We start from the raw sequence: 112590 nt of genomic DNA on the forward strand, positions 1-112590 counted from the left end.
GCCTGGTTCTTCTGGCGTTGCGCGGTGTACATCCGCACCTGCGCCTCGGCGGTATCAAGCTGCTGCCCGGCCACGGCCTCCTGCCGCGCCAGCTTCCGATAGCGGCGCAGATCCGCTTCGGCGTTGTCCAGCAGCGCCTGCGTTTGCGCCAGCTCGCCTTCGGCGGACGCCAGCGCAGCCTGGAAGGGGCGCGGGTCTATTTCGGCAAGCAACTGACCCTGCGAGACCGCCTGGCCTTCGGTGTAGTGCAGTCTCACCAACTGGCCATCGACCTGGCTGCGCACGGTCACCTGAGCCAGCGGCGTGATGGTGCCCAACGCATGCAGGTCCCGCTGCAGCGGGCCAGTGCGCGCGGCGGCGACGCTCACTGCGACGGGAAGCTTCCCATAGTTGGGGGGAGGAGGGGCGGCCGGGCCTTTATTGCCCGCCAGCCAGACCGCCGCACCGATCAGCAGGGCCAGCGCCAGGGCTGCCGCGATCAGGTTCAGGCGTTTGCGTGAGGGGGTGGGGCCCGCAAGGAAGCGCAGGGACATCAGGGCTGCCAGGCAAGGGATAGCGGACAGCCGAGATTCTATATTAATAATAATGATTAGCGTTATTGACGCTGATTTTCAAGAAGGGTTTGCGCGTATCGTTTAGAGTGGCGGCTGTTTTCAATACCCCGGTTTGCAAGAGGAGTGGGTCATGAGCAAAGAATCCTTCGAAAGTCAGCGGGAATTGTTCGAGCGCCTGCAGGAACGGCTGGCGTCCGAACGCGACCGCTTGGCGCAGTGGCAGTCGATCGAAGCCGATTACCAGCGCAAATACACCGAGACGCTGCGGCCCCTCGAAGAAAAGCTCAACCAGCTTCGTTACAAGCTGGTGCTGTGCTTTGATCATGCGTACAAGGAAATGGGCCTGTCCAAGGCCGAGCGCGAATTCGTTTCCGAACTGGTCACGGAGTTTTCGGAAGAACTGCTGGTGCTGGCAACCAAGAGCGAGCTGCCTGCCGGTTGCGACACCGCGCGCCTCAAGACGCTTTACAAGAAGCACCGCGGGTCGGATTACGACGCCAACCTGGCCGAACTGACGGAAAGCGCGGGCCAGGAGCTGGCCGATGCGCTGGATCTGGACGTTGCCGATCTGGCCTCGATGTCGCCCATGCAGTTGCTGCAGATCATCCAGGACCAGTACGACGACGAGGACGCGGAAGAACTGCTGGAGTACGCGCGCGTCGTCAAGATTCCGGCCGTGACGAACGACGTCGCGTGGCAGGCCTTGCAAGAGGCCGAGCAGGTGCGCCTGGCCCAGTCCACGGCCAACGATGAATCGATGATCGACCTGCTGGGAGACCGCGACATTCCCGACGATGAGCTGGACTCTGTCAACGCGTCGCTGATCCTCGAGCTGGACGAAGTGCTGAGCCAGCTTCAGTTCGCCGAAGAAGGCTTCAAGCTGCGCTACGAACTGGACGTGTTCGCCACGTTCGATCCCGATACGGTAATGGGCGAACTGGACGACGATATCAAGGACATCCAGGAGTACATCCAGGAACTGGAGCACGAGATCATGCAGTTCTCGGATGAATCCCTGCTCAAGGCGTGGATCAAGGCGATGCGCCGGGAAGTGGCCGCGATGGAGCGGCGCGAAGATCGGTCCTGACGCATCTCAGCCTTTCGGCCGCGACACCGGCATCACCCGCATGACCGGCGCGGCCTGCTTGGCCGCCGCATCCGCGCGCGGCCGGATCATCATTGGGAAGAACCGCCACAGGTACAGTCCCAGCGCCAGCGCCCACGCGGTGGCGGACGCATGCAGCAGTCCCAGTGTTGCGGCGGTGGGCAACAGCGCCGCCAGCCGCAGCAATGCCGCCAGGATCATCAGCGCGTAGCTCACGACCATGCTGCGGTCCGTGTGCAGCGGCCGGCCCAGGTGGCCCAGCGCGGTGCGCGTCACCATGCCCAGGATCAGCACGGAAAACCCTGCCACGCCAATCACGTGCGCCGGCCACGCCTGCCGGACGACGAAGCCCGCCAATTGCGCCGCGCCGACCAGCAGCCCGATGCCCAGGCCCAGATACCCGGCATAGAGAATCCACAGAAGCGGTACGCGCCGCACGGCCCACGGCTTCCAGGACACCCACTGCACCAGCGCGATCACGCCGCTGGCCGCCAACGCCGCCGCGGCTACTTGCTGCACCCCGCCCAGCAGGCAGGCGATGGCAATGACGCCGAACCCGAGCTGCCAATGGCCGCTCTTGGTATGGGGAGGGATGTCCAGGCCCGCGACGGCGCGCTTGGCGAAGAAGGGCATGACCCGCCGGGCGATCAGCAGAGTCAGCACGGCCATCGACAGCAGGCCGGCATTGAAAAAGCGCATCAACGTGACGTAATCGCCCTGTACCGTCGCCCACAGATACAGCCCGTTGGTCGCGCCGAGCGCCAGCAGCAGCAAGGGAACGCCATAGTTGCGCTGGTTGCGTGTCACCGCGACGGCGCGTCCCAGCGCCCCGGCCGCCCACAGAAAGAAGAGCAGATCGGCAGCCGCCGCAATGGCGAATGCCGGGCGGCCCGGCGCCAGATAGCCCACCCGCGCTACGATCCATAACCCGCACAGGGCCGCCAGCGGGTTGCCGCGCAGCGGATTCTTGCCCGTCCAGTTGGCGCCCGCCGTCAGCAGAAACCCCGCAGCAATGGTGGCGACAAAGCCCCACAGCATTTCATGCGCGTGCCAGAACATGCCGTTCAGCACGCCGGTCAGGCGCGCCGGCGCATGCACCCACAGCAGCACGGAGAACAGGGCCCAAAAGCAGCCCGCCAGGTACAGCGGGCGAAATCCCATTTCGGTGAAAGCGCGCCATTCGGGCGGTGCGGGGCGCGGCTTCTTTGCGGGTTCTTCAATGGAAAGCAGGGTGCTCATGATGTAGCCAGTGCGCGCAGGGTGCGCCGCGTTGCGGGTTTGAACGTGTATTTGAAATACATATTACTGCTGGCGGCATCCGGGCGCGACTTGCCTGCTTGATCCAGCGCAAGGCTGTCCGGAACACCCGCATGACTAGGCACTTCGGAAATGGCCCTTTGGTCGGCTGGGGAATGGTGAGGGAAGGGTGGCCTCCTTAGGCTACCCACATACGCATTTGTCAGCAAAAAGCGAGACCAACCATGGCAGCACATCAATCCTCGGCCGGCGCGCCGATGCGGGTCCTGATATCCAGTACGTTTGCCTTCACCATCTGTTTCGCGGTGTGGATGATCTTCGCCGTGCTGGGCATTCCCATAAAAACCCAGCTCGGCCTGTCTGAAACGCAATTCGGCCTGCTGGCCGCCATGCCGGTCCTGACCGGTTCCCTCGTGCGCGTGCCGCTGGGCATCTGGACCGACCGCTACGGCGGCCGCCCCGTGTTCTTCGTGCTGATGTTGCTGGCAGTGGTGCCGATCTGGCTGCTGTCGTACGCCACGGAATACTGGCAGTTCCTGGTGCTGGCGCTGTTCGTCGGCCTGACCGGCGGCTCGTTCTCGGTGGGTACGCCCTACGTGGCGCGCTGGTTCCCGCGCAACAAGCAGGGCCTGGCCATGGGCGTCTTTGGCGCCGGCAACTCGGGTTCGGCCATCACCAAGTTCGTGGCGCCCGCACTGATCGCCGCGGCCGCCGGATCCTGGGTCATCGTGCCGCAGGTGTACGCCGTGGCGCTGCTGGTCACCGCAATCCTGTTCTGGATGTTCTCGTCGTCCGATCCCTCGCACCGCGTTGCGGGCGGCGCATCCTTGTCGGCCCAGTTCGCCATGCTGAAGGACCCGCGCGTCTGGCGCTATTGCCAGTACTACTCGGTCGTGTTCGGCGGCTACGTTGCCCTGGCGCTGTGGATGACCAAGTACTACATCGGCGAATACGGCTTCGACATGAAGCTGGCCGCGCTGTTGGCCGCATGTTTCTCGCTGCCCGGCGGCGTGCTGCGCGCGGTGGGCGGCTGGATCTCCGACCGCTACGGCGCCTACAAGACCACGTGGTGGGTGATGTGGGTGTGCTGGGTCGCGTTCTTCCTGCTGAGCTATCCGCAAACCGAATTCACCGTCATGACGGCCGGCGGCCCGCGTTCCTTCGGCATCGCGCTCGGTCCGGTCACCTTCACCATCCTGCTGTTCATCGTCGGCATCGCCATGGCGATCGGCAAGGCCTCCGTCTTCAAGTTCATTTCTGACGAGTTCAGCGACAACATCGGCGCCGTGTCCGGCATCGTCGGGCTGGCTGGCGGCCTGGGCGGCTTCATTCTTCCCATCATGTTCGGCGTCCTGCTCGACCTGACCGGCATCCGCTCCAGCGCCTTCATGCTGCTGTACGGCACGGTCTGCGTCTCGCTCATCTTCATGCACTTCAGTTTCCGGCCCGAAAGCGCGGCCATCGCGCGGCAGCAAGCCGCCTGACCCACCCACCATCCTGAGAGAACCTCATGTCCACTCAAGTCCTTGCGCGCTGGGAGCCGGATAACCCCGGCTTCTGGAAACAGACCGGCGCGCGCGTCGCCAACCGTAATCTGTGGATCTCGATCCCGGCGCTGATGCTGGCGTTCAGCATCTGGATGCTGTGGAGCGTGGTCGTGGTCAACCTGGACCGCGCCGGCTTCATGCTGTCCAAGAACCAGCTGTTCTGGCTGACGGCGCTGCCCGCGCTGTCCGGCGCCACGCTGCGCATCTTCTACTCGTTCCTCGTGCCCGTCTTCGGCGGGCGCAAGTGGACGGCCATCTCCACCGCCTCGCTGCTGATTCCGGCGCTGGGCATGGGCTTCGCGCTGCGCGACCCCACCACCTCGTTCCCCACGCTCCTGATCCTGGCGCTGCTGTGCGGCCTGGGCGGCGGCAACTTCAGCTCCAGCATGGCCAACATCAGCTTCTTCTTTCCCAAGGAAAAGAAAGGCCTGGCCACGGGCTTGAATGCCGGCATCGGAAACCTGGGCGTGTCGCTGGTGCAGTTCGTGGTGCCGGTTGTCATCACGATGGGCGTGTTTGGCGTCGCCGGCGGCGAACCCCAGGTCATCAACGCCAATGGCACGCAGCAGAACCTGTGGCTGCAGAACGCGGGCTTCATCTGGGTGATCCCCATCGCGCTGGCGTCCATCGCCGCGTGGTTCGGCATGAACGACATCGCCGATGCGCGCGCCTCGTTCGCCGACCAGGCCGTCATCTTCAAGCGCAAGCACAACTGGCTGATGTGCTGGCTGTACGTGGGCACGTTCGGGTCGTTCATCGGCTTCTCGGCGGGCTTCGCCATGCTGACCAAGACGCTGTTTCCCACGGTCAATCCCATGGCATACGCCTTCCTGGGACCGCTGGTCGGATCGCTGACGCGTCCCGTGGGCGGCTGGATCTCCGACAAGCTGGGCGGCGCCCGGGTCACGCTGTTCACCTTCGCGGCCATGATCGCCGCGGTGGCGGGAGTCATGGTGTTCCTGCCTGGCGAAGGCCGGCTGGGCGACTTCAACGGGTTCCTCGCCATGTTCATCGTGCTGTTTGCGCTGACCGGCCTGGGCAACGGCTCGACGTTCCGCATGATCCCCGTGATCTTCCTGCGTGAGCGCACGCAGGCCGCGCAGGGCAAGGGCCCGGCCGCGCAAAAACAGGCGATGACGGAAGCAGCCAAGGAATCGGCCGCCGTGCTGGGCTTTTCCGGCGCCATCGGGGCCTACGGCGGCTTTTTCATCCCGCGCAGCTTCGGCACGTCGCTCGACATGACGGGCAGCGTACAGACCGCGCTGGTTTGCTTCATCGCCTTCTACGCCACCTGCATGCTGATCACCTGGTGGTTCTACGCGCGCCGCAATGCCCCCGTGCCGTGCTGATCTGCCCGATACGCCGGCCGGTCCGCGCGTTGCGCGCGGTGCGGCCGGCGGCGCGCGACTAGTTCGGTCTACGCGGATAACTAGTCACTCTGCCGAACCCGGGTTGTGCCACCGGCGAATGGTCCGCCAGACAGCCCAGTCCTAAAGTTGCTTCAACAGCATTGATCGCAGTACGCGCCGGCCAGGCCGGCGTTCTTGGAGAAACACAATGAGTCATTTTCTGGACCGGTTGAAGTTCATGTCGCGGGTGAAGTCCACCTTCGCGAACGGTCACGGCGAAACCGTCAACGAGGACCGCAAGTGGGAAAACGCGTACCGCGCCCGCTGGCAGCACGACAAGGTGGTGCGTTCCACCCACGGCGTGAACTGCACCGGCTCCTGCTCCTGGAAGGTCTATGTCAAGAACGGCCTGATCACCTGGGAAACCCAGCAGACCGACTACCCCCGCACCCGTCCCGATCTGCCCAACCATGAGCCGCGTGGCTGTCCGCGCGGCGCCTCGTACAGCTGGTATGTGTACTCGGCGCAACGCGTGAAGTACCCCATGATCCGCGGCCGCCTCATCGAGATGTGGCGCGAAGCCCGCAAGACCATGGATCCCATCGCCGCCTGGGAATGGATCAGCCAGGATCCCAAGCGCGCCAAGCGCTACAAGTCGGTGCGCGGCCTGGGCGGCTTTGTCCGCGCCGATTGGGACACCGCCACCGAAATCATTGCTGCCGCCAACGCGCTCACCATCAAGAAGTACGGTCCCGACCGCGTGATCGGCTTCTCGCCGATTCCCGCGATGTCGATGGTCAGCTACGCCGCCGGCGCCCGCTACCTGAGCCTGCTGGGCGGCGCCTGCCTCAGCTTCTACGACTGGTACTGCGATCTTCCCCCCGCCAGCCCCCAGATCTGGGGCGAACAAACTGACGTGCCCGAATCGGCCGACTGGTACAACTCCACCTACCTGATGGTCTGGGGCTCGAACGTCCCGCAGACCCGCACCCCCGACGCGCACTTCTACACCGAAGTCCGCTACAAGGGCACCAAGACCGTGGCCGTGTCCAGCGACTTCGGCGAAATGGTCAAGTTCGGCGACATCTGGCTGGCGCCCAAGCAGGGCACCGACGCCGCGCTCGCCATGGCCATGGGCCACGTCATCCTCAAGGAATTCCACCTCTCGGGCAAGTCGGCCTACTTCACGGACTACGTGCGCCGCTACACCGACATGCCGATGCTGGTGCAGCTCAAGGAACGCGACGGCTTCTACGCCCCTGACCACTTCCTGCGCGCCTCGCAACTCGACAACGCGCTCGGCGAACAGAACAACCCCGACTGGAAGACGCTGGTCCTGGACGAGTCCACCGGCGATCTGGTCGCGCCCAACGGCAGCATCGGTTTCCGCTGGGGCGAGGGCGCCGTCAACGACGGTGAAAAGGTTGGCCGCTGGAACCTCGAATCCAAGGACGGCGGTTCGGGCCGCGAAATCGTCCCGACGCTGACCCTCCTGGGCCAGTCGGACGACGTGGTCGGCGTGGGCTTCCCGTACTTCGGCAGCGAACACGACGAACTTCTCGTGCGCAACGTGCCCGCCCGCCGCATCCGCCTGGCCGACGGCACCGAGGCGCTGGTCGCCACGGTGTATGACCTGCAAATGGCCAACTACGGCCTCGATCGCGGCCTGGGCGGCGGCAACGTCGCAACTTCGTACGACGACGACGTTCCCTACACCCCCGCCTGGCAGGAAAAACACACCAGCGTGCCGCGCGCGCAGGTCATCCAGGTGGCGCGCGAATTCGCCCAGAACGCGCACGACACCGAAGGCAAGTCCATGGTCATCGTCGGCGCCGGCCTGAACCACTGGTACCACATGGACATGATCTACCGCGGCATCATCAACATGCTGATGATGTGCGGTTGCGTCGGCAAGAGCGGCGGCGGCTGGGCGCACTATGTGGGCCAGGAAAAGCTGCGTCCGCAGTTCGGCTGGGCGCCCTTGGCGTTCGCCGCGGACTGGGTCCGCCCGCCGCGCCAGATGAACGGCACCTCGTTCTTCTACGCCCACACCAGCCAATGGCGCCACGAAAAGCTGAACGTGCAGGAAGTGCTCGGCCCCACCGCCGACCGCGCCAAGTACGGCGAACTCAGCATGATCGACCTGAACGCCCGCGCCGAGCGCATGGGCTGGCTGCCGTCGGCCCCGCAGCTGCGCACCAATCCGCTGGACGTGGTGGCGCAGGCCGACAGCCTGGGCAAGGATCCCATCGCCCACGCGGTCGAACAGATGAAGTCGGGCGACCTTCGCATGTCCTGCGAAAACCCGGACGATCCCGCCAACTTCCCGCGCAACATGTTCGTGTGGCGCTCCAACATCCTCGGCTCCAGCGGCAAGGGCCACGAGTATTTCCTGAAGTACCTGCTGGGCACGCAGAACGCGGTGTTCGGCGATGAAGGCGATGCCATCAAGCCCACCGAAGTCACCTACGAGGACGACGCGGCCGAAGGCAAGCTGGACCTGCTGACGGTGCTGGACTTCCGCATGAGCACCACGTGCCTGTACGGCGACATCGTGCTGCCCACGGCCACCTGGTACGAAAAGGACGACCTCAACACGTCCGACATGCACCCCTTCATCCACCCGCTCAGCGAAGCCGTGCAGCCGCTCTGGGAAAGCAAGACCGACTGGGAAATCTACAAGCTGCTCGCCAAGAAGTTCACCGACATCGGCGGTCCGTACCTCGGCAAGCGCCGCGATCTGGTGCTGACCCCGCTGATGCACGACACCCCGGGAGAACTCGGCCAGGCCTTCGAACCCAAGGACTGGAAGCTGGGCGAATGCGACCTGATCCCCGGCAAGACCGCGCCGTCCATGACGGTGGTTGAACGCGATTACAACGACATCTACCGCAAGTTCACGTCGGTGGGTCCGTTGCTGGACAAGCTGGGCAACGGCGGCAAGGGCATCAACTGGAACACGCAGCACGAGGTCCACGAGCTGGCCGGCATCAACGACAGCGTCACCGAAGCCGGCGTCAGCCAGGGCCGTCCGCGTCTGGACACGGCCATCGACGCCGCTGAAATGATCCTGACCTTCGCACCGGAAACCAACGGCCACGTGTCGGTCAAGGCGTGGGAAGCGCTGGGCAAGATCACCGGACGCGACCACACGCACCTTGCCGTCGGCCGCGAGCACGACAAGATCCGCTTCCGCGACATCCAGGCGCAGCCGCGCAAGATCATTTCGGCGCCCACCTGGTCTGGCCTGGAAAGCGAAGAGGTCAGCTACAACGCCGGCTATACCAACGTCCATGAACTGATCCCATGGCGCACCCTGACGGGCCGCCAGCAGTTCTACCAGGATCACCGCTGGATGCTGGACTTTGGCGAAGGCTCGTGCGTGTACAAGCCCGCCATCGACACCAAGACGGTTGCGCCCATGCTGGGCAAGTACCCCAACGGCGAAAAGGAACTGGTCCTGAACTGGATTACGCCGCACCAGAAGTGGGGCATCCACAGCACGTATTCGGACAACCTGCGCATGCTGACCCTGAGCCGCGGTGGCCCCCACGTGTGGGTGTCCGAAGCCGAGGCCAAGCAGGCCGGTCTGGTCGACAACGACTGGGTCGAAGTGTTCAACGTCAACGGCACGCTGACCGCCCGGGTGGTCGTGAGCCAGCGCGTGCCGGTCGGCATGTGCCTGATGTACCACGCCCAGGAAAAGATCGTGAACGTGCCGGGCGCTGAAACCAGCGGCAAGCGCGGCGGCATCCACAACTCGGTCACGCGCACGGTGCTCAAGCCCACGCACATGATCGGCGGCTACGCCCAGCAGGCCTACGGTTTCAACTACTACGGCACCGTGGGCGCCAACCGCGACGAATTCGTGGTCGTGCGCAAGATGAAGAAGGTGGACTGGCTGGAAGGCCCGCTCGTCGAAGAACTGCAACAAGAAGAGAAGCAATCATGAGGATACGCGCCCAAATCGGCATGGTGCTGAACCTGGACAAGTGCATTGGCTGCCACACTTGCTCGGTCACCTGCAAGAACGTCTGGACCAGCCGCGACGGTGTCGAGTATGCCTGGTTCAACAACGTGGAAACCAAGCCCGGCATTGGCTATCCGAAGGAATGGGAAAACCAGGAAAAGTGGAAGGGCGGCTGGAGCCGCACGGCCGCCGGCAAGCTGGAACCGCGTCAAGGCGGCAAGCTGCGCATCCTGGCCAACCTGTTCGCCAACCCGAACCTGCCCGCCATCGACGACTACTACGAGCCGTTCACCTACGACTACGAGCATCTGAAGAACGCGCCGCTGTCGCAGACGCCGCCCACCGCGCGTCCGGTGTCGGTGCTGACGGGCAAGAAGATGGACAAGATCCATTGGGGCCCCAACTGGGAAGACGACCTGGGCGGCGAATTCAGCTCGCGCAGCCGCGACGCCCTGTTTGAAGGCGTGCAGAAGGAGATGTACTCGACCTTCGAGAACACCTTCATGATGTACCTGCCGCGCCTGTGCGAACACTGCCTGAACCCGGCCTGTGTCGCCAGCTGCCCGTCCGGCTCCATCTACAAGCGTGAAGACGACGGCATCGTCCTGGTCGACCAGGACAAGTGCCGCGGCTGGCGCATGTGCATCTCGGGCTGCCCGTACAAGAAGATCTACTACAACTGGAACAGCGGCAAGGCCGAGAAGTGCACGTTCTGCTACCCGCGCATCGAGGCCGGCCAGCCGACCGTGTGCTCGGAAACCTGCGTGGGCCGCATCCGCTACCTGGGCGTGCTGCTGTACGACGCCGACCAGATCGAGAACGCCGCATCCACCGCGAACGAGCAAGACCTCTACCAGTCGCAGCTCGACCTGTTCCTGGACCCGCACTCGCCCGAGGTGATCGCCGCGGCCCGCGAGCAGGGCATCCCGGAATCGTGGCTGGAAGCTGCGCGCAATTCGCCCGTCTACAAGATGGCCGTCGAATGGAAGGTCGCTTTCCCGCTGCACCCGGAATACCGCACGCTGCCCATGGTCTGGTACATCCCGCCGCTGTCGCCCATCCAGACGGCGGCTGAATCGGGCAAGATGCCCCAGCGCACCGTCGGCAAGAGCGGCATGATCCCCGATGTGTCCACGCTGCGCATCCCCGTGCGCTACCTGGCCAACCTGCTGACCGCCGGCAAGGAAGCGCCGGTGCTGCAAGCGCTGGAACGCATGCTGGCCATGCGCGCATTCAAGCGGTCCGAGACCGTTCACGGCGAACGCGACACGGCCCTGCTGGACCAGGTAGGCCTGACCGAGGAAACGGTGCAGGACATGTACCGCATCATGGCCATCGCCAACTACGAAGACCGCTTCGTCGTGCCCAGCAGCCACAAGGAAGTGGTCGAGGACAGCTTCAACGAGAAGGGAAGCTGCGGCTTCACGTTTGGCAACGGCTGCTCGGGCGGCGTGTCGGAAGGCACTCTGTTCGGTCGCAAGCCCCAGGGCAGCGAAATCTTCATCGAGATGCCCAAGTCGCGCAAGAAGGCCGTTTCGGCTTAAGCAAAGGAAAACATCATGAGCCTGTACCGACTGCTTTCCGCCATGCTGTGCTACCCCGAGCCGGAGCTGCTGGACTACCTGGGCGAACTGGAAGAGGCCCTCGCGGCCTATCCGGACGCCGAAGAGACCCTCCAGCCCCTGGTGAGCTACCTGGCCTCGAACGACCTGATTCCCCTGCAAGAGAACTACGTCGCCACCTTTGACCGCAACCGCTCGCATTCCCTGCACCTGTTCGAACACGTGCACGGTGAAAGCCGCGACCGCGGCCAAGCCATGGTGGACTTGCTGGAGACCTACCGCCAGCACGGTTTCGAACCCGTCGTGTCCGAACTGCCGGATCACGTGCCGCTTTTCCTGGAATTCCTGGGCGTCATTGACCCCGACACAGCCCAGGAACTGCTGGACGAAGCCATCCACGTGCTGGCCGCCATCGGGGCGCGCCTGGCCAAGAGCGAAAGCTCCTATGCCTGCATCTTTGCCGTGCTGCGCGCCCAGTCCCGCGTGATTCCGCGCGTGCAGACCGAGGCGCCCGTGCGCGACATGGACGAGGCGATGGAGGCTTTCGGGGCCGGCCCGGACGGCGTGGAACCGCTGCTACGGCCGTTCTCGGGAGGCGGCGCACAGCCCGTGCACTTCCATCCCCGTTCCGCCGCGACTCATTAATGCTCAGGACGACGCATCATGAACTCCCTGAATCAGTTTCTTTTCGGCATCTATCCGTACATCGCGCTGACCATCTTCCTGCTCGGCAGCCTGGCGCGCTTTGAACGCGAGCAATACACCTGGAAGTCCGACAGCTCGCAACTGCTGCACCGCGGCCAGCTGCGGCTGGGCAACATCCTCTTTCACATCGGCATCATCGGCCTGTTCTTCGGGCATCTGGCCGGCCTGCTGACTCCGGTCGTCGTGTGGGACACGCTGGGCGTCTCGCACTCGCTCAAGCAGATGGTCGCCATGGTGGCCGGCGGCGTGATGGGCGGGCTGTGCCTGATCGGCCTCCTGATCCTGATCCACCGCCGCCTGACCGATCCGCGCATTGCACACGCCACCCGGCCGGGCGACAAGATCCTGCTGCTCTGGATCCTGGTGACCCTGCTGCTGGGCCTGTCCACGATCGTGCTGTCGGCCGGCCACATGGACGGCGAAATGATGGTGCACCTGATGACCTGGGCGCAGCACATCGTCACGTTCCAGGGCGACGCCGCCAGCTACATCGCCGGCGTGCCGCTGCTCTTCAAGGCGCACCTGTTCATGGGTCTCACGCTGTTCGTGATCTTCCCGTTCACCCGCCTGGTGCACGTCTGGAGCGGCTTTGCGTCGATCGGCTACCTGGGCCGCGCCTGGCAACTCGTCCGTCCGCGCTGATCCACTGTCTTAGGAGCCGAACATGCCTGTCATCGTCAATGGCGTCGAACTGAACGACGCGGATCTGGAACGTGAACTTCCCTTGCACGCCGAGGCCGGCAATCCCATGCGCGAGGCCGTCACGGCCCTGGTGCTGCGGCGCGTGCTGCTGGACGAGGCCGGCCGGCAAGGTCTGGACTTGTCCGACGAGGAAAGCGCGATCGGCGCGCTGCTCGCCAGCCAGGCGCCGGCGCCCGAAGCCGACGACCAGGCGTGCCGGCGCTTTTATCAGATGCACCCCGAGCGCTTCATGGTGGGTGAACTGGTCGAGGCGGACCACATCCTGTTCCAGGTCACGCCCGACGTGAACCTGGACATGTTGAAGGCGCATGCCAACGTGGTGCTGACCGAGCTGCTGGCCGATCCCTCCCGGTTCGCGGAGGTTGCCCGCGAGCAGTCCAATTGCCCGTCCGCTGCGGTGGGCGGCAACCTGGGTCAACTCGGCCGCGGCGACACCGTGCCCGAGTTCGAACGCGCGGTGTTTGCGTTGCCCTCGGGCGGGCTGCTGCCGCAGTTGCTGCAAACGCGGCATGGCCTGCACATCGTGCGCGTCACGCGCCGCGTTGAAGGCCGCCTCTTGCCTTACGAGCACGTCGCAAAGCAGATTGCGACGGCGCTCACCACCATGAGCCGCGACACCGCCTGGCGGCAATACACCAAGCTGCTGGTCGGGCGCGCCAAGATCTCCGGCATTGACCTGGACGACGGCGAACCCGAACGGGTCTTTGCCGGGAGCGCCGCATGATGGACGAGCCAGCCCCTGCCGTATTAGCGGACGGCTTCGGCCGCCGCATCGACTACCTGCGCGTCTCCGTCACCGATCGCTGCGATCTGCGTTGCAGCTATTGCCTGCCCAAGGACTTCAAGGGCTTCGAGACGCCGGCCAACTGGATGTCCCACGACGAAATGGCGCGGCTGGTCGGGTTGTTCGTGGGCCTGGGCGTGGCCAAGGTCAGACTCACCGGCGGCGAACCGCTGCTGCGCAAGGGCGTGGCCGGGCTGGCCGCCACCATCGCCGCCATGCCCGGACTGCGCGACCTGTCCGTGTCCACCAACGCCACCCAGCTTGTGCGCCATGCCCAGTCGCTGCGCGCAGCCGGCGTGAGCCGCCTGAACATCAGCCTGGATACATTGGACGCCGCGGCGTTCTCGCAGATCACCGGGCGCGACTGTCTGGATTCCGTGCTGGCCGGGCTGGCGGCGGCGCGGCAAGCCGGCTTTTCGCCGATCAAGCTCAACAGCGTGGTGCATGCGGCCACGCCGGAATCCGAAGTCCGCCGCCTGCTGTCGTATGCCGTGGAGCAGGGCTTCGTGCTGCGGCTGATCGAACCCATGCCCATGGGCGAATGCGGTCGCGGCTATACGCATACCGACCTGAACGCGATGGGCGCCCGTCTTGCGGCCGATGCTGGCCTGGTGCCGTCGTTGTCCGAATCCCGCAACGGCCCGGCGCGCTACTGGACAAGCGGGCAGGGCGCGCCGGTGCTGGGCGTCATCACACCCATGTCGCGCCATTTCTGCGCCACCTGCAACCGCGTGCGGCTGGGCGTGGATGGCACCTTGTATCTGTGCCTGGGCCAGGAAGACCAGGTGCCGCTCGGACATCTGCTGCGCGCGGGCGCCAGCGACGCCGAGCTTATCCAGGCCATCCGGGTAGGCATCGCGGCCAAGCCGGAACGCCATGACTTCAACGCCCGGCCCGAACGCATCGTGCGCTTCATGGCGCAAACGGGAGGCTGATATGCAAGATCTTGAACGACTCGTCGGCGGCTTCCAGCGCTTTCAGCAGCAATACTACGAAGACGCACCAATGCTGTACCGCAATCTGCGCGACGGTCAGCATCCCAGCACGCTATTGATCGGCTGTTGCGATTCCCGGGTGGATCCAGCCATGCTGCTGGGGTGTGATCCCGGCGACATCTTCACCGTGCGCAATGTGGCGAATCTGGTGCCGCCGTGCAGCAAGGACCGCGGCCTGCAGGGCGTCCTGGCGGCCATCCAGTTTGCGGTCGAGCAATTGCAGGTCAGCCGCATCATCGTGCTGGGCCATGCGCAATGCGGCGGCATCCGCGCCCTGATGGAACGGCGCATCCGCCGCGACGGTGAAACCGACTATCTGGGACGCTGGATGGACATCGCAGAACCGGCGCGCGAGCAGGTGCTGCGGCAGATGCCGGATGCCTCGAAAGAAGAGCGCCGGCGCGCCTGCGAACAGGCTTCGATCCTGATTTCCCTTCGCAATCTTGAAGACCTGCCTTTCGTGCGGCGGGCGGTCGACGCGGGCAGCCTGTCACTGCATGGCTGGTACTTCGACCTGGTGGCGGGCGCTTTGCTGGCATACTCCCCGCGGGCAGACACGTTTTTGCCCATCGTGTGCCCCTTGCTGACGGAACCTGCCCTCGTATGACTCCTGTATTCGGTATCGCCGGCCGCTCCGGCAGCGGCAAAACCACCCTGATCGAAGCGATGCTGCCGCTGCTTGGCGCCCGCGGCCTGCGCGTGAACGTCATCAAGCACAGCCATCACGACTTCCAGATGGAGCCGCCGGGCAAGGACAGCGCGCGATTCCGCACTGCCGGCGCGCAGGAGGTCATGATCGCCTCGCCGTACCGGTATGCCATCGTGCACGAGCTGCACGACGCGCCGGAACCCACCCTGGAGGCGCAACTGGCGCGCCTGTCGCCCGCCGATCTGGTGTTGGTCGAAGGCTTCAAGCAGGCCGCGATCCCGCGCATCGAGGTCTATCGCCCGGCGTTGGGCAAACCGCCCCTGCACACGGAAGACCCTGCATTTCTGGCGGTCGTGACCGACGCGCCGTTGGACATCGACTTGCCCTGCCTGCCGCTGAACGATCCTGCCCAGGTGGCGGATTTTCTGTGCCGCACGCTTGGACTGCGTTGATCGCGTGAGTGACGCAATGGGCACGCGTGCGCCGGATTGCTGGCGGGAAGCGACTACACTGACACCCGAACTGCGCTTCCAGCCCTGACATTCATGAAGTCCACCGATACCGCCGCCCAACCCGACGCGCTGCCTTCGCCCCGGCACCGCCTGTCCACGCGCATCGTAGCAAGTTCACTGCTGGCGCTGATCGTCGTGCTGTCCATGGTCAGCTGGACGCTGTGGCTGTCCTGGCAACTGGAAGGCGCGGGCGCGGCCATCAACGATACCGGCAGCCTGCGCATGCGGGCCAACCGCGTCGCCGTCGAGCTGATGCGGCAGCAAGCCGGGCGCGAAGTGCGCACCACAGAACAGATCGCGATTCTGGACGAGACCATCGCGCGGCTGGCGCGGGGCAATCCCGCGCGGCCGCTTTTCATTCCCAACGACAACGCCATCCGCGCCCAGTGGCACGACGTGGCTGCATACTGGCGCGACATCATGAAGCCGGCGGCCCTGCGTTCCATCGGCCAGCCGGATGCGTCAAGCTACCTGGAAACGCTGCCCGAGTTCGTGGCCCGCGCCGATACGCTGGTGCGCATGATCGAACAGGACAACGCCGGCAAGACCACGTCGCTGCGCCTGTCGCAGGGCGTGCTGGCGGCAATTGCCAGCGCGGGCACGCTTGCCATGATCTACCTGCTGTATCTGTGGATCATTTCACCCGTGTTGCGCCTGCGCGACGGCCTGCAGCGCATGGCCGACCGCGAATTCAGCACCCGCCTCCCGGTGGAAAGCCAGGACGAGTTCGGCGTACTGGCGCGCGGCTACAACCGCATGGCAGACGAACTTCAAGACCTGTACACCAGCCTGGAACAGCGGGTGGAACAGAAGACGGCGCAGCTTGCCGCGCAGAACCGCGACATCGGTGCGCTCTACGACATGGCCGCGTTCCTGAACCAGCCCAATGAAATCGAGGCCATGTGCGATGGCTTTCTGCGCCGCGTCATGCTGCAGTTCGATGCGGAAGCGGGCAGCATCCGCGCACTGGACCCCAACAACGAAAAGCTCAACCTCGTGGTGTCGGTGGGCCTGTCCGACGATCTGGTCGAATCCGAACACTGCATGAAGGTCGACGACTGCTATTGCGGCGTCGCCACCCGCCAGGCTGGCGTCATCGTCATCCAGGACTTCCGCCAGTCGCCGCCCGACATGGATCTGAACTGTCAGCGCGACGGCTTTGCCAGCGTGGCGGTGTTCCGAATCGTGACGCGCGACGAAGTCCTGGGGTCGTATTCGCTGCATTTCCGCACGCAGCGCCGCCTGCTGGCGTCGGAGTCGCAGCTGCTGGAAACGCTGGGGCAGCACCTGGGAGTGGCGCTGGACAACCGGCGCCTCAGCGCGCAGGCGCGCCAATTGGCCGTGGTGCAAGAGCGCGGGCTGGTGGCGCAGGGCCTGCATGACAGCCTGGCGCAAGGGCTGAACTTCCTGAACCTGCAATTGCAGATGCTCGATGCCGCCATCAAGCGCGGCGACGAAGAAGAAGTCAGCGAAATCCTGCCGCTGCTGCGCACCGGCGTAGACGAAAGCTATCAGGACGTGCGCGAACTCCTGACCAACTTCCGCAGCAAGCTGTCGCAGGGCGACCTGCAGGCGGCCATTGAAGACACGGTGGCGCGTTTCCGCCGCCAGACCGCCATCGACACGGATCTGACATTCAGCCAAGGCGAAGGCGCGCCGCTGCAGCCCGAGCAGCAACTGCAGGTGCTGTTCATCCTGCAGGAAGCGCTGTCCAACGTGCGCAAGCATTCCGAGGCCAGCCGTGTGCGCATCGCCGTGGAAAACGGCCGGGATTTCACTCTGCTGATTGCCGACGACGGGCAGGGGTATGATCCCGCCGACGTCGCCGAGCGCGGCGAATCCCACGTTGGCCTGCACATCATGCGCGAGCGCGCCGCTCGTATGCGCGCCGTGATAAAACTCGAATCGCAGCCCGGCGCCGGCACGCGCGTGGCGCTCACCTTGCCTGGCGCCGAGCGCCAGGCCGCCTGACATCCTTGCCCATCATGACCATCCGCATCCTGCTCATCGACGACCACACCCTGTTCCGCTCCGGTGTCCGCCTGCTGCTGCAGCGCCAGCCCGACTTCGAGGTCGTTGCCGAGGCCGGGGACGGCGTCGAGGGCCTGAAGCGCGCCAAGGAACTCAAACCCGACGTCGTGCTGCTGGACCTGAATCTGCCCGGCTTGTCGGGGCTGGAAACGCTGCAGCTCCTGACGCAGGATCTACCCACGTGCGCGGTCATCATTCTGACCGTGTCCGAAGAAGCCGACGAGCTTGGACAGGCGCTGCGCGACGGTGCCCGCGGCTACCTCGTCAAGAACATCGACGCGGACGCCCTGGTGTCCGCCATCCGCCGCGCCGCCAACGGCGAAGCCGTCATTGCGGACAGCATGACGGCCAAGCTGGTCGAGCAGTTCCGGGGACAGGCCAGCCAGACGCCGCCGCCACCCGGCACCGCGGAACGTCACCGCCTTACCGCACGCGAAACGCAGATCGTGCAATGGCTGGCGCGCGGGGCCAGCAACAAGGTCATTGCGCGCGAACTGGATGTCAGCGAAAGCACCGTCAAGATCCATGTGCAGAACGTGCTGAAAAAGCTCAATCTGACCAGCCGCGTGCAGGTTGCGGTGTATGCGGTCGAGCGCGGCCTGTACACCGAGGAATAGTCCTATAAAAGCCGCCGCGCGCGCCGCGCGGTTTGATTTTCGACAAGGCCCGGGGGACGGGCGGCCCATAGACTGGCCGTCATGCAAACTCGAACCTCTCCCATAGAGCTCGTGGCCCCGGCAGGCAGTCTGGCCGCCTTGAAAGCGGCGATTGAAGCGGGCGCCGACACCGTCTATCTCGGGCTCAAGAACGCCACCAACGCCCGCAACTTTGCCGGGCTCAATTTCACCGAAGCCGACATCCGCGCAGGCGTCGAACTGGCACATCGCCACAACCGGCACGTGCTGTTCGCCATCAATACATTTGTGCAGGCCGGCCGCATGGCCGAATGGCAAGCCGCCGTCGATGCCGCCCACGACCTCGGCGCCGACGCCGTCATCATGGCTGATCCGGGCCTCCTGGCCTACGCCAGCGACCGCTATCCGGATCTGCGCCTGCATCTGTCTGTACAGGGCTCGGCCACCCACACCGACGCCATCGAACTCATGAAGGCACAGTTCGGCATCCGCCGCGTGGTATTGCCGCGTGTGCTGACACTGACGGAAATAGCGCGCATCTGCGCCAACGTCAGTGTCGAGGTCGAGGTGTTTGGCTTTGGCAGCCTGTGCGTCATGGCCGAAGGCCGCTGCCTGCTGTCGTCATACGCCACCGGCGACTCTCCCAACAACAAGGGCGTCTGTTCGCCCGCGCACGCGGTGCGCTGGGTCGAAGAAGACGGCCGCATGGATGCGCGCCTGTCCGGCATTCTCATCGACCGCTACGAACCCGGCGAACCGGCCGCGTACCCCACGCTGTGCAAGGGCCGGTTCGAAGTGGACGGCCAAGCCGACCACGCACTGGAAGAACCCACCAGCCTGAACGCCATTGCTCTGTTGCCCAAGCTGGCCGAAATGGGCGTATCCGCCATCAAGATCGAAGGACGCCAGCGCAGCCCGGCGTATGTCACGCAGGTGGTGTCCACGCTGCGCGCCGCGCTGGACAGCGTGCATGCGGACGCGTCGCGCTTTTCTCCGCGCCCCGAATGGAACGCCATGCTGGCGCGCCATGCCGAGGGTTCACAAGTCACACAAGGCGCTTTCGAACGCCCATGGAAATGACCCAAATCCCCTTTCAGATTTCCGTCGGCCCCTTGCTGTACTACTGGCCGCGCCAGCGCACCATGGATTTCTACGCCGCCGTCGCCGAAAGCCCGGCGGACATCGTCTACATCGGCGAAACGGTCTGTAGCCGGCGGCACGAGCTGCGCGCCGACGACTGGCTTGAACTGGCGCGTGATCTGCGCGCGGTGGGCAAGACCGTGGTGCTGTCGGGCCGCACGCTGATCGAGACCGGCGCCGAGGCCAGCGCCTTGAAGAAGCTATGCGAACAGCAGGACTTCATGGTCGAGGCCGGCGAACTGGGCGCAGTGCGCCATCTGAGCGGCCGCGGCTTTGTTGCCGGCCCGCACGTCAATGCCTATCACGGCGGCACGCTGACCTGGCTGGCGAACCGCGGCGCCGTGCGCTTTGTCGCTCCACTTGAAATGGACGGTCCTACGTTGGAACGGCTGCTGTGCGAGCGTCCCGCCGGCATGCAGGCCGAAGTCATGGTGTGGGGAAGAATGGCGCTGGCGTTTTCGGCGCGCTGCTTCACGGCGCGGCACTTCCGCCTGAAAAAGGACGACTGCGGCTTCCGCTGTATCGAGCACCCTGATGGCCTGGACATGCGCACCCGCGAATCGCGCGAATTTCTTGGGATCAATGGCATCCAGGTGCAATCGGCCGCATGCCTGGACCTGTTGGCCGAAGCGCCGGAATTGGCGGGGATGGGCGTCGACGTCCTGCGTGTCAGCCCGCAATCGGCGGGCACACTCGAAGCGATCGCCGCGCTTGACGCCACGCGCCGCGGCGTCAAGCCCGATGCGGTTTCGCCGCCCGCGGGCATTGGCCGCTGCAATGGTTACTACTACGGGCAGGCCGGTATCGGCCTGCAGGAGGCCACCGCATGAGCTCCGCCCTGACTCTACCGCCCATGCTGGCCAAGCTGGGTAAGCGTGTGCCGGGACCTTTCGTGTCCCTGCATTTTGTCGCGGGACTTGAACTGGCCCGCCGCCTGAAGTGGCTGGAACCGCCCGCCGAACTGAACGGACGCACCTTTGCCATCACCGTCGAAGACCTGGGGCTGCGCAGCAGCTTTGTGGTGCGCGACGGCGCCTTCCGGCCGCTGTGGAACAAGGGGCCGCAAGCCGCCGCCGAACTGGAACTTGGCGCGAAGCTGGCCGATTTTCTGGCGCTCATGCGCGCTGAAACCGATGCCGATACCTTGTTCTTTCAGCGCCGCCTGCGTATCGCTGGCGATACGGAACTGGGATTGATCGTCAAGAACTGGCTTGATGCCGCGCCGCGGCCGGCATGGCTTCAGCGCATTAGCGCGGTGCATGGTGGGATCGGGAGCGGGGCGGGCGGCTGACCTTTCTGCCGAGCCGGTTTCTCCGCCCGGCTCGGCATCCCGTCAGTTTCCAGCGCGCCCCTCCATGCGGCGCGCGACGCGCGACAGCGCCAGGCTGGCGGCCAGATACAACAGCGCCACCGCCAGATACACCTCGACGTGATAAGGCCGCCAATCGGTGCCCGCGACCACCGCCTTGGCCGCGCCCAGCACGTCGAACACGCCGATGATGCTGACCAGCGACGTGTCCTTGACCGCGCCGACAAAGACGCCCAGCGCGGCTGGCGCGGCGATGCGACGGGCCTGCGGCCAGATCACGCAGGCATAGGCCAGCGCGGGCCGCATGCCCAAGGCGCGTGCGGCCATCATCTGGCCGGGCGGAATAGCCTGCAACGCGCCGCGCAGCACTTCGGCCAGCACACACGCGGTATGCAGGGTCAGCGCCGCCAGCGCCATGCTGAACTTCGAGACACCGCCGCCAAGCAACATGGGCAGCACAAAGGATGCGAACAGCAGCTGGGTCACCAGCGGCACGCCGCGCACCGCTTCGATCAGACCGGCTGCGGCCAATGAACCGGCGGGGCTGCCGGACCGGCGAAGCAGGGCCAGCGCGAAAGCCAGGGGCACGGCCGCCACCAGCGCGGCGATCGCCAGGATCAACGTGACTAGCAGTCCTCCCCAGCGTTGCGGCCCGATGAAATCGCCGCCCCACGGCCAGCCGGTCAGCGCGGCCACGGCAATGGCAGACAGCGCGGTCAACAAGACGATACGCATGCGCGCCGGTACGCGACGCGCGCCCAGAGCGACAGCGATGGCGGCCAGAAGGGCCAGGCACGCGATCAGCGCGGGCCCCCGGTGCACGTCGGACATGGTGCCGTAGAACAACAACGGCAGGTTCTCGCGCACGGCGGCCCAGCAGGCGCCGGCCGCATTTGCGCAGGTCATCGGGTCGCCTGACCACACGGCTCGAAGTACCGCCCAATCGAGCAGTGACCAGGCCACGGCGGCCAGCAGCAAAGACAGAATGGCCGACATCGCTTTGCGCCGAAGGGTCCTGGCCTTACGAACAGCGCCATCCCGGAATGCGCGGTCACCCAGGCGCGCGCCGTGCGTGTCGCCGGGGCCGTGCCGCGTATTGCGCGCGTTCCACGCGGAGAGCCCGCCGCCCAGGCAGAGCGCCAGCGTCAGGTAAATGCTTACGGCAAGCGCAATGCCTTCCAGCGCCAGCCCGGTTTGCGTGATGGCCGTGTTGATGACGGCCATCAGCTCCTGGTAGCCGATTGCGATGGCGAGCGTGCTGTTCTTGATGAGCGCCAGGCATTGGTTGGCGTAGGGCGGCAATGCGACGCGCGTGGCGTAGGGCGCGATCACCAGCCGCAGCACCTTGATGGGCGTGAGGCCCAAAGCCTGGCCGGCTTCGACCAGGCCCACGGGAACAGCACGGATCGCGCCGCGCACGATGTCGGCGATGTAGGCGGCGTGAAAGACGACGAGACCGAGGGTCAACGCGGCAAATTCGATGCTGGGTTGCCAGCCGCCTTGCAAACCGAGGCCGCGCTTGATGGGCAGGTCGATCTGCATGGGGGGCAATAGCGCCCACGTGATCGTGGCGGCGGCCAGTAATGCAGCCAATATTGCGGCCAGTGCGGCGGCAGACGAAGCGGGCAACTCGGTGTTGCGCCAACGGCGGCGGGCGTACCAGGCCACCGCTAGCGCAGCCACTGCCACGCCCGCATAAGGCAGCCAGCCATGCAAGGCGGGCAAGGCCAACCCGCGATTGGACAGCAGCACGGAAGGCAGCGGCGACCAGGCTTGACGCAGATCCGGCAGCCGCAGCAGCAAGCCATACCAGACGAAAAGCTGCAACAGCACCGGCGTGTTGCGCAGCGGTGCGATGACCAGGGCGGCAGCGCGGGCCGCCAGCGGGTTGGACGACAACCCCAGAAATCCCAGCCCCACGCCCAGGACAGTGGCCAGCGGTATTGCCACGAAGGCGACGGTCAGCGTATTGACCAGTCCCGCGGCCAGGGACATCCAGTAAGGATCTTCCGGCGTGACGTTGAGCAGGCTCTCAGAGATGCGGAAGCCCGCCGGCTGAAAGAGAAAGCCGAACCCGCCCTGTATACCTCGGGCGGCCTGCACCGATTCGATGTGCAGCACCAGAAGGGCCGCCATGCCGCCCACTCCCAGGATCCACGCCAGCGCAGGCAGCCAGCGGCGCCACGGGGCAGTCAACGGGAAAGGAAGCGAGGTGGCAGTCATGGCGGGCCGTGCGGCATCAATCAAAAAAGAAGAAGGGCGGAACCGGTGGCCCGTCCGTGAATCATCGAGAAATGCGCATCAGGCGATGCGTATCAAACGATCTGCATCGAGCGATCTGCATCGAGCGATCTGCACTAAGCGATCTGCACCGAGCGATTCGCACGAAGCGATTCGCACCAAGCGATTCGCACCAAGCGATTCCCACCAAGCGCAACGCATCACTGAAACGGCGGCGAATACAGCAAACCGCCCTTATTCCATTGCGCGTTCAAGCCGCGTTCCAGCTTGAGCGGCGTGGCGGCGCCCAGGTTGCGGTCCCACACCTCGCCGTAGTTGCCCACGGCCTTGATGGCCTGCCTGGCCCACGTTTCGTCCAGGCCGAAGCTCTTGCCGATGCCGGGATCCACGCCAAGCAGGCGGCGCACCTGGGCGTCGGTGCTCTGCGTCTGGCTGTCGGCATTCTGGGCGGTGATGCCCAACTCTTCCGCAGCGACCAGCGCGTTGACCGTCCAGCGCACGATGGCGGCCCAGTTCGGGTCGTCCTGGCGTACGAAGGGGCCGAGCGGCGACTTGTTGATGCGCTCGGGCAGGATGACGAAGTCGTCGGGCTTGCTGGCGCGCGCGGCGCGGCTGGCGGCGAGGGTGGACGCATCCGACAGATATACGTCGCAGCGGCCGGCGTAAAAGGCCTGCTCCAGTTCGACCAGGTTTTCGATGACGACCGGGCGATAGCTGAGCTTGTTCTTCTTGAAATAGTCGACCAGGTTCTGTTCATTCACCGTGCCGGGCTGCACGCAGACCTGCGCGCCTTCCAGTTCGGTGGCGCTCTTGACGGCCAGCTTGCGCGGCACCAGGAAGCCTTGGCCGTCGTAGAACACGATGCCGGCCGACGCGATGCCCAGCCCGGCGTCGCGGCCCGACGTGATGGTGGTGTTGCGGTTCAGCACATCGATCTCGCCGGACTGCAACGCTGGGAATCGCTGCTGCGAGCTCAGCGGCACGAAGCGGGTCTTTTCCGGATCGCCCAGCACGGCGGCGGCCAGCGCGCGGCACAGGTCGGCGTCAAGGCCGGTCCAGCGGCCTTGCTTGTCGGCAATCGACAACCCTGCCGACCCCTGGCTGACACCGCACACCAGTTCACCGCGCTTCTTGATGGTGTCCACCGTGCCGGCCTGCGATGCGCCGGCAAGCGCCATCGCGGCGGCAATGCCCGCGGCCTTGAATAGATGATTCAAACGCATGCTGTTCCCATGATTGTTGTGTGCAAGAGAGGCACGAATTCTATGGGCGCGTAGTGGTTTGCCGAGCGACTTAATACTCATATCAATATGAAAACTAAGCCTTATCCAGATGCGCGTCATATACCTAGAATGCCTGCATGCCAGATGGTCTGGCGGAGCAGGTTGCGCATGGCTTGGCAGGACGAATTCAGACAGCTGTTTCCCATCACGCGCGATAAGGCTTACGCCAACATCGCGTACACCAGCCCCTTGTCGCCGCATGTGTCATCTGCGGTGGCGGGCTTTTTCGACAGCATCACGCATGCGCGCAGCGACAAGCCGCAATGGCTGCGCGATGCCGACGCCCTGCGCGTGCGGCTGGCCCGTTTGATCGGCGGCGACGCGCGCCGGCTGGCGTTCACCAAGAACACCACCGAAGGGTTGAACACGGTCGCGCAGGGGCTGGCCTGGAAGGAGGGTGACAACCTCATCGTCGATGATCAGGAACATCCCTCGAACGCCTTGCCGTGGCTCAATCTGCGCCGGCGTGGCGTACAGGTGCGCGTGGCGCAGGCGCGCGCGCATCGCTTCACGATCGATGACCTCTGGCAACACGTGGATGCGCGCACGCGATTGATCGCCGTGTCCTGGGTGCAGTACGGCACGGGGCTGCGCACCGACATCCAGGAGCTGGGGCGGCGCTGCGCGGAACGCGGCATCTGGCTTGTCGTCGACGGCATCCAGGGCGCGGGCTTGCTGCGCGCCCAGGTGGATGACTGGCACGTCGACGCCTTTGCGTGCGGCGCGCACAAGGGCATGCTGGGCCCGCTTGGCGTGGGGCTGCTGCACGTGTCGCCGCGGCTGCTCAATGCGCTTGACCCGTTCTACATCGGTCCGTCTGGCGTGACCACGCTGGACAAGTCCGGCCTGCAATGGCAGACCGCGGTGGCAGACGCCAGCGACGCGCGGCGGCTGGAGACCGGCAACCTGAACTATCCCGGCATCGCCGGCTGGGCGGGCGCGCTGGATCTGATCGAACAGGCGCGGCCCGAGCGCATCGAGCCCTGGGTGCTGGAACTGTCGCAGGCGCTGAGCGATGGACTGCGCAGCTTGGGCGCGCAAGTCGTGTCGCCGCCGGGCGATGACGTTCGCAGCACCACCACGGCGCTGCGCGTGGCGGATCCTGCGGCGGCGCTGGCGCATTTGAAGCAGGCCGGTGTCGTGGCAAGCGTCGTGGAGTATGGTTACGTGCGCCTGTCCGTGGGCGCCTATAACAACCATGAAGACATCGAACGCATTCTGCGCGCCGCGCGCGCATTTGCGGCCTGATCTGAATTTTCAATCACGTATTGACCGGAGAGACTGATGACTGAAGCGAAGAAGCCCAACTGGCGCCTGGAAACCGTGGCCGTTCATGGCGGCTACCGCCCCGATCCGACCACACGCGCGGTGGCGGTGCCCATCTACCAGACCGTGGCCTATGCGTTCGATGACACGCAGCACGGCGCGGACCTCTTCGATCTGAAGGTCGCGGGCAACATCTACACCCGCATCATGAATCCGACCACCGACGTCCTGGAGCAGCGCGTGGCGGCCCTGGAAGGCGGCATCGCCGCGTTGGCGCTGGCGTCGGGCCAGGCCGCCGTCACGTACGCGATCCTCACCATCGCCGAAGCGGGCGACAACATCATTTCGTCCAGCACGCTGTACGGCGGCACCTACAACCTGTTCGCGCACACGCTGCCGCAATACGGCATCACCACGCGTTTCGCCGACCCGTCCGATCTGGCCGCCTTCGAGGCGCAGATCGACGACCGCACCAAGGCCATCTTCGCGGAATCGGTCGGCAATCCACTGGGCAACATCACCGACATCGGCGCGTTGGCCGAGATCGCGCATCGCCACGGCCTGCCGCTGATCGTCGACAACACCGTGCCGTCGCCGTACCTGCTGCGTCCCATCGAGCACGGCGCCGACATCGTGGTGCAGTCGCTGACCAAGTATCTGGGCGGACACGGCACCAGCCTGGGCGGCGCCATCATCGACTCGGGCAAGTTCCCGTGGGCCGAGCACAAGGCCCGCTTCAAGCGCCTGAACGAGCCGGACGTCAGCTACCACGGCGTGGTCTATACCGAAGCCTTCGGTCCCGCCGCGTATATCGGCCGTGCGCGCGTGGTGCCGCTGCGCAACACCGGCGCGGCGATCTCGCCGTTCAATTCGTTCCAGATCCTGCAAGGCATCGAGACGCTGGCGCTGCGCGTGGACCGCATCGTGGAAAACGCAGTCAAGATCGCCAGCTACCTGCGCGAGCACCCGAAGGTGGAATGGGTGAATTACGCGGGCCTGCCGAATCATCCGGACCATGCGCTGGCCAAGAAGTACCTGGGCGGCAAGGTGCCGGGACTCTTTACGTTCGGCGTGAAGGGCGGCCGCGACGCGGGCGCGCGCTTCCAGGACGCGCTGCAGCTCTTCACGCGTCTCGTCAACATCGGCGACTCCAAGTCGTTGGCAACGCACCCGGCATCCACCACGCACCGCCAATTGAACGCCGAGGAACTGAAGAAGGCCGGCGTGCGCGAGGAAACCGTGCGCCTGTCCATCGGCATCGAGCACATCGACGACCTGATCGCCGATCTGGAACAGGCGCTGGCACAGGTGTAAGCGCGTGGGCCGACGGCCGCACCGGCTTGGAAACCGATCAGACCGATGCGGGCAGGCGCCGTCGCAAGGCGGACGGCGCCATGCCTTCCGTGCGCTGGAACACCCGGCTGAAGGCGGCCTGGGACTGGTAACCCACGCGTTCGGCGGCCTCCTGGATGCCCATGCCCTGATCCAGCAGCCGCCGCGCCACGCGCATGCGCAGCAACTGCAATAGCTGCGCGGGCGTGGTGCCGCTTTGCAGCGTGAAGCGGCGGTGGAAGGTGGCCTTGGACATGTGGACGCGGTCCGCCATGTCCTGCATGCTCCAGGGCGCGGCGGGCTCGGCCAGTATCGCCTGCAGCAGTCCGGCCATTGCCGGATCGCGCCCCAGCACGAAAAGGCCGTGCGCCTGGCGGTCCTGAATCGCCAGGTGGCGCAGCATGAAGAAGATCAGCAGGTCCGTCAGCCGCTCCAGTACGACGGGCGAGGCGGATGGCTCCCTTGCGGTTTCGTCCAGGATCAGGTCGAACACACCGCGTGCGGCGCGAAAGCGGTCGTCGTCCGCGCGCAGCAGCAGATAGTCGGGCAGGGTGTCGGCCAGCAAATCGGCGAGCCCCGGGCGAAACTGGAAAAACCCGCAGGCAAGGCCCGTGCCGTCAGGCTGACGCGGCGATAGCGGTTGCATCGGGCCGCACACGGCGCCGATGCTGGCGGACTGCTGCAGGGGCGTCAACACATGGGCGATGTCTCGCAGGAAGAAGATGCCGTCGCCCGCCGCCAATGTGTGCGATTCCTGGCGCGATGCAATGTCCGCGCGGCAACGGCCGTGCAGGATCAGGTGAAAACTGGCGCGGGCGCGCCCGCTGGTGCTGGCGGTCCAGTTGCCGCAGTATTGGCCCAGATGATAAAGACTGGATTGCACCTCCAGGCTGGAGAGCAGCACGGCGTCCACGGCGGCTTGATCGGTGAGGGCGGAATCGAGGGTCAAGGTGGCGTTCGGTTATAAGCGCATAGCTGAAAGTCGATAAGATCTAGCATCAAGTTGCGATCCTCGTGCATTGTCGCTTGCGGGGCGCTGCACGCAAAATGGTGTTTTCAATCGATAGCCCAATGGAGATCTTCATGGCCCGTCTGACCGTGCACACCGCGCAAAGCGCGCCCGAACCCACCCAGGCGGCGTTGGCCGCAGCCGAGAAGGGCGCCGGGTATCTGTCCAACCTGCTGGGCGTGCTGGCCAGCGCGCCCGCCGCGCTCGAGGCCTACCAGACGCTGTCGCAGATCAACGCGCGCGCCGGCCTGACGCTGCAGGAGCGCGAGGTCGTGCAACTGGTTGCCGGCACGCTGCACGGCTGCACCTTCTGCGTGGCGGGCCACACCGCGCTGGCGCGCAACAAGGCCAAGCTGTCTCCCGAAGTCGTGGACGCGCTGCGCGCGCAGGGCACGCTGCCTGACGCGCGCTTGCAGGCGCTGGCGGCATTTACGCAAGCGGTGATCCGCACGCGCGGCCGCGTCGACGATGCGGAACTCAAGGCCTTGCGCGATGCGGGCTTCACCGAGGGCAATGCGCTCGAGGTGATTCTGGGCGTGGGCCTGGCCACGATCTGCAACTTTGCCAACAACCTGGCGCAGACCCCCTTGAACGAACAACTTAGCGAATACGCCTGGAGCGGCGCGCAATGACGGCGCGGACCGCGACCCGGCATCCTGACGCGACCGACCTGGCCGGCGGCGCGATCCTGCCGCAGGACCTGCAAGATTGGCTTACGCAACATGCCGAGGCGCTGGACGACGGCAGCCTTGACGCCGCCACGGTGCTGCCGCGGCTGGCGTCGGCGGGGCTGTTCCGCATCGGCGTGCCCGAGGCGCAGGGCGGCCTGGCCGGCACCGATATCGGCGATGCGATCGAGGCGGTGTCGCAGGTGGCTGAACGCTCGGTCGCCAGCGCGTTCGTCGCGTGGGGCCAGCGCGTCTTCATCGAGTATCTGCTGACCAGCCCCAATGCGGCGCTGGCCGAGCGCTGGCTCGCGCCGTTGCTTGCCGGCGAACTGGCGGGCGCCACCGCGCTGTCCAACGCCATGAAGTTCCTGAGCGGCATCGAGTCGCTGCAGATCGCGGCACGCGATGTCGACGGACAGTGGACGCTGGACGGCCGCATGCCCTGGGTGACGAATCTGCGGCCGCAGGGCTTTCTCGTCGCGGCGGCCGTCACTGCGCCCGACGGCACGCCCGCGGTTGTCGCGCTGCCGCACGATATTGCCGGACTGGAACGCAGTGCGGACCTGTCGCTGCTGGCGCTGCAGTCCAGCAACACTGCTGCGCTGGATGTGAGCGGCGTGCGCATCGGTCCTGAATGGCTGATCCACGCCGACGCGCGGCAGTATCTGCCGGGCGCGCGTCCGGCGTTCGCCGGCCTGCAATGCGGCCTGTCAATTGGCCTGGCCCGCCGGGCCTTGCAGGCGGCCGGGCAAGCGGGGCAGGGCCAGGCGTCGCGCGGCATCCTGGGCAAACCGTTGCAGGCGCTGTCCGCGCAACTCGACGAATTGACGGCCAGCCTCATCGCAGGCGTGCGCAGTCAGCGTTTTGTAGCCGAACCGTGGGCTTTGTTCGAAATCCGCATTGCGCTTGCAGAAGTGGCGAACGCGGCGGTGCAGCTTGAACTGCAAGCCAGCGGCGGCGCGGCCTACCTGAAGCCTGGTGGCGCCGGCTTTGCGCGGCGCTGGCGCGAGGCGGCGTTCCTGCCCATCGTCACGCCGAGCCTGGTGCAGTTGAAGACCGAACTGGCCAAGCGCCAGGCCCGGCTCGCCGCGCAGGCCGCCTCATGACGGTGGCACCGCTGCCGGTGTTGCAGGCCCGGGGCCTGGCGCTGCGCTACCCCGGCGCGGACGGCGCCGTCTTTGACGGCGTCGACCTGGATCTGGCGCGCGGCGAAGTGGTCGCGGTGCTGGGCGCCAGCGGTGCGGGCAAATCCAGTCTGCTGCGCGTCCTGGCCGGCCTGCAGCCCGCCACCGCCGGGACGCTGCTGATGGAAGGCGCGCCGCTCACCGGCGTGCACCCGCGCGTGGCGGTGGCGTTTCAGGATCCGAGCCTGTTGCCCTGGCTGTCGCTGGAACGCAATGTTTCCTTCGGGCTGGACTTCAAGCATCAGCCGGCGCTGACGGATGCGCAGCGCCGCGCCCGCGTGGCGCAGGCCATCGACGAAGTGGGACTGGCCCATGCGCGGCATCTGCGTCCGGCGCAATTGTCGGGCGGCATGGCGCAGCGCACGGCGCTGGCGCGATGCCTGGCGCGCCAGCCGTCGGTGCTGCTGCTGGACGAACCCTTTGGCGCGTTGGACGAGGTCACGCGTGGCGACATGCAGGAACTGCTGCGCAAGGTGGTCGCCGACTTCCAGACGGCGGCCGTCCTGATCACGCATGACATCGATGAAGCGCTGCTGCTGGCCGACCGCATCGTGCTGCTGGGCGGCACGCCAGGGCGCATCCTGGGCGTGTGGCAGGTGGATCTGCCCCAGCCGCGCGCCGATCTGCTGCCGGAAATGGGCGCGCTGCGCCTGGAGATCCTTACCCGCCTGCGCGCCGCGCTGCGGACCTCGCGCGGCGCTGCCGTGCCTGCCTGACCCACCTCGCTAGGAGCTTTCTGATGTGCCTTGAACACATGTCGCGTCGCGACTGGTTGAAACTCTCGGCCCTGCTGACCGCCGGCGGCGCCGCATCTTTGCTGTCGGCCTTCAATGCCCGTGCGCAGTCCGAGCCGGACGCGCCCGTGCGCATCGGCTATCTGCCCATCACCGACGCCGCGCCGCTGCTTGTGGCGCACAACAATGGCTTGTTCGACAAGGCGGGCGTCAAGGCCGAAAAGCCCGTGCTGCTGCGCAGTTGGGCGCAGGTGATAGAAGCCTTCATCTCGGGCCAGGTGAACGTGGTGCATCTGCTGTCGCCGATGACGGTGTGGGCGCGCTTTGGCAGCAAGGTGCCCGCAAAGGTGGTGGCCTGGAATCACGTTGGCGGCTCCGGCCTGACCGTCGCGCCCACCGTCAACAGCGTGAAGGAACTGGGCGGCAAGACGGTGGCAATCCCGTTCTGGTATTCCATCCACAACGTCATGCTGCAGTACCTGCTGCGCGAAAACGGGCTGACGCCGGTGGCGCGCAAGGACGGCGCGCCGGCCGCCAACGAAGTGAACCTGGTCGTCATGGCGCCCGCGGACATGCCGCCCGCTTTGGCGCAGCAGCGCATTGCGGGCTACATCGTGGCCGAGCCGTTCAACGCGGCGGCTGAAACCCTGGGCGTGGGCAGGGTGCTGCGCTTCACCGGCGACATCTGGCGCAACCATGCTTGCTGCGTCGTCTTCATGCACGAGCGGGACCTGACGCAGCGGCCGGAATGGTCGCAGAAGGTGGTGGATGCCATCGTGCAGGCGCAGCTCTGGATCCGCGACAACCGGGCCGAGACGGCGCGGCTGCTCTCCAAAGAGGGCATCAACCGCTACACCCCGCACACGCTGCCGGCGTTGTCCAAGGTGCTGGCGCCGCCGCCCGAGGACCGCGAGCAGTACCTGGCCAGCGGCGCGATCCGGCATGCCGATTGGGACGAACGCCGCATCGACTTCCAGCCGTATCCGTTTCCCAGCTACACCGAGGAACTGGTGCGGCGGCTGCGCGACACGCTGATCGAGGCGGACCGCGGATTCCTGGCCGACCTGGATCCGGCGCGCGCGGCGGCCGAACTGGTGGACGATCGCTATGTCCGGCGGGCAATCAAATCGGCCGGTGGCCTGACGCGTTTCGGCTTTCCCGACGCGTACAGCCGGACCGAGCTGGTGCAGGCGTGACGGGGCGCGAGTCCGTGGCGCCGGCGCCGCCCGACGTGCAGCGGCAGGCGGCGGTGCCTTCCCGACGCACAAGGGCGGCTGGCCTGGGACTGGGCGCGCGCTACGCGCTCGGCCTGGGCGGGTTGGGGCTGCTGCTGGCGTTGTGGTGGCTGGGCACGGAAGTCCTGGCGCCGGCGGGCGGCATGGCCCGGCGCTTTGCGCCCGGACCCACCTTCGTCAGCCTGGGCGAATTGCTGTCCGGCTCGGACCTGCCGCACCACATCCTGGTCAGCCTGCGGCGCATCGCGGTGGGCTTGGGGCTGGCCTTGGCGATCGGCGTGCCGCTGGGCCTGGCGATCGGCAGCTGGCGCCGGCTGGAGGCGGCCGCATCGCCCGCCATGCAATTCCTGCGCATGATCTCGCCGCTGTCGTGGATGCCGATCGCGGTCATGGTGTTTGGCGTCGGGGACGATCCCGTCTACTTCCTGCTGGCCTTCGCGGCTGTCTGGCCGATCGTGCTGAACACGGCTGCCGGTGTGCAGCAGCTTGATCCGCGCTGGCTGCAATTGGCGCAGAGCGTGGCAGCGACCCGCTGGGAGACGCTGCGCAGCGTCATCCTGCCCGGCGTGATGGGCCACATCCTGACCGGCGTGCGGTTGGCGATCGGCATCCTGTGGATCGTGCTGGTCCCGTGCGAAATGCTGGGCGTGTCGGCCGGCATGGGGTATTTCATCCTGGACACGCGCGACCGGCTGGCGTACTCGGAACTGATGGCGATGGTGCTGATGATCGGCGTGCTGGGGTTCCTGCTGGATGCCGGCGCCCGGGCGTTGTACCGCTACTGGCGCGGCCAGTAGCGACCCGGGGTGGCTACCCCTTTGCCACCCGCTACTTGCGCGCGCTTTTGCCGTTTGCCGCGCACACCAGGTCCCGCAGCCGCCGCTGCACCGGGTCGCGGGTGACGGGCGCGTTGCGGATGCCCGCCACCGGGATGGACTCCACGATCGCCCCGGTGGCGTCGTTGCCCGCGTGGTGCAGAACCTGGGTGACGGTATAGGTGTCGGCGGCGCAGTTCAGCGTCACCGGCTGGGTCACCGAGCCGTAGGATTGGCCATTGGCCTCGGAGATGCGCGGCTGCGCGTAGAACCAGGCCACCGTCACGGCGCGTACCGTTGGGCTTTCGGACACGGTGCGGATGGAATTGCTGTCGTAGAACACGCCCGGCATCGTCTGCGGGTCGACCGGCACCCAGGCCGGATCGTTGGCGGCGGCGCCATGCGCCATCGGGCCGCCGCTCGCCCCGACAAACAGGGCCAGGGCGAGAAGGGCAGAAGGGGGCCTTGCGGTCATGGGCGATTCCGTGGTGTCGGGGCAGGGGCGCGCGTCCGGTAAGACGTGAGCATGCGTTACGCCAGTATAGAGAACCGGGCGCAACGCGCTATAGTTCCGTCCGTTCGATAAATGTGGCTGGCGGCGTGGGGGGCTGGCATTATGCCCGGCATGCCTGGACCCAAGACCATCAGACTCGTGGCCGCTGGCCTGGCGGTCATCACCGCCGCCGTGCTGGCGCGCGGCATCTACCAGATCATCCCGATGGGCGATCCGCTGCCGCGCAGCGAGGTCGTGGGTGAACTCAATGGCCCGGCGCTGGCGTCTTACTCGCGCGTTGCCATCCAGCGTTACGGCGAACGCCAATTGCTGACCGGCCAGCTTCTGGTCACCGCCAAGGACATTGACGGCCTGGCACAGGCGCCCGTGCTGGACACGCAGATCCCGGCGCTGAAAGACAGGCTGCAAAAGCAACGGATCCAGCTCGCGCAGACCGGCGCCATCACCGCCATGGCGCATGGCCACGGCGATCTGGCCCTGACCATGCTGCAGACCGGCCGGTCCACCACCGATGCGCGCAACCTGATCTACGGAGGACGGGGCACTGGCGTCTTCGAGCTGCTGGGCTCCATCAGCGGCGATACCGGCGTAACGTTGATCGGTGCGCCCGGCGGCGAGCCGCTGTATCTGATCACCAGCACCCTGCGCAGTCCGGGCGAAGGCGACCAGCCCGCGGCCTGGGATGCGCTGCGTTCCGACGACCTGGGCGTCACGTGGACCTACGATCCGGACGTGACGCTGGGCGTGCCGCAGTTGCACACGGCCTTTCTCACCGACCGGCTGGCGATTGCCCTGGAAAACCACGAGACCGGCGTGCGCCTGCTGCATAGCTGCGACGGCGCCAAGCACTGGTCGGCGACGCGACTGAAAGAGCAGGTGTGGCCGGATTCGGCCGCGTTCGAGCGCAAGTTCGCCGAGATAGCGGAGCGGGATCGCAAGGCGTACGGCACGGAGCAATTGGGCTATGGCTGGTCGCTCTACCCGCTGGACGACACGCGCGCGGTGGGCTGGAGCTGGCGCACCCGCGTGCGGCCGGAAGGCCAGGACGCGCCCGAATTGATCGAGACGCGCCGCTTCGAAGTGCAATTCCAGGAAGGCGCGTCGCCCGCGTTCCGCATTACGCCGGACGTTGCCCGGGTGCCGGCTCAGGACGCCCATGCGCTGCTGACGCGCGATCAGCCCGTCTTCGAAACCGAAGGCGACACCATCTACCAACTGGACAAGACCGGCATGGCCTGGGTGAAGCGATCACGCTCGCCGAACGTGCGCGGCGCGGCGTCGTGGATCGGGCAGGCGTGGTTCGGGCGCAATGCGTGGGTCATCAAGACCTACGCCGAACAGCTGTTCTCGGGCAACGAATACACGAAGACCTACTTCTACAGCCGCGACAAGGGCAGGTCCTGGCGGCCATTCCAGTTGTCCCACGAGCAGGAGCGCGGGCTGCTGGGCCTGGACCAGACCGGCGACGCCTTGCTGTCGCTTGCGGAACGCAACGGCAAGACCGTCATTCAGCGGTATCCGCTGGATTGAGTCCGCGATAGCGGCACGCCACCGCGTTCGCCAGCAGGCGTCCGCTAATCGGCCGTCGATTCATCCGTCAGCCGCAGCGCGCCCTCGGCTAATCGGTCACCACATATTCCGGATAACGCTTGCAGATTTCAGCTACCTGGCTGAGCGTGCCCGACAGGTGCTCGCGCAGCACCTGTTGCGCCCTGGCAGGATCCTGCGCGGCGATGGCGTCCACCAGCCGCTGATGATCGTCCAGGATGCGTTCCGCCTTGCCGGCTTCCGGCAGATGCAACCGCCGCAGCCGATCCAGGTGGCCGCTGTAGCGCTGCGCCATTTCCCACAGGCTGGCCACGCCGGCGGCTTCGTGCATGTCGCGGTGAAACGCCTGGTCGGCGTTGATGAATTGCTGGTATTCGCCGGTGGCGTGGGCGGCGCGCTGCAGGTCGATGGAGGCCTGCAGGCGCTGGAGCAGCATCGGGTCGGGCCGCTGCGCCAGCAGATGGACGATTTCCAGTTCCAGCGAGCGGCGCAGGAAATGCGCCTGCCGGGCGGCCGCGATGTCGACGCGGCTGACGACCGTGGTGTGCTGCGGGTAGATTTCGACCAGAGCTTCCTCGGCCAGCCGCATGAGCGCATCGCGGATGGGCGTCTGGCTCAGACCGTAGCATTCGGCCAGGGTGACGCGCGATAGCGGTGCGCCAGGTACGAGTTCGAGCGAAATGATCTGCCGCCGCAGGTGTTCGAAAACCTGTGGGGCCGCGTGGCGGGACCGATCCAGTCTGAGCTTCTGGCTTTGCATCGAGTAAACATGTCGAGGTTCCGCGCAGGAATGGGCGGATGGCGAATGCCGCAGTGTAGCGGGTTTTCACCTAGCTGACGCACTAATGTATTAGTGTTTAAATGCTTTGACTCTTACTCCGCATCCCTCGTATCCCCATGAAACGCACCTACGAAAGCTTGCGCAGCGCTGCCTGGATGGCCAAGGACGATCTGCGCTCCTTCGGCCACCGTTCCCGCATGATGCAGATGGGCTACGGCCCCGACGATTGGGCCGGTCGCCCCGTCATTGCCATCATCAACACCTGGTCCGACCTGAATCCCTGTCACAGCCATTTCAAGCAGCGCGTCGAAGACGTGAAGCGCGGTGTGTTCCAGGCGGGCGGTTTTCCGGTGGAGCTGCCCGCGATCTCCGTGTCGGAATCTTTCGTCAAACCGACCACCATGCTGTACCGCAACTTCCTGGCCATGGAGACCGAGGAGCTGTTGCGCAGCCACCCTGTGGACGGGGCCGTTTTGATGGGCGGCTGCGACAAGACCACGCCCGGGCTCATCATGGGCGCCATCAGCGCCGGCCTGCCGTGCGTCTACGTGCCCGCCGGCCCCATGCTGCGCGGCAACTGGAAGGGCAAGATCCTGGGTTCCGGGTCGGACGCCTGGAAGCTCTGGGACGAACGCCGCGCTGGCAAGATCACGCAGGAACAGTGGACGGAAGTGGAGGGCGGCATCGCCCGCAGCTACGGCACCTGCATGACGATGGGCACCGCCAGCACCATGACCGCCATCGCCGAGGCCATTGGCATGACGCTGCCCGGCGCCTCATCCATCCCTGCTGCGGATGTGAACCACATGCGCATGTCGGCCGAGTGCGGCCGGCGTGTGGTCGAGATGGTCTGGGACGACCTGACGCCGCAGCGCATCCTGAGCGTGGCGTCGTTCAAGAACGCCATCAACGTCGCCATGGCGATGGGCTGTTCCACCAACGCCATCATCCACCTGGTCGCCATGTCGCGCCGGGCGGGCTGCGCCGTGGGCCTGGACGATTTCGACGCGGCCAGCCGCAAGGTGCCCGTCATTGCCAACATCCGGCCCAGCGGCGACACCTACCTGATGGAAGACTTCTACTACGCGGGCGGCCTGCCGGCGCTGATGTCGCGGTTGCAGGATGCCCACCTGGACCTGTCTGCCATGACGGTTACCGGCAAGTCGCTGGGCGAGAACATCGCGGGGGCCGAGGTCTACAACGACGACGTGATCCGCAAGCTGGACGAGGCGATCTACGACGAAGGTGCGTTGGCCGTACTGCGCGGCAACATCGCGCCCGACGGCTGCGTGATCAAGCCCAGCGCGTGCGCTCCGCAATACCTGCGGCACACCGGCCCCGCGCTGGTCTTTGACGACTATCCCAGCATGAAGGCCGCCGTCGAGGACGAGAACCTGGACGTCACCGCCGACCACATCATGATCTTGCGCAATGCCGGTCCGCAGGGCGGTCCCGGCATGCCGGAGTGGGGCATGCTGCCGATCCCGACCAAGCTGGTCAAGCAGGGCGTGCGTGACATGCTCCGCCTGTCGGATGCCCGCATGAGCGGCACCAGCTACGGCGCCTGCATCCTGCACGTCGCGCCCGAAAGCTACATCGGCGGCCCGCTGGCGCTGGTCAAGACCGGCGACACGATCACCGTGGACGTGCCCGCCCGCACCATCAACCTGAACATCAGCGACGAGGAAATGGCCGCGCGCCGCGCCGCCTGGACGCCGCCGCCCAAGCGCTACGAGCGTGGTTACGGCTGGATGTATTCCAAGCACATCCTGCAGGCCAACGACGGCTGCGACCTGGACTTCCTGGAAACGGAATTCGGCGCGCCCGTGCCCGAGCCCGCCATCTTCTGAATCCGCCATTTTTAGATCCCCGATCCAATACCCGGAGCCATCGTGTCCCAAATCAATCCCGAAACCCGCGCCCGGCTGGCCGGCGTCAGCACCGCCACCCTGTGCACGGCCCTGTTCAAACGCGGCCTGCGCAACCAGTTCATCCAGGACGTGCGCCCGTTGAACGCCAACCTGCCCAACATGGTCGGCCCGGCCTTCACGCTGCGGTACATCCCCGCGCGCGAAGACCTGAACACGATCAAGGTGTTCGAAGACCGCGCGCATCCGCAGCGCGCCGCGGTCGAGACCTGCCCGGAAGGCGCGGTCTTCGTCATCGACAGCCGCAAGGATGCGCGCGCCGCGTCCGCAGGCTCCATTCTGGTCACCCGCCTGATGAAGCGTGGCGTGGCGGGCGTGGTCACCGACGGGGGCTTTCGCGATTCACCCGAAATTGCCGAGATGGGCTTTCCCGCCTATCACCAGCGTCCGTCCGCACCCACCAACCTGACGTTGCATCAGGCGCTGGACATCAATGCGCCCATCGGCTGCGGCGACGTGGCCGTGTGGCCGGGCGACATCGTCGTGGGCGACCGGGAAGGCGTGGTGGTGATTCCGGCGCACCTGGCTGACGAGATCGCCCTGGAAGCCGTCGAGATGACCGCCTTCGAGGATTTCGTGACCAGCCAGGTGCAAGGCGGCGCGTCCATCCTGGGCCTGTACCCGCCGACCGATCCGGGCACGAAGGACAAATTCGCCGCCTGGCGCAAAGAACAGGGCCGCTGAGCCTTGCCGCCGGCACGACCGGCACCCCACACATACCTATAAAACAAGGCAGGAGACAACTCATGAACACGCAACGACGTGGCGCGCTTGCCGCGCTTCTGGCCGGCGCGGTCTTCGGGACGCTGGCGTTGCCCGCCAGCGCCGCCGACTGGCCCACGCAAAAGCCGATTTCCTATGTGGTGCCGTTCACCGTGGGCGGTTCGACCGACGTGGTGGGCCGGGTGCTGGCCCAGAAGTTGGGCGACCGCCTGAAACAGAACGTCGTCGTGGAAAACAAGCCGGGCGCCGCCGGCGGGATCGGCGCCACCTACGTCGCCAAGGCGCCGCCCGATGGCTACACCTTGTTCGGTGGCACGATCAGCACCCATGCCATCAACGCCAGCCTGTACAAGAACCTGAAGTACGACCCGGTTAAAGACTTCGAGCCGGTGTCGCTGATCGCCTTCCTGCCCAACGTGCTGCTGGTGGATCCGAATCTGGGCGTGAACTCGGTGGCCGACCTGATCGCGCTGCTCAAGCGCGACCCCACCAAGCGCACGTTCGCGTCCTCGGGGGCCGGAACCTCGACGCACCTGGCCGGTGAGCTGTTCGCCGGCATGATCGGCGTGCCGCTCACCCACGTGCCGTACAAGGGCACGCCGCCCGCCATGGTGGATGTCTCGTCCGGCGCGGTGACGTTCATGTTCGACCAGATGACGGCGGCGCTGCCGCTGCTGCAGACCGGCAAGCTCAAGCTGCTGGCCGTCACCACCAAGGACCGCATCGCCCTCGCGCCCGAGGTCCCGACCATGCAGGAAGCAGGTGTGCCGGGCTTCCAGATGGCGTCCTGGCAGGCGGTGTACGCGCCCAAGGGCACGCCCAAGCCCATTCTGGACAAGCTGGCCGCCGAGATCGCCCTGATCCTGAAAGAACCCGACGTGCAGGAAAAGCTGGGCAAGACCATGGGCATGGAACTGGTCGGCAGCACGCCGGATGAGCTTCGGGAGCTGATGGCGACCGAGATTCCGCGCTGGGCGGAAGTGGTGAAGAAGTCGGGGGCGTCGGTCGAGTAACACGCCGTTTGCCGAAGGCGCGTCGGGGTTCTGGCGCGCGCCTTCGGCGCCTGGTTCATGTGTCACCCGCGTGGGATATGCAGCTAGTGCGCGCGGGGCCGCGCAGCGCTAAGCTTATGAGTCGACGGTGTTCAAGGAGTAGCACCATGACCGACTTCGACAAGGCATTCATCGGTTCGATTCCGAAGCTTTACGACTCCCTGATGGTCCCCATGATCTTCGCGCCCTATGCGGCGGGCATGGCGGAGCGGGTAGCAGGGTTTTCGCCGCGCGCGGTGCTGGAAACGGCGGCGGGCAGCGGTGCGGTTACACGGGCGCTGGCGCCGCGGCTGGGCGCCGGGACGCGCTATGTGGCCTCCGACCTCAATCAGCCCATGCTCGATTACGCAGCCGCCCGCCAGGCAGACGGCGGCCGTATCGAATGGCGGCAGGCGGATGCCATGCACCTGCCGTTCGAGGACGAAACCTTTGACGTCGTGTGCTGCCAGTTTGGCGCGATGTTTTTTCCTGACCGAATAGGCGCCTATGCCGAGGCGCGCCGGGTCCTGCAGCCGGGCGGGCGCTTTGTCTTCAGCGTGTGGGACAGCGTTCAAGAGAATGAATTTGCTGCCGTTGTCGCACAGGCGGTCGCCGAGATGTTTCCGGAGAACCCACCGGTCTTTATCGCGCGCACGCCTCATGGTTACTACGACAAGGCGCGAATCAGGGATGACCTGCGGCGGGCGGGCTTTGAAGACGTTCAGATCGAGACGCACGAGGAAGTCAGCCGTGCGCAATCCGCCCAGGAAGCGGCAACCGCCTACTGTCAGGGCACACCCCTGCGCAACGAAATCGAAGCGCGCGACGCGAGTCTGCTGATGCCCACCACGGAGCGAGCGGCGCAGGCTCTGGCCGACCGCTACGGCGCCGGTCCGATCACAGGCAAGATCCAGGCGCATGTGGTCACCGCAACAAAATAGGGCAGTCCAAACCCTATTTGTCCGGGGGGCGTGCGTGTTTCACCATGTTCACGATGATCCGGAACAACTCGTCCCGCGCGGCTTGCTGCGTGATCTCGCCTGCGACCGCCGCCTGCGAGAGCGCGTCGGCCGCGCCCAGCATGCCCCACAGACTGGCCAAGGCAACGCCTGGGGAGCCGGCGAACGGCGCCAGGATGTCCTGGCATTTCCTGATGAACGCGTGCTGATATTGCGTCTTTACCGCGGCCAGTTCCGGTGAGCCATTCAACGCAGCCAGCACGCCCGGGATTTCACGCCCCTGCGCCGACACGCATTCCACGTACCGGGTGGCGATGACGTCTGCCTTGTCTTGCAGCGTGGGTTTGCTGGCGGCGATGGCGTCGTCGATGATCGCCGTCTGGCGTTGGTCGAAATCCTGATACAGCGCCGCCAGCAGCCCGTTGCGGGTGCCGAAGTGGTCATAGACGACCGGCTTGGATACGCCGGCCTGTTCAGCCAGCCGGCCCAGCGTCAGCGCGTCCGTGCCTTCATCGCGGATCAGCGCCCAGGACACGTCGATGAGCTGGCGTTGCCGCGCGTCCTTGGACAAGCGGCGGCGGGGAGAGGGGGCGGATAGGGACGTCATCAAGGGTCTCTTCGAGGTCAAACTCACAACTGCGGGGCAAAGATCCGCTGGCCGATGGCCTGCGCGGCGGTCAGGTGCGCTTCGGGGTATCCGGCGTCGGACGCGACCAGCAGATCGGATGTTGCCACGCGCGCGCCGCAGTAGCCGAAGATGCCGTGATCAATTTGCGTCTTCATGGCGCCGAAATAGCCATGCCGGGCATAGGTGCGCATATCGGCGCCGCCGCTGGCGACCAGATGCACCTGCAGCCGCTGCAGGCGTTTGACGACCTTGCCGTCGGGAGGGGCGTCGTAGGCCCAGCCATTGGTGAAGACGCGGTCGATCCATCCCTTCATCAAGGCGGGAAACGACCACCAATGAACGGGGTACACCAGCACCAGCGCATCGGCGCGGTCCAGGCGCGCGTGTTCGGCGGTCACGTCCGCGGGCGGGTTGGAACGGGTCAGGTGCAGGTCCACGTCGGCCTGGGTGAAGCGCGGGTCGAAGCCTTCGGCGGCCAGATCCGCCACCTCGAAAGAATGCGGCGGCTCCGACTGCGGGCCTGCCTGCGCAACCCCTTGCGCGACATGTTGGGCGATGGCGTGCGTCAGGGACGCCGGGTCGGGATGAGCAACAACGATGAGCGCATGCATGGCGAATTCCTTTGATCGGAAGATTTAACCTACTAAACGTAGTCTACAAATCGTAGCCTACGTTTAGTAGGTAACGCCAGAAGAATCTTCCGCTCCCATAGGTGTCGTCGAACCCAGCCATGCACCGCCCACGGATCTATACGGTTATCGTGTCGCCAGATCAGTCCCCCACGGAGGAAGCATGACCTCACGAACGGCATTGTTCGACCTGCGCTCGGAGCAGGGCGTGTTGCGGATATCCATCGCGGTCACACTGTGCATCGCCGCCATCGGCATCGGCTTTGGCGTGGCCTCGGGATCGTTTTCCATCGTCTTCGATGGTGTCTATTCGCTGGTCGACGCCAGCATGAGCGCGCTGTCGCTGGTCGTCGTGCGGCTGATCACCTCTTACGCCACGTCCCGGCAACTGCCGCGCAAGCTGCGAGAGCGCTTCACGATGGGGTTCTGGCATCTGGAACCCATGGTGCTGGCCCTGAACGGCATATTGCTCAGCGGCGTGGCGATCTACGCCCTCATCAACGCAATCAGCAGTCTGCTGAAAGGCGGGCGCAATCTGGAGTTTGGCCTGGCGCTCATCTACGCCGTGCTTACGCTGACCGCCTGCGTGGCAATCGCGCTGGCCGAGGCGCGCGCGAACCGGCGGATCCGGTCGGCATTCCTGCACATGGACCTGAAGGGCTGGATCATGTCGGCCAGCATCACGGCCGCGCTGCTGGTGGCGTTCTGCATCGGGTTTGGCGTACAGGGCACCCGCTGGGAATGGATTTCGCCCTACATCGACCCGGCCGTGCTGGCCGTGGTGTGCGCGGTGATCATCCCCTTGCCGCTGTCGGTCATCCGCCAGGCGTTGTCCGAGATGCTGCTGGTCACGCCGGCAGACCTGAAACAGCACGTGGACTCGGTGGCGCAGGCCTTCGTGCAGCGCCATGGCTTCGCGTCGTACCGCGCGTACGTGGCAAAGGTCGGCCGGTCGCAGGAAATCGAGCTGTATTTCATCGTGCCGGCCGACACGCCGGCGCGCGGCATCGAAGCGTGGGACAGCCTGCGTGATGAGATCGGGGAGGCGCTTGGCGCGGACAGCCCGGATCGCTGGCTGACGGTGGTCTTTACGGGTGACCCGGAGTGGGCGGAATAGCGTCAGCGGCCGTGTGTGGTTTCAAAGACACGCCGCCATCAGGAACACCGGCAGCGTTTCCCAGACGACGGCCACGGCCGACAGCGCGCACAGCGCGGCACAAAGCCAGGCATGAAATGGCGGCGCACGCTGCGCCCGCACTCGCGCATGCTGGCGCCACGCGGCCAGCGCCATTCCGGCCAGTGCGGCCACGCTACCGGCCACGATGATCCACGACGACACCGGCAGTCCAAGCCACAGGCCGGTCAGCGCCGAACGCGCGCAGGCCAGCGCGTTGACGATGTAGATGAACAGAAAGTGCACCAGCCAGATCAGCGGGCCGGCGATGAGGTACAGCAGTTCTACCGAGAAGCGCGTCTGCATGCCTTACCCCGTCAGCCGCGGAAAGGCGTGCAGCAGCGCCAGCGCGATCAGCCCCTGCGCCACGGTGTAGAACAACATCGCCCGGGTGGTGTCGAACGCCGCGCGGCGCGTGGGGCTGAGCCGTCCGGCCAGCGACCGCGCCACCGTAAAGATGGACATCACGGCCGAAATTCCGCCAAAGAGCGCCTGCAGGCCCGCGACGGCGTAGGTCGCCGCCGTGTAGGCGGAGGTTTGGGGGCGGAGCCCCGCCTGCCATTGCGCGGTCAGGTCAAGCGCGGGCGCTGCCGTCAGCAACAGCGCCGCGCCTGCGACGCACCAACGCAGCGCGGCTTGCCGGTCCTGCGTCATCAACCGTCCGGCGGCCACTGCAACGGCGCCGGCCGTCAACAGCATGACGGTCGACAGCATCGGCCACCCGGCCGAGGGCAGCGCGCGGGCAGAGGGCCAGGCCTGCGGATTCGTGGTCCACAGGAACAGATAGCTGAACAGCAACGAGCCGAAGATGCTGGCGCAAACGATCAGCAGCAGCACCATCGCCCACGACGCATGCGACGCGCTGCCCGAGCACATCATGGGCAGCCGCAGGCCGCCGCCGATCTCAACCGGGGGGTAATCCGGCCCGGTATCCGCGTCCCACAGCCAGCGCCACAGCGAGACGACGGCCAGCACACCAAAGGCGGCCGCCAGCGGCATCAACTTGAAGGTCAGCAGCAGGAAGAATCCCGCAGTGCCCACGGCCGCCAGCAGCGGCGACCACGCGGGGCCAGGCAGCGGCAGCACGTAGTCGGGCCGGGCGTCCAGCGCGCTGGTCACCAGTGTGGTGCGCAGGCCAGCCGGCGAATTGGGCAGGTAATGCTGGCCATCGGTGACCTGCCGCGCGAGGCCGGGCTGGTCCCACAACGGCTCGCGGCTGGTGACCGTAGGCACGCTGCGCAGCCCGTAGCTGCCGCTGGGCAGCCACTCCAGCGTGCCGGCGTCCCAGACGTTGCCCGCATTGTTGTCGATGGTCGGCCGGAAGTTGCGCGCCAGATCGATCAGGAAGACGAGCACCCCGGCGGCGATCAGGTAGGCGCCCACGGTCGACAGCAGGTTCAGCGGACCGAGGCCCTGGCTTTCGGCATAGGTGTAGACGCGGCGCGGCATGCCGGCCAGCCCGGTGAAGTGCATCGGAAAGAACGCGACGTTAAAGCCCACGAACATCAGCCAGAAGGCCCAGCGGCCCAGCCGTTCCGACAGCCGCCGCGCGCTGATGAAGGGCGTCCAGTAGTAGAACGCCGCGAATAGCGGGAACACCATCCCGCCGAACAGCACGTAATGCAGGTGCGCAACGACGAAGTAGGTGTCGTGCGCCTGCAGGTCGAACGGAATCACGGCCACCATCACTCCCGTCAGCCCGCCGATCACGAACACGAAGAAGAATCCCAGGATGAACAGCGTCGGCGTCCTGAGCGGGCGCAGCCGGACGGCGGCGGCAAGGGTGGCGATCCACGCGAAGATCTGGATGGCGGTCGGGACCGACACCGCCATGCTGGCGGCCGACGCGAAGCTGAGCGACAGCTGCGGAATGCCGGTCGCAAACATGTGGTGCACCCACAGGCCGAAGCTGAGGAACCCCGTGGACACGACGGCCAGCACCACCAGGCGATAGCCGACCAGCGGCGTGCCGGTCATCGCGGGAATCATCATCGACACCATGCCGGCGGCGGGCAGGAAGATGATGTAGACCTCCGGGTGGCCGAAGAACCAGAACAAATGCTGCCAAAGCAGCGGATCGCCGCCGCGCGCCGCAATGAAGAACGGCATGTCGAAGGCGCGCTCGAGCTCAAGCAGGGCCGTGGCGACGATGACCGCAGGAAACGCAATGATCACCATGCCGCAGAACACCAGCATTACCCAGGCGAACACCGGGATCTTGTCGAGGGTCATGCCGGGCGCGCGCGTACGCAGGATGCCGACGGCCAGCTCGATGGCGCCCGCAATTGCCGAGATCTCAATGAAGCCGATGCCCAGCAGCCACAGGTCGGCGTTCACCGCGGGCGAGTATTGGGTGCTGGTCAGTGGCGGATACATGAACCAGCCGCCATCGGGCGCCAACCCCACGAAGATGCTGCAGAAGAAAACCAGCCCGCCGATCGCATAGGCCCAGTAGGCGTAGGCCGACAACCGTGGAAACGGCAGGTCGCGCGCGCCCAGCATGTTGGGCAGCAGCAGCACGGCCACGGCTTCGACGGCCGGCACCGCGAACAGGAACATCATCACCGTGCCGTGCATGGTGAAGAGCTGGTTATAGAGTTCGTGGCCGATCAGGTTGCTGTCTGGCGCAGCCAACTGCGTGCGCATCATCAGCCCCAGCACGCCGGCCAGGATGAAAAACAGCAGCGCGGTGGCGATGTACAGCAGGCCGATGGACGTGTTGTTCACGACCGTGAGTGCGCGCCATCCGGTGGGACGCTTCCAGGCGCGTTCAAGCTGCTCGAGTTCGCCTTCGGGCCGCGGCAACGCGTTGGGAAGCTCGGTCGGGGATGTCGGGCGCGTCACTTCAGGCCTTCCAGGTAGCGGGCCACGGCGCGCAAGTCCTCGCCCGGCCATTGGTCAAAGGACGGCATGCCATTGCCGGGCTTGATCTGCTGGCTGCCGGCGATCCACCCGCCCAGCGCGCCCACGTTGTTCGGCAATATGCCCGCCGCAAGGGACGGGCGGCTGCCCACATGGGTGAGGTCCGGTCCCAGCGTGCCGCGTGCCTCTGTTCCGCGCACCGTGTGGCATTGCGCACAGGCCTGATTGAATAGCTCGGCCGCCGGTTTCAGCGCGGCGTCGGGCGCGGCTGCCGGCTGGCGTTGCGCCTGCACCCAGGCGTCGAAGGCCTCGGCGTCCACCGCCTGCACGTCGAACAGCATCTGCGCGTGTTGCGCGCCGCAATATTCGGCGCAGTGGCCGCGAAACGTGCCCGGGGTCCGTGCCAGCGCGCGCATCCGGTTCACGCGGCCGGGGATCATGTCGAGCTTGCCACCCAGTTCGGGAATCCAGAAACTGTGGATCACGTTGTCGGACTTGAGCAGGAATTGCACGGGCTTGCCCGTGGGGATGCGGATCTCGTTGGCAGTCTCGAAGATCACGCCGCCGGACGCATCCAGATAGCGCACGCGCCACCACCACAATTCGCCGGTGACTTCGATGCGCGCGGCAAACGATGCAGCGTCCCGGGCCGCCGATGGGGAAGGCGTCAGCACGTAGACGAGCAGGGCGGTCAACGCCACGACGGGAAACGCGATGCCCGCACCGACGATGAGCCCAGGCCGGGAAAGCCGGCGGCGCAGCGTCACCGGACCGAACACCGCGAGCGCCAGCAGCGCGGCCACTACGACGAAGATCGCCGCCGCACCCACGTAAAGGACCCAGCCGATCTCGGCGATGCGCGCGGCGTCCTCGCCGCTGGGTTGGGCCGATGCGGCAAAGGGCAACGCGGCGGCGAGCACGATAAGAAGGATTTTCGCCATGTTCTTGTAGTGGATGACCCGGCGCGCGTTGGCCGACAAGGCCAACGGGCCGCCGGCCCGCGAGGGGCATCGTCAGCATCTTTCGTGCCCGCGTACGCAGCCGAAGCGCAGGCACAGGAGTTGCTGGCAAGTCCAGGTTCTGCGCCAATCAGCGCGATTCAGGAGACGGCATTGCGCCGGCTAGCCCGACCCAACCGCCTGCTACCGGCCCTGGCTGCGATGTTGCTGCTGGGCGCGTGTCAGGAAGACAAGCCGCCGCTCTTTCCTGCGGACGCGGCGGGCGGGTTGCGCGAACGGGCTGACCCAGACCGAGGCCGCCGGTTGATTGCCGAGCACGGCTGCACCGCGTGTCATACCGTGCCCGGCGTCAGCGGTCCGGCGTCCCGCGTCGGGCCGCCGCTGGGCAACATGGCGCGGCAGGCGTACGTTGCCGGTCTGCTGCCGAACACCCCTGAAAATCTGGTGCGCTGGCTGATGGATCCGCCTGCCGTGAATCCCCGTACGGCCATGCCCGACACCGGTCTGCAACAGGCCGACGCCGAGGACATTGCCGCCTATCTGACGCAGCGCGCGGACCGCAAGGCGAGGGCGCCATGAAGCGCTGGAAGCGCACTGCCGCACTCACGCTCGTTGCCGCTGCCGCCACCGCAGGCGCGGTTGGCGGCGGTGTGGTGTATTTCGGCATGTACGACGTGACGGCGACGTCGCCGCACACCACGCCGGTGCATCACCTGCTGGATGTCGCGTTGACGCGGGCCGTGAAGATGCGGTCAGCGGAGATCATGCCGCCTGAACTGGACACCGCCGAACGCATCCAGAACGGTTCACGTCTGTACCGCGCCCACTGCGCCCAGTGCCACGGCGGGCCGGGGGTGGCGCCTCAGCCGTACGCGCTGGGGCTGAATCCGGCGCCCGCCGCGCTCGTCGCCACCGCACGCACGCGCACAGCGGCCGAAATCTTCTGGGTCACGCGACAGGGCATCAAGATGACCGGCATGCCGGCGTGGCAGTATCGGCTGACCGACGACGAGATCTGGGACGTGGTGGCGTTTCTGCGCGTGTTGCCGGGCCTGTCCGCCGATGACTATCGGCGTGGCGATGATGCACAACCGGCGGAAAAGCCGCAGGCAAACGCCCAGACGGCGGCCCATGTGGGAGACGCGCGGGCTGGGCGCGATGCGCTGCAACAGTATCTTTGCGTGACGTGCCATGCAATCCCGGGCGTGCCCGGCGCGTGGAACTACGTGGGCCCGGCGCTGGATCAGATGGGCGACCGGCCGTACATCGCGGGCGTCTTGCCCAATACGCCCGCCAACATGGAGCGATGGCTGCGCAACCCGCCGGCCGTCAAACCGGGCACGGCCATGCCCGACCTGGGCGTCAGCGAACAGGATGCAAGGGATATCTCCGCGTTCCTGCGCACATTGAACGAGGGGCCGTGAAGCGTTTGCCCCCGTCATGGGGCGCCGCATGCAGGAACGGCACTTGCTCGCCTGCCAATCACCGTGATGCACCGGAGCTTTTTCATGACGCAACCGAAATCCGACAACGCCCGAGAATCCATTCCCGGCCAGCCCGACGTCAACAAAGGCGCGTTGCGCCCGTCCGGCCATGCCACGACGCCGGAGCCGGTGCCCGACGTTGACCACCCGCCGCGCGCGCGCAGCCATGACCAGCCGGGCTTCGATCAGGCCGTGGCGCAGGAAGAAGCCGAGGCGCGAACCGGCACGCTGCCTGGCAGCAACGACACGCGTCCCGCGCCGGACCGCGACGAGGAAGAGAAATGATCGTCGAAGTCTTTCAACGCGCGGATGGCCACTGGGGCTTTCGGGGCATCGCTTTGCTGGGCGTCCAGGAGGATGCCGGCTCGTATCCGACGCGCGACGACGCCGCGGCAGCCGCCCGCGTCGCCTACCCGGGCGAGACGATCTCCGAGGTCGATGCCTCGATGGACACCCCGCCGCAGCCACACTCGGATTGACGCCGCGCCAATAACGTGGGGCCCGCGTCCGTACCGCGCGCCGCGCGTCAATATCGCCCGGCGGCCAGCACGTCGTGCAGATATCCGTCCGCGTCTGGCCGTTCGGTAAGCATGTGCCGCACCCACGCGTCGCGTTCATGCGCGATCACGGCCAGTTCCCACACACAAGCCAGCGCGGGCGCGTTGACCGGCGCAAACGCGTCCGGCCGGGCCAACGGTGCGGAGAGCATGCGCTGGCACACGATGCCGCCGGAGATCCACCAGTCCACGAGCAGCCACACGGCCTCCTCGCCTACGTGCGCAATGCAGTAGCCAAGACCATGGGTGCGCGGACCGCCAGCGTGTTCGTCCAGGACGTCGCGCACGGCGGCGCGGACTGACGCGTTGACGGGATCGGACAGGATCGGACCCGCAGCGTTCGGGTCTCGATGAATGCCGTACGCCTTGATCGAATGACCTGCCTCGCGCCACACGCCCAGCGTGGCAATGCGGCGGGGGGAATAGGGTTCTGGAGGAAGCGTCATCTCGTGCGTTGCGGTCGGAAGATTGCGCAATTCTACTGGCGCCCGCGCGACCAGCCCAACCGCCGCGCACCCAGCACGATGCCCGTGGCGGATACCGCCAGGCCGCCGAGGCTCAGCAGGATAAGCGCCAGGTCCCGTCCCGCACCGGCATTCAGCAGGGCGGGGGTGTCCCAGCTATGCAAGAAGTAAAAGAGCCAGCGCCCGACCCGTTGCGCGCGGGACAGGCTCAGCGCCACCTCGCCCGTGCGCAGGTCCACGTAGACGCGGTCACCGGCCGGGGTGTCGAAATCGATTCGCAGGACTGGCAGGCCCCGTGGTGCACCGCCGTTCATCGCTTCGGCGTGGCGCGCGTAGTAATAGGCGTCGTAGTGATCGAGCAACGTCGCCTGAACGGTCGCGCCGGGAAACAGGGCGCGCGCGGCGTCAAGGACCGCATCAGGCTGCCACATCGACTGCACCAGCAATGCACCATCCTCCCGGCGAACGATGCGGCTGCCGGCCGTCGCGTCGCGGGCCAGCACGTACGGCTGGCCTGCCATCCGCCGCCATTCGAGCTGAACCGGTTCAAAGCCCGTGGCGAGCAGCGCCTGCAGCACTGGCTGCGGATCCGCAATCGGCATAGCGAGTTGCGCGCCCGCCATGGCTTGCCGGTCGGGGCCGGGATCGGAGCCGGCGAATAGCCCGCCCGGGTTCATCGACATCAGCCCGCTGAAGATCCACGTGCAGACAAACGCACTGAAGGCGAGACCGATGATGTGGTGCCAGCGCATCCAGGCCTCACGGTAGGGCGTGCGCGCGCCCGTCTTGTAGCGGCCGCGAAAACGCCAGCGCCAGACGCCGACGACCGTGCCGCTGACAGCCAGCACGGTGCAGACGGCCGACAGTGCGATCACCATCCAGCTCCACACCGGATCGACGGAGCGGTCGCGCGCCATGTATAGCCAGTGCAGCCACGCGCCGACGTAGTTCCAGCGCTGTTGCGCGATCGGCGCGTCCAGCACGACTTCGCCCGTCGCCGAAGACACATACAGCGTGCCCGGCGCGTCGCCTTCCATGCTCACCTTGTGCAGGGGGCGATGGCGGTCCAGCCCGCGCGAATGCGTCCAGCGGTCCTCGTCGATCAGGCCCGCATACCGGGCCGTGCCCGCAGGCCAGAACGCGTGCGCCGCGGCCACGCCCATGTCCGCTGTCACCACGCCGTCAGGCCGGCCGGTGCGCGCGGACCAGGCGCGCGGGCCGTCCGGGGTTGGGACGATGTAGGTCGGCTCGCCGCGCACCGACGTCAGGACGGCAAGCGCGCCGCCTGGCCGCGCTGCGTCCAGCGGCAGATACGCGTCTGCAGCCAGCACAGGCAGGCCGGCAAACCGCTCTTCGGGCGTCAGCTTCGGGTAGCCGACATACAGCATGACGATGCCGCTGAGAAACCACACCAGCATCAGCAGGCAGCCGCCAACCCCCAGCCAGCGATGGGCCAGGTAGGTCAGCCTGCGCAGGCGCGCCTTGGCGTCCATGGTCGCGCCCGCCTCAGAAGCGGTGGTTCAACGTCAGTTCGAACCGGCGGCTCGGCCCATACATCCATTGCGTGTTGGTGTAGTAGGCCGTGGTGAAGTACGCACGGTCAAAAACGTTGAAACCCCGGGCCGTGATGGCGGTGTCCTTGTTCACGTCCCAGCGCAGCGCCAGGTCGGTCGTGGTGTAGGACGGCAGTTCGATGGTGTTGGCGCTGTCCGCATAGCGCTTGCCCACGTAGCGCATCCCGCCCATCGCGGTCCAGCCCGGCTGGAAGTTCCAGCTTAGCCACAGATTCGCCAGGCGTTGCGGCACGTTGGGCGGGACATTGCCCGCGCGCGAGACGGCCGCCCCGCCCACCGATTCGGAGAAATCGTCGTACTTTGCCCGCAGCACGGTGGCATTGGCGTCGATCGTCCAGCCGGGCGCAACCGCCAGCGACAGCGACGTTTCCAGGCCGCGCGACGATTGCTCGCCGACCTGCACCCGCAGGCTCGGGTCGTCGGCGTCGCGCGACAGCAGATTGGTCTTGCGGACTTCGTACGCCGCCAGCGTCCACTCGCCGCGTCCATCCATGAAGTTCTGCTTCAGGCCGACCTCGATCTGCTTGCCGCGCGACAGGTCGAACGACGCGTTGGACGGGCTGATCATCAGCAGCCCGCTGACCGGATCGGCGGCTTGCGCGTACTGCGCGTAGACGGCCAGATCCGGCGTCACGTCGTACACGGTGCCGATGCGCCAACCCACGTCGGAAAACGTCTTGGACAAGGCGCGCTGATCGGTGACCAGGTCGTCGCGCGTGACCTTCGCGTGGTCGTAGCGCAGGCCGCCGATGATCGACCACTTGCTGGTCAGCGCCAGGCGGTCTTCCATGAACAGGGCAAACTGATCCGCCTTGTTGCGGTAACGCGGAATGAACGGCACGTCGCTCTGGTATTGGCCGTGATCCGGGTCATACGGATCCACCGACCCCGAACTGCCTGTGTAGGTGTTGTTGATGTGCTTGAACGTGGCGTGGTTGACGTCAAAGCCCACCGATACCGTGTTCTCCAGGCCCGCCAGCGTGCCTTTGAAGACGGCGCTGGTGGTCAGGCCGGTCTGGGTCTGGTCATGCGTGATCTGCGTGTTGTCGGATCGGTCGATCAGGCTGGTCGTGGGGTTGTATACGTAGCGCTCGGCGTTGCGCCAGTCGCGGTCGCTCTGCACGTGATAAAGGCGTGCCCGCACGGTGGTGGCGTCGTTCGGCGTCCAGACGGTGTCCAGCTGGGTCCACTGGTCGCGAAAGCGCATGAAGCTGTCGGCGACGTTGTAGTTCTGCTTGCGCACGGCGTCGTCCTGCTCGCCGTTGATCATCGGGGTGCCGAAGTACCGCATCGGGCGCTGGTAGCCGTAGGCGTAACTCAACGTCATGTTCAGGTCCGGCGTGGCGTCCCAGCGCAACGCGCCCGAAAACGTCGCATCGCCCGACTGGCCGCGGTCGACATAACCGTCCGTGTAGTTGCCGCTGACATCCAGGCGATACGACAGGGTGTCACTCAGCGCGCCGCCGCTGCCCAGTCCCAGCCGCGCCGTATCCTGCGTGCCGATCGTGGCCTGCACTTCGTTCTGGATCGGCCCGCGAGTGGGACGCTTGGGAATCACATTGACGACGCCGCCGATCGCGCCGTCGCCATAGATGACGGACGCGGGGCCGCGCAGCACCTCGATGCGCTCGACCGACCACGTGTCGAACGGAAACGTCAGGCCGACGCCGCCATACTGGCGCAGTCCGTCGTACAAGCGCATGACCGACGTGCTGTCGGTGAAGCCGCGCACCGACAGGGCGCTATTGCCGTTGCCAGGGTGGGGCGCGGCCGAGAAACCGGGCGCGCGGGTAATCGCTTCGATCACGCTGGCGTCGCCGCGGGACTCGATCTGTTCCCGCGAAATGATGTCGACGCTGGCGGGCGTCTGCATGGGCGTGAGGCCGAGGTTGGAGCCGGTGGATGCCTCGGTAGTCAGCGCCGTTTCGGATCCGCCGACCACGGTGATGGGGGCGAGGGTGGCGGGAGCGGTTTGGGCGGCGGCGTTGAACGCGGCCAGGATCAGCGTCGTGCCGAGGCACGCGTGCGTACGAACGATGGTCAAGATGACCCCTCTTCTTTTGTCTTCGACTGAATCTGCCGCCGGCCTGAAGGCCGGTCGGCAAAGCGCGGGCGAAGAGGGGATGGCCGTGCAGGCAGCGCCGATGCGATGGCGCCATGAGGCTGGTCTACGGGGTTCCCGCTCTTCGCTGCCGTGCGCGGCGTCAGGGGCGCGCGCGGCGGATCAGGAAGACAGGGAAGGCGGGGCGCGTGACCCCAGCGGCGGCCCAAGGGCCGGCAGCGGCGGCGTGGCGCGGTAGACGGGAGTGTCGGGCGCGGCGTAGGCGGCGCGCGCCGACAACGCAGGTGCGAGCCCGGTGTCCGGCAGAATTGCGTGCGCGGCGAGGGCGCCGAAGGCGCAGGCCTCCGCAGCACCGTGCTTGGCGTCCGGCTCGGCCGGCAGGTCGAACGTCACGTTCATCGTGCCGCCGGCTTCGCACAGCGTCAGCATCAGCGAGGTCGTGGACGGCCCCGCCATGTAGCCGGTCGGGATGAAAGCGCGCAGCACAAAGGCGGCCATTGCCAGGCAGACGAGCAAGCGCCAAGGCAGGCCGCGGGGCTGAAACGCAGAGTCCCGATGAGTCGACATGGGCGGGATTCTATTACAGAACCTCACGCATTCTGTCCGAATGGAAACGCATGCGGCGTTCGGTCGCAGGGCGCTTACTATCGATCGGGTGTGTGCATTGGAAACCCGACAGGAGTTCGCCAGGATGATGCCCCCATCGAACGACAGCCCGACCGGCACGCCGGATGGCAGGACGCAGTCAGGCTTCCCGTCTCCTTATCCGCAGGCCCCCTGGAAACTGCACGGCCATGCGCTCCTGAGTGCATGGCGGGTGCCGCTGGCCGATCTGCCGCAGCAGGCGCCCGGTGATGCCCGCGTGGTCACGTTGGGACGCCATGCCATCTGCACCACGGTCTGGACCGCTTACGAGCCGGGCGGCACGCTCGCCTACAACGAGCTGCTCTTTGCGACGGCGGTGCGTCACGCGGGATTGCTGGCGCCCGCGTGCACGGTGGGGCCGATCTGGGTGGACGACGAGGCGGCCGCAGAAGGTGGCCGCAAGCTGTGGGGCATCCCGAAGCGCATCGGCTATTTCGAGCCGCTGCCCGTCTTGGGCGGGCCAGGTGAGCCGGCCGCGTTGGCGCAAGCGTCGCTCGTCGCGGAAGGCCGGCCCGCCGCCAGCGTGCAATTCCGGCCCGGCCTGCGCGTTGCCTTGCCGCTACGTTTCGCGGTCTGGACGGTTCAGGACGGGCCGGCAGGGCTGATCCGCACGCGCTGCACGCTGCGAGGGACGCTGCGTTTCGGGACCGCGCACTGGCGCACGGCCGAAGCGGGTCCGCTGGGATTTCTGGCACGGCGGCAACCGGTGGCCAGCGCATGGTTGGAACGGATGTCGGTGTCGTTCGGGGTGTAGCGGTGCGCTATGCACGCCGGTCGAACACCACGCACGTGGTGGTGGCGTGCGCATACAGCTTGCCGTTCTCGTCCTCCACCCGCGCCTGCGCGGTGGCGATCTGCTTGCCGCTATGTATCAGCGTGGCGGCGGCGCGAAGCGGGCCGCTGGATGGCGCCGCCGCACGCACGATGTTGACACTGAGTTCGACCGTCGTGTAGCGCCTGCCTTCCGGAAGCGCACTTTGGATCGCGCAACCCAATGCCGAATCCAGCAGCGTCGAGAACCAGCCGCCGTGGACGGTGCCGAACGGATTGCAATGCCGCAGTTCGGGGATGCCGAGGAACACGGCCCAGCCCGAATCCGCTTCTACCAACGTCATGTTCGCGGTGTCGTTCATGGGCGGGTAGGGCAGCTCGCCGGCCATCATCGCGTGCAGGATCTGCAAGCCTGTCATGCCTGCGATCTGATCCGGACTGGCGATACCGGGCTTGCCCCCGCCCGTGCGCAGCCGCGCCAATGCAGCCTGGTGCTGGACCGTCCAGCACGTCTGTTGATTTCTGTACATACGACCCCCTCGTTGTGAAGCCCCGGCGGGCGAGTGCCACGCCGCAGGCGGCGTGAATCAACCCGTCGTTACCCGGGCCGCAACAGGTTGGGAAGCGTCCTGCGCGACGGCAGGCCGGATCTTGAACCAGATGGCGTACATGGCTGGCAGGAAGACCAGCGTGATGATCGTGCCGGCGAACGTGCCGCCGATCAGGGTGTAGGCCAGCGTTCCCCAGAACACCGAGTGCGTCAACGGGATGAAAGCCAGTATCGCGGCCAGCGCAGTCAGGATCACCGGTCGCGCCCGCTGCACCGTCGCCTCGACCACCGCGTCATAGGGCGCCAGGCCTTCCTGTTCGTTGTGGTGGATCTGGCCGATCAGAATCAGCGTATTGCGCATCAGGATGCCGGACAGGGCAATCAGCCCGACCAGCGCGTTGATGCCGAACGGCTGCTGGAACAGGAGCAGTGTCGGCACAACACCGATCAGGCCGAGCGGGCTGGTCGCAAAAACCATCACCATGGCGGCGATGGATCGCACCTGCAGGATGATGATCAGCAGGGTGATGGCAATCATGATCGGAAACAGCGGCAGCATGGCAGTGCTTGCCTTCCCAGATTCCTCGATGGAGCCGGCCTGTTCGATGCGGTATCCCGCTGGCAGGTCGTTGATGACAGGTTGCAGTTGCTTGAAGATCGCGGCGGAAACGTCAGGCGGCTGAAGGCCTTCCGCGATGTCGCCGCGAACCGTAATGGTCGGCGTGCGGTCACGGCGCCGCAGGATCGGATCCTCCATTTGCACATCCACCGTGCCAACCTGCGACAGCGGCACGCGTTGGCCGTCGGCCCCCACCAGCGTCAGACCGGCGATCTTGGCTGGATCCAGGCGGACGTCACCGGCCGCTCGGCCGACCACTTCAACCGAGCGGATGTCCTCGCGAACGTTGGTGAGGGGTACGCCAGTCAACAGGAACTGCAACTGTAGGGCGACCGAGCTGGAGGTCAGTCCCACCGCCTGAAGCCGGTCCTGGTCCAGCGTAAAGTGCAGGGCGGGAACCCGCGCGCCCCAATCGGTGTTTACGGTGCGCATCATGGGATCGGCGTGCATGATCGACTGGACGCGCGCGGCAATCGCGCGCAACTGGCCGGCATCAGGCCCCATGACGCGATAGGCCACCGGGAACGGCGAGGGCGGTCCGAACACGATCTGAGTGACGCGGACCTGCGCCTGCGGCGCCAGGCCGTCGGCGATGGCCTGGCGAAGCCGGAGCTTGAGCGCTTCGCGTTCCTTGTCGTTGCCCGTCAGCACGACGATCTTGGCGAATGACGGGTCCGGCAGCTCGGGCGCCATGGCCAGAAAGAAGCGCGGCGCGCCTTGTCCGATGTACGCGGTGACGATCCTGGCTTCCGCCTGCTTGGCCAGCCACGCTTCGACTGTCGCAGCGGCCTCGCTGGTTTGTTCAATGGACGTGCCGTACGGCATCTGCACTTCAACGAGCACCTCGGGCCGATCCGAAGTGGGAAAGAACTGTTTGTTGACCAGACCCATGCCAACCACGGCCAGCGCAAAGACCGCGACCACCGTGCCCGCCACCAGCCATTTGCGGCCGATGACGTGCCCCAGCAGACGCCGGAACCGGTTGTAGTGGCGGGTGTCGTAGATGGCGTGGTGTCCGCCTTCAACCTTCTTGATGTCCGGCAGCATCTTCACGCCCAGATACGGCGTGAAGAACACCGCCACCACCCAGGACGCGATCAGCGCAATGCCGACGATCCAGAACATGTTGCTGGTGTACTCGCCCGCGGTGGAACGCGCGAAACCGTTCGGCATGAAACCCACCGCGGTGACGAGCGTGCCGGACAGCATGGGGGCGGCCGTGTGACTCCACGCATACGCCGACGCTGCGATCCGGCTATAGCCTTCTTCCATCTTGACCACCATCATTTCGATGGCAATGATGGCGTCGTCCACCAGCAGGCCGAGCGCCAGAATCAACGAGCCAAGCGTGATGCGGTCGAAATTCTTGCCCGAGGCCGCCATGATCACGAACACCGCCGCAAGGGTCAGGGGCACGGCGGCGGCCACGACGATCCCGACGCGCCACCCCATGCTGACAAAGCACACCAGCATCACGACAAGCAGTGCGACGAAGAACTTGACCATGAACTCGTCCACCGCCGCGCTGATGTTCACGGCCTGGTCGGTGACCTTGGTCAGGCTCATCCCGAGCGGCAATGCGGTGTTGATCTTGCCGACCTCCTGCTCGAGCGCGCTGCCCAGATCCAGCCCATTCCATTCGTCGCGCATGACCACGCCCAAGAGCAGCGCGGGCTCGCCGTTATTTCGCACCAGAAACGTGGCCGGGTCTTCATACCCGCGTTCCACGGTAGCCACGTCGGCAAGCTTCAGCGTGCGTCCCCGGGCGGTGATGGGCGTCTGGCGGATCTTGTCCAGGCTGTCGAACGCGCCGTCTACGCGCAGGAACACCTGGGGACCCTTGGTCTCGATCGACCCGGCAGGCGTGAGGACGTTCTGCGCGTTGAGTGCGGCGAAAATGGCCTGCGGATCGACGCCGAGCGTAGCCAGGCGGTCATGGGAGAACGACACGAAGATCCGCTCGGGCTGCTCGCCGATGATGTTCACTTTCTTGACGCCCGGCACGTGCAGCAGTTGCTGGCGCAGGGCTTCGGCATCGCGGGCGAGCAGACGCTGGGGCTCGCCCTTTGCCTTGAGCGCGTACAGGGCAAACGTGACGTCCGCGTACTCGTCATTGACCATGGGCCCGACTACGCCGGGCGGCAGACGTCCGGCTTCGTCGGCAAGCTTCTTGCGCGCCTGATAGAACTCTTCCTGCACCGCCTGAGGCGGTGTGCTGTCCAGCAGCGACACCATGGTGAATGCCAGGCCGGGCCGCGTGAAGGTTTCGGTCCGGTCGTACCAGCGCAACTCCTGCAACCGCTTTTCCAGCGGTTCGGCGACCTGGTCCTGCATCTCCTGTGCGGTCGCCCCGGGCCATGCGGTGACGACGGTCATCTGCTTGATGGTGAAGGGCGGATCTTCAGCACGGCCCAATTGGAAGAACGCGAGAACTCCGGCGACAGAGACGAGAAGAATCAGGAACAGCGTGATCGAGCGCTCGCGCACGGCGAGCGCAGACAAATTGAAGCGGCCTTCGCTCATCAACGCGCTCCCACGAGGTCGGCAGCCTTCTGCTCCCCAAGCCTGACCGGCTCGCCTTCATGCAGCAGATGCGCACCCAGGGACACGACACGTTCGCCGGGCTTGAGGTCGCCGGCGACACGCGCCACATCGTCGCTCAGGCCGTGCACCTGGACGGGCCGCCGCGCCACCTGGGCCGGGGCGCCATCCACCACCACCCAGACGCCCGGGCCGGCGCCGGTGTCGAAGACCGCGCCTATCGGCACCTGCAGCAGGGGCGTGCCGTCCGGCGACTGCGGAATGTCGATCGTGACGGTGGCCCCCAACGGGGCGCGGGCCAGCGCGCCTTCCAGCACATACCTGGCCTCGAACGTCCGCGTGACGCGATCCGCCGCATCCGACAGTTGCCGCAGCGTGGCCGGGGCGGGGGACTGGCGGTCCCCGTACAACATTGCCCGGGCGGCGGATCCCACGGATGGCCGTAGTGTTTCGGGAAGGTGCACGATGGCTTCGCGCTGGCCGGCGCGCGCCAGCCGCACGACGGATTGCCCGGCGGCAACGACCTGTCCGGGTTCGGCCAGCGTGTCCACGACGACGCCGTCCGCGTCCGCCACCAGCACCGCATAGCTCGACGCGTTTTTCGCGACCTCGGCCCGCGCTTCGGCCGCCTTCAGATCGGCACGCGCCGTGTCGGCCGCGGCCTTGATCTGCGCATAGGCCGACGCGGACACGGCGCCTTCTGCCACCAGGCCGCGATAGCGGGCATCGTCGTCGACAGCCTGTTTTGCGCGCGCACGCGCCGAGGCCACGGCTTCAATCTGCGCACGGGCCTGCAGGCCCAGATCTTCCGGATCCAGCCGCATGAGCGGCTGGCCGCGGGTCACCGATTGACCGGTGTCGACCAGTCGCTCCAGCACTTTCCCGGACACGCGGAATCCCAGGTCGCTTTGAACGCGCGCCGCCACGACCCCCGAAAAGGAGCGTGCGGGCGCGGATGCGGTTTGCGCCACGCCGACTCTGACAAGGGGCGGGTCGACGCGGGGATCTGACGGGGGGCTATCGCCGCATGCCGCAAGGGCGACAGGCAACAGGCAGAGGGCAAAGGGGGCAAGCAGACGCCGAAGCATGGGAGACCATCCTCACAAAGAAGGTCCCCATTCTATACAAGTGACCAATAAGGTCAATGGTCACAAGAGAAAATTTACGGCGCCAAGCTACGCAGGATCAGGTTCGACAACTGCACCGTGGCTTCCGCGCCATTGGCCAGGTTGTGCTGCAGGAGCAAAGGATTGATGTACGGCCGCATGACGAGATAGATGGCGTCGGCCGTTTCATCGAGGGGCGTCTTGCGTTCGAAGTCGCCGGCTTCCCGACCTTCGCGGATTACCTGCAGGATGAGGCCCTTGATGTGCGCCTCATAGGCTTGCGCGGAAGGCCACGACTCGCTGGCCGAGGTTCGCGCAATGTCGTACAGCTTGCTGTCGTGGAAGAAGAGCTGGCTGCCGGCTTCCACCAGGGCCTTGAACATGCGCCGCAGCCGGTCCGGCGCGGATCGCGCGTCGGCGACGGCCGCGTCGACGGCCACCATAATCGTGTTCAGGCGGTTGGCGCAGATCACCTCGCCGATCGCCTGCTTGGAGTCGAAGAACTTGTAGATATAGGCCTTGGAGAATCCGATGGCCTTGGCCAGGTCCGAGACGGTGGTCTTGTCGAAACCGTACAGGCCGAAGTATTCGGTGGCGGCTTCGACGATCTGATCGCGGACGTCGTGATCGGAGGGGCCTCGCGGCTGAAGGGCGGGGGATGTTGCTTTCGTCATGGGTGCAGCTTAACCCGGGGCATTTTTGTTGACAACGAGTGACCAAAACGTATTATAGTCACCCAAAATTAATCGCCTGAAGGATTCCCATGCTTGCCCGTCATTCCTTTGTTTTGCTGTGCGCCAGCGTGCTGGCCGGGTGCGCGGCAGGCCCTGATTACCACCGGCCGGAGGCGCCGCTTCCCAGTCACTACTCGCAGGCCCCCGGCCGGCAAGCCGGATCCGGGGCCGTGCAAGGCCTCGATACGTGGTGGCGCCAGTTTGACGACCCGATGCTGGCGCGATACGTATCGTTGGCAATCGCGCAGAACCTGGACCTGGCGCAGGCGGCGGCGCGCGTGACGCAGGCGCGTGCGGGGCTGGGCGCGGCCAACGCGGCCTTGCTGCCGTCGGCCTCGGTGCGCGGCCTGGCCGCGCGGTCGCATCAGTCGCGGGAGACGCCACAGGGGCAGGTGGCCAGCACGATGCCCGGTTACGACCGCTGGGGCAACCAGTACGAAGCCAATCTTGAGGCCAGCTGGGAAATCGACCTGTTCGGCGGCCTGCGGCGTGGCCGTGAGGCGGCCATCGCCGATTTTCAGGCCTCGAAAGCGGCAGCGATGGCCACGCAACTCGCGGTGGCCGCGCAAACCGCGGACACATACATTGTGATCCGCAGCCTACAGGCGCGTTTGGACATCGCACAGCGGCAGGTCAGGACGCAGCAGGATCTTGTCGCCAAGGTCGCGCTGCTGCACGAACGCGGGCTGGCTGCGCAATACCAGGTGCGTCAGGCGGATGGCGCGCTGTCGCAAGTACAGGCGACCGTTCCGGTGTTGCAGAGTGGGCTTGATGCGGCCATGAACGCCTTGGACGTCATGCTGGGGGCCGCGCCCGGCACGCATCGCGCCGAACTGGCGGCGCATGCGCCGATACCCGCCGCGCCTCGGATCGAGGAAATGGGCGCTCCCGCGGATCTGCTCCAGCGCCGGCCCGATCTGATCGCGGCCGAACGCCGGCTGGCGGCCGCCAACGCCCGTATCGGCGAGGCGATCTCCGAGTTCTACCCGAAGTTCTCGTTGAGCGGCTTGCTGGGCAGCGCCACGGCCGTGTCCAGCGGCAATCTGTTCTCCGCCGGTGCAAGCCAGTCCACGGGCGTGTTGGGACTGCGTTGGCGGCTGTTCGACTTTGGCCGCATCAACGCGCAGATCGACGGGGCAAAGGGCCAAGAGGCCGAGGCGCTGGCGGCGTATCGCCTGGCGGTCCTGCATGCCACGGAAGATGTCGAGAACGCGTTTTCCGCACTGATCCACCGTGCCGAACAGTCGGCGGTGCTGACCCGCGGCGAAGACGCGCTGACGCAGGCGCGAGCGTCGTCGTTCGCGGCCTACAAGCGCGGCGCCGCCAGTCTGGTCGACGTGCTGTATGCGGACGCCTCGCTCTTGCAGGCTTCTGACGACCGGGCGCAGGCCCAAGCGGAAACCGCTCGCGCAGCGGTGGCGGCATACAAGGCGCTGGGCGGAGGCTGGCGCCCGGACGCACCAGCGCAGATCGCCACGCGCTGAACCGAGGCGCGCGGGCCTCGGCACGGACACAGGAACACGACTTGCTGCGCTGCGCTTCTCGGGCATCTGCCCGGGCCCGCAACTCACGAGGCGATCCAGTGACCCAACTCATCGAAAATCGGTACGCCCTTACCGTGCGCCCCATGCCGGCGGTATTCCTGGCCGGGATGTTTCCCTTGTTTCTCGGCGCGGCACTCGCGGATGCTGCCTATGCGCAGACTTTTCACATCCAATGGAACAATTTCGCGTCTTGGCTGCTGGTCGGCGGGCTGCTGTTTGGCGCGATCGCGCTGCTGTTTGCCATCGTGGACCTGTTCAGGGCTACGCAGCGCGCGCGCGGAATCGTTCCTTATGCCGTCGTGCTGCTGGCAGCCTGGCTGGTAGGCCTGTTCAATGCGTTTATGCACGCCCGCGACGCTTGGGCAAGCATGCCCACCGCACTGATTCTGTCTGCAGTCGGCACCGTGCTGGCGCTTGTGGCGCTCTGGCTGGGCTTCCGCACCCCGCACATCAGGGGGCCGCTATGAATCACCTACGACTGATTGCCGGAATTCCGTTGCTGGTGATGGCAGGGGTGTGCAGCGCGCAGGCCGGAGGCCAATATGGACCTTCGCCTGATCTGCCCAAACCCGAACGCGGCCTGCTGCCCGATATGGTCATTGCCAAGCCTGCCCCGTGGGGCGACAAGGTGCCGACCGTGCCCGAGGGCTACAAGATTTCGGCCATCGCCACGAATCTGAAAATTCCGCGGCAGACGCTCGTGCTGCCCAATGGCGACATCCTGGTGGCCGAGGGTCGCGGCGGCAGCGCGCCCGACCTCAAGCCCAAAGACGTGATCGCGGCCGTCATCAAGGCCCGCGGCACCAGCCCGGTCAAGGGCGGCAACCGCCTGACGCTGCTGCGCGACCCGGAAGGCGATGGCACCTACGAGGCCTCCGTCTTTGCCGAGAATCTCAACGCGCCTTACGGGCTGGCGCTGGTCGGGAACCAGCTGTACGTCGCCAATCAGGACGCATTGGTGCGGTTCGAATACCAGCCTGGGCAGACCAAGGCAAGCGGGCCGCCCGAAGTCGTCACGCCGCTGCCGTCGGAGATCAACCATCACTGGACGAAGGCGCTGACCGCCAGCGCCGATGGGCAGTATCTGTACGTAGGCATCGGCTCGAACAGCAACATCACCGAACGCGGCATGACGGCTGAGGCCGATCGCGCGCGAATCTGGCGCGTGAATGCCAGCACGGGTGAATACAAGACGTATGCGACCGGCCTGCGCAACCCGACCGCGCTTACGATCCAGCCCGATACCGGCCAATTGTGGGCCGTGGTCAACGAGCGCGACGAAATCGGTCCGGACCTGGTGCCCGACTATCTGACCACGGTCAAGGAAGGCGCCTTCTACGGCTGGCCTTACAGCTATTGGGGCAAGAACGTGGACGATCGCGTCCGGCCGCAGGATCCTGCCAAGGTCGCGTCGGCCATCGCGCCGGATTACGCCTTGGGCTCGCACGTCGCGGCGCTTGGCGTCGATTTCTCAGACGCTTCGATGGGGGATCGTTTTGCCAACGGCGTCTTTGTCGGCGAGCACGGAAGCTGGAACCGCAAGGATCCAGTTGGCTACAAGGTGGTCTTCGTGCCGTTCACGGACGGCCGGCCTTCAGGCCCGCCTGTGGACTTCGTCGCAGGCTTTCGCGACACCGACGGCACGACGCGCGGCCGTCCGGTTGGCGTGACCGTAGATCCGAAGGGCGCGCTTATCGTGGCCGACGACCTGTCGAACACGATCTGGCGAGTCACCCCGGCGCAGCCGGCGCAGCCGGCGCAGCCGCCCAAGCCGGTCGCTGCGGCGCAGCCCTGACAAGTCATCCCCAGGCCTCCCGCGCGACGCATCGCATCGTCGGGGGGGCCACGCAACAGGAGCAACCATGGCAACACTTCAAGATGTCAACATCGCCATTCTGGCCGTCGATGGATTCGAGCAGGTCGAACTTACCGGCCCTCGTCATCGTCTGCACGAGGAGGGCGCGCGCACAGTGCTGGTGTCCGCCCGCACCGATCCGATCCAGGGCTTTCATCACGACAAGCCCGGCGACCGGTTTCCGGTGGATCTGACCTTTCTGCAGGCCGCCTCCGAGCCGGAGGTCTTTGACGCCTTGCTGTTGCCCGGCGGCGTGGTCAATGCCGATGAAATCCGTATGCAGCCCAAGGCGCAGGAGCTGGTGCGCGCATGCTTTGACGCGGGCAAGCCGGTCGCCGTCATTTGCCACGGCGCCTGGCTGCTGATTTCCGCCGGTGTCGTCAAGGGCCGCAAGATGACCAGTTGGCCATCGCTGCAGGACGACCTGCGCAATGCGGGCGTTGAGTGGGTGGATGAAGAGGCTGTCGTCGACGGCGTATTGGTGTCCAGCCGCAAGCCGGATGATATTCCGGCGTTCAACGAGGCCTTCATCGGCGTGCTGCGCAAAGCGGTCGAAGGGCGTGATCGCAAATAGGCTGGCCGGTGGCGAGCGCGGGGGGTTAACAGAAGACGCATCGGGAGGCGCCGCGAAGGGGCCCTCGAAGCCGCCCCGTAAGCTGCCCCGGCGGATGACGCTACGTACGCTTCAACGCAACAGTCACCAGTACCGACGCGTTCTCTAGCGCAAAAAGCGAATGCGGGGCTCGGCCGGGCAGGTACATCAGGCGGCCGGCGTCCAGGATATGCGTGGCGCCGCCGGTCGAGACCTCGACGCTGCCCTCCAGGCATTGAAGGGTGATTTCGCCCTCGACGTCATGCGAGGGCATTGTCTTGCCCGCCAGCAGCACCAGGCGCATGACCTCCAGATCCTCGGACTTGAAAAGCGCGACCGACTGCTTCTGCGCAAGCGCCGCGCCATAGGGCTTCAGATCGATGACCTGTCCGGGATCCGCGTGTTTCAGGGCCATGATGACTTCCTTCGCTGGGAGATGGATGGACCAACGATACCCCAGGCGAGCGCAGCGCGGCCGATCAGTTGATCTTGATGCCACGTTCCTTGACCAGGTCCTTCCATTGCGCCGTTTCCTTGGCCAGGTGGTCGCGCAGTGCGACGGGCGTGCTGCCGATGGACTCGGCCCCGATCGAATCGAGCGTCGCCTTCACCTTGGGATCCGCCAACGCGGCGCGCATGGCATCGTTCAGCTTGGCCACCACATCCGGTGGCGTGCCCGCAGGCGCGAAGGCGGCGAACCAGGGCATCAGCTCATAGCCTGGCACGCCCGCTTCCTGCATGGTCGGCACGTCGGGCAGGGCGGCCGAGCGCTTGGTGGTGGTGACGCCCAACGCACGCAGCTTGCCGGTCGCGATGTGGGGCTTGGCGGACGTGATGCTGTCGAACATGTAGTCAACCTGCCCGCCCAACAGGTCCGCGACGGCCGGGCCGCTGCCCTTGTACGGCACGTGCAGCATGTCCACGCCCGTCATCGATACGAACATTTCACCGGCCAGATGGATCGACGTGCCGACCCCGGCGGAGGCGTACGTGTAGTGCTTGGGCTGCGCCTTTGCGTTGGCGATCACGTCCTGCACGCTCGTCGCGCCGGTGCGTTCAGGATTGGTGACCAACACGTTCGGCACCACGGCCAGCAGCGAGATCGGCGCGAAGTCCTTGATGGGGTCGTAATTCAGGTCCTGGTACAGCGCGGGATTCACGGCCATGCCGTTGGCCACGATCAGGATGGTGTAGCCGTCCGGCTTGGCGCGCGCCACGGCCGCCGCGCCGATATTGCCGCCCGCGCCCGCGCGGTTTTCCACGATGAACGACGTATTCAGCTGCTTGCCCATGGATTCGCCAAGCGTGCGCGCGATGCTGTCCATGGCGCCGCCCGGCGGGAAGGGCACGATCCATTTCACCGGGTGGTCGGGATAGGCATCGGCGTGCGCCGCCGCCGCGCCAGCCAGTAGCGATGCGGCCAGCAAGGCGCGGGCGAAGGGTTTGAAGGCGGGGCGCAGGCGCATGAAAGTCTCCGTGTTCTTGAATTATGGGCGGCGATGCGGAACCGATTCATACTCTGGCCGACCGCGCTTGAACGATTGAGGCAGTATCGCTTGCCTTTTTCTAAGGCGTCCAAGACTATATGGGTTTCAATTGATACCTTCAGGGTCTTAATCGTCATGGAACTCAGGCACTTGCGCTATTTCCAGGCCGTGGCCGAGGCCGGCAGTTTCACCCAGGCGGCCGCGCGGCTGCACATCGCGCAGCCGCCGCTCAGCCGCCAGATCAAGCAACTGGAGGAAGAATTGGGCGTGCTCCTGTTCGAACGCACCACGCGCGCCCTACGCCTGACCGAGGCGGGCCGCTTTCTGCTCGAGCAATCGCGCCTGTTGACCGCGCGGCTGGACGAAGTGCTGGAAGGCACGCGCCGGTTGGGTCAAACGGAGCGCCGCTGGTTCGGCATCGGCTTCGTGCCGTCCACGCTGTACGGCTTCGTGCCGGAACTGATCCGGTTGCTGCGCAGCGCGGACGAACGGGTCGAAGTGGGCCTGATGGAAATGAACACGTTGCCGCAGCTCGAAGCGCTGAAGGCAGGCCGCATCGACCTGGGCATCGGCCGCATCCTGCTGGATGACCCGGCGATCGAACGCCGCGTGCTCATGACCGAACCCTTGATGGCCGCCGTGCCGCTGCATCACCCGCTGGCGGGCCAGGGCAGCGTCTCGGTCGACCGGCTGGCGCGCGAGCCCTTCGTCCTGTATCCGGCGCGTCCGCGGCCCAACTACGCGGATCACGTGCTGGGACTTTTTCGCGCCGCCGGCCATTCGCTGCAGGTCGCGCAAGAGGCCAACGAGCTGCAGACCGCCATCGGGCTGGTTGCGGCGGGGCTGGGCGTCACGGTCGTGCCCGCGTCCGTGCAGCGCCTGCAACGCCAGGACGTGGCGCATGTGCGGATCGAAGCCGACGCGTTTGTGTCGCCAGTCATCGTCAGCTATCGCAAGGATGATGCGTCGGTGTTCCTGGCGCGGGCGCTGGAACTGGCGGGGGAACTTGCAAAGGGGTAGGGGCGGCGGGGGTGACCTGCCGCGCTATCGTCCGCCCGCAGGCGAATACGCGCCCACCAGTTCGATGATCCAGTCAATAAAGGCGCGCAGTTTGGCGCTGACGTGGCGGTTGGGCGGGAACGCCACGTACATCGGCATCGGGTCCATCCGCCAGTCCTCGAACACCGGCACCAATTCGCCCTGTGCAAGATGCGGCGCGGACATGTAATCCGGCAGCCACATCACGCCCATGCCGGCCAGACCGGCCGCCAGGTAGGCATTGCCGTCGTCCACGGCCAGCACGTAACGGCCGTGCACGTTGACGACTTCGTTGCCGCGGCGCATGGCGTAGGGCAGCGCACGGCCCGTGCGTTGCCACAGAAAGCCGACGATGCGATGGTGCGTGTCCTCAAGCTCGCGCGGGTGTGCAGGCTTGCCGGCCAGTTTCAGATAAGAGGGCGCGGCATAGACGCCCAATCGTAGGTCACCGACACGGCGGGCCATCAAGGATTGATCGGTCAGCTCGCCGCCGCGCACCACGCAGTCGACGTTTTCGCCGATCAGGTCGACGATGCGGTCGCTGACGCCCATGTCGAGCTGGATGTCGGGATAGCGCGCGTGAAAGGCCGGCAATGCCGGCACCAGCACCATGCGCGCCAGCGGGCTGGGCACGTCCACGCGCAGGCGGCCACGCGGCGCTTCGGCGGCGCTGGACAGGCTGGTCTCGGCGTCGTCCATGTCGGCCAGCAGCTTGATCACACGTTCGTAGTACGCCGCGCCGTCGGCCGTGACGTTGACCTTGCGCGTGGTGCGGTTCAACAGACGCACGCGCAGCCGCGCTTCCAGCTGCTGCACAAGCTGCGTGACGCTGGTCTTGCTCATGTGCAGGGTTTCGGCCGCCTTGGTGAAGCTGCCGGTCTCCACCACGCGCGCAAACGCGGTCATTGCGTCAAATCGGTCCATGACTGCTCTGGTCGGGATCGGGATTGTTTGGATTCTACAAATAGTGATGGATGAAGTTGGCCGTTTATCCGCGCGGCGGGCGCTTTTACAGTTTGCCTATGTCAACGCGGGCGGTCCGAAGCCCCTTCACTTGGAGAATCCCATGAACAACCGTGACGTCGTGTTTCCTCCGCATCGCCACGCGCTTTACGAGCGCAACCGTTATTCGCCGGCCGTGCGTTCCAACGGCTTTCTGTTCGTGTCCGGCCAGGTCGGCAGCCGCGACGACGGCTCGCCCGAGCCCGATCTGCGTCAGCAGGTGCGGCTGGCGTTCCAGAACCTCAACGCCATCCTGCACGCGGCGGGCGCGTCGTTCGACGACGTGGTCGACGTGACGGTCTTCATGGTGGATCCGCAGTCGCAGTTCGAGACCATGTGGGAAGTGGTGCCCGAATTCTGGGGCGAGGCGCCGTTTCCGAACATCACGGCGGTGGGGGTGACCTGGCTTTATGGATTCCAGTTCGAGATCAAGGTCATCGCCAAACTGCCGGAGGGCGCGACGGCTTGAGCGTGCGGCCGGCCGGCGGCCGGACCGCTGGCCGGATAATGACCGGCCCATGACGGGATCATGACCGCCGGAAGACGACGACTTTGCTGGTCAGCTTCTGCAGCGGTTCATCCCGCTGGTTCGACGTGACGGATTCCACGACCACGATGGCGCGATCGGGCTTGGAACGGGACGGCGTGATGCTCAGCACCGTGCTCGTCACCTTCACTACGTCGTCGGGGCGGGTGGGCTGCGGCCAGACCACTTCGGCCCCAGCGCCAATCACGCCGCGCGCCACGGGAAAGCTTTCGACCAGCAGCTTCATGGTCAGCGCCGCCGTGTGCCAGCCGCTGGCCGCCAGGCCCTGGAATAGCGTGTCACGCGCGGCGTCCGGATCCAGGTGAAAGGGCTGCGGGTCGAATTGCGAGGCAAAGGCAATGATCTGCGCCGCGTCCAGGGCGTGGCTCTTGCTGACGAAGATGTCTCCGACGGACAAGTCTTCAAGATAGATCAGCGGCGGCTTGCGGGTATCGGTCATTAACGGCTCCGGCGGTCGACAGGTGGGTGGGGCATTATGGGCGCGCGCCCGCCACTCCCGCAATGCCGCGGGCGATGACCGTTGCCAAAATCGGGTCCATAATCGGCATGTCCCGTTTTATGGATGTCGCACCATGGCAGAAACCCCCACGTCGTCGCAAGAAATCCGTCCGCTGGAGATCGGCGACATCACCGTCATCGACAACACCAAGCTCAAGAAGGCCGTGACCGCCGCGGCGCTTGGCAATGCGATGGAATGGTTTGACTTCGGCGTCTACGGCTTTGTTGCCTTCGCACTGGGCAAGGTGTTCTTTCCCGACGCCTCGCCCGCCGTGCAGACCATTGCCGCCCTGGGCACGTTTTCCGTGCCGTTCCTGGTCCGGCCGCTGGGCGGCGTCTTCTTCGGCATCATGGGCGATCGCTTCGGACGCCAGAAGGTGCTGTCGCTCACCATCATCATCATGGCCATCAGCACGTTCTGCATCGGCCTGATTCCCGCCTATGCCACGATCGGCATCTGGGCGCCGATTCTTCTCTTGGCGTGCATACTGGCGCAGGGCTTCTCCGTGGGGGGCGAATACACCGGCGCGGCCGTGTTCGTGGCCGAATATGCGCCAGACAGGCAGCGCGGCTTCCTGGGAAGCTGGCTGGACTTCGGCTCGATCGCCGGATTCGTCGTAGGGGCGGGCATGGTCGTGCTGCTGCAGACCATGCTGGGCGAGCAGACCTTCCTTGATTGGGGCTGGCGCATCCCGTTCTTCGTGGCCGGACCGCTTGGCCTGCTGGGCTTGTATCTGCGCCACGCGGCCGAGGAAACGCCGGCCTTCACGCAACAGCTTGAACGGATGGAAAAGGAAGACCGCGACGCCGTGCAGGAAAAGCCGACGGTGTCATTCCGCGAGATCTTCAGCAAGTACCGCCGTGCATTGCTGGTCAGCATCGGCATGGTGCTCGTGACCAATGTCACCTACTACATGCTGCTTACCTACATGCCCACGTATCTGTCGGGCAGCCTGGGCTATACCGAAGGGCATGGCGTGCTCATCATCGTCGTCGTGATGGTGGGCATGCTGTTCGTGCAGCCGGTGGTGGGGTTCATCAGCGACAAGATCGGACGCAAGCCGTTCCTGCTGGCCGGCAGCCTGGGCCTGCTGGTCACGGCGATCCCCTCGTTCTTTCTCATCGGCAGCGATAACACCGCGCTCATCTTTTTGGGACTGTTGCTGATCGCCGTGTTCCTGAACTGCCTGATCGGCATCATGGCGTCGACGCTGCCCGCGCTGTTTCCCACGCGCATCCGCTACAGCGCGCTGGCCAGTTCGTTCAACGTGGCCATCATCTTTGCCGGCCTGACCCCCACGGTTGCTGCATGGCTGGTCGAAGAGACCGAGAACCTGATGATGCCCGCGTACTACCTGATGGCGGCGTCGGTCATCGGGCTTATCACGTCGTTCTTCCTGCCCGAAACGGCCAACCGGCCGCTGCGCGGGGAAACGCCGACGGCGTCCAGCCGCAAGGAGGCCAAGGTGCTCCTGCAGCAGGCGTACGAACACATCGAGCAAAGCGTGCAGGACGTCGATGCCGAGATCGCGGCGCTGGAGGAAAAGCTAGACGCGCTGCGCGTGCGGCGCCAACGGTTGGCCGACAGGCATCCGGATATTGAATAGAGGAGCGGGACATGAGCTTGCCATTCAAGCAGGTGGATGTGTTCACCAACGAACCCTATCGCGGCAATCCCGTCGCGGTGGTGCTGCAAGGGCAGGGGCTGTCGGACGAGCAGATGCGGCGCATCGCCAACTGGACGAACCTGTCGGAGACCACCTTCGTGCTGCCGCCCACGCAGCCCGGCGCCGATTACCTGGTGCGCATCTTCACGCCCCAGGCCGAGCTGCCCTTTGCGGGGCATCCCACGCTGGGCACCGCCCATGCGCTGCTCGAGGCGGGCGTCGTCGCGGCGCGTGACGGCCGGCTCGTGCAGGAATGTGCCGCCGGCTTGATCGAACTGTCGGTCACGGATGCGGCGGGTGGCAGCCCGCTTATCGCCTTCACGCTGCCGGAACCCAGCCTGGCCGAACTTGGGGCCGATCTCGTCGACGAAATGGAAGCCATCCTGGGCTCGGCGGTGCTGCACGATCCTGCGCCCAAGTTCGTCAACGTGGGTCCGGTATGGACGATTGCCCAACTGCCCAGCGCACAGGCGGTGCTGACGTTGGGACCGGACTTCGCACGCATGGCCGACTTCGACCGCCGCAACAATGCCGCGGGCATCGTCGTGTACGGCGCCTACGGCGAAGGCGCGGAAGCGGCCATCGAGGTCCGGGCCTTTGCGCCCAGCCTGGGCGCCAACGAAGATCCGGTGTGCGGCAGCGGCAACGGCTCGGTGGCGGCGTTCATCCGCGACGCCGGACAGGTGCCGCAGTTCGGCACGGACTACCTCAGCACGCAGGGCGCCGTGGTCGGGCGGTCGGGCAGGTTGCGCATCTCGTTCGATGCGGACGGCGCCATTCGCGTGGGCGGGCAGTCCGTGACCTGCATCGACGGGCGCATCGCGGTTTGAGACGGGGTCCGCCTGACCGCGATGCGGGCCCGGTTTTCGGCAGGCGCGGCGTGGACTATGCTTGAACGTCGCGCATTGCAGCAAGGTTGAAGCGCATCACTTTCCTGCCAAGGAGGAGCACGATGGCCAGCAAAAACACCGTTTGCCTGTGGTACGACGGCGACGCCCTGGAAGCGGCGACCTTTTATGCAAAGACGTTCCCGGACAGCAAGGTGGGCACGGTCCACCGCGCACCCGGCGACTATCCCTCGGGCCAACAGGGCGACATCCTGATGGTCGACTTCACGGTGATGGGCATCCCCTGCGTCGGCCTGAATGGCGGCGACGCCTTCCAGCACAACGAATCGTTTTCCTTTCAGGTCGCGACCGACGATCAGGCAGAAACCGACCGTCTGTGGGACGCCATCGTCTCGAACGGCGGCCAGGAGAGCGACTGCGGCTGGTGCAAGGATAAATGGGGACTGTCCTGGCAGATCACGCCACGGGCGCTGCTGGCTGCGGTCACGGACCTGGATCAAGCGGCGGCCAAGCGCGCGTTCGAGGCCATGATGACGATGAAGAAGATCGACATCGCGACGATAGAAGCGGCACGGCGGGGGTGATTTCGCGGCCGGCCAACGTAGGCTGAGGCCCGTGCAAGTTCCATCGGTTGGAAGTCAGCCGGTGTGGGGGCCAGGTCAAGAAATGATCTGCCCCTGGGACAAATTTTTGGGGTCGGATTACACGCGCTCGGGCGCTGGCGAGCGTGATGCGAAAGCGCACCCGGAAAAGGTGAAATGACACGATTTCACCGTAAAATCCCGCAGCCGCCGCGCGTTTTCGGCGAAATCTCCTGACTTTCGAGATGTACGTCGATCTTCTCACTCTGTACCTGCTGGCAGTTGGAACACTGCTTGTCAGCGCCGGCCTCATGTTCTGGGAACAGCGGGCCAACCCCACACGCAGCAAGGAATTACGCATCCTGGCTTCAGGCTTCGCCACGCTGGCGCTTGGCTGCGCGGCGGCGTTATATCGTCGCGACCTTCCCGGCGTCAGCGGTGCGGCGCTCAGCAACCTCGTTATCCTCGGCGGCTATCTGCTTGTGCTCAACGGCGTAGCCGCGCTGAGCGGACGGCGCTATGTGCGCACGTCGCTCTGCGTGCTGATCGGCATGGGGCTGACCTGGGTGATCGGGGGCGTGCGCTGGCTCGACGTGATGTGGACGTATGTAAGCTCGATCCCGATTGCGCTCGTCAGCGGATTGACGGCCTGGGAGGTGTACCGTTGCCAGGCGCTCAAGCCGCGCCGGTCTCGGTACATTGTGATGGCCGTTGCGGGCGTGCATACGGCGCTCTACGCCGGCCGGGCGTTCATCCTGCCCTGGTTCGACTCGCAACCCGTCCTGGCGCTGGCCGGCAAGCTCACCATCTACGAGGGCGTGCTGTATTCCGTGGTGCTGCCGATGACGCTGCTCAAGCTCATCCGCGACGAAACGCACCGCCAACTGCTGCTGGAGTCGCAGACCGACTACCTGACCCGCCTGGGCAACCGGCGCTGGTTCGTCGAGCAGGGTGCGCGCATGCTGAACGGCAATGAAGGGCGCGGCGCGGTGTCGGTGCTGGCGTTTGACCTGGATCACTTCAAGTCCGTCAATGACCGCTATGGGCACGCGGCGGGCGACCAGGTGCTCAAGTCCTTTGCCGAAACCGCGCGAGAAGTGCTGGGTCACGACACCATTCTTGCGCGCATCGGCGGCGAGGAATTCGCCGCGCTGCTCTGGGGCGACGACGCAAAGGGCGCCCACACGCTGGGCAAGGCGATGGCCGAACGCTTTGCCGTGACCGTCTCCAATCGGATCGACAACATCGGCATTGCTGCGACGGTCAGCATCGGGCTTGCGCGTTTCAACGGCGACGCGCCCACCATCATGGATGCGCTGGCCATCGCAGACCAGGCGCTTTACCGCGCCAAATCGCTGGGCGGCAACCGGCTGGAAGTGGCCGGGACCAGGGAGCAAGCCGCGGCCTGAACGGCCGCGTTGCTTCGGGACGGTGATGGTATCGGCTACTGCGCGACGTACTGCTTGCGCGTGGCGTCGTAGGCGTAGATGACGGCGTCGCCGGGGCCCAGCTTGCGGGTTTTGCCGGGACCCGAGATCGTGTTGCCCGAGAACTGCACCGTCACGCGCGGCAGGTCGGCGGTCGCGTTGGCGCTGAAGACCAGTTCACCTTCGCTGCGCGTACACGGCATGACGTCGCCGTCCGCACAGGCCGGTCCGTTGTCCTCGCCTGCGATCACGTTGCCCACGTAGGACCACACATTGCCCGTTTCGTCCTGACGCTTTTCCGGGGGCGTGAAGACAAGCAGGGCGTAGCCGCTGATCGTGATGCCGTTCTCGAAGGTTTCGGTGGGCACCGCCAGCAACAGCTTGCCCGATGCCGTGCGGTACTCCAGCGGCTTGCGCTGGGTGTCGACTTCCGGCGGCCTTTCGTAGGCGCCGAATTCACCGATGGTCGGCTCCATGCCGCGGAATTTCCAGGGGCTTTCCGGGGATGCCGGGTCGCGGATGAAGGTGGCTTCGGCCAGATTTACGGTCGTCATCGGACCGACGTCGTCCTCGCCCGGCTTGCCGTACCGCTCGGCGGTTTCCCAGATGAAGCCGGTGTAGTAAGGCGTGCCTTCGAGTTCGAACGCATGGCCGAACCAGTAGGTGGCGATGCTGCCGTTGGCGACGTCGGCGGAAGGGGCGCCCTTGCTGTCCACCTGATGGATGGCGTACAGGACCGCGGCGGCGTCGGGCGGCGCAATCCGCGCAGCGGCGGGGGCGGGCGCGTTGGCAACTGGCGTGATGGGGGCAGGGGATGCAGCAGCTGGTGCTGCGGCAACCGCAGCACCGGCTGCCGATGCTGCGGCCGGTGCCGCCGCCTTTTCCTGCGCGGCATTGCCCGGCGTGGGGCTCATCGCCGCAAACGCGGCCGTGATAGCCGCCACCAGCAACGCGGCGGCCGCCGCGTTGCCCGTCCGCAAACCTTTTCCTTCTGACTTGCGCGTAGACGCCATGTCCTTCTTCTCTCTCTGTCGCGATGTGCAGCCATCGGCGGAAGCGGCCGGCGCGCGCCAGTGCCTGGGGCGCTTACCTGCGCCGCAATGCGGGCTGCATGGGAATTTCGGGTGCCAAATCGTTGGCGGCCTCGACCATAGAAGGGGGACACAAAGGGTGTCAAGGCAAGTGTGTGCGGGGCGGCGGCCGTGTAACGAAGCCATCGCCGCCCGATTTCCGGTGGCGTCTACGCACGTGCCCAAAAACCCCCGCATTTTCCTGTAATGCGTGCCATTGGACCGGGTAACAGGGCGCTTAACGCCCTGTTACCTTGGCAATATTCGGGGTTACGGCCGAGATGGGATTAGCGCTGGAACAGCGTCGTTCCCGCATGCGGCGCCCGCGCAGTCAGGATCGTTCCGCTGACGGATTCCGTGCAGAACACGCTGCGCCTGTCTTCGCCGCCAAAGGCGAGGTTGGTGGTCGACATGCCCTTCGGACTGCGCCACACCGTCATGGGCTCTGCGCGGTGATTGAGCAACCACACATAACCCAGGCCCGGATTGCACACGAGCAGGTTGCCTTCGCTATCGACAGCCAGTCCATCCGGGCCGCTGGGACCATACGACGTGAAGAACTGGCTCACCTTGCTGACGCTGCCGTCTGCCATCAGCGGCACGCGCCAGACGCAATTGCCGCGTGTCACCGCCAGGTACAGCACCTTGCCGTCGGGCGACAGTGCGACGCCGTTGGGACTGGGCACGTTGTCCAGCAGGCAATCCAGTTGCCCGTCCGGGCGCAGACGGTACAGGCGACCCGAAGGATCATGCAGGCCGCTCTGGCCCTGGTCGGTGAAGTAAAGATTGCCCTGCGCGTCGAAGATCAGATCGTTCACGCCCTTGAAGCGTTCGCTGTTGCGGCGCGCCAGGTAGGGCGTGACCGCGCCGCTGGCGATATCCAGCTCCATCAGACCGTTCTTGTAGTCGGTGATCAGCAGACGCCCGTCATCCAGGAACTTCATGCCGTTGGGCTCGCCGTCGTATTCCGCCATCAAAGACCATTCGCGGTCCGGGCCGATGCGAAAGACGCGGCCCCACGGGATGTCGGTCACGTAGAGATTGCCGCTGCGGTCGAACACCGGGCCTTCCAGGAACGAGTCGGCAACGGCGCCGCCGCGGTTGGCATCGGCCCAGTCGCTGCGCTCGGCGCGGCGAAAGCGGTCGGGCATGGGCGACCAGATCTCGAACGACTCGACCTGTGGCGCTTGCAGAAAAAACATGGTGTCTCCCTGTTCTTATTTCGCGTCGTAGCCGATGTTGCGCGCCACGTTGCCCCACATCACGCCGCTGTCGGCCAGGATGCGACTGAACTCAGCGGCATCGGCCACGCGCGGGTCGGCGCCCATCTTGGTGGCGAACGTCTGCATTTCTTCCGACGCCATGGCGCGGGCGACCTCGCGTTGCAGCCGCTCGGTGACCGCCGGCGGCGTGCCCTTGGGCGCCCACAGGCCGGTCCAGTTGACCACGCCAAAATCCTTCACGCCAGCTTCCGTGAAGGTCGGCACATCGGGCAGCACCGCCAGCCGCTTGTCGCCGCTGATAGCCAAGAGGCGTAACTGACCGCCTTGCACCGCGCCCATCACGCCCGTGGTGGAGGCGAACTGAAAGTCGATCACCTTGCCCAGCACTGCCTGCGTGGCCTCCGCCGCGCCCTTGAACGGCACGTGCATGAACTTGACCTTCGTCGCCAGCGCCAGGCCTTCGGCGGCAAAATGCGGCGTCGTGCCGGGACCTCCGGAACCGTAGGTGATCATGTCGGGCTTGGCGCGGGCCTGCGCGATCAGCTCATCGAGCTTGCGGTAGGGGCTGTCGTTGGACACGGCCAGCGCCATCGGCGCAAACACGAAGGCCGAGACCGGCTGCAGATCCTTGGCCGGATCAAACGGCAACTGCTTGAAGATGTGCGGCAGCAGCGAATAGGTCGTGTCGTTGGCCACCAGCGTATAGCCGTCGGGCGCGGCGCGGGCCACCTGATTCACGCCGATGGTGCCCGTGGCGCCCGGCTTGTTCTCCACGATGAAACTCTGGCCGGTCTGCGTTGAAAGCATCTGCGCCATCTTGCGCGTCGCCACGTCGACCGCGCCGCCGGGGCCATAGGGCACGACGACGCGCACCGGACGGCTGGGCCACGTGTCGGCGGCGTCCGCAGCTTGGGCGAGACCGCTGGCCAGCAGCGGCAGGGCGGCGGCAAGCGTGGTGACCGCGCGGCGCAGGCGGAAACGGGTTTGAATCTGGCTGGTCATTTGTCTTCCTCTCTTGTTTTGTATGGATTATTCCGCTTTCATGCCCAGGTTCTCCGTCGTTGCGGCCCGGGCGCCTACTCAGGCAGCCGACCCGGCGCGGGCCAGCACGTCCAGCACGTTGCGCGCGGCGGCCACGCCCATGTTGACGTAGGCCGCGCTGGTCACGCCGCCGATGTGCGGGCTCAGGATGATGCGGGGCTCCGTCTGGAAAGGGTGGCCCGCCGACATGGGTTCGACCGCAAAGCTGTCCAGGCCCGCGGCCCGCACCTGGCCCGAACGCACGGCGGCCAGCAGCGCGTCCTCGTCCACCAGACCGCCGCGCGCCGTGTTCACCACGATCACGCCGGGCTTGCACTGCGCCAGCGTTTCCGCGTTGACCATGCCGCGGTTCTCGTCGGTCAGCGGGCAGTGCAGCGACACCACGTCGGCCTCGCGCCAGATTGCATCGAGTTCCACGGTACGGATGTAGTCCGGCAGGTCTTTGGCGTACGGGTCGAAGCCGATCACCTGCATGTCCATCCCGTGTGCCATGGCCGCCATGCGCCGGCCGATGGCGCCCAGGCCGATCAGGCCGATGGTCTTGCCGCCCAGTTCCAGGCTCTTGTGCGTGGACTTGTCCCAGTGGCCGGCGCGCATGCGTTCGTCCAGGCCAACCACGGACTTGGCGCAGGCCAGCAGCAGAGCCAGCGCCTGCTCGGCGACGGCGGCGGCGTTTACGCCCACCGCGGCCACGACCTGGATGCCGCGTTCGGCGGCGGCAGTCTTGTCGATGGTGTCGGTGCCGCTGCCGTGTTTGGAGATGACGCGCAGCGCGGGGGCGGCGTCCATGGCCGCGGCGCCCACCTTGCTGTAGCGCACGATGATGGCGACCGGGTTGTGCTCGCGGCACAGCGCCACGATGTCGTCTTCAGTGGGCGTCTTGCCGGCGAAGATCAGTGAGAAGTCCTGCAGCAGCGCCAGCGCCTCGGGCGCCAGATCCGCTGCGGTCACGACCAGCGCGGGCTTGCCCGTGGCAGCGGTGTTCACAGCGACTCTCCTTCCTTCAGCACGCCCGCGGCGCGCAGCGCGGCGGTCAGCCACTTCGCTTCCGTGTCGCCCGCCTGGATCGCGGCGATGCGCGCGGCTTCGTCGCGCACCTTCTTTTCGGCGGCGGGCAGCAGGCCTTCGATTTTTTCGCGCTCCACCACCACCACGCCGTCTGCGTCGCCGATGATGAAGTCGCCCGCATTGACCGTCACGCCGCCCACGGATATCGGGTGCCCGATGCGGCCGGGCACGTTCTTGGTCGGGCCGTTGGGGTTGGTGCCGGCGGCAAACACCGGGTAGTCCATGTCGATGATCTCGACGGTGTCGCGCGCGGCGCCGTCCATCACCACGCCGGCGATGCCCAGCTTGCGGCAGGCGTTCATCATGATGGTGCCCATCAGTGCCGAACTGAGGTCGCCCTTGCCGTCGATGACCAGCACGTCACCGGGCTTGGCCAGCGAAATCGCGGCGTGGATCATGAGGTTGTCGCCGGGGCGCACCTCGACCGTCAATGCGGTGCCGGCGACTTTCATGCCGGGATGCAACGGGCGGATGCGTCCGTTCAGGGCGCCGCGCCGTCCGGCGACGTCAGCCAGGATGGCGGGTTGCAGTTCGGCGGCGCGGCGCACGATGTCGGCGTTGACGCGGGGGAAGTCCTTGATGATGTCCGGGGTGCTCATACGTGTTCCTGTCAAAGGTAGAAGAGGGATGCGGGGGCGGTCAGGCGGGCTTGATGCCGGCGTCGCGGATGACCTTGCCCCATTTGTCGAAGTCCGCTTTGCGTGTCTGGTCCAGGGCCTGCGGCGTGCCGCCGGCCAGCGTGATGCCAAGCTGTTCGGCCAGCGCAACCAGCGCGGGGCTTTGCAGCGCGCGGCCGATGTCGGTGTTGAGCCGCGCGATCACCGGCGCCGGGGTCGCAGCCGGCGCGAAGACCGCCTGCCATTGCTCGACCACGAAATCGTCGAACCCGGCCTGCGCCATGGTGGGCACGTCGGCAAGCGCGGGCAGGCGCTGCGCGGACGTGACGGCCAGGGCGCGCAGCGCGCCGGTCTGCACGTGCGGCAACGCGGCGGCGGCCGGAATGAAGGCGAACTGCACCTGGCCGGCCAACGTGTCCTGTAAGGCGGGGGTGTCGCCCTTGTAGGGCACGTGCAGAAAGCGGGCGCCGGTCTTTTGCTGCAGCAGTTCACCCTGCATGTGCAGGATGGTCCCGGTGCCGCCCGATGCATAGGCCAGGCTTTCCGGCGCCTTCTTCGCCGCGGCGATCAGCTCGGCCACGGTCTTGAAGGGCTGCGCCTCGCCTACGACCAGCAGATGGGGAATGGTGCCGATCATGATGACCGGCGCGAAGTCGGCGACGGGGTCATAGGTGAGCTTGCCCATGACGTGGGGGGCGATCGCCTGCGGGCCGATCGACGTGCCCAGCAAGGTCAGGCCGTCCGCTTCGGCGCGTGCCACGCGGGCCGCGCCGATGGTGCCGGTGGCGCCCGGGCGGTTGTCGACGATGACACGCGTTGAAAGCAGCGCATCGAGCTGCTGCGCGATGGCGCGGCCCAGCACGTCGGTGCTGCCGCCCGCCGGATACGGCACCACCCAGGTGATGGTCTTGCCGCCGGGCCATTCCTGCGCGGCGCGAACGCCGAAGGCGGCGGTGGCCGTCAGCGCCGCGGTGGCGGCGAGGAAGCTGCGGCGGGTAAGGGTGTGAGGGTCTTGCATGGGGTGTCTCCGATGATGCTTTTTGTTCATGCCGGAAAGCCGTACAAGGCCGCCGGGTTGTGGACGAGGACCTGGTCCAGTTGGTCGCGGCCGGTCCATTCGGCCAGGCGTTCGAACTGGCGCGCGTCGTCGGGCATGGGTTGCATGCCGGCCGACGCCGACGCATGCGGCCAGTCGCTGCCCCAGACGACACGCTCGGGATTGGCGTCCAGATAACTGCGGGCCAGCGCATCCAGCGCCGGGTCTTCAATGGAATGCCGCGGGCTGACGATGTAGCCACCGGACAGCTTGATCCACGCGCGGCCGCGCTCGAGCAGCCGCAGTACCAGGGCGTGGGCCGGATGCACGCCGGCGTCTTGCGGCGCAAGCCGCGCCATGTGGTCGAACACGATGGGCGCGGGCAGGTCTTGCAGCGCGGGCGCCAGCTCGGCTAGCTGCTCGCGCGCCATCAGCAGTTGCAGGTGCCAGCCCAACGGTGCGACGCGCTGCGCCAGCGGCACGATCTGATCCGCGGAACTGGTCACGCCCAAGGACAGATTGAGACGGATGCCGCGAACGCCTGCGTCGTGCATGGCTTGAAGCTGCGCATCGGTCTCGCTGCCATCGATCACCGCCACGCCGCGCGCCTGCCCACCCAACTGCGCCAGCGCGTCCAGCATGGGACGGTTGTCCGCGCCGTAGGTGGAAGGCGTGACCAGCACGGCCCGCTGTGTTCCCAACCGGGCCTGGATCTCGCGGTACTGCGCCATCGTGGCGTCCGGCGGCGACAGCTTTGCACCGGGCGCAGCGGGGTAGCGCGCGTCATAGGCGTGGATGTGGCAGTCGCACGCGCCGGCCGGCGCGGCAATGGCGGGGCGCGACGTGCCGCTGGAATACGGGTAGCGGGCTTGCATGGCGGATCACTCGACCTTCGCGCCCGAGTCCTTGACGATCTTGCCCCAGCGGATGCGGTCGTCGTGGATCAGCTTGGCGAACGCTTCCGGAGAACTGGTCAGCACTCGCGCGCCTTGCTCCTGGTACTTCAAGCTCAGGTCCTTGGCCTGCAGCGCCTTGTTGAACTCGGCGTTCAGGCGCTGCACGATGTCGGCCGGCGTGCCGGCGGGCGCGGCCAGTCCGAACCAGGTCACCGCCTCGAAGCCGGGAAAGCCGCGCTCGGCGACGGTGGGCACGTCGGGCATGTCAGGCACGCGTTGCGACGACGTCACCGCCAGCGCCCGCATCTTGCCGTTGCGCACGTGGCCGATCAGCGTGGGCACCGACGACAGGTACATGTCGATCTGGCCGCCGATCAGGTCATTGGAGGCCTGCGCCGCGCCCTTGTACGGAATGTGGGTGAGCTTGATGCCGGCGGCGTTCTGCAACTGCACGGCCGCCAGATGCGCCACGGTCCCGTTGCCCGAACTTGCGAAGTTCAACGCGCCCGGTTTGGCTTTGGCGGCGGCAATCATGTCCTCGAAGGACTTGAGCGGCGAGGTCGCCGGCACGACGATCACCAGCGGGGCGTCCGCGACCAGACCGATGGCGGAGAGATCCTTTTCGGGGTCGTAAGGCAGCTTGGCGTAGAGCGTCGGGTTGATCGCCAGGTTGCTGGTCTGGCCCAGCACCAGCGTGTAACCGTCCGGCGCCGCCTTGGCGACCGTGTCGACCCCGATGTTGCCGCCCGAGCCCGGCCGGTTCTCCGTGACGATGTTCCAACCGGTGTTGGCGCCGACCTTTATCGCCGCCTCCCGGGCCAGCACGTCGGTGCCGCCGCCTGGCGGGAAGGGAACGATCAGGCGGATGGGCTTGTTGGGATAGTCCTGAGCGGCGCTCAGGCTGGTCATGCACACCAGGGCCAGGCCCGACAGCACGCGCGCGATCTGCTTCATCGTTGTCTCCGAATAGTTGTTTTGGTGAAGGCATTGTGAATCCGTGTTCCACTCAATACAATGCAGGTTCGTATAGCGGAACATGTTGCGTACCATGAACGATGGGCTGAACCCCGATCCGGACGAAACCCCAGCCGAAGAAGGCGTGGTGGCGGTGCGCCGCGCAATGAGCATCCTTGCCGCGTTCGGCGTGGACGACACGCACCTGTCGCTGGCGGAGCTCAGCCGGCGGACCGGCTGCCATCGCTCAACCGTGTTGCGTCTGGCGCGCACCCTGGCCATGGACGACTACCTGGCGCAACGGGAGGACGGCACATGGCGCCTGGCGCGCGCGGCCGGTTGGCTGGGCGCCTGCTACCAGGCCACGTTCAACATTGCGGAAGTGGTGCAGCCGGTGCTGCGTGAGCTGTCGGCTGCTACGGGTGAAAGCGCCACGTTCTATGTGCGCGAAGGCAAGCAGCGCATCTGCATGGCGCGGGTCGAAGGCCCCAAGTCCATCCGGCATCACGTGCGGGTGGGGGCGGCGCTGCCGCTTGAGCTGGGCAGTCCGGGGCGTGTGCTGCTGGCGTTTGCCGGCGAACCGGGCGAACCCTATGAATCCGTGCGCCGCGCGGGCTACATGATTTCGCTCGGCGAGCGCGATGCGGAGGTCTCCAGCATTTCGGCGCCGGTCTACGGCATCAACTGGACACTGCAGGGCGCCATCTGCATCTCGGGGCCGATCTCGCGCCTGACCGAAAGCGTGCTGCTTGATCTCAAGGAGCCGGTGCTTGCGGCGGCGAGCCGGCTGTCGCGGTCGCTGATGGGATTGCGGCGGACGGCGTAGTTCGTGCGAAGGCTTTCTGCGCCAGCCTCAAAAACAAAAAAAGAAAGGACGCGATCCGGGCTCCATCGGACCGCGTCCCTGCGCGCGCAAAGGGCGATGGCCTAGCCGCGCCCGTTTGTATGCGTGGCGAACATCACTCCGCCTCGATCTTCGCCTCTTTCACCACCTTGCCCCACTTGTCCAGGTCCGACTGGATCACCGCCGCGTACTCCTGCGGCGTGCCGCCCTGGACCTCGATGCCCGCGGCTTCCAGCTTGGCGCGCACGGCGGGTTGCTTGAGGACCGCGTTGATCTCGGTGTTGAGCTTGGCGATGATCTCCTTCGGCGTGCCCGCCGGCGCCAGGAAGCCGCCGTTGGTGTTGGCGTCGTAGCCCTTCAGGCCTTGCTCCTGCGCGGTCGGCACGTCGGGCAGGGCCTTGGTGCGATTGGCGGTCGACACCGCGACGGCGCGCACGTTGCCGGCCTTGACCTGTTCCTGCATCGCGCTCAGCGTATCGATGTACAGCACCGTGCGGCCGGCCAGCAGGTCAGGGTGCGCGGCGGACGAACCCTTATACGGGATCAGCAGCATGGGCGCGCCGCTGACCATGCGGAACATCTCGGCGGCCATTTCCTGCGCGCTGCCTCGGCCCGACGTGGCGACTTTGGCGTCGTCGGGATGCGCCTTCATCCAGTCCACCAATTCCGGCAGCGTCTTGGGCGGGATCTTCGGATAGACCGAGAACACCAGCGGAATTTCATGCGTGTAGATGATGGGCTCGAAACTCTTCTGCGGGTCCCAGCCCAGGTTCTTGAACAGGTATTTGTTGATGTTGTGGCTGCCGCCCACGATGCCGATGGTGTAGCCGTCGGGCTTGGCGTTGGCGAGCAGTGCGGTGCCCAGGTTGTTGGAGGCGCCCGGCCGATTGTCGACGATGACGGGCTGGCCCAGCGATTGCGAAAGCTTTTCGCCGACGACGCGCGCAATCATGTCGATGCCGCCGCCCGGCGGGGCCGGCACGATGATGCTGATGGGGCGGGTGGGGTAGTTCTGCGCCGCGGCCAGGCCGGGCACGGCGGCAAGGACTGCCGAAAAGGCCAGGGTCTTGGCCAGCGTGTTGAAGGTCATGCTTGTCTCCTCGGGGTGGTCAACTTCAGTCAACTCTGTGGGGCGCCCCGGGTGTGCTGCACCCCGGGGCGCGGATAAGGCCTTAGCCGCGCCCCGCAAAGGGCATGGCGCTGGCCATGACGGTCATGGTCAGGACGTTGGCGTCCAGGGGCAGCGACGCCATGTGGCGCACCGCTTTCGCGACGTGGACGGCGTCCATCATGGGTTCGGGCGCGACCGTGCCATTGGCCTGCAGCACGCCGCGCGTCATGCGCTCGGACAGTTCCGTCATCGCATTGCCGATGTCGATCTGTCCCGCCACGATGTTGTAGGCGCGGCCGTCCAGCGCCAGCGACTTGGTCAGGCCGGTGACCGCGTGCTTGCTGGCGGTGTACGGCGCGGTAAAGGGGCGCGGCGTGTGCGCGGAGATGGAACCGTTATTGATGATGCGGCCGCCCTGCGGCGTCTGGCGGCGCATCAGCCCGAAGGCGGCGCGCGCGCACAGATAGACGCCCGTCACATTGGTGTTGATGGCGTTGAACCACTTTTCCAGCGGCAGTTCGTCCATCGGCACGGCGGGCGCGTTGACGCCCGCGTTGTTGAACAGCAGGTCCAGCCGGCCGAATCGGCTTTCGATGGTGTTGAACAGCGCTTCGACGCTTTCCGGGCTGGTGACGTCAGTGGGCACGGCCAGCGCGGTCTGACCGCGCGCGGCAGCCTCGGCTTGCAGCGACTGCAAGGGATCGGCGCGGCGGCCGGCCAGCACGACGGTCCAGCCGTCGTTCAGCAAGGCGATGGCGGTGACGCGGCCGACGCCGCTGCCTGCGCCGGTGACCAGGGCAATTTTCTGGGTGGTGCTGTCGTTCAAGGGATGGCTCCTCGGGCGGATTGGATGGTTATTGATGTTGAAAGAATCGGCGCGCGGCGTCAGGCGGCGCGGGGCGCGGCAACGGTCATGGTCAGGTCCCCGATGCCGGCCACGCCCGCGCTGACGACATCGCCAGGGCCCAAGGGAGCGACGCCGGCGGGCGTGCCGGTAAAGACGAGGTCGCCGGGCGCCAGGGTCACGGATCGCGACAGCATCGCCACCAGCTCGGGTACGGACCACAGCAGGCCGGATACGTCGGCGCGCTGGCGGTCTTCTCCGTTCACGGACAGCCACAACGCGCCTTCGCGGGGATGGCCGCAGGCGTCAGCAGGCACGATGGCGGTGCACGGCGCGGAATGATCGAAGGCCTTGGCGGGCTCCCACGGACCGCCCGCGCGCTTGGCCTGTTGCTGCAGATCGCGTCGCGTCATGTCCAGCCCCGCGGCGTAACCCCAAATATGGCGGGCTTCGACGTCATCTGCAGCGATGTCCTTGCCGCCGCGGCCAATCGCCACGACCAGCTCGATCTCATGGCAGTAGTCCGCCGTGTCCGCGGGATAGGGCAGCGCGCCGGCGGCCGGGAACACGGCGCTGGCGGGCTTCATGAACCACGCCGGCATCTCGGCCGGACGCGCTTCGTCGGGCAGCCAGCGATAGTTGCGGCCGATGCAGAACACGCGCGCGACGGGAAAACGGGCCGCGCTGCCGGCGATCGGCAACGTGGTTGGTGCAAGGGCGGGAAAGACGAGGTCGGTCATGGCAGTCGTCGAGGATGTGCCTTGCGGCTCAGGTCGTCAGGCTCAACGCCGGGCGCTCGCCGGCCAGCGCCTGCGCAATGCTGTCCAGCACCATCTGGGCCATTGCCGCCCGCGTCTCCCACGTGGCGCTGGCGCGGTGCGCCTGCAGCGTGGTGCGATCCGACTGGCGCAGCGCCTGCGGCACGCGGGGCTCATCCACAAAGACGTCCAGTCCCGCGCCCGCGATGCGGCCGGCGACCAGCGCCTCGGTCAGGTCGGCCTCATTGACCAGCCGGCCGCGCGCCACGTTGACCAGGAAGCCCTGCGGGCCCAGCGCGTCCAGTACGGCGGCATTGACGATGCCCTCGGCCTTGTCGGCGGCGGCGCAGAGCACCAGCGCGTCGGACGCCCGGGCCAGCGCGACCAGGTCCGGCACGAATTCATGCGGCACGTCGTCCATGGCGCGCAGGTCGGTGTAGCGGATCTGGCAGCCAAAGGCCGCCGCCCGGGTAGCGACGGCGCGGCCCACGCGGCCCATGCCCACGATGCCCACGCGCATGCCGCTGAAGCGGCGCGCCAGCGGAATGGCGCTGGGCGACGGAAACTGCTCCCACAGGCCTTCCCGCACGAAGCGGTCGCCCGCGCAGAGGTTGCGGCAGGCTGCGATCAGCAGGCCGATCGCCAGGTCGGCGACATCTTCGGTCAACGCGCCCAGCGTGGCGGTGACCGGCAGGCCGCGGCCGCGGCAGTACGCCAGGTCCACCGCGTCGGTGCCCACGCCATTGACCGCCACCACCTTCACGCCGGGCAGCTGTTCCAGCATCTCGCGCGAGATGCCGGTGTGGCCGCCGGTGATAACGGCTTCGATGCGAGCGCCGTGCTCGCGCAGCCAGGCCGCCTGATCGGAGATCTCGAAGAACTTGTGCACCTGGTACAGCGAGGCAAGCTCGTCGTTGACCGCCGGGATCAGGATGGGATTGAGTTGCAGGACCTGAGGCTTCATGTCGGTTCGGCTCTGGTGGGGGGACCGGCTGGGGGTCCGCGTTGAATATGGATTCCATGGTATTTAATGATTGATTTGTAAAGCAATATTGATCTATAAAATCAACATATAAACTTTGCTACAGAAGATCATGGGTACCTGGATTTCAATGGCCGAAGCGTGCAGCCAGCTTGGCGTGCGGCCGCAGACCATCTACGCCTACGTCAGCCGCGGCAAGCTGGAGGTCATGCCCGACCCGGCCGACACGCGCCGCAGTCTTTACCGCGCCGAAGACGTCGCGGGGCTGGCCAAGCGCAAGCAGGCGGGTCGCAAGCACGAAACCCTGGCCACCAACACGCTGTTCGGCGCCGAGCCCAGCATCCCCACGGCTATCTCCACCTTTCATCGCCAACGCCTGTACTACCGCGGACAGGACGCGGTCACGCTGGCCGGTTCGGCCAGCCTGGAAGAGGCCGCGCAATTGCTGTGGAATTCGGACCAGCAGGCGGACTTCTCTTGCACCGCGCGCGTGGCATCGCCGGGCCGGGTCGCCGCGTTCACGTCATTGGCGGCGCTGGCCGCCACCGGGCACTCCACGCATGGCCGCATGACGCGCGTCCTCCACACCGAATGCCAGAGCCTGGTCGGCCAACTGGCCAACGCGTTTGGCGCGCAGCCCGGCAAGCGGCCGCTGCATCTGCGGTTTGCGCAAGCCTGGAAGCTGTCGCCGCAAGCCGCCGAGTTGCTGCGCACCGCCATGGTCCTGCTCGTCGACCACGAACTGACCAGTTCGGCATTTGCCGCGCGCATTGCGGCCTCGACCGGCGCGTCGCTGCCGGCGTGCCTGCTGTCGGGACTGACCACCTTGTCCGGGCCGTTGCACGGCGACGCCTCCGGCCGCGTCCGCGCGTTGTTCGACGACGTGGCGCGTCAGGGCGAAGATCAGGTCATCGCGCACTACCTGTCCACGGGCCTGCCGCTGGCGGGCTTCGGCCATCATCTGTATCCCGATGGCGATCCGCGCGCGGCGGCGCTGCTGGCGCAGTTTGAGCCGGCCGAGGTCATCACGCGCTTCATCGACAAGGCCACGCAACTGACCGGCCTGCATCCCAACATCGACGTGGCGCTGGCCGCGCTGTCGGCGCACTGCAAGCTGCCGGACGATGCGGCCTTCGGACTGTTTGCCACGGCGCGCAGCATCGGCCTGCTGGCGCATTGCCTGGAGCAGCTCAGCGTCGCGCAAGTCATCCGGCCGCGCGGACGCTATGTGGGCGTCGTGCCGCAAGCGGCCTAGTCCGGCAATCTTCGGTATGCTGGCTGATCCGGACAGGAGATCAGCCATGACACGTACGCAGAAGCAGAGAATGCTGGCAGGAGAGCTCTACACGGCCGCTGACGACGAGATCCAGGCGGACCAGCTTGCCGCCAGCGCCTGGATGAAACGGTACAACGCCTTGCTGGGCGAGCCGCCCGAACAATGGCACGCGCTCCTGCGCGAGCGCCTTGCCAGCGTGGGCGAGGGCGCACTGATCCGCCCGCCGTTTCATTGCGACTACGGCTACAACATCTCGCTGGGCGCGAACGTGTTCATGAATTTCAACTGCGTGATCCTCGACGTCGTGCAGGTCACGATCGGCGACGGCACGCAGATCGGCCCGGCCGTGCAGATCTACACGGCTGACCATCCGCACGATCCCGAGCAACGCCGCGCGATGCTGGAATTCGGGCGCCCCGTGCACATCGGCAAACAGGTGTGGATCGGCGGTGGCGCGATCATCCTGCCGGGGGTCACGGTGGGGGATGACGCCATCATCGGCGCGGGTAGCGTGGTGACGCGCGACGTGCCGGCAGGGGCGAAGGTGGTGGGGAATCCGGCGCGGGTGCGTGGCTAAGCAATTGGCCGAACCGCTGCCCGCCGGATTACCCCGCGCAGTCTAGGCGCCTGTGCGTTCGGGCTGCGCGTCGTCAGCGAAACCCGGCGGCGCCTGGAATCCCCCTTGCTGCGCCGTGAACAGGGCGGCGAAGCGGATGGGCGTCAGGTCTTCCAGATAAGGCCCGACGGCCTGGGCGCCGATGGGCAGGTTGTCGTCGTGCAGGCCCAGCGGAAAGCTGGTGGCCGGCAAGCCGGGCAGGACCGGCAGGCCGGCCCAGTTGAACAGATCCGCAAAGCGAAGCTGCGTCACACCCTCGTCGAACGCGACCGGAAACCTGCGCGCATCCTTGGGTTCCGAATGGTCGTGCGCAAAGGCCGTGGCCGGCAATACCGGACTCAGCACCACATCGAAGTGCTCGAAGAATGCCTCCCATTGCTGGCGCAATCGCAGCCGTTGTTCGTGCTTGTGCAGCCACTCCGCGTGTGAGAGATACGGGCCGCGCTTCCATGCGGTCTCGGCAGTCTCTTCGCTTTCCGGGTCAGCCGGCTGCGCCGCCGCACCCGTTGGCCGTGGCAGCGACGCGCCCAGCAGACTGCGGTACACGACATGCGCGGCATTCAGATCGGGCAGCAACCCAGCGGCCTCTTCAGGAAGCGTCACGGTCACGCCCGCGGCTTCCAATCCCTGTCGCAGCCGCGTTTCGACCAGTCGTTCGGACCGGGACTGAGGCTGCCCGGGCCAGGCCGTCAACAGCAGCACCCGGAACTTGCGCAGGTCGTCGTGCCGCGCGGCAGGCAACGTCGCCCGCCATGCCTTGCTTGCCAGGGGATCCCGGTTAAGCAGCAGTTGCAGCGCCAGTTCAAGGTCTTCGGCGCTGCGCGCCAGCGGCCCGGCCACGGTCAAATCGCGCAACGTCTGCTTGCCGGAGGGCGCGCCGGTGCCGCCGTTGTAGACCAGGCCGAATGTCGGCTTGTGGCCGAAGACGCCCGTGAAATGGGCTGGCACGCGAATCGACCCGCCAATGTCAGTGCCTAGCTCCAATGCGCCGAATCCGGCCGCGATGGCAGCGGCGGACCCGCCTGACGAACCGCCTGGCGAGCGGTGCAGATTCCAGGGATTGCGGGTGACGCCATAGACCGCGTTGTAGGTCTGCAGATCGGCAAGCGAGAGCGGAACGTTTGTTTTGCCGATCAGCACGGCGCCGGCTTCGCGCAGCGCGATGACGGCCGGCGCGTCGACGGCATCGACGTTGTGCGCGTAGTCAGGATTGCCCACGCACGTCGCGAGGCCAGCGACGTGGAAGTTTTCCTTCACTGTGATCGGCACGCCCAGCAATGGCTTGCGCTCGCCGCGAGCCAGGGCGGCGTCGGCCGCGCGTGCGGCCTGGCGCGCTCCTTCATCGTCGCGTGCGATGACCGCGTTCAGTTGGGGGTTGTACCGGTCGATGCGCGCAAGCACATGGTCCAGCAATTCGATGGCGGTGACCTCGCCCGTTGCGAGGGCGCGCGCCTGCGCGTGCGCAGGCGCGAACGCCAGCGCTTCCAGGTAGGCGAAAGAGGGGCGTTGCTGTTGGCTCACGGTTCGGCTCCTCTCAATGTTCCAGCCACGTGTCGGAAAAGTCTCCGGCGGTCAGGTCCACGCTGTTGTTCAGGTTGTGGACACGCTTCTGATAGACCTGCAGGGTTGACGGCACGGTCACCAGCGGAAGCGTGGGAAGGTCCTTGCCGACGATGCCCTGGATCTCCTTGAAGGTCGCGGCGCGGCGCGTATCGTCGGTTTCGACGGCGGCGGCGCGGAATAGGTCGTCCACACGCGGATTGTTGTAATGCGCCGCGTTGACGAAGGGCAAGGGATTCTTGATGCCGTCGGACCAGTAAAAGCGCTGCACGCCTACCGTGGGATCGAACAGGCGTCCCAGGCCATTCACACTCAGATCGAAACTGCGTTCCTTGTAGAGCCGATTGATGAATGTGGGCAGGTCGCCATCGACAATATCCACCTTTACGCCCACGCGGTTCAACGCCGCGCGGATGTACTCGGACGTGCGCTTGAAGTCGGCCGACGGCATGAACGCCAGGCGCAGGGAGAAGCGGCCATCACTTCCCTTGCGCGCGTAGCCGGCTTCATCGAGCAGGGTGTTGGCGCGCACAAGGTCAACGGGATAGTTGAAGGCGCTGTCGTCGTAATACTGGGCAAGAATGGACGGAATCGGCGAATTCACGACGCGGGCGCGCTTGTAGTAGACGGTGTTGGCAATGAAATTCCGGTCGATGGCATGCGCCAGCGCGTGACGCACCTTCGGATTCGCCAGGATCGGATTGTCCAGGTTGAACTCCAGAAACAACACGTTGCTCAGGAACTCGTCGTAGGTGTCGTCGATAGCAAGCTTGGGGTTGCCCGACAGGCGATCCAGGTCAGACACGGCCACGTTCAACGCCGCGTTGGCTTCGCCGGTTTCGATGGCCGCCGATATCGATGCCGTGTTTTTGATGAAGCGATAGATCACGCGGTCGAGGTAGGGATGCCCTTTGCGCCAGTAATCGGGGTTCTTTTCCAGCACGACATAGCTGCCCTTGGACCATTCCTTGAACCTGAACGGACCTGTGCCGATCGGGTGGTTGTTGTTGTCGTGCACCAGCGGATCCGCCGCGCCATAGCGCTGCTGCGAGACGATGGGCGTCTCCGCGGACGACAGCGCCTTCAGCAAATAGGGCGCAGGCTTGCTCAGCACGATGATCGCCGTGTGCGGGTCGGGGGTTTCAACATCCTGAACGTTGGCGAACGTGATTCGGCCGCGCGGGCCGATCTCGCGCTGCTTCAGGATCGAGTATTTGACGTCGGCCGAGGTGAAGTCCGTTCCGTTGTGAAACTTGACGCCGGTGCGCAGCTTGAACGTGTAACGCAGGCCGTCGTCGGTGATGTTCCATTCGGTGGCCAGGAGCGGTTGCGGCTTGAACTGCAGGTCATAGCGCAGCAGACCTTCCGTGATCTTTGCGCTGATGTTGCGGTTCTCGACCTTCGGATTGACCAGCGACACCAGCGCGGTGGGTTCCTGCGCCATCAGGAAGGTGAGCGTGCCTCCAGGCTGCGGCTGCTGTGCGTTTTGCGCGTGCACCGCCACGCTTGCCGCGGCGGGAATCCACGCCAGCATCATCGCCAACCGGCGCATTGTCTTCGACTGCATATCTGCCCTTTTTACGAATGCCGCGCTTGCGCCGGCGCTCGATATTTGAAGAATTGAGAGGGCGAAATGTTGAACCGCTTTGCCACGCACAACAACGATTGGCGTCTTATTTACTTATCCCGATAGTCGGCCGCCGCGTTTGCTAATTCGATATTCTTCGTTGCCAGCGTTGCAAGCCGATCGCGACAATGCCGAGCTTGACGATTATTCGGAATCAACAGACATGTTTGCGGCAGGCGGCTGCGAACCTGTGCATCGCCATGAGCAACTTCAACGGCGCCCAGCTGTCCAGACTGCTGGCCGTGTTTCGCAGGAATGCCCTCCAGGCCATTCCGACCGTGCTGGGCATCATCATTCTTAACTTCCTGTTGCTGGAATGGGTGCCGGGCAACGCCGCGGACGTCGTGGCGGCGGAATCCGGCGGGGCCACGGCCGAGAGCCTGGCGCAACTGCAACGCCACTTCGGCCTGGATCTGTCGATGGGTGAGCGGTTGAGCAACTATCTGTCGCACCTCGCTCATTTCGATCTGGGCATGTCGGCCCGTCACAACCTGCCCGTCACCACACTCATTCTCGATCGTCTCGGCAATACCTTGCTGCTGATGGGGGCGGCGCTGTTGCTGGCTACGTTAACCGGCGTGGTGCTGGGCGTGCTGATGTCGCTGTACGCCGGGCGCTGGCAGGACAAACTGATCTCCGTGCTGGTCCTGCTGTTGTATTCCACGCCGACGTTCTGGCTGGGCTTGATGGCGATCGTGCTGTTCGCGGTCACGCTAGGTTGGCTGCCGACCAGTGGCAGCCACACCATCGGAGCGGGGCTGTCGGGTTGGGACGCGGTGGCCGACAAGGCGCGGCATCTGCTGCTACCGATGCTGACGACAGCAGGTCTCTATCTAGCGGTGTTTTCGCGGCTGACCCGTGCAGCGATGCTGGAAGTCAGCAAGCAGGATTTCGTGCGCACGGCCAGGTCCAAAGGCTTGTCGCCGGCGGTCATCACGGTGCGCCATGTGCTGCGCAATGCATTGATTCCGGTCACGACGCTGATCGGCATGCACTTCGGCGCGTTGCTGGGCGGCGCGACGGTGATCGAGACCGTATTCAATTGGCCGGGCCTGGGCAGCTTGGTGCTGGAATCTATTCTTGCGCGCGACTATCCGGTGCTGTTGGGCATCCTGTTCTGCTCCTCCTTGCTGGTGATCGTGGTCAACATGGTGGTGGACTTGCTGCAGGCCGCGCTGGACCCGCGAATCCAGGTTCGCTGAAACGGGCCATGAGCCTGCATTTTCTCGAAACGACACGATGAACGACGCTATCGAACAATCTCGCACTTGCCCTATGCGCCAGAACACCCACCTCTCCGCATCTGCCCGCGATCCGGGCAGATGGCGCGCAGCCTGGGGGGGATTTCTGCGCGATCCCGCAGCATTGGCCGGCCTCGCTATCCTGCTTTCCGCGGTGCTGGTCGCCGTGTTCGCGCCGGTGTTGTTTCCCGGTGATCCGCAGGACATGGTCGGGCCTGCCCTGGCGTGGCCCGGCCAGGACGCCGCCTTTCTGCTTGGCACGGATTCGCTGGGGCGTGACGTTGCTGCGGGTCTGGCACATGGCGCGCGCGTCTCGCTGTCGGTTGGCGCCGTGGCGGCCGTCATCAGCCTGACGATCGGCATTCTGGTCGGCGCCATTTCGGGCTATTACGGCGGCTGGGTCGACGACGTGTTGGTTCGCTTTACAGAGTTGGTGCAGACCGTGCCGACGTTCCTGTTCGTCATCGTCATCGTGACGATAGGCCAGCCGTCTGTCTGGCTCATCCTGCTGGCGATTGGATCGGCATGCTGGCCCGTGACCGCGCGGCTGGTGCGCGCCGAGTTCCGCACGCTGCGCGAATCCGAATTTGTACTGGCGGCGCGCAGCCAGGGGTTCGGCAACGCCTGGGTCATTTTCCGTGAGATCCTGCCCAATGCCTTGCCGCCTGTCATCGTGACGACGTCCGTGCTCGTGGCCACTGCAATCCTCATGGAGTCGGCGCTGTCGTTCCTGGGGCTGGGCGATCCCAACGCCGTGTCGTGGGGCAGCATGATCGGAGAGGGGCGCGAAATGCTGCGCACCGCGTGGTACCTGTCCGCGGTGCCAGGCGTGGCCATCGTGCTGACGGTGCTGGCGCTGAATTTGGTGGGCGACGCGATCAACGACGCATTCAATCCCAGACTGGCGGCACGCGCATGATTTCCACACTTCGAACTGCCACGCCCAGCGACGCCGCCGCACTGCTGGAAGTGCGCGGGCTTGATGTTCATTTCCGCGGTCGCCGCGGCAGCCATCACGCCGTCAAGCAACTGTCCTTTTCGGTCGCGCAGGGAGAAACGCTGGCGATCGTCGGCGAATCCGGCTGCGGGAAGTCCACCACGGCGCTAGCGTTGTCGGGATTGCTTGCCCCGCAGGCCTCGGTAAGCGGAGATATCGTGCTGCAAGGGCGCAACCTGGCCGGCTTGCCCGAGGCGTCGCTACGCATGATCCGTGGGCGCGACCTGTCGATGATTTTCCAAGAGCCGATGACCTCTTTGAATCCGGTGCACACGGTCGGCGCACAGATTGGCGAGACACTGCGCCGCCATCACGGGCTGTCCGCGGCGGCGGCGCGTGCCCGTGCCATCGAGCTGCTGGATCTGGTCAGAATTCCGGAACCCGGCAGGCGGCACGACGATTATCCGCACAACCTGTCCGGCGGGCAGCGCCAGCGCGTCATGATCGCCATGGCGGTTGCCTGCTCGCCCAAACTGCTCATTGCCGACGAACCCACCACCGCGCTGGACGTGACCGTGCAGGCGCACATTCTGGAGCTGCTGGACACGCTGCGTCGCGATCTGTCGATGGCGCTGATTCTCATCACGCACGATCTGGGCCTGGTGTCCCGATGGGCAGACCGGGTGTTGGTGATGCTCAATGGAGAAAAGGTGGAAGAGGGGCGCGCCGGCGCGATATTCGAGCTGCCCAAACATCCCTACACGGCAGGGTTGGTTGGCGCATCGCTGCATGCGGGCAAGGACGTTCACTACCGTCAGACGCGGCTGCCGGAGATCCGACACGGCATCGACGCGGACACCGGTGCGCGCGCTATCACGTTGGTCACGCCTGCGCTGTCCGCATGTGGCGGGCATCGTGACGTTGCTCTTGCGCCCTTGTTGAAGGTCGAGTCCCTGCGCACGTCATACCGCAAACGCGATGGCAGCATGTTCCATGCGGTCGAAGACGTGTCATTCGAGCTGCGCCGGGGTGAGACGATAGGGCTGGTGGGAGAGTCGGGGTGCGGCAAGTCAACGTTGTCGCGCACGTTGCTGCGGCTGATTCCTCAGTCGGCCGGCCGCATCGTGTTTGATGGTGCGGACCTTACCGCGATGTCGGAAAGGCAGGTCAAGCCGTGGCGCAGCCGGATGCAGATGGTGTTTCAGGATCCCTACGGCTCGCTTAACCCACGGCGGACTGTCTTCGACATCCAGGATGCGGTGCTGTCGCTGCACGGCGTGTCGCGCAAGGCAGAACGCGCCGCGCGCATTGCCGAGACGCTTGAGCGTGTTGGCCTGCCCGCGTCCGCCAGCCATCGCTACCCGCACGAATTCTCGGGTGGACAGCGTCAGCGCATCGGCATCGCGCGCGCCTTGATCCTGCGACCATCGTTCCTGATTCTGGATGAACCCGTGTCCGCCCTGGATGTGTCCATCCAATCCCAGATTCTGAATCTGCTGGCGGAACTGAAAGAAGCCTTTGGGCTGTCCTATCTGTTCATCTCGCATGACTTGGCGGTAATCCGCTACATCGCGGATCGAATCCTGGTCATGCGTGAAGGCAGAATCGTGGAAGCGGGCGCGCGGAAGCAGGTTTGGGATAGCCCGAGCCATCCGTACACTAAATCACTGCTCCAAGCTGCCTGAACACTGCGGCCACGATGGCTTCGGGCCGGTCTTCCTGCACAAGGTGACCGGCATTCGGCACGGATATCAGCGGCCGGTCCGATATCAGTGCCGCCAGGGTCGCACCGCGCTCGTGCGGGATCCACGCGTCCTGTTCGCCCCACAGCACTTGCACCAGGCAATCCATGCGACCGTACAAGCCCTGCACCTCGTCCGTGTACTTCTGATCCATTTGCGCGATCTGCCGGTAGAACGCCGGCTGTCCGACGGGGCCCAGCCACGGGCGGCTGTACACGTCCAGCGCCTCTTCCGATAACGGATTGTGCGCGGCGGTCTGCAGATAGGCTTTCAACAGTGCGCGGTGCATGTAGTCCGGCATGCCCGAGAACGCGGCCTCGTGCTGGCGGACATGCTGCACGAAGGGTGAACCCCACGGCGCCAGCGCCACCGCATCGAAGATCGTCAGCGATGCGTAGCGCAGTCCGTTCAGGTAATACGCGCGCAGCGCCGTCGCACCGCCGAAATCGTGGGCAAGGACATCGGGGCGATCCAGGTTCCATTCCTTGAACAGCGCCGCCAGTATCCGGTTCTGCACACCCAGCGACACGTCTTGGCCGTCCCGCATCTCGGAGGCGCCGTAGCCCGCCAAATCAAAGTAATAGACGGTTCTGCGGTCGGCGAGCAGCGGGATGATCCTGCGCCACACCTGCGATGAAAACGGCGTGCCATGGATGGCGACCAGCGGGGGACCGTTGCCGAGCTTGCCCCAGCGGATGACGTTGCCTTCAATCAGGGCGGTGTGGGGGAGTTCGAGCATGGCGGCTATCAGGAGAGATCGTCGGGGATGGGCTTGCGCGGCCTGCGGGGCGGGTTGTCGGCGAGGCCGGCATGTTCCGCTGCGCCCCGTGTCTTGGCGGCCGCGGCAACCGGTGCAACTGTCAGCGGCGGCGCGCCCGTTACGGCTGGCAGCGCGGGCGCCAGCACGGCGGGAATCCCGGCGGCATTCCGATATGACTGGAGCAGCAGCAGCGCGTCGATCGAGCCCAGATCGTGCTCCGCTTCAGCGCGCGCTTCAAGGCGGGTCTGTTCGTCTTTCACGGCTTGATTCGCCGCTGCCGTGCGTGCGTCCAGCCTTGCCAGCTGCGCGTGAAACGCCTGGACGGCGAGCTTCAGGCAGTGCGCCGTGTAATCGTCGTGCAGCAGGTCCGCGGGCGGCGTCAGGTTGTGATCCGCGGGCACCCGGGGGCGCTGCGCCGCATCGGCCGCCAGGGGCAATGCTCGCGCGGCGTAAAGGCGTTGGAACGGCGTCGGCGGCGTGCGCGCGACGCGATCTGCGCGCAAGTGGGCGCCCACGCGTTCAGTGCGGTATGCATCCCTGGCATCGTCGGTTCTGACCGCGCCGGGCGAGGCGATTGGGGAAGGGGGCATGGGCGTCTGGGTGGGCTGAGCGATGGGCCAATCTACTAGTTGGTCGGTAGCGTGTCAAGGGTGGATCAGACCGGGGCGGACGGGAAATGCTGAACGGGTCGCACAGCGCCTGCGGCCGCACGGCGACCGGACAGGCAGGCATTCGCGCAGTGTTAAAACCTTCGGGACGGGCGCCGCGCGCCAGCCACGTCAAAGGAAAAGACCATGCCCATGTTCATCACGATCGGTTATGGCGATCAGCAGGGCTATGACCGCACAGACAAAGCCATACGTGATTCTGCGCATGCGCACGATGCCGCGTTGCAGCACGCGGGCGTGCTGATGGGCGTCGCGGGACCGCCGGTGCAGGTGCGGAATCCGGACGCGGCAGGTGTCGAGACGTTGCAGGGACCGTTCATGAACGCGCCGCTGCCGCTCGCGGGTTTTGCGGTTATCGAAGCGATTGATTTGGCCGACGCGATCGAAAAGGTGTCCCGCACGCCGTGTGCCGTGGCGCACGGCGTCGTGGAAGTGTGGCCGCTGGAACAGCGGTAGCGCGCGTTATTGGTCGACCGACCGCATGTCGCAAGTCGTCTCGGACGACGCGCACACGCCGCGAAACCAGGCGCGTCCGCGCGTGCGGTCCTTCTCGGCCAGCAGTTCAAATGTCGCGCTGTGGCGCATCTCGTAATCCAAAAGCAGCCATTCGCCCTCGCACGCGACGATGCCGCGCAAGGTGGCGCGCTCGGTCAACCAGTCGCTGCCCAGGTCCAGCAACCGTTCGCTACCGGCGTCCGGGCGGGCATATCCCCGCGCCGACTGGATGCCGACTTGCGCATCCCCGGCGGCGATCCAGCCTTCACCTTGATAGACGGGCCGCGGCGGGCTGCGGTCGCTGCCGCTCATGGCGTCACTGGCGTTCCTGATCTTCAGCCAGCCGTCACGCGCCTCCGTCACGTCGAAGGTCACGCTGTAGAGGTCGACTTCGGGATCCGGGCTGTCGCCGCGCGTGGTCGGCAGCGCGCCGAGCTGCTTGGCGCTGGCAGATGCCGACGCGCGCACGGGGATGGCGGGCTTGGCATTGGTCGTCCAGCCCGAAAAGCGGCAGGCCGTGGGGCCGGCGGGCGTCCAGGCAGCTGCGTGAGACTCGGTCTGAGCGTGGAGACCAGGCGACAGGGCAAGCGCGGCAAACAGCAATGCAAGCGGTCGGAGCGTCATGGAGGATTTGTCGGCGGAGTGATTGAGGCCGGAAGATCGGCCGGCGAAAAGCCTAACATGACCGCCATCGGGGTCCGGATGCGCGCAGAGACACCGGGCAGCGCAAGGCTGCCCGGCGGTCTTCCTGTGATAGGTTGCGGGCCGCCTACTGCGCCCCGGTGGCGCCCGACACATACCGCGCCAATGCCTGCACGTCCGCGTCACTTAACGCTTCGAATGCCGGCATGACGCCGATCCCGTTGCGCACGGCCTGCGTGACGCGATTGGCGTCGGGTTTCAGTTCGTCGAGGTTGGGTCCGATGGTCCCGGCCGCGCCGGCGTCGGCCAGCGTATGGCAGACGGCACAGGCCGGCGTTGTCGACTTCAGGAACAGGGCGCGGCCCGCCTCGGCATTGGGCGGTTCCGCCGCCCATGCCGTGGCGCCGGCCAACAGGCAGGCGCTCGCGGCGAATACGGAGCGGACCCGCCACCCGTTGGGGTGGCGGGATGCAGCATGCAGCTTCACTTCACGGTTTTGCATCGATTCCGCCATCCTCAAGACACGTTGATGGCCAGACCGTGGTCGCGCCAACTGCTGTTGATGTAGCCCGGCGCGTTCTCGAACCGGTTCTCCACCTGCACGTTGCCTTGCGTGTCTTCGACGCGGCTGACCAGCATGTGCTGGCCCGCTGTCAGTTCCACTGGCAGCGCGAACTGGCGCCATGCGTACTTGCCGAGGTCCGGTCCGATCAGCGCGGCCTGCTTCCAGGTCTTGCCGCCATCGATGGACACGTCCACGCGCTTGACCGCATGCATGCCCCCAAAGGCAACACCCCGCACCACCACGCGACCGGCCTTCACGGCCTGACCATTTGCGCCCGGTGCGTTGATCCACGACTTGGGTTCCATCGCCCAGACCGAGGGTTGGTCGGGACTGGGCTTGGCGTCCATCGGCGTCAGGCGATAGCCGGTCTGCTGGATCTTTGCAGGGCTTTGTTCGGCGGTGAACGCCAGCCGCTTGATGTACTTGACGTTGTTCACGCCGGTATAGCCCGGCACGATCAGCCGCAACGGGCCGCCGTGGGCGAGTGACAGCGGCTCGCCGTTCATTTCCCAGGCCAGCATGGCGTCCTGCATGGCTTCGCGCGGCACCGAGCGTTCCACCAGCAGCGATTTCGGATCCAGGCCTTCCGGCAGCACTTCGCCGCCGGTGCCGGTCATGAAGGCGGGCGTGCCATCGAGGCCGCCCAGGTATTCCACGAGCGTGCGCACCGGCACGCCCGTCCACATCACGCAGCCTGCCGCACCCACTTCCCACGGCGTGCCGCTGGGCTTGTGGGGAAAGAAGCCGCGCCCGTTGCCCGAGCACTGCAGCACCGTGGCGATCGATTCCACGCCCAGCGTCTTCAGGTCGCCCACGGTCAGCGTGCGCGGCTGCTTGACGCCCTGGATCTCGACCTTCCAGCCGTCCCGATCGTCCAGGATGGCCGCGTCCGGCGGCGGCAGGTTGTTGCGGACGTAGAGCTGGCGCGACGGCGTGATGATGCCGTCGCCAAAAGCGCTGCGGCGCGTTTCGATCGTGTTGGCGCTGTGCACGATGACGCTGTCGGCGTCTTTCCAGGCCGCGTAAGGCGGCAGGGGTTTGGCCGTGGATGCGGCGGCCGGTTTCGCTGCGGGCGCAGTTGCAGTTGCAGGGGCGGCGGCGGGTTTGGCGGGCGCATCGCTGGCGCGCGCGATGCCGCTGGCGCCCAGACCGGCCGCGGCCAGGGCGCCGGCGCTGCCGGCCAACAGGCGGCGCCGTGCGGGGTTGCGTGGGGTTGTCTCCATGGCTTGCCTCTCTGGTTGCCGCGTCCCGCAGCGCGAGCGCGGTGTTGTGCTTATGGCGGCCCAGCGCTTGCGGCCTTCCGCATCATCGGCAATGCCCCTCTTTATGTCAACGGGTTCTAAAGAACTATAGGTTCGCGGTCATTTCAGATATAAGAGTTTCGGATATTGGGTTCAGGGCCGCAAAGAACGGAATCTGTCCTGGTGCAAACGAAGCCATTGTTCGGCAGTGCAAACGGCAATGCCGCGCTGGGCATTGAAGGTCTGTGCTTTGTCCCACGCCACGCCATGGCCCTGCGCGAACACTGCGCGATACTTGCGCATCGCATCGTCAGGTTCGGCCGCCAGTGCGCGCAGCAGCTCCGGCACCGGCCATTCGCGCCGCGTGACCTTGCGCTCGAGCAGGCGGTCCAAGGCATCCGCGACCGCCCGGTACGTGACGGTGTCGCCCGCGACATGCACGACCTGGTTGGCGATGCGGGGCTGTGTGAACAGGATCTCGGCGGTCAGCGCGCCAATGTCTTCGGCCGTGGTCAGCGTGACCGCATTGTCCAGGCTTCCCAGCGCGTTCACCGTGTTGGCGGCCAGATCCACCACACCGAACGCGGGTTCGAACAGAAAGCTCGTGAACATGCCCGTCGAAACGATGATCCATTCAGTGTTGCGCTGGGCGCGCAGCATGTCGCGCACATCAAGCTGCTCATCGAACAGGTCCTGCGGGCTGCCCCGGCCGATGACGTCGTAGTCCACGCCAAACTGCCACGGCACAAAGCGCTTGACGCGCGCGTCCAGCGCAGCGCGGGCGATCTTGCGTTGAACGCCGGGTCCGCCGACAAAGCCCGTGCATGAGACGACCGTATCGTAGCGGCGGAAGGTGGCTGCGAGCGCCTCCGTGAATTGTTGGGCAAGATCGCCCTCGATGATGCCGACGCCCAGCCCACGCAGCTCGGCAAGATCGCGCTGCTTGGCGGGATCGTTGGAAGCGACGGTCGACGCGCGCAACAAGACCGACAACTGGCCTTTGACGACCCGCGGCGCCAGGTTGCGCAGCACGGCCATGCCGAGCTGGCCCGCGCCCAAAACGAGGATGGCGTTGTGTTGAATCATGGGATGCCTCAAGCAGAAAAAGTGGCTTGCAGTGTAGGAGCGGGCCGGGCATCCATTGTTCGCCGTGACGGAATTCACAACGCGCCGCAGCGCGCATTCGCGGCAAATATGCGTTGGTAATATCGGGACCTTCCCGCCGCATGCGGCGCACGTTCTATCGTCGGGATCGGCTCATGGACAAACTTCAAGCGATGGCGGCATTCGTCAGGGTCGTCGAGGCGCGCAGCTTCACCAAGGCCGCGCAATCGCTGGCGCTGCCTCGGTCGTCGGTCACGACGATGATCAAGAACCTGGAAACCCACCTGGGCACGCCGCTCCTGCATCGCAGCACGCGCAGCCTGAGCCTGACCGATGCCGGTGCGCGCTATCTGCAGGCGTGCCAGGCCATCCTGGCCAATATTGCCGACGCCGAGAATGACGTTACCGCCGCGATCCAGGCGCCCCGCGGCCGCGTGCGCGTCGACATGCCCGGCGTGGTTGGCCGCGCGATTGTGGTGCCAAGGCTGGTCGAGTTCGAGGCGCGTTTTCCCGACGTCGAGGTCGTGCTGGGCCTGAGCGATCGCCCGGCCGACCTGATCTATGAAGGTATCGACTGCGCCATCCGTAGCGGCGAGCTTGCCGATTCCACGCTAGTGGCGCGCGGCCTTGGTCACCTGGTATGGGTGACCTGCGCGTCGCCCCAATACCTGGGCCGCTTCGGCGAACCGAAATCGGTGGAAGCGCTGTCCGCGCATCGGGTGGTCAACTATCTGTCCAACGCCACCGGCCGGCCGCTGGACTGGCGGTTCCGAGTCGACGGTGAAAACGTGTCGATGGCGTTGCCAAGCCGCTATGCGGTCAACGAGACCGAGGCGTATCTGCACTGCGGCCTGGAGGGTCTGGGCCTGATTCAACTATCGGCGCTGGCGGCGTCTCCGTATCTGCGCAGCGGCCGCCTGCGCGAGGTCTTGGCCGATGCGCGCTGCGAGCCGGTGCAGCTTTCCATTGTCTATCCCCAGGCGCGTGCGACCGCGGCGGTGAAGGCGTTCGTGCAGTGGGTGCTGGAGATCAGCCGGCCCGTGTTGGCGGAGTGATGATCGTCACGGGGCGACACTGCTCGCCATCGCGTCCTGCCGGTATTCGTGCGGCGCGACGCCGCTCGCTTTCCTGAACGCCCGGGAAAAATTAGCCGGTGTGGAATAACCAGAGTCCATGGCGATCTGCGTGATGGAAACGGTGCTTTCGCGTAGCAGGTCTTGAGCGCGACGCAGGCGCGCGGTATTGGACAGCTCACGAAAGCTGACGCCGCCGTCGCGGCGCAGTACGCGTTGCAGGGTGCGCACGCTGGTGCCCATCGCCTTGGCCGTGCTGTCGATAGAGACGGCGCCGGCTTGCATCTGGATGCGGATGTGCCAGATGACGGCGGCCAGATAATCGCAGTCCGCGCTTGCGGCTGATTCCGGCGCAGGCCCCTGCACACCGGCAACCGTGCCCGGCGGGACCGGGGTTGGCGTCATATGAGTAGTGGCGTCATTCACTTGTGCTTATTCTTCGCGTGTAGTTGCGAGAATCTGCTAGCGCGCTTCCTGCCTGGCAGAAATCGGAGTGATGTGCCTTCGGATATTACCTAAGCCAACAAAGGGCGAGGCCTCTTTTTATTTGGCTTACAAACCTGACGGAGAATCGCAATGAGACTACACAAAACCATCCTGGCGCTGTGCGTCGTGCTGGCGGTTTCGGGTTGCGTGACCAAGCAGACCTACGACAAAGAGGCGCAACTGGCAGCCGAGTATTCCGCCCTCAATAAGCAGCTCTCGGCCGAACTACGCGGCGACCAAGTGCAGATTACGCAATTGCAGGACGAGTTGAAGGTCACCATGGTGAACGAGATTCTCTTTCCCGAAGGCGGGTGGAGCCTCAGTTCCAACGGCGAGAGGACGCTGGCCAAGATCGCGCCCACGCTTTCCAATCTGCAGGGCAAGCAGATCGTCGTCGAAGGGTTCACCGACAACGAGCCCATCGGGCCGGCATTGAAGCGGCAGTTTCCCTCCAATCTCGAGCTGTCATCGGCGCGGGCGGACAACGTGGCGCGTTATCTGATCGCCAAGGGCGTATCGCCAAATTCGGTGTCCGCGGAGGGGTTCGGCGAGGCGCGGCCGGTGGCCAGCAACTCGACGCCTGAGGGCAGGGCCAAGAACCGGCGAGTGGAGATCGTGATCACAGCCGCGGGTCGTCCTTAAACCGGCTCGTTTGCGGGCGGATTCAAAGCGGCCAGGAGCGCGCCTCCTGGCCCCTTTGCATAACACTCGCCGAGTCACGCGCCGCCAACGCCGCGCACCACTTTGCCCGTTCCGCCGCACGTCGCGCAGCGCGTTTGGTCGATCTTGCCGCTGCCGTGACAAGCGGGGCAGGGCACCTGGCCCGTTCCAGGTGTACCAGGCGCGGCGTCGTCGCCGGGGTTGATGTCGCCCGGCACGGCCCCATTCACAACTTTTCGCCCGGCAAGTTGCTGGCTTGCCGGACCCAGTCCGAAAACTGCGCTTCGTCGAATTCACCTTCGTGGATGTCCAGGTAGCGCACCTGCGGATACTTCGATTTTCCAGCGGGGATGGGCCGCAGCGCAGCCCCCTGAAAAAACGTCACCTTGATGTACTTCGAGAAGCAGTGCAGGCTCAGAAACCAGCCTTCGCCCGGCCGTCCGTAGAAAGGCGAATTCCATTTGACCGCCTTGGCGACGCCGGGGACAGCTGCTTCCACCAAGGCGTCGATGCGTTTGCCGATGGGCGATTTCCAGCCGGGCATCGCGGCGATGTAGGCCTGCACGGGTTCGTCGCCATCTCCCTTTGGTATCTGAGGGTTGCCGCCGGAGAGCAGGACGACTTCGCCGGGCGCCGCCTTCGTTGCGGGGTTGCGCGCTCTACCGGTCTTTCCAGCCGGCGCGGAATTTGCATTTTGCGTCATGGATGGTGCTCTCTGTGGCCCGGGAACGGGTCTTCCCGCCCCAGATAATCGTCCACCGCGCTGCCGACCGTCGGGTGAAAATGGTCGTCGCTGAACAGACGGGACAGCTCAAAGCGTTTGAGCTTATCCCGCACGGGGTCCTTCATCTCCGCGAAATGCAACGCGATGCCCTCGCGCGACAGCGTTTCGCACAGTTCGCGCAGCATGTCCGCGGACGTGACGTCGACGCTCGTGACGGGTTCGGCAGCCACGACCACGCGCCGCACGGGCGAGGGCGATGCCTCGACGGCTTCCAGAAGGCGCTGCTGGAAGAGTTCGGCGTTGGCGAAGAACAGGGGCGCATCCCAACGGAACAGCACCAGTCCGTCGATCAGTGCGGCATTCGGGTAGCGCTTCAGGTCGTGATAGCCGCGAAGGTTGGGCACGCGGCCCAGCACCGCGAAGTGCGGGCGCCAGCCGTCCCACAGGAATTCAATGACGGCGATGACGACCGCAAGGCAGATGCCGGGTATTGCCCCAAAAACGGCGACCGCGGCAAAGCACAGCATCGACAGCCAGAACTCCCATTGCTGAATGCGGTAGATGCGCCGCAGGTCCTTGAACTCGAAAAGGCCGATGGCGGCGGCGATCACGACCGCGGCCAGCGCGCTGTTGGGCAGGTGGCGCAGCAGGTTTGGCGCGGCGATCAGCAGCGCGGCCACGGCCAGCGCGCCGACGACGCCGGTCAGTTGCGTGCGCGAGCCGGCTGCTTCGGCCACCGGCGTGCGCGACGCGCTGCTGCTGATCGGAAAGCCCTGGAAAAACCCCGCCGCCAGGTTCGCCACGCCCAGTCCCACCATTTCCTGGTTCGGATCCACCCGCGTGTGGGTGCGCGCGGCATAGGTGCGTGACAGCACGCTGGTGTCGGCAAACGCAATCAGCGCGACCGCGCAGCCGCCCAGCACGATCTTGACGAGATCGGCGTTGCTGAGCCACGGCCAGGCAAGGCTGGGCAGACCCTGCGGAATCTCGCCAAGCACCTTGACGCCTTGCGCGTCCAGGCTGAAAAGCTTGACCGCCAGCGTGGCAAGGATCACCGCAATCAGAATGCCCGGCACGCGATCAAAGCGTTTGAGCAGCAGAATCACCGCCAGGCTTGCCGCGCCGACTGCGAAGCTTGGCCCATGGGTCTGCCCGTCGGCAACGGCCAGCGCCAGTTGCTGCATTTCCTGCAGAGGGCCGGCGTCTTCGATGGAGATGTCGAACAGCTTGGGCAACTGGCTGACCAGCACGGTCAGCGCGATGCCGTTCATGTACCCGTAGCGGATCGGCTTGGACAGCAGCTCGGTGATGAAGCCCAGCCGCATCAGGCCCAGCACAATGCAGAACAGCCCCGAGACGACGGCCATCATGCTGGCCGCGGCGATGGCCCGCATCGGATCCCCGTTGGAGACGCTGAGCACCACCGCCAGGATGGGCGCGGCCAATGCGGAGTCGGGCCCCAGCACCAGAATGCGGCTTGGGCCGAACAGCGCGTACGCCAGCATGGGAATGATGGTGGCGTACAGACCGTACACACCCGGAACGCCAGAGGCTTCGGCATAGGCGATGCCGACTGGCACGAGCATGGTTGTCAGGACCAGACCGGCCGCGACGTCCTTGGGCAGCCAACCTGCCTGATAGGACTTGAGCATTGCCAGGCCGGGCAGCCAGCGCAACCAGTTCGGCGCGGGCTTGGCAGGGGAGCGGGGCGTCAAGGTGGACATGGAATCCCGGTGCAAACGCGTGCGCTACGGGTTAGGGAGTTCTGCGCGCATCATGGCGGAGAAGGGTTGCCGGTATCTTCCAACATCTGTCGCAGGCGAGCGCGGCGGCGCTCGAGGTCGGCGATCTGGCGCTCCACGGATGCCAACCGCTGGCGCTGCACCTCGGACGTCTCCGGGCACGCCGCCGCGCCTTCGATCAGCCGCATGCAATCGGGAAATCCGCGGATCTCCGCCAACGTGAACCCCGAGGCGATCAGCCGCTGGATTTGCCGGACCTGAGTCACAGCGGCGGCGGGAAATGTGCGATACCCATTGTCCGCCCGTGCCGACGCAAGAAGACCGTGGTCGTCGTAGTGGCGCAGCGAACGCAGGCTTGCGCCGGTCTTGCGGGCGAGCTCGCCGATCGACATGGGTGTTTGAGGCGGGGGCGTTTTCATGCGGGAAAGCGTAGCAGATTGGTGCTTGACCTTGACATAGGTGTGAGGGTTGAAACTGGCGCTCCCTCCAATCTTCGGGATGCATCATCCATGCAACGCAGAACCTTTTTTCGCCATATGGCGGCAGCAGCCTTGTTCATGGCAGTCTCCGTGGTCGCCAACGCGCAATCCCGGCATTACACCGTCACGGCGCCTGATGGCGTGGCCCTCGCCGTCCAGGAGGCCGGCAATGCCGCGGGTCCGCCGGTCGTTTTCGTACACGGGTTGCTGGGTAGCCACCTGAACTGGGAGGCCCAGCTTGCCAGTCCGGCGCTGCAGCGGTATCGGCTGATAACTTACGACCTGCGGGGTCACGGTCTGTCGGGCAAACCGGTGGACGCGGCGGCGTATACCGATGGCCGGCGCTGGGCGGACGATCTGGCGGCAGTGATCACGGCGACCGGCGCGCAGAATCCCGTCGTCGTCGGCTGGTCGCTGGGCGCCGCGGTGACGACCAACTACCTTGCCGCTTACGGTGACGCGCAGATTGCGGGCGCCGTCTATGTAGGGGGTGTGATCGAGCTGGATCCCAAGCAGATCGCACCGCATCCTGCCCTATACCGGGACATGGTGTCGCCGGATCTGAAGACCCGCCTGGACGCGGAGCGTGAGTTCATCGGCCTGTGCTTTGCGCAAGCGCCCGATGGCGTCACGTTCCAACGGCTCCTGGCCAATGCCGCCATGGCGTCCTTCGACATGCAGGCCGCCGTGCAATCGATGACGGTCGAGGCGGCGCGTGGCCTCCGCTCGGCGCGCAAGCCTTTGCTGCTGATCTACGGCGCGAAGGACGCCCTGGTACAGCCGGCGCCGTCAATCGACCGGGCGAGGGCGCTGAACCCGCACGTGCGCAGCAAGATCTATGCGGCATCCGGGCACGCGCCGTTCATGGAGGAGGCGGACAGGTTCAACCGCGATCTGGCTGCGTTTGTTGACAGCGTCGTGACACGCTGACGGGATGGAAGAAGCGGGGGGTCGCAGCAGTTGCTTTTGCCAAATGTTGCTTGTTGCGAAGCAGCATCGCCTGCTATCTTCGACCCCGAAATGCGTTTGCCCCGATTTGGACCGCTTCGATGCCCGCCTCCCAGCTTCTGATTCCCGAACCCGCGCCCGCGCGGTCCACCGACACGCTGGGCTGCTCGGCCAGCAAGCTGGCTGTGAATCAGGAATTCCACGGAGGCGGACTGACGTTCTACCGCAAGCGCACTGAAACCGCGCAATTCGGCAGCGTCGAAACGCCCGCGTCGGATCGCGGGTTTCTGGTGGGCGTGGCGCTGCGGGGCGGCCACCGTCGCCGCATCCTGCAGGGCAATCACGCGTCGACCCATGATTTCGACGCGGGTTCAATCTACATCCGCGACTTCACCGACGATTACCGGGCCGACCTGCAAGGCGGGTTCGATTTCATGTTGGTCGAAATGCCCCGCGCGTTCATCGAACGCATCAACGACGAGAAGGGCGGCCCGCGTGTCAGCAGCCTGCTGCCGCGCAATGGGCAGCCCGATCCGGTGCTGGGCCATCTGTCGCAGGTGCTGGCGGGCGTGGTGGCGAATCCCGCGCAGACGAGTGGACTCTTCGTGGATCATTTGAGTCTGGCCCTGGGCACCCATCTGCTGTCGCAATACGGGACCGGGGCGACGAGCGGCTGGGCGGACTCGGGCGGGGGCCGCGTGCTGTCCCGCAAGCTGGAGGCGCGCGCCAAGGACATGCTGCTGGCGTCCCTGCGCGAGGACGCGTCCGTGGCAGATATCGCCGAGGCCTGCAATCTGTCCCGCAGCTATTTCATCAAGGCGTTCCGCCAGACGGTTGGCACTACGCCGCATCGGTGGCTGCTGGAGCAGCGGGTGCAAAAGGCGCAGGAACTGCTGCGCGCACCGGGCCGGTCCATCACCGACATCGCGCTCTTGTGCGGCTTTGCCGACCAGGCGCACATGACGCGCGTGTTCACCAGTGTGGTGGGGGTGGCGCCCGGGGCGTGGCGCAGGGAACACGGGGCTTGAGATAGCGCTAAGCGGCCGGCAGCCCGCCTGGCGCGGCTTCGTTGCCGAGGACGCGAGCGTTGCTCTTTCGTGCAAAGCAGGATGCAAGTGGGCAAGACGTGCCCGCGCCCTGGCGTTACCGTGATGGAATGCCTTCCCTCTGTCCCCGATGATCCGAAAGCGTTCCATGAGTGTTCTTGCCGCCGGCCCCGCGCCGGCCAACCTGCCGCCCGATTTGGCCGCCTTGCATGCGCAGGCGTTTCCGATGCTGCCGCGCGCGCTGATCGAGCGCGCGGCCGCCTATGGCGAGGAGATGTCGGCCGAGCCGGGCCGCGTGCTGCTCAACAGCGGTGATCGCGAAGCCGCGTTCTACATCCTGCTCCAGGGCTATGCCGAAGCGCTGGAAGCCGACGCTGGCGGCGCCATGCGCAGTCTGCTTGTCCATCGTGACGGCGAATTCACGGGCAGCCTGGACCTCTTCACCGACCGGCCGAATGCGGTCACGGTGCGCGCCAATACCCCCAGCCGCCTGTTGCGGCTGAGCCGCGCAGCGCTTGAAACGCTGATTCTGGCGGAGCGGTCGCTGGCAGAAATCATCCTGCGCGCGTTCATGCTGCGCCGCATCGGGTATCTACGGCGCCGGCCGTATGGGGGCGCCATTCTGCGCTCAGTGGCGGGAAGCGCGCAGGAAGATCCCGTCATGGACCTGGCCGTTATCGGCGGCGGACCGGCTGGATTGGCCGCAGCCGCCTATGCCGCCTCCGAGGGGCTGCAGACATTGCTGGTGGGCGGCTCGCTCTCCTGTGGCGACGCGCCCGGACTGGACGTGTTGAAGGGCCTTCCCGGCACGATCACCGGATTATGCGAGGGCCCACTGCTGCGCCGCGCCCAGGACCAGAGCAAGCGCTTCGGCGCGCACGTGCTGCCGCTGCGCACGGTCAGCCGCTTCGACGGCGGCTGTTATCCCTATCGGGTGTGGCTGGACGACGGCCGGCTCGTCGAGGCGCGCAGCCTCATCGTTGCGACCGGCATGCAGGGCGATGCAGAAACGGTGACCGATCAGGCCAACACCGCCTGGCTGGACGGGTGGCTGGACACGGACGACCAGGGCTGCGTCCATACGGGTCGTGCCGCCGCGGGGTCGATGCAGGCCAGGGATTATGAAAGCTCGCAACCCGGTGTGTTTGCGGTGGGGGCAGCGCGTGCCGGGTCGGTGAAGCATGTGCTGGCGAGCATCGCCGAGGGCGCGGCTGCGGTGCGGGTGGTGCATCGGTTTTTGGATGCGTCGGCGCATTGAGGGCCTTGGGCCGCTCGAAGCGAGCTTCCCCCTGAAGTCCGAGGAAACGATTGCCCACCGCGATCTGCTCTTGGTCCGCCGAGATTTCCTCATCCAAATGCCCTAAGACCCGCAAGGATTTTGTGGACAGACCATAAAGTTTTTTCTCTTTTCGCAGGCGAGAGTTTGCGAACATGCGTCTAAAGCTTTCCAGCCATAGGAACGCATCGGGAGACAACCATGATCTGTACGCATGCCGCGCGCAAGCGCGTCAACATCGTCGCTGCAGCCTTCATCGCAGCTGCCGCATTCGCCGTCCCCAGCCTTGCCTCCGCGCAGGCCGCCGACAGCTATCCCAGCAAACCCATCCGCCTGATCATTCCTTACCCGCCGGGAGGCGCAACCGACGTTATCGGACGCATCGTGGGCCAGCGCCTGAGCGATGAGATCGGCGGCCAGGTTGTGATCGAGAACCGGGGCGGTGCTGGCGGAAACATCGGCGCTGCCGAGGTGGCGCGGGCTCAGCCCGACGGCTATACGCTCCTGATGGGCGCGCTGACCTCGCACTCGGTCATGGCGACCCTGGAGAAGGACACGATCCCATACGACCTGCGCAAGGACTTCGCGCCCGCCGGCGTGGTGGGTTTCGTGCCGCTGGTGGCCGTGGTCAATCCCAAGCTGCCGATCAAATCGCTGTCCGAACTGGTGACCTACGCCAAGGCGAATCCGGGAAAGCTCAACTTCGCCTCGTCGGGCGCCGGCGCGCCGCAGCGCATGGCGATGGAGCTGTTCAAGCAGATCGCGGGTGTCAACATCGTGCACGTGGCTTATCGCGGCAGCGGTCCGGCCATGACCGATCTGGTCGGGGGACAGGTCGAAACGATGACCGAGACGGTTCCTGCTGCAATCTCGTTCATCAAATCTGGCCAGTTGCGCCCGTTGGCCGTGCTGACGCCGCAGCGCGTTTCGATGCTGCCGGATATTCCCACTGCCGAGGAGCAAGGGTTCAGCGGCTTCAACGTCAGTTCGCTCTTTGGCGTGATGGCGCCGGCGGGCACGCCGGCTCCTATCGTGGCCAAGATCAATAAGGCGCTGACCACGGCGCTGGCCAAGGACGATGCCAAGGCCCAACTGCTGCAGCAGGGCGTTTACGCTGACGCGCTGGATGTGGAAGCGTCCAAGGTCCGGCTGAACGCCGAGATCGAGCAGTGGGCAAAGGTCATTCGCGAGGGGGGCATCACCGTCAATTGACGGGAAGCCCCGGCCGCGCAATGCATCCTCAGACGGCCCAGCAGGCGCAGCCCAGCGCGCCCCAGAAACCTTTCAGGTCGGAAACGGGCAGCTTGCTGGCCCAGGCCCCGGCGTGCTGGTGGCCGTGGACGTTGCAGTCGTTGGCGCACGCGCAGGCAGCGGCCGCCTCGCGCAGGGAGGCCTGCAAAGGTTTGCCCTCGCTGTCGCCCCAGGCGCCGTAGCCGCCGAACAGGCGCGTGGGCGACCAGTCGGGCATGGCGGGCGGCGGGGCGGCCTCGTCGTGTTCGGAAAACTCGCCTGCGCCCCAGACGACCTTGCCCCCCACGACGGTCAGCAGGCTGCTGGTGTCGGCGATGTCGGATTCGGGGCACGAGAAGAAGTCGCGATCGGGCACGATCAGGTCGGCAAGCTGGCCAACGGCGATGCGGCCCTTTTTGCCCTGTTCGTTCGAGAACCAGGTGACGTTCTCGGTCCACATGCGCAGGGCGGCATCGCGATCCAGGCAGTTGCGCTGCGGCGTCAGCCGCAGGCCGCCCACCGTCTTGCCCGTGATGAGCCACGACAGCGACACCCACGGGTTGTACGAGGCGACGCGGGTGGCATCGGTGCCCGCGGACACGTTGACGCCTTTTTCAAGCATGCGCTTGACGGGCGGCGTGGCCTCGGCGGCACCGGCGCCGTAGCGTTCGACAAAGTATTCGCCCTGGTAGGCCATGCGATGCTGCACGGCCACACCGCCGCCCAGCGCCGCGATGCGGTCGATGGAGCGCTCGGAAATCGTCTCGGCGTGGTCGAAGAACCAGTTCAGCCCGGCCAGCGGAACGTCCTTGTTCACGCGTTCGAACACGTCGAGCGAGCGCGAGATGGTCTCGTCGTAGGTGGCGTGCATGCGCCAGGGCCAGCGGTTCTGCGCCAGGATGCGCACGACTTCCTCGAGATCGCCTTCCATTTCGGGACCCATCTCGGGGCGCGGCTGGCGGAAATCTTCGAAGTCGGCCGCCGAAAACACCAGCATTTCGCCCGCGCCGTTGTGGCGGAAGTAGTCGGTGCCTTGCTTGTACTGCGAGGTGGCCGTCCAGTTCAGGAAGTCTTCCTTTTCCTGCTTGGGCTTCTGGGTGAAGAGGTTGTAGGCCAGGCGGATCGTCAATTGATTGGCGTCGGCCAGTTGCTGGATGACCTGATAGTCCTCGGGGTAGTTCTGGTTACCACCGCCCGCATCGATGGCGCCGGTGACGCCCAGGCGGTTCAGGTCGCGCATGAAATGGCGCGTGGAATTGACCTGGTATTCGAAGGGCAGCTTGGGACCCTTGGCCAGCGTGGCATACAGGATCGATGCGTTGGGCTTGGCAAGGAGCAGCCCGGTCGGGTTGCCTGCCGAATCCCGGACGATTTCGCCGCCGGGAGGCGCGGGGGTGTTCTTGTCGTAGCCGACCGCGCGCAGGGCGGCGGCGTTGAGCAGGGCGCGGTCGTACAGGTGCAGGATGAACACGGGCGTATCGGGCGCCACCGCGTTCAGTTCCTCGATGGTGGGCAGGCGTTTTTCCGCGAACTGGTGTTCGGTGAAGCCGCCGACCACGCGCACCCATTGCGGCGCGGGCGTGATGGCGACCTGGCGGCGCAGCATGGCCATGGCGTCGGCCAGGCTGGTCACGCCGTCCCAGCGCAGTTCCATGTTGTAGTTCAGGCCGCCGCGGATGATGTGCAGGTGATTGTCGATCAGGCCGGGCAGCACGCCGCGTCCGTTCAGCGCGATAACGCGGGTGGCCGGGCCGGCCAGGGGCAGGATGTCGCTGGCGGCGCCCACACGCGTGAAACGGCCATCCTTGATGGCGACCGCGTCGGCGATGGGGTTGGCGGGGTCCAGGGTCGTGAAACGGCCCTGATGCAGGATGAGGTCGGGGGCGCCTTGGCGCGCGGGATCCAGGGTGTCAGCCATTGCGCTTGTCTCCACATGCATCGGCGGGTTGTTGGGTGGTGTCGGCGGACGCCTTGGGGCAGCTGGGCAATTCGCCGAACATATGCGGTTTTACCTGTTCGTGGATGAAGGACGTGCGGGTGGGCTCGTCCGCCAGCAGGCGCTTGACCAGCGGGGGAATCTGTTCCCCAGCCAGGATGCCCAGCAGGCCAACCAGCGCGATCACCGGTGGCGCCGGCGATCGCACATTGAACAGGGCGTAGATGATACCGACCAACAGGCCGAGACCCAAGGAAACGAGGTAGACCTTCATTGGCGCGCTCCTGTCAGCCTTCGTGAGCGTTGAACATGGACTTGGCGTAGATGATGCCCAGGCCATAGGCGCCGCCGAACTTCCGCGCAATGCCGGTCGTCATGTCGTAGGTGTCGATGCGGGCCCAGTCGCGCTGCAATTCCAGCAGGTACTGCAACGCGGTGACCGGCTGGCCGCCTGCCTGAACGATACGCTCAATGGCACGGTTATGGGCTTCGGCGGACACGTCGCCGCAAGCGTCGGTGATCACATAGACTTCAAAGCCCTGGTCCAGCGCCGACAGGGCCGGGCCGACAATGCACACGCTGGTCCACAGCCCGGCCAGCACGATGCGCTTCTTGCCGATTTCATTGACCTGCTTTATGACGGCGGCGTCTTCCCAGGTGTTCATGGACGTGCGGTCCAGCAGCGGCCGGCCGGGGAACGGGGCGGTGACTTCCTCGAACATGGGGCCGGAGAAGCTTTTTTCGGCAACCGTCGTCAGGATCGTGGACACGCCGAATCCGGCGGCCGCATGGGCGACCAACGCGGCGTTGCTGCGCAGCGTGACGGCGTCGATGGAATGGGTGGCGAACGCCATCTGCGACTGGAAGTCGATCATGATCAGCGTGTGATCGTGTGCGGACAGCAGCTTGGCGCCGGGGGCGGGGGTCGCAATGACAGGCACGGGTGATTCCTTCGGTTGCCGGGGTGTGGGACCCCTGCAATGTGCCAGCCGCCCGGCGGGCCGTATTGAACGATAGTCCGCCGGTTTGAAGATTGTGATCGCGGCTGGCGATCATTTCGGCAAAGACGGTCTGCATAGGCCGGGCGCATCGGCGAAACGCATTGCCGAAACGGTGTATCGCCACGGGCGCGTCGCTCGGTTACGCTGCTTCGGTCCCGGCGCGTCGCAACATTTCCTTTTCGGAGAATCCCATGGGCCTGGCTTTCCAGAACGACCTGCACGACGACTTCGGCATGCGGCCGGCCGCCTACATACCCTATGGCGGTGCAGATCTGGGGGAAATGCTGGCGGTGGGCCGGGCGGTGGGCGACGGGGACGACACCGCATTCTTCGAGGCCTGGATGGCGTCGGGTGATCGGTTGACCGCCGAGGCGCTAGAGGCCGAACGCCGCAACCTTGTTGCCAGCGCGCGTGAACTGCACTTGCGAGCCAGCGCCTTCTATTGCACGGCTTACCGGCCGCTATATGGCGCGCCGACGGATGCACGGTTGCTGGCGGCCTTTCGCAAGCAGATCGCGGCTTTCGACCGAGGCCTCGCGCTGTCTGCGCATCCCGTCATGCCCGTGGGT

109 protein-coding genes (2 of these 109 running past the window's edge) are annotated in these 112590 nt (G+C 66.0%); 58 read left to right on the top strand and 51 right to left on the bottom strand.

Annotation, left to right across the window (positions count from 1 at the left end):
* Nucleotides 1-533, bottom strand: partial view of an efflux RND transporter periplasmic adaptor subunit gene (locus HV681_RS01005; protein ID WP_175121292.1) — the 5' end (the start) only. Its footprint begins 655 nt before the window's first position; only the first 533 of its 1188 coding nucleotides appear in the window; it begins with the start codon at nt 531-533; its stop codon lies off the left edge, out of view.
* A 151-nt stretch (nt 534-684) separates the two neighbouring features.
* Here HV681_RS01005 and HV681_RS01010 point away from each other — a divergent pair, with 151 nt between their 5' ends.
* A complete protein-coding gene (locus HV681_RS01010) occupies nt 685-1641 on the top strand; it encodes a molecular chaperone DnaJ (protein WP_175121293.1) in 957 nt (318 codons plus the stop codon).
* A gap of 6 nt (nt 1642-1647) precedes the next feature.
* Here the strand turns inward: HV681_RS01010 and HV681_RS01015 are convergent, their stop codons facing one another.
* A complete protein-coding gene (locus HV681_RS01015) occupies nt 1648-2898 on the bottom strand; it encodes an NnrS family protein (protein WP_175121294.1) in 1251 nt (416 codons plus the stop codon).
* Nucleotides 2899-3140: 242 nt separating this feature from the next.
* Here HV681_RS01015 and HV681_RS01020 point away from each other — a divergent pair, with 242 nt between their 5' ends.
* The 15 genes from HV681_RS01020 (at nt 3141) to ubiT (ending at nt 20788) form a co-directional block, all read left to right on the top strand.
* Nucleotides 3141-4400, top strand: coding sequence for an MFS transporter (locus HV681_RS01020; RefSeq protein WP_239212686.1), 1260 nt, complete (start codon nt 3141-3143; stop codon nt 4398-4400).
* Between the two features lie 26 nt (nt 4401-4426).
* Nucleotides 4427-5812 carry a NarK family nitrate/nitrite MFS transporter gene (locus HV681_RS01025; RefSeq protein ID WP_175121295.1) on the top strand — a complete coding sequence of 462 codons (1386 nt, stop codon included), beginning with the start codon at nt 4427-4429 and terminating at the stop codon, nt 5810-5812.
* Nucleotides 5813-6020: 208 nt separating this feature from the next.
* Nucleotides 6021-9764 carry a nitrate reductase subunit alpha gene (locus HV681_RS01030; RefSeq protein ID WP_175121296.1) on the top strand — a complete coding sequence of 1248 codons (3744 nt, stop codon included), beginning with the start codon at nt 6021-6023 and terminating at the stop codon, nt 9762-9764.
* Complete coding sequence (gene narH / locus HV681_RS01035; protein WP_175121297.1) at nt 9761-11326, top strand: nitrate reductase subunit beta; 1566 nt, start codon at nt 9761-9763, stop codon at nt 11324-11326. Before HV681_RS01030 ends, narH begins: the two co-directional genes overlap by 4 nt.
* A 15-nt stretch (nt 11327-11341) precedes the next feature.
* The gene (gene narJ, locus HV681_RS01040) at nt 11342-11989 is read left to right on the top strand and encodes a nitrate reductase molybdenum cofactor assembly chaperone (protein ID WP_175121298.1); all 648 of its coding nucleotides are present in this window, start codon (nt 11342-11344) and stop codon (nt 11987-11989) included.
* Nucleotides 11990-12007: 18 nt separating this feature from the next.
* The gene (gene narI / locus HV681_RS01045) at nt 12008-12691 is read left to right on the top strand and encodes a respiratory nitrate reductase subunit gamma (RefSeq protein ID WP_175121299.1); all 684 of its coding nucleotides are present in this window, start codon (nt 12008-12010) and stop codon (nt 12689-12691) included.
* 22 nt (nt 12692-12713) lie between these two features.
* The gene (locus HV681_RS01050; RefSeq protein WP_175121300.1) at nt 12714-13475 is read left to right on the top strand and encodes a peptidylprolyl isomerase; all 762 of its coding nucleotides are present in this window, start codon (nt 12714-12716) and stop codon (nt 13473-13475) included.
* Nucleotides 13472-14470, top strand: coding sequence for a GTP 3',8-cyclase MoaA (gene moaA / locus HV681_RS01055; protein ID WP_175121301.1), 999 nt, complete (start codon nt 13472-13474; stop codon nt 14468-14470). The genes HV681_RS01050 and moaA overlap by 4 nt, the downstream gene beginning before the upstream one ends.
* A 1-nt stretch (nt 14471) precedes the next feature.
* Nucleotides 14472-15137: a carbonic anhydrase gene (locus tag HV681_RS01060; RefSeq protein ID WP_175121302.1), complete on the top strand. Its 666-nt coding sequence runs from the start codon at nt 14472-14474 to the stop codon at nt 15135-15137.
* Complete coding sequence (gene mobB, locus HV681_RS01065) at nt 15134-15631, top strand: molybdopterin-guanine dinucleotide biosynthesis protein B (protein ID WP_175121303.1); 498 nt, start codon at nt 15134-15136, stop codon at nt 15629-15631. Before HV681_RS01060 ends, mobB begins: the two co-directional genes overlap by 4 nt.
* 93 nt (nt 15632-15724) lie before the next feature.
* Entirely contained in the window at nt 15725-17662 is a 1938-nt protein-coding gene (locus tag HV681_RS01070; RefSeq protein WP_175121304.1) for a type IV pili methyl-accepting chemotaxis transducer N-terminal domain-containing protein, read from the top strand.
* 14 nt (nt 17663-17676) lie between these two features.
* The gene (locus tag HV681_RS01075; RefSeq protein ID WP_175121305.1) at nt 17677-18339 is read left to right on the top strand and encodes a response regulator; all 663 of its coding nucleotides are present in this window, start codon (nt 17677-17679) and stop codon (nt 18337-18339) included.
* Between the two features lie 81 nt (nt 18340-18420).
* Nucleotides 18421-19437, top strand: a complete 1017-nt coding sequence (ubiU, locus tag HV681_RS01080) for a ubiquinone anaerobic biosynthesis protein UbiU (RefSeq protein ID WP_175121306.1) — start codon at nt 18421-18423, stop codon at nt 19435-19437.
* Nucleotides 19428-20327: a U32 family peptidase gene (locus HV681_RS01085; RefSeq protein ID WP_424918463.1), complete on the top strand. Its 900-nt coding sequence runs from the start codon at nt 19428-19430 to the stop codon at nt 20325-20327. The genes ubiU and HV681_RS01085 overlap by 10 nt, the downstream gene beginning before the upstream one ends.
* Nucleotides 20324-20788, top strand: a complete 465-nt coding sequence (ubiT, locus tag HV681_RS01090; protein ID WP_175121307.1) for a ubiquinone anaerobic biosynthesis accessory factor UbiT — start codon at nt 20324-20326, stop codon at nt 20786-20788. The genes HV681_RS01085 and ubiT overlap by 4 nt, the downstream gene beginning before the upstream one ends.
* A gap of 42 nt (nt 20789-20830) precedes the next feature.
* Here ubiT and HV681_RS01095 read toward each other — a convergent pair whose 3' ends face one another.
* On the bottom strand, nt 20831-23029 hold the full coding sequence (locus tag HV681_RS01095; RefSeq protein WP_175121308.1) for an ABC transporter permease subunit: 2199 nt from the start codon (nt 23027-23029) through the stop codon (nt 20831-20833).
* A gap of 218 nt (nt 23030-23247) precedes the next feature.
* Entirely contained in the window at nt 23248-24270 is a 1023-nt protein-coding gene (locus HV681_RS01100; RefSeq protein WP_175121309.1) for an amino acid ABC transporter substrate-binding protein, read from the bottom strand.
* 168 nt (nt 24271-24438) lie between these two features.
* Between HV681_RS01100 and HV681_RS01105 the strand changes: the two genes are divergently transcribed.
* Together HV681_RS01105 and HV681_RS01110 are read left to right on the top strand one after the other, a co-directional pair.
* Complete coding sequence (locus tag HV681_RS01105) at nt 24439-25578, top strand: aminotransferase class V-fold PLP-dependent enzyme (protein ID WP_175121310.1); 1140 nt, start codon at nt 24439-24441, stop codon at nt 25576-25578.
* Between the two features lie 36 nt (nt 25579-25614).
* Nucleotides 25615-26910: an O-acetylhomoserine aminocarboxypropyltransferase/cysteine synthase family protein gene (locus tag HV681_RS01110; RefSeq protein ID WP_175121311.1), complete on the top strand. Its 1296-nt coding sequence runs from the start codon at nt 25615-25617 to the stop codon at nt 26908-26910.
* Nucleotides 26911-26947: 37 nt separating this feature from the next.
* Here the strand turns inward: HV681_RS01110 and HV681_RS01115 are convergent, their stop codons facing one another.
* Nucleotides 26948-27877, bottom strand: coding sequence for an AraC family transcriptional regulator (locus tag HV681_RS01115; protein ID WP_175121312.1), 930 nt, complete (start codon nt 27875-27877; stop codon nt 26948-26950).
* A gap of 134 nt (nt 27878-28011) precedes the next feature.
* On the opposite strand from HV681_RS01115, the gene HV681_RS01120 reads away from it, so the two are divergent.
* From HV681_RS01120 to HV681_RS01140, 5 genes are read left to right on the top strand one after another with little or no spacing between them, the layout of a single operon-like run.
* Complete coding sequence (locus tag HV681_RS01120) at nt 28012-28569, top strand: carboxymuconolactone decarboxylase family protein (RefSeq protein WP_175121313.1); 558 nt, start codon at nt 28012-28014, stop codon at nt 28567-28569.
* Nucleotides 28566-29711, top strand: a complete 1146-nt coding sequence (locus HV681_RS01125) for an acyl-CoA dehydrogenase family protein (RefSeq protein ID WP_175121314.1) — start codon at nt 28566-28568, stop codon at nt 29709-29711. The genes HV681_RS01120 and HV681_RS01125 overlap by 4 nt, the downstream gene beginning before the upstream one ends.
* The gene (locus tag HV681_RS01130; protein WP_175121315.1) at nt 29708-30505 is read left to right on the top strand and encodes an ABC transporter ATP-binding protein; all 798 of its coding nucleotides are present in this window, start codon (nt 29708-29710) and stop codon (nt 30503-30505) included. Before HV681_RS01125 ends, HV681_RS01130 begins: the two co-directional genes overlap by 4 nt.
* A gap of 23 nt (nt 30506-30528) precedes the next feature.
* Nucleotides 30529-31719: an ABC transporter substrate-binding protein gene (locus tag HV681_RS01135; RefSeq protein ID WP_175121316.1), complete on the top strand. Its 1191-nt coding sequence runs from the start codon at nt 30529-30531 to the stop codon at nt 31717-31719.
* Complete coding sequence (locus HV681_RS01140; protein WP_414631309.1) at nt 31716-32555, top strand: ABC transporter permease; 840 nt, start codon at nt 31716-31718, stop codon at nt 32553-32555. The genes HV681_RS01135 and HV681_RS01140 overlap by 4 nt, the downstream gene beginning before the upstream one ends.
* Nucleotides 32556-32586: 31 nt before the next feature.
* Here the strand turns inward: HV681_RS01140 and HV681_RS01145 are convergent, their stop codons facing one another.
* Nucleotides 32587-33048, bottom strand: coding sequence for a surface-adhesin E family protein (locus HV681_RS01145; RefSeq protein WP_175121317.1), 462 nt, complete (start codon nt 33046-33048; stop codon nt 32587-32589).
* Between the two features lie 150 nt (nt 33049-33198).
* Between HV681_RS01145 and HV681_RS01150 the strand changes: the two genes are divergently transcribed.
* A complete protein-coding gene (locus HV681_RS01150; protein WP_175121318.1) occupies nt 33199-34617 on the top strand; it encodes a hypothetical protein in 1419 nt (472 codons plus the stop codon).
* 88 nt (nt 34618-34705) lie between these two features.
* Here the strand turns inward: HV681_RS01150 and HV681_RS01155 are convergent, their stop codons facing one another.
* Nucleotides 34706-35395, bottom strand: coding sequence for a GntR family transcriptional regulator (locus HV681_RS01155; RefSeq protein WP_175121319.1), 690 nt, complete (start codon nt 35393-35395; stop codon nt 34706-34708).
* Between the two features lie 137 nt (nt 35396-35532).
* Between HV681_RS01155 and araD the strand changes: the two genes are divergently transcribed.
* The 4 genes from araD to HV681_RS01175 all read left to right on the top strand — a co-directional run bounded on the left by araD (nt 35533) and on the right by HV681_RS01175 (nt 40039).
* Nucleotides 35533-37266: an L-arabinonate dehydratase gene (araD, locus tag HV681_RS01160; protein ID WP_175121320.1), complete on the top strand. Its 1734-nt coding sequence runs from the start codon at nt 35533-35535 to the stop codon at nt 37264-37266.
* 51 nt (nt 37267-37317) lie between these two features.
* On the top strand, nt 37318-38028 hold the full coding sequence (locus HV681_RS01165; RefSeq protein WP_056561707.1) for a ribonuclease activity regulator RraA: 711 nt from the start codon (nt 37318-37320) through the stop codon (nt 38026-38028).
* A gap of 62 nt (nt 38029-38090) precedes the next feature.
* Nucleotides 38091-39080: a Bug family tripartite tricarboxylate transporter substrate binding protein gene (locus HV681_RS01170; RefSeq protein WP_105239161.1), complete on the top strand. Its 990-nt coding sequence runs from the start codon at nt 38091-38093 to the stop codon at nt 39078-39080.
* A gap of 146 nt (nt 39081-39226) precedes the next feature.
* The gene (locus HV681_RS01175; RefSeq protein ID WP_175121321.1) at nt 39227-40039 is read left to right on the top strand and encodes a class I SAM-dependent methyltransferase; all 813 of its coding nucleotides are present in this window, start codon (nt 39227-39229) and stop codon (nt 40037-40039) included.
* A 13-nt stretch (nt 40040-40052) separates the two neighbouring features.
* Here the strand turns inward: HV681_RS01175 and HV681_RS01180 are convergent, their stop codons facing one another.
* A complete protein-coding gene (locus HV681_RS01180; RefSeq protein WP_175121322.1) occupies nt 40053-40664 on the bottom strand; it encodes a TetR/AcrR family transcriptional regulator in 612 nt (203 codons plus the stop codon).
* Between the two features lie 23 nt (nt 40665-40687).
* Nucleotides 40688-41296 carry an NAD(P)H-dependent oxidoreductase gene (locus HV681_RS01185; RefSeq protein WP_175121323.1) on the bottom strand — a complete coding sequence of 203 codons (609 nt, stop codon included), beginning with the start codon at nt 41294-41296 and terminating at the stop codon, nt 40688-40690.
* A gap of 181 nt (nt 41297-41477) precedes the next feature.
* Between HV681_RS01185 and HV681_RS01190 the strand changes: the two genes are divergently transcribed.
* Nucleotides 41478-42431, top strand: a complete 954-nt coding sequence (locus tag HV681_RS01190) for a cation diffusion facilitator family transporter (RefSeq protein WP_175121324.1) — start codon at nt 41478-41480, stop codon at nt 42429-42431.
* A gap of 21 nt (nt 42432-42452) precedes the next feature.
* Here HV681_RS01190 and HV681_RS01195 read toward each other — a convergent pair whose 3' ends face one another.
* The 3 genes from HV681_RS01195 to HV681_RS01205 are packed head-to-tail and all read right to left on the bottom strand — an operon-like array spanning nt 42453 to nt 46291.
* Complete coding sequence (locus HV681_RS01195; RefSeq protein ID WP_175121325.1) at nt 42453-42794, bottom strand: hypothetical protein; 342 nt, start codon at nt 42792-42794, stop codon at nt 42453-42455.
* Nucleotides 42795-42797: 3 nt separating this feature from the next.
* A complete protein-coding gene (locus HV681_RS01200; protein WP_254594853.1) occupies nt 42798-45332 on the bottom strand; it encodes a cbb3-type cytochrome c oxidase subunit I in 2535 nt (844 codons plus the stop codon).
* On the bottom strand, nt 45329-46291 hold the full coding sequence (locus HV681_RS01205; protein ID WP_175121327.1) for a cytochrome c oxidase subunit II: 963 nt from the start codon (nt 46289-46291) through the stop codon (nt 45329-45331). The genes HV681_RS01200 and HV681_RS01205 overlap by 4 nt, the downstream gene beginning before the upstream one ends.
* A gap of 171 nt (nt 46292-46462) precedes the next feature.
* Between HV681_RS01205 and HV681_RS01210 the strand changes: the two genes are divergently transcribed.
* The 4 genes from HV681_RS01210 to HV681_RS01225 all read left to right on the top strand — a co-directional run bounded on the left by HV681_RS01210 (nt 46463) and on the right by HV681_RS01225 (nt 48272).
* Complete coding sequence (locus HV681_RS01210) at nt 46463-46888, top strand: c-type cytochrome (RefSeq protein WP_175121328.1); 426 nt, start codon at nt 46463-46465, stop codon at nt 46886-46888.
* Entirely contained in the window at nt 46885-47733 is an 849-nt protein-coding gene (locus tag HV681_RS01215; RefSeq protein WP_175121329.1) for a c-type cytochrome, read from the top strand. The genes HV681_RS01210 and HV681_RS01215 overlap by 4 nt, the downstream gene beginning before the upstream one ends.
* An 84-nt stretch (nt 47734-47817) precedes the next feature.
* The gene (locus tag HV681_RS01220) at nt 47818-48078 is read left to right on the top strand and encodes a hypothetical protein (RefSeq protein ID WP_175121330.1); all 261 of its coding nucleotides are present in this window, start codon (nt 47818-47820) and stop codon (nt 48076-48078) included.
* Nucleotides 48075-48272 (top strand): hypothetical protein, encoded by a 198-nt coding sequence (locus HV681_RS01225; protein ID WP_175121331.1) that lies wholly within the window; start codon nt 48075-48077, stop codon nt 48270-48272. Before HV681_RS01220 ends, HV681_RS01225 begins: the two co-directional genes overlap by 4 nt.
* Before the next feature lie 47 nt (nt 48273-48319).
* On the opposite strand, the gene HV681_RS01230 is transcribed toward HV681_RS01225, so the two are convergent.
* The 4 genes from HV681_RS01230 to HV681_RS01245 form a co-directional block, all read right to left on the bottom strand.
* The gene (locus tag HV681_RS01230; protein WP_175121332.1) at nt 48320-48796 is read right to left on the bottom strand and encodes a hypothetical protein; all 477 of its coding nucleotides are present in this window, start codon (nt 48794-48796) and stop codon (nt 48320-48322) included.
* A gap of 32 nt (nt 48797-48828) precedes the next feature.
* Nucleotides 48829-50307: a PepSY-associated TM helix domain-containing protein gene (locus HV681_RS01235; RefSeq protein WP_175121333.1), complete on the bottom strand. Its 1479-nt coding sequence runs from the start codon at nt 50305-50307 to the stop codon at nt 48829-48831.
* 13 nt (nt 50308-50320) lie between these two features.
* Nucleotides 50321-52432, bottom strand: a complete 2112-nt coding sequence (locus HV681_RS01240; RefSeq protein WP_175121334.1) for a TonB-dependent receptor — start codon at nt 52430-52432, stop codon at nt 50321-50323.
* A 180-nt stretch (nt 52433-52612) separates the two neighbouring features.
* Nucleotides 52613-53017, bottom strand: a complete 405-nt coding sequence (locus tag HV681_RS01245; RefSeq protein ID WP_175121335.1) for a DUF2946 family protein — start codon at nt 53015-53017, stop codon at nt 52613-52615.
* Nucleotides 53018-53141: 124 nt separating this feature from the next.
* Here HV681_RS01245 and HV681_RS01250 point away from each other — a divergent pair, with 124 nt between their 5' ends.
* The gene (locus tag HV681_RS01250) at nt 53142-53849 is read left to right on the top strand and encodes an acetoacetate decarboxylase family protein (RefSeq protein ID WP_175121336.1); all 708 of its coding nucleotides are present in this window, start codon (nt 53142-53144) and stop codon (nt 53847-53849) included.
* Between the two features lie 7 nt (nt 53850-53856).
* On the opposite strand, the gene HV681_RS01255 is transcribed toward HV681_RS01250, so the two are convergent.
* The 4 genes from HV681_RS01255 to HV681_RS01270 all read right to left on the bottom strand — a co-directional run bounded on the left by HV681_RS01255 (nt 53857) and on the right by HV681_RS01270 (nt 59356).
* Nucleotides 53857-54396 (bottom strand): PaaI family thioesterase, encoded by a 540-nt coding sequence (locus HV681_RS01255; RefSeq protein WP_175121337.1) that lies wholly within the window; start codon nt 54394-54396, stop codon nt 53857-53859.
* A gap of 57 nt (nt 54397-54453) precedes the next feature.
* Complete coding sequence (locus HV681_RS01260; protein ID WP_175121338.1) at nt 54454-57558, bottom strand: efflux RND transporter permease subunit; 3105 nt, start codon at nt 57556-57558, stop codon at nt 54454-54456.
* Nucleotides 57558-58664, bottom strand: a complete 1107-nt coding sequence (locus HV681_RS01265; RefSeq protein WP_175121339.1) for an efflux RND transporter periplasmic adaptor subunit — start codon at nt 58662-58664, stop codon at nt 57558-57560. The genes HV681_RS01260 and HV681_RS01265 overlap by 1 nt, the downstream gene beginning before the upstream one ends.
* Before the next feature lie 74 nt (nt 58665-58738).
* On the bottom strand, nt 58739-59356 hold the full coding sequence (locus HV681_RS01270) for a TetR/AcrR family transcriptional regulator (protein ID WP_175121340.1): 618 nt from the start codon (nt 59354-59356) through the stop codon (nt 58739-58741).
* Between the two features lie 89 nt (nt 59357-59445).
* On the opposite strand from HV681_RS01270, the gene HV681_RS01275 reads away from it, so the two are divergent.
* From HV681_RS01275 to HV681_RS01290, 4 genes are all read left to right on the top strand, one after another.
* The gene (locus HV681_RS01275) at nt 59446-60900 is read left to right on the top strand and encodes an efflux transporter outer membrane subunit (RefSeq protein WP_175121341.1); all 1455 of its coding nucleotides are present in this window, start codon (nt 59446-59448) and stop codon (nt 60898-60900) included.
* A 98-nt stretch (nt 60901-60998) separates the two neighbouring features.
* Nucleotides 60999-61427 (top strand): DUF2231 domain-containing protein, encoded by a 429-nt coding sequence (locus tag HV681_RS01280; protein WP_217467814.1) that lies wholly within the window; start codon nt 60999-61001, stop codon nt 61425-61427.
* On the top strand, nt 61424-62755 hold the full coding sequence (locus tag HV681_RS01285) for a PQQ-dependent sugar dehydrogenase (protein WP_175121342.1): 1332 nt from the start codon (nt 61424-61426) through the stop codon (nt 62753-62755). The genes HV681_RS01280 and HV681_RS01285 overlap by 4 nt, the downstream gene beginning before the upstream one ends.
* A gap of 67 nt (nt 62756-62822) precedes the next feature.
* Nucleotides 62823-63389 (top strand): type 1 glutamine amidotransferase domain-containing protein, encoded by a 567-nt coding sequence (locus HV681_RS01290; RefSeq protein WP_175121343.1) that lies wholly within the window; start codon nt 62823-62825, stop codon nt 63387-63389.
* A gap of 100 nt (nt 63390-63489) precedes the next feature.
* Here HV681_RS01290 and HV681_RS01295 read toward each other — a convergent pair whose 3' ends face one another.
* Together HV681_RS01295 and HV681_RS01300 are read right to left on the bottom strand one after the other, a co-directional pair.
* Nucleotides 63490-63822 (bottom strand): cupin domain-containing protein, encoded by a 333-nt coding sequence (locus HV681_RS01295; RefSeq protein WP_175121344.1) that lies wholly within the window; start codon nt 63820-63822, stop codon nt 63490-63492.
* A 64-nt stretch (nt 63823-63886) separates the two neighbouring features.
* The gene (locus HV681_RS01300) at nt 63887-64873 is read right to left on the bottom strand and encodes a tripartite tricarboxylate transporter substrate binding protein (protein ID WP_175121345.1); all 987 of its coding nucleotides are present in this window, start codon (nt 64871-64873) and stop codon (nt 63887-63889) included.
* Nucleotides 64874-65029: 156 nt separating this feature from the next.
* Here HV681_RS01300 and HV681_RS01305 point away from each other — a divergent pair, with 156 nt between their 5' ends.
* Entirely contained in the window at nt 65030-65914 is an 885-nt protein-coding gene (locus HV681_RS01305; RefSeq protein WP_175121346.1) for a LysR family transcriptional regulator, read from the top strand.
* Between the two features lie 24 nt (nt 65915-65938).
* Here HV681_RS01305 and HV681_RS01310 read toward each other — a convergent pair whose 3' ends face one another.
* Entirely contained in the window at nt 65939-66856 is a 918-nt protein-coding gene (locus HV681_RS01310; protein WP_175121347.1) for a LysR family transcriptional regulator, read from the bottom strand.
* A 142-nt stretch (nt 66857-66998) separates the two neighbouring features.
* Between HV681_RS01310 and HV681_RS01315 the strand changes: the two genes are divergently transcribed.
* Nucleotides 66999-67403, top strand: a complete 405-nt coding sequence (locus tag HV681_RS01315; RefSeq protein ID WP_175121348.1) for a RidA family protein — start codon at nt 66999-67001, stop codon at nt 67401-67403.
* A 58-nt stretch (nt 67404-67461) separates the two neighbouring features.
* Here HV681_RS01315 and HV681_RS01320 read toward each other — a convergent pair whose 3' ends face one another.
* Nucleotides 67462-67920, bottom strand: a complete 459-nt coding sequence (locus HV681_RS01320) for a MaoC family dehydratase (RefSeq protein ID WP_175121349.1) — start codon at nt 67918-67920, stop codon at nt 67462-67464.
* Between the two features lie 133 nt (nt 67921-68053).
* Between HV681_RS01320 and proP the strand changes: the two genes are divergently transcribed.
* From proP to HV681_RS01340, 4 genes are all read left to right on the top strand, one after another.
* Entirely contained in the window at nt 68054-69586 is a 1533-nt protein-coding gene (proP, locus tag HV681_RS01325; protein ID WP_175121350.1) for a glycine betaine/L-proline transporter ProP, read from the top strand.
* Between the two features lie 11 nt (nt 69587-69597).
* On the top strand, nt 69598-70476 hold the full coding sequence (locus tag HV681_RS01330; RefSeq protein ID WP_175121351.1) for a PhzF family phenazine biosynthesis protein: 879 nt from the start codon (nt 69598-69600) through the stop codon (nt 70474-70476).
* Nucleotides 70477-70598: 122 nt separating this feature from the next.
* Complete coding sequence (locus HV681_RS01335) at nt 70599-71078, top strand: VOC family protein (protein WP_056561644.1); 480 nt, start codon at nt 70599-70601, stop codon at nt 71076-71078.
* Between the two features lie 242 nt (nt 71079-71320).
* The gene (locus HV681_RS01340) at nt 71321-72484 is read left to right on the top strand and encodes a GGDEF domain-containing protein (protein WP_175121352.1); all 1164 of its coding nucleotides are present in this window, start codon (nt 71321-71323) and stop codon (nt 72482-72484) included.
* A gap of 35 nt (nt 72485-72519) precedes the next feature.
* Here HV681_RS01340 and HV681_RS01345 read toward each other — a convergent pair whose 3' ends face one another.
* The 8 genes from HV681_RS01345 to HV681_RS01380 all read right to left on the bottom strand — a co-directional run bounded on the left by HV681_RS01345 (nt 72520) and on the right by HV681_RS01380 (nt 80407).
* The gene (locus HV681_RS01345; protein ID WP_217467826.1) at nt 72520-73416 is read right to left on the bottom strand and encodes a hypothetical protein; all 897 of its coding nucleotides are present in this window, start codon (nt 73414-73416) and stop codon (nt 72520-72522) included.
* 443 nt (nt 73417-73859) lie between these two features.
* Complete coding sequence (locus HV681_RS01350) at nt 73860-74774, bottom strand: SMP-30/gluconolactonase/LRE family protein (protein WP_175121353.1); 915 nt, start codon at nt 74772-74774, stop codon at nt 73860-73862.
* Nucleotides 74775-74789: 15 nt separating this feature from the next.
* Nucleotides 74790-75797, bottom strand: coding sequence for a Bug family tripartite tricarboxylate transporter substrate binding protein (locus HV681_RS01355; protein WP_175121354.1), 1008 nt, complete (start codon nt 75795-75797; stop codon nt 74790-74792).
* A 78-nt stretch (nt 75798-75875) separates the two neighbouring features.
* Nucleotides 75876-76823 (bottom strand): NAD(P)-dependent oxidoreductase, encoded by a 948-nt coding sequence (locus HV681_RS01360; protein ID WP_254594109.1) that lies wholly within the window; start codon nt 76821-76823, stop codon nt 75876-75878.
* Nucleotides 76820-77503, bottom strand: coding sequence for an RraA family protein (locus HV681_RS01365; protein WP_175121355.1), 684 nt, complete (start codon nt 77501-77503; stop codon nt 76820-76822). The genes HV681_RS01360 and HV681_RS01365 overlap by 4 nt, the downstream gene beginning before the upstream one ends.
* Before the next feature lie 40 nt (nt 77504-77543).
* Nucleotides 77544-78539 carry a Bug family tripartite tricarboxylate transporter substrate binding protein gene (locus tag HV681_RS01370; RefSeq protein ID WP_175121356.1) on the bottom strand — a complete coding sequence of 332 codons (996 nt, stop codon included), beginning with the start codon at nt 78537-78539 and terminating at the stop codon, nt 77544-77546.
* A gap of 26 nt (nt 78540-78565) precedes the next feature.
* Nucleotides 78566-79432: an amidohydrolase family protein gene (locus HV681_RS01375; RefSeq protein WP_175121357.1), complete on the bottom strand. Its 867-nt coding sequence runs from the start codon at nt 79430-79432 to the stop codon at nt 78566-78568.
* A gap of 6 nt (nt 79433-79438) precedes the next feature.
* Nucleotides 79439-80407: a Bug family tripartite tricarboxylate transporter substrate binding protein gene (locus HV681_RS01380; protein ID WP_175121358.1), complete on the bottom strand. Its 969-nt coding sequence runs from the start codon at nt 80405-80407 to the stop codon at nt 79439-79441.
* A gap of 82 nt (nt 80408-80489) precedes the next feature.
* On the opposite strand from HV681_RS01380, the gene HV681_RS01385 reads away from it, so the two are divergent.
* Entirely contained in the window at nt 80490-81233 is a 744-nt protein-coding gene (locus HV681_RS01385; RefSeq protein ID WP_254594855.1) for an IclR family transcriptional regulator, read from the top strand.
* Between the two features lie 133 nt (nt 81234-81366).
* Here HV681_RS01385 and HV681_RS01390 read toward each other — a convergent pair whose 3' ends face one another.
* The 4 genes from HV681_RS01390 to HV681_RS01405 all read right to left on the bottom strand — a co-directional run bounded on the left by HV681_RS01390 (nt 81367) and on the right by HV681_RS01405 (nt 84928).
* Nucleotides 81367-82341: a Bug family tripartite tricarboxylate transporter substrate binding protein gene (locus HV681_RS01390; protein ID WP_175121359.1), complete on the bottom strand. Its 975-nt coding sequence runs from the start codon at nt 82339-82341 to the stop codon at nt 81367-81369.
* A gap of 82 nt (nt 82342-82423) precedes the next feature.
* Nucleotides 82424-83188, bottom strand: coding sequence for an SDR family oxidoreductase (locus tag HV681_RS01395; protein WP_175121360.1), 765 nt, complete (start codon nt 83186-83188; stop codon nt 82424-82426).
* Nucleotides 83189-83247: 59 nt separating this feature from the next.
* Nucleotides 83248-83946: a fumarylacetoacetate hydrolase family protein gene (locus HV681_RS01400; protein WP_175121361.1), complete on the bottom strand. Its 699-nt coding sequence runs from the start codon at nt 83944-83946 to the stop codon at nt 83248-83250.
* A 28-nt stretch (nt 83947-83974) separates the two neighbouring features.
* A complete protein-coding gene (locus tag HV681_RS01405; protein WP_175121362.1) occupies nt 83975-84928 on the bottom strand; it encodes a 2-hydroxyacid dehydrogenase in 954 nt (317 codons plus the stop codon).
* Nucleotides 84929-85058: 130 nt separating this feature from the next.
* Between HV681_RS01405 and HV681_RS01410 the strand changes: the two genes are divergently transcribed.
* Together HV681_RS01410 and HV681_RS01415 are read left to right on the top strand one after the other, a co-directional pair.
* A complete protein-coding gene (locus tag HV681_RS01410) occupies nt 85059-86201 on the top strand; it encodes a citrate/2-methylcitrate synthase (RefSeq protein WP_175121363.1) in 1143 nt (380 codons plus the stop codon).
* A 46-nt stretch (nt 86202-86247) separates the two neighbouring features.
* The gene (locus tag HV681_RS01415) at nt 86248-86799 is read left to right on the top strand and encodes a sugar O-acetyltransferase (RefSeq protein WP_175121364.1); all 552 of its coding nucleotides are present in this window, start codon (nt 86248-86250) and stop codon (nt 86797-86799) included.
* A gap of 42 nt (nt 86800-86841) precedes the next feature.
* Here HV681_RS01415 and HV681_RS01420 read toward each other — a convergent pair whose 3' ends face one another.
* Both HV681_RS01420 and HV681_RS01425 read right to left on the bottom strand, forming a co-directional pair.
* The gene (locus HV681_RS01420; protein ID WP_175121365.1) at nt 86842-88359 is read right to left on the bottom strand and encodes an amidase; all 1518 of its coding nucleotides are present in this window, start codon (nt 88357-88359) and stop codon (nt 86842-86844) included.
* A gap of 13 nt (nt 88360-88372) precedes the next feature.
* On the bottom strand, nt 88373-89965 hold the full coding sequence (locus HV681_RS01425; protein WP_254594856.1) for an ABC transporter substrate-binding protein: 1593 nt from the start codon (nt 89963-89965) through the stop codon (nt 88373-88375).
* 260 nt (nt 89966-90225) lie between these two features.
* On the opposite strand from HV681_RS01425, the gene HV681_RS01430 reads away from it, so the two are divergent.
* The 3 genes from HV681_RS01430 (at nt 90226) to HV681_RS01440 (ending at nt 93888) form a co-directional block, all read left to right on the top strand.
* The gene (locus HV681_RS01430; RefSeq protein WP_175121366.1) at nt 90226-91227 is read left to right on the top strand and encodes an ABC transporter permease; all 1002 of its coding nucleotides are present in this window, start codon (nt 90226-90228) and stop codon (nt 91225-91227) included.
* 73 nt (nt 91228-91300) lie between these two features.
* Entirely contained in the window at nt 91301-92185 is an 885-nt protein-coding gene (locus HV681_RS01435; protein ID WP_175121367.1) for an ABC transporter permease, read from the top strand.
* A complete protein-coding gene (locus HV681_RS01440) occupies nt 92182-93888 on the top strand; it encodes an ABC transporter ATP-binding protein (protein ID WP_175121368.1) in 1707 nt (568 codons plus the stop codon). Before HV681_RS01435 ends, HV681_RS01440 begins: the two co-directional genes overlap by 4 nt.
* On the opposite strand, the gene HV681_RS01445 is transcribed toward HV681_RS01440, so the two are convergent.
* On the bottom strand, nt 93863-94684 hold the full coding sequence (locus tag HV681_RS01445) for an alpha/beta fold hydrolase (RefSeq protein ID WP_175121369.1): 822 nt from the start codon (nt 94682-94684) through the stop codon (nt 93863-93865). The two genes, HV681_RS01440 and HV681_RS01445, sit on opposite strands and share 26 nt — an antisense overlap.
* Nucleotides 94685-94692: 8 nt before the next feature.
* Nucleotides 94693-95295 carry a hypothetical protein gene (locus HV681_RS01450; RefSeq protein ID WP_175121370.1) on the bottom strand — a complete coding sequence of 201 codons (603 nt, stop codon included), beginning with the start codon at nt 95293-95295 and terminating at the stop codon, nt 94693-94695.
* Nucleotides 95296-95499: 204 nt separating this feature from the next.
* Between HV681_RS01450 and HV681_RS01455 the strand changes: the two genes are divergently transcribed.
* Nucleotides 95500-95829, top strand: a complete 330-nt coding sequence (locus HV681_RS01455; RefSeq protein ID WP_175121371.1) for a YciI family protein — start codon at nt 95500-95502, stop codon at nt 95827-95829.
* Between the two features lie 6 nt (nt 95830-95835).
* On the opposite strand, the gene HV681_RS01460 is transcribed toward HV681_RS01455, so the two are convergent.
* From HV681_RS01460 to HV681_RS01475, 4 genes are all read right to left on the bottom strand, one after another.
* Nucleotides 95836-96492 (bottom strand): hypothetical protein, encoded by a 657-nt coding sequence (locus HV681_RS01460; RefSeq protein ID WP_175121372.1) that lies wholly within the window; start codon nt 96490-96492, stop codon nt 95836-95838.
* A 145-nt stretch (nt 96493-96637) separates the two neighbouring features.
* Nucleotides 96638-97012, bottom strand: a complete 375-nt coding sequence (gene sorU, locus HV681_RS01465; protein ID WP_254594857.1) for a SorU family sulfite dehydrogenase c-type cytochrome subunit — start codon at nt 97010-97012, stop codon at nt 96638-96640.
* Between the two features lie 14 nt (nt 97013-97026).
* Nucleotides 97027-98298 (bottom strand): SorT family sulfite dehydrogenase catalytic subunit, encoded by a 1272-nt coding sequence (sorT, locus tag HV681_RS01470; protein WP_175121374.1) that lies wholly within the window; start codon nt 98296-98298, stop codon nt 97027-97029.
* Nucleotides 98299-98469: 171 nt separating this feature from the next.
* Nucleotides 98470-99402, bottom strand: a complete 933-nt coding sequence (locus HV681_RS01475) for an aromatic alcohol reductase (RefSeq protein ID WP_175121375.1) — start codon at nt 99400-99402, stop codon at nt 98470-98472.
* A 173-nt stretch (nt 99403-99575) separates the two neighbouring features.
* Between HV681_RS01475 and HV681_RS01480 the strand changes: the two genes are divergently transcribed.
* Nucleotides 99576-100475, top strand: a complete 900-nt coding sequence (locus tag HV681_RS01480) for a LysR family transcriptional regulator (RefSeq protein WP_175121376.1) — start codon at nt 99576-99578, stop codon at nt 100473-100475.
* Between the two features lie 6 nt (nt 100476-100481).
* Here HV681_RS01480 and HV681_RS01485 read toward each other — a convergent pair whose 3' ends face one another.
* Nucleotides 100482-100919 carry a helix-turn-helix transcriptional regulator gene (locus HV681_RS01485; protein WP_175121377.1) on the bottom strand — a complete coding sequence of 146 codons (438 nt, stop codon included), beginning with the start codon at nt 100917-100919 and terminating at the stop codon, nt 100482-100484.
* A 150-nt stretch (nt 100920-101069) separates the two neighbouring features.
* Between HV681_RS01485 and HV681_RS01490 the strand changes: the two genes are divergently transcribed.
* Complete coding sequence (locus HV681_RS01490) at nt 101070-101621, top strand: OmpA/MotB family protein (RefSeq protein WP_175121378.1); 552 nt, start codon at nt 101070-101072, stop codon at nt 101619-101621.
* Between the two features lie 244 nt (nt 101622-101865).
* On the opposite strand, the gene HV681_RS01495 is transcribed toward HV681_RS01490, so the two are convergent.
* The 3 genes from HV681_RS01495 to HV681_RS01505 are packed head-to-tail and all read right to left on the bottom strand — an operon-like array spanning nt 101866 to nt 104524.
* On the bottom strand, nt 101866-102342 hold the full coding sequence (locus HV681_RS01495) for a DUF1801 domain-containing protein (RefSeq protein ID WP_175121379.1): 477 nt from the start codon (nt 102340-102342) through the stop codon (nt 101866-101868).
* Nucleotides 102339-104087, bottom strand: coding sequence for a SulP family inorganic anion transporter (locus HV681_RS01500; protein WP_175121380.1), 1749 nt, complete (start codon nt 104085-104087; stop codon nt 102339-102341). Before HV681_RS01500 ends, HV681_RS01495 begins: the two co-directional genes overlap by 4 nt.
* Before the next feature lie 50 nt (nt 104088-104137).
* Nucleotides 104138-104524 (bottom strand): MerR family transcriptional regulator, encoded by a 387-nt coding sequence (locus HV681_RS01505; RefSeq protein ID WP_175121381.1) that lies wholly within the window; start codon nt 104522-104524, stop codon nt 104138-104140.
* 138 nt (nt 104525-104662) lie between these two features.
* On the opposite strand from HV681_RS01505, the gene HV681_RS01510 reads away from it, so the two are divergent.
* The 4 genes from HV681_RS01510 (at nt 104663) to HV681_RS01525 (ending at nt 109066) form a co-directional block, all read left to right on the top strand.
* Nucleotides 104663-105514, top strand: coding sequence for an alpha/beta fold hydrolase (locus HV681_RS01510; RefSeq protein WP_254594858.1), 852 nt, complete (start codon nt 104663-104665; stop codon nt 105512-105514).
* A gap of 119 nt (nt 105515-105633) precedes the next feature.
* Nucleotides 105634-106560 (top strand): helix-turn-helix domain-containing protein, encoded by a 927-nt coding sequence (locus HV681_RS01515; RefSeq protein ID WP_175121383.1) that lies wholly within the window; start codon nt 105634-105636, stop codon nt 106558-106560.
* A 166-nt stretch (nt 106561-106726) separates the two neighbouring features.
* The gene (locus tag HV681_RS01520; protein WP_175121384.1) at nt 106727-107836 is read left to right on the top strand and encodes a cyclic nucleotide-binding domain-containing protein; all 1110 of its coding nucleotides are present in this window, start codon (nt 106727-106729) and stop codon (nt 107834-107836) included.
* 219 nt (nt 107837-108055) lie between these two features.
* Nucleotides 108056-109066, top strand: coding sequence for a Bug family tripartite tricarboxylate transporter substrate binding protein (locus tag HV681_RS01525; RefSeq protein WP_175121385.1), 1011 nt, complete (start codon nt 108056-108058; stop codon nt 109064-109066).
* A gap of 28 nt (nt 109067-109094) precedes the next feature.
* Here HV681_RS01525 and HV681_RS01530 read toward each other — a convergent pair whose 3' ends face one another.
* Genes HV681_RS01530 through HV681_RS01540 form a run of 3 tightly spaced genes read right to left on the bottom strand, consistent with a single transcriptional unit; the run spans nt 109095 to nt 111961 of the window.
* On the bottom strand, nt 109095-111002 hold the full coding sequence (locus HV681_RS01530) for an amidohydrolase (RefSeq protein ID WP_175121386.1): 1908 nt from the start codon (nt 111000-111002) through the stop codon (nt 109095-109097).
* Nucleotides 110995-111294, bottom strand: a complete 300-nt coding sequence (locus HV681_RS01535) for a XapX domain-containing protein (protein WP_175121387.1) — start codon at nt 111292-111294, stop codon at nt 110995-110997. Before HV681_RS01535 ends, HV681_RS01530 begins: the two co-directional genes overlap by 8 nt.
* Before the next feature lie 13 nt (nt 111295-111307).
* On the bottom strand, nt 111308-111961 hold the full coding sequence (locus HV681_RS01540) for a hydrolase (RefSeq protein WP_175121388.1): 654 nt from the start codon (nt 111959-111961) through the stop codon (nt 111308-111310).
* A 251-nt stretch (nt 111962-112212) separates the two neighbouring features.
* Here HV681_RS01540 and HV681_RS01545 point away from each other — a divergent pair, with 251 nt between their 5' ends.
* A protein-coding gene (locus tag HV681_RS01545; protein ID WP_175121389.1) for an alpha/beta hydrolase family protein crosses the window boundary here: on the top strand, nt 112213-112590 show its beginning. Its footprint extends 828 nt past the window's final position; only the first 378 of its 1206 coding nucleotides appear in the window; it begins with the start codon at nt 112213-112215; its stop codon lies beyond the right edge, outside the window.

This window comes from Achromobacter animicus, from assembly GCF_902859585.1.
In the GTDB taxonomy this organism is placed as follows: domain Bacteria; phylum Pseudomonadota; class Gammaproteobacteria; order Burkholderiales; family Burkholderiaceae_B; genus Achromobacter; species Achromobacter animicus.

Coding starts and splice junctions, on each gene's coding strand:
- HV681_RS01400 (WP_175121361.1), bottom strand. CDS start 83,946: ATGACCGACCTCGTCTTTCCCGCCCTTGCACCAACCACGTTGCCGATC.
- narI (WP_175121299.1), top strand. CDS start 12,008: ATGAACTCCCTGAATCAGTTTCTTTTCGGCATCTATCCGTACATCGCG.
- HV681_RS01015 (WP_175121294.1), bottom strand. CDS start 2,898: ATGAGCACCCTGCTTTCCATTGAAGAACCCGCAAAGAAGCCGCGCCCC.
- HV681_RS01310 (WP_175121347.1), bottom strand. CDS start 66,856: ATGGACCGATTTGACGCAATGACCGCGTTTGCGCGCGTGGTGGAGACC.
- HV681_RS01450 (WP_175121370.1), bottom strand. CDS start 95,295: ATGCCCCCTTCCCCAATCGCCTCGCCCGGCGCGGTCAGAACCGACGAT.
- HV681_RS01270 (WP_175121340.1), bottom strand. CDS start 59,356: ATGACGAAAGCAACATCCCCCGCCCTTCAGCCGCGAGGCCCCTCCGAT.
- HV681_RS01335 (WP_056561644.1), top strand. CDS start 70,599: ATGGCCAGCAAAAACACCGTTTGCCTGTGGTACGACGGCGACGCCCTG.
- HV681_RS01025 (WP_175121295.1), top strand. CDS start 4,427: ATGTCCACTCAAGTCCTTGCGCGCTGGGAGCCGGATAACCCCGGCTTC.
- HV681_RS01505 (WP_175121381.1), bottom strand. CDS start 104,524: ATGAAAACGCCCCCGCCTCAAACACCCATGTCGATCGGCGAGCTCGCC.
- HV681_RS01530 (WP_175121386.1), bottom strand. CDS start 111,002: ATGGCTGACACCCTGGATCCCGCGCGCCAAGGCGCCCCCGACCTCATC.
- HV681_RS01500 (WP_175121380.1), bottom strand. CDS start 104,087: ATGTCCACCTTGACGCCCCGCTCCCCTGCCAAGCCCGCGCCGAACTGG.
- HV681_RS01150 (WP_175121318.1), top strand. CDS start 33,199: ATGCCTGGACCCAAGACCATCAGACTCGTGGCCGCTGGCCTGGCGGTC.
- mobB (WP_175121303.1), top strand. CDS start 15,134: ATGACTCCTGTATTCGGTATCGCCGGCCGCTCCGGCAGCGGCAAAACC.
- HV681_RS01105 (WP_175121310.1), top strand. CDS start 24,439: ATGGCTTGGCAGGACGAATTCAGACAGCTGTTTCCCATCACGCGCGAT.
- HV681_RS01275 (WP_175121341.1), top strand. CDS start 59,446: ATGCTTGCCCGTCATTCCTTTGTTTTGCTGTGCGCCAGCGTGCTGGCC.
- moaA (WP_175121301.1), top strand. CDS start 13,472: ATGATGGACGAGCCAGCCCCTGCCGTATTAGCGGACGGCTTCGGCCGC.
- HV681_RS01525 (WP_175121385.1), top strand. CDS start 108,056: ATGATCTGTACGCATGCCGCGCGCAAGCGCGTCAACATCGTCGCTGCA.
- HV681_RS01250 (WP_175121336.1), top strand. CDS start 53,142: ATGATGCCCCCATCGAACGACAGCCCGACCGGCACGCCGGATGGCAGG.
- HV681_RS01460 (WP_175121372.1), bottom strand. CDS start 96,492: ATGACGCTCCGACCGCTTGCATTGCTGTTTGCCGCGCTTGCCCTGTCG.
- HV681_RS01290 (WP_175121343.1), top strand. CDS start 62,823: ATGGCAACACTTCAAGATGTCAACATCGCCATTCTGGCCGTCGATGGA.
- HV681_RS01375 (WP_175121357.1), bottom strand. CDS start 79,432: ATGCAAGCCCGCTACCCGTATTCCAGCGGCACGTCGCGCCCCGCCATT.
- HV681_RS01535 (WP_175121387.1), bottom strand. CDS start 111,294: ATGAAGGTCTACCTCGTTTCCTTGGGTCTCGGCCTGTTGGTCGGTATC.
- HV681_RS01430 (WP_175121366.1), top strand. CDS start 90,226: ATGAGCAACTTCAACGGCGCCCAGCTGTCCAGACTGCTGGCCGTGTTT.
- HV681_RS01245 (WP_175121335.1), bottom strand. CDS start 53,017: ATGTCGACTCATCGGGACTCTGCGTTTCAGCCCCGCGGCCTGCCTTGG.
- HV681_RS01185 (WP_175121323.1), bottom strand. CDS start 41,296: ATGCATGCGCTCATCGTTGTTGCTCATCCCGACCCGGCGTCCCTGACG.
- HV681_RS01100 (WP_175121309.1), bottom strand. CDS start 24,270: ATGCGTTTGAATCATCTATTCAAGGCCGCGGGCATTGCCGCCGCGATG.
- HV681_RS01050 (WP_175121300.1), top strand. CDS start 12,714: ATGCCTGTCATCGTCAATGGCGTCGAACTGAACGACGCGGATCTGGAA.
- HV681_RS01145 (WP_175121317.1), bottom strand. CDS start 33,048: ATGACCGCAAGGCCCCCTTCTGCCCTTCTCGCCCTGGCCCTGTTTGTC.
- HV681_RS01330 (WP_175121351.1), top strand. CDS start 69,598: ATGAGCTTGCCATTCAAGCAGGTGGATGTGTTCACCAACGAACCCTAT.
- HV681_RS01365 (WP_175121355.1), bottom strand. CDS start 77,503: ATGAGCACCCCGGACATCATCAAGGACTTCCCCCGCGTCAACGCCGAC.
- HV681_RS01425 (WP_254594856.1), bottom strand. CDS start 89,965: ATGCAGTCGAAGACAATGCGCCGGTTGGCGATGATGCTGGCGTGGATT.
- HV681_RS01370 (WP_175121356.1), bottom strand. CDS start 78,539: ATGCAAGACCCTCACACCCTTACCCGCCGCAGCTTCCTCGCCGCCACC.
- HV681_RS01255 (WP_175121337.1), bottom strand. CDS start 54,396: ATGTACAGAAATCAACAGACGTGCTGGACGGTCCAGCACCAGGCTGCA.
- HV681_RS01345 (WP_217467826.1), bottom strand. CDS start 73,416: ATGAGCCCCACGCCGGGCAATGCCGCGCAGGAAAAGGCGGCGGCACCG.
- HV681_RS01125 (WP_175121314.1), top strand. CDS start 28,566: ATGACGGCGCGGACCGCGACCCGGCATCCTGACGCGACCGACCTGGCC.
- HV681_RS01415 (WP_175121364.1), top strand. CDS start 86,248: ATGACACGTACGCAGAAGCAGAGAATGCTGGCAGGAGAGCTCTACACG.
- HV681_RS01265 (WP_175121339.1), bottom strand. CDS start 58,664: ATGCTTCGGCGTCTGCTTGCCCCCTTTGCCCTCTGCCTGTTGCCTGTC.
- HV681_RS01010 (WP_175121293.1), top strand. CDS start 685: ATGAGCAAAGAATCCTTCGAAAGTCAGCGGGAATTGTTCGAGCGCCTG.
- HV681_RS01435 (WP_175121367.1), top strand. CDS start 91,301: ATGCGCCAGAACACCCACCTCTCCGCATCTGCCCGCGATCCGGGCAGA.
- araD (WP_175121320.1), top strand. CDS start 35,533: ATGAAACGCACCTACGAAAGCTTGCGCAGCGCTGCCTGGATGGCCAAG.
- HV681_RS01110 (WP_175121311.1), top strand. CDS start 25,615: ATGACTGAAGCGAAGAAGCCCAACTGGCGCCTGGAAACCGTGGCCGTT.
- HV681_RS01380 (WP_175121358.1), bottom strand. CDS start 80,407: ATGAAGCAGATCGCGCGCGTGCTGTCGGGCCTGGCCCTGGTGTGCATG.
- ubiT (WP_175121307.1), top strand. CDS start 20,324: ATGAGCTCCGCCCTGACTCTACCGCCCATGCTGGCCAAGCTGGGTAAG.
- HV681_RS01445 (WP_175121369.1), bottom strand. CDS start 94,684: ATGCTCGAACTCCCCCACACCGCCCTGATTGAAGGCAACGTCATCCGC.
- HV681_RS01225 (WP_175121331.1), top strand. CDS start 48,075: ATGATCGTCGAAGTCTTTCAACGCGCGGATGGCCACTGGGGCTTTCGG.
- HV681_RS01020 (WP_239212686.1), top strand. CDS start 3,141: ATGGCAGCACATCAATCCTCGGCCGGCGCGCCGATGCGGGTCCTGATA.
- HV681_RS01120 (WP_175121313.1), top strand. CDS start 28,012: ATGGCCCGTCTGACCGTGCACACCGCGCAAAGCGCGCCCGAACCCACC.
- ubiU (WP_175121306.1), top strand. CDS start 18,421: ATGCAAACTCGAACCTCTCCCATAGAGCTCGTGGCCCCGGCAGGCAGT.
- HV681_RS01480 (WP_175121376.1), top strand. CDS start 99,576: ATGGACAAACTTCAAGCGATGGCGGCATTCGTCAGGGTCGTCGAGGCG.
- HV681_RS01075 (WP_175121305.1), top strand. CDS start 17,677: ATGACCATCCGCATCCTGCTCATCGACGACCACACCCTGTTCCGCTCC.
- proP (WP_175121350.1), top strand. CDS start 68,054: ATGGCAGAAACCCCCACGTCGTCGCAAGAAATCCGTCCGCTGGAGATC.
- HV681_RS01510 (WP_254594858.1), top strand. CDS start 104,663: ATGGCAGTCTCCGTGGTCGCCAACGCGCAATCCCGGCATTACACCGTC.
- HV681_RS01215 (WP_175121329.1), top strand. CDS start 46,885: ATGAAGCGCTGGAAGCGCACTGCCGCACTCACGCTCGTTGCCGCTGCC.
- HV681_RS01350 (WP_175121353.1), bottom strand. CDS start 74,774: ATGTTTTTTCTGCAAGCGCCACAGGTCGAGTCGTTCGAGATCTGGTCG.
- HV681_RS01340 (WP_175121352.1), top strand. CDS start 71,321: ATGTACGTCGATCTTCTCACTCTGTACCTGCTGGCAGTTGGAACACTG.
- HV681_RS01195 (WP_175121325.1), bottom strand. CDS start 42,794: ATGCAGACGCGCTTCTCGGTAGAACTGCTGTACCTCATCGCCGGCCCG.
- HV681_RS01130 (WP_175121315.1), top strand. CDS start 29,708: ATGACGGTGGCACCGCTGCCGGTGTTGCAGGCCCGGGGCCTGGCGCTG.
- HV681_RS01030 (WP_175121296.1), top strand. CDS start 6,021: ATGAGTCATTTTCTGGACCGGTTGAAGTTCATGTCGCGGGTGAAGTCC.
- HV681_RS01455 (WP_175121371.1), top strand. CDS start 95,500: ATGCCCATGTTCATCACGATCGGTTATGGCGATCAGCAGGGCTATGAC.
- HV681_RS01515 (WP_175121383.1), top strand. CDS start 105,634: ATGCCCGCCTCCCAGCTTCTGATTCCCGAACCCGCGCCCGCGCGGTCC.
- HV681_RS01405 (WP_175121362.1), bottom strand. CDS start 84,928: ATGAAGCCTCAGGTCCTGCAACTCAATCCCATCCTGATCCCGGCGGTC.
- HV681_RS01190 (WP_175121324.1), top strand. CDS start 41,478: ATGACCTCACGAACGGCATTGTTCGACCTGCGCTCGGAGCAGGGCGTG.
- HV681_RS01230 (WP_175121332.1), bottom strand. CDS start 48,796: ATGACGCTTCCTCCAGAACCCTATTCCCCCCGCCGCATTGCCACGCTG.
- narH (WP_175121297.1), top strand. CDS start 9,761: ATGAGGATACGCGCCCAAATCGGCATGGTGCTGAACCTGGACAAGTGC.
- HV681_RS01475 (WP_175121375.1), bottom strand. CDS start 99,402: ATGATTCAACACAACGCCATCCTCGTTTTGGGCGCGGGCCAGCTCGGC.
- HV681_RS01135 (WP_175121316.1), top strand. CDS start 30,529: ATGTGCCTTGAACACATGTCGCGTCGCGACTGGTTGAAACTCTCGGCC.
- HV681_RS01095 (WP_175121308.1), bottom strand. CDS start 23,029: ATGACTGCCACCTCGCTTCCTTTCCCGTTGACTGCCCCGTGGCGCCGC.
- HV681_RS01260 (WP_175121338.1), bottom strand. CDS start 57,558: ATGAGCGAAGGCCGCTTCAATTTGTCTGCGCTCGCCGTGCGCGAGCGC.
- HV681_RS01220 (WP_175121330.1), top strand. CDS start 47,818: ATGACGCAACCGAAATCCGACAACGCCCGAGAATCCATTCCCGGCCAG.
- HV681_RS01205 (WP_175121327.1), bottom strand. CDS start 46,291: ATGGCGAAAATCCTTCTTATCGTGCTCGCCGCCGCGTTGCCCTTTGCC.
- HV681_RS01155 (WP_175121319.1), bottom strand. CDS start 35,395: ATGCAAAGCCAGAAGCTCAGACTGGATCGGTCCCGCCACGCGGCCCCA.
- HV681_RS01355 (WP_175121354.1), bottom strand. CDS start 75,797: ATGACCAGCCAGATTCAAACCCGTTTCCGCCTGCGCCGCGCGGTCACC.
- HV681_RS01175 (WP_175121321.1), top strand. CDS start 39,227: ATGACCGACTTCGACAAGGCATTCATCGGTTCGATTCCGAAGCTTTAC.
- HV681_RS01410 (WP_175121363.1), top strand. CDS start 85,059: ATGGGTACCTGGATTTCAATGGCCGAAGCGTGCAGCCAGCTTGGCGTG.
- sorT (WP_175121374.1), bottom strand. CDS start 98,298: ATGGAGACAACCCCACGCAACCCCGCACGGCGCCGCCTGTTGGCCGGC.
- HV681_RS01390 (WP_175121359.1), bottom strand. CDS start 82,341: ATGACCTTCAACACGCTGGCCAAGACCCTGGCCTTTTCGGCAGTCCTT.
- HV681_RS01295 (WP_175121344.1), bottom strand. CDS start 63,822: ATGGCCCTGAAACACGCGGATCCCGGACAGGTCATCGATCTGAAGCCC.
- HV681_RS01180 (WP_175121322.1), bottom strand. CDS start 40,664: ATGACGTCCCTATCCGCCCCCTCTCCCCGCCGCCGCTTGTCCAAGGAC.
- HV681_RS01070 (WP_175121304.1), top strand. CDS start 15,725: ATGAAGTCCACCGATACCGCCGCCCAACCCGACGCGCTGCCTTCGCCC.
- HV681_RS01385 (WP_254594855.1), top strand. CDS start 80,490: ATGTTGCGTACCATGAACGATGGGCTGAACCCCGATCCGGACGAAACC.
- sorU (WP_254594857.1), bottom strand. CDS start 97,012: ATGCAAAACCGTGAAGTGAAGCTGCATGCTGCATCCCGCCACCCCAAC.
- HV681_RS01300 (WP_175121345.1), bottom strand. CDS start 64,873: ATGCGCCTGCGCCCCGCCTTCAAACCCTTCGCCCGCGCCTTGCTGGCC.
- HV681_RS01440 (WP_175121368.1), top strand. CDS start 92,182: ATGATTTCCACACTTCGAACTGCCACGCCCAGCGACGCCGCCGCACTG.
- HV681_RS01085 (WP_424918463.1), top strand. CDS start 19,428: ATGGAAATGACCCAAATCCCCTTTCAGATTTCCGTCGGCCCCTTGCTG.
- HV681_RS01235 (WP_175121333.1), bottom strand. CDS start 50,307: ATGGACGCCAAGGCGCGCCTGCGCAGGCTGACCTACCTGGCCCATCGC.
- HV681_RS01320 (WP_175121349.1), bottom strand. CDS start 67,920: ATGACCGATACCCGCAAGCCGCCGCTGATCTATCTTGAAGACTTGTCC.
- HV681_RS01060 (WP_175121302.1), top strand. CDS start 14,472: ATGCAAGATCTTGAACGACTCGTCGGCGGCTTCCAGCGCTTTCAGCAG.
- narJ (WP_175121298.1), top strand. CDS start 11,342: ATGAGCCTGTACCGACTGCTTTCCGCCATGCTGTGCTACCCCGAGCCG.
- HV681_RS01305 (WP_175121346.1), top strand. CDS start 65,030: ATGGAACTCAGGCACTTGCGCTATTTCCAGGCCGTGGCCGAGGCCGGC.
- HV681_RS01315 (WP_175121348.1), top strand. CDS start 66,999: ATGAACAACCGTGACGTCGTGTTTCCTCCGCATCGCCACGCGCTTTAC.
- HV681_RS01490 (WP_175121378.1), top strand. CDS start 101,070: ATGAGACTACACAAAACCATCCTGGCGCTGTGCGTCGTGCTGGCGGTT.
- HV681_RS01495 (WP_175121379.1), bottom strand. CDS start 102,342: ATGACGCAAAATGCAAATTCCGCGCCGGCTGGAAAGACCGGTAGAGCG.
- HV681_RS01170 (WP_105239161.1), top strand. CDS start 38,091: ATGAACACGCAACGACGTGGCGCGCTTGCCGCGCTTCTGGCCGGCGCG.
- HV681_RS01520 (WP_175121384.1), top strand. CDS start 106,727: ATGAGTGTTCTTGCCGCCGGCCCCGCGCCGGCCAACCTGCCGCCCGAT.
- HV681_RS01285 (WP_175121342.1), top strand. CDS start 61,424: ATGAATCACCTACGACTGATTGCCGGAATTCCGTTGCTGGTGATGGCA.